At 41.0% G+C, this 115343-nt stretch carries 101 protein-coding genes, 1 tRNA gene and 2 pseudogenes (2 of these 104 running past the window's edge); 48 read left to right on the top strand and 56 right to left on the bottom strand.

The features are described from left to right. The 7 genes from arsS to RMZ41_RS02225 all read right to left on the bottom strand — a co-directional run. A protein-coding gene (gene arsS, locus RMZ41_RS02255; RefSeq protein ID WP_322645053.1) for an arsenosugar biosynthesis radical SAM (seleno)protein ArsS crosses the window boundary here: on the bottom strand, nt 1–642 show its 5' portion. It extends 369 nt beyond the left edge of the window; the window shows 642 of its 1011 coding nt (coding positions 1–642); it begins with the start codon at nt 640–642; its stop codon lies beyond the left edge, outside the window. 42 nt (nt 643–684) lie between these two features. Beyond that, nucleotides 685–1644, bottom strand: coding sequence for an inorganic phosphate transporter (locus RMZ41_RS02250; RefSeq protein ID WP_322645054.1), 960 nt, complete (start codon nt 1642–1644; stop codon nt 685–687). 163 nt (nt 1645–1807) lie between these two features. Beyond that, nucleotides 1808–2776: an arsenosugar biosynthesis arsenite methyltransferase ArsM gene (gene arsM / locus RMZ41_RS02245; RefSeq protein WP_322645055.1), complete on the bottom strand. Its 969-nt coding sequence runs from the start codon at nt 2774–2776 to the stop codon at nt 1808–1810. 281 nt (nt 2777–3057) lie between these two features. Continuing rightward, nucleotides 3058–3732 carry a response regulator transcription factor gene (locus tag RMZ41_RS02240; RefSeq protein WP_322645056.1) on the bottom strand — a complete coding sequence of 225 codons (675 nt, stop codon included), beginning with the start codon at nt 3730–3732 and terminating at the stop codon, nt 3058–3060. 197 nt (nt 3733–3929) lie between these two features. Beyond that, nucleotides 3930–4217 (bottom strand): Mo-dependent nitrogenase C-terminal domain-containing protein, encoded by a 288-nt coding sequence (locus tag RMZ41_RS02235; RefSeq protein ID WP_322645057.1) that lies wholly within the window; start codon nt 4215–4217, stop codon nt 3930–3932. Between the two features lie 391 nt (nt 4218–4608). Continuing rightward, nucleotides 4609–6141, bottom strand: coding sequence for a SagB/ThcOx family dehydrogenase (locus RMZ41_RS02230; RefSeq protein ID WP_322645123.1), 1533 nt, complete (start codon nt 6139–6141; stop codon nt 4609–4611). 381 nt (nt 6142–6522) lie between these two features. Next, complete coding sequence (locus tag RMZ41_RS02225; RefSeq protein WP_322645058.1) at nt 6523–7371, bottom strand: M28 family peptidase; 849 nt, start codon at nt 7369–7371, stop codon at nt 6523–6525. Nucleotides 7372–7888: 517 nt separating this feature from the next. Between RMZ41_RS02225 and dnaK the strand changes: the two genes are divergently transcribed. Together dnaK and RMZ41_RS02215 are read left to right on the top strand one after the other, a co-directional pair. Continuing rightward, nucleotides 7889–9970 carry a molecular chaperone DnaK gene (gene dnaK, locus RMZ41_RS02220; protein WP_322645059.1) on the top strand — a complete coding sequence of 694 codons (2082 nt, stop codon included), beginning with the start codon at nt 7889–7891 and terminating at the stop codon, nt 9968–9970. A gap of 135 nt (nt 9971–10105) precedes the next feature. Next, nucleotides 10106–11101, top strand: coding sequence for a DnaJ C-terminal domain-containing protein (locus RMZ41_RS02215; RefSeq protein WP_322645060.1), 996 nt, complete (start codon nt 10106–10108; stop codon nt 11099–11101). A 55-nt stretch (nt 11102–11156) separates the two neighbouring features. On the opposite strand, the gene RMZ41_RS02210 is transcribed toward RMZ41_RS02215, so the two are convergent. The 3 genes from RMZ41_RS02210 to RMZ41_RS02200 are packed head-to-tail and all read right to left on the bottom strand — an operon-like array spanning nt 11157 to nt 12043. Beyond that, complete coding sequence (locus tag RMZ41_RS02210) at nt 11157–11459, bottom strand: type II toxin-antitoxin system RelE/ParE family toxin (protein ID WP_322645061.1); 303 nt, start codon at nt 11457–11459, stop codon at nt 11157–11159. Continuing rightward, entirely contained in the window at nt 11456–11815 is a 360-nt protein-coding gene (locus RMZ41_RS02205; RefSeq protein ID WP_322645062.1) for a type II toxin-antitoxin system Phd/YefM family antitoxin, read from the bottom strand. Before RMZ41_RS02205 ends, RMZ41_RS02210 begins: the two co-directional genes overlap by 4 nt. A gap of 21 nt (nt 11816–11836) precedes the next feature. After that, nucleotides 11837–12043 (bottom strand): hypothetical protein, encoded by a 207-nt coding sequence (locus RMZ41_RS02200; RefSeq protein ID WP_322645063.1) that lies wholly within the window; start codon nt 12041–12043, stop codon nt 11837–11839. Nucleotides 12044–12077: 34 nt separating this feature from the next. Here RMZ41_RS02200 and RMZ41_RS02195 point away from each other — a divergent pair, with 34 nt between their 5' ends. The 5 genes from RMZ41_RS02195 to RMZ41_RS02175 all read left to right on the top strand — a co-directional run bounded on the left by RMZ41_RS02195 (nt 12078) and on the right by RMZ41_RS02175 (nt 15496). Then, nucleotides 12078–12602, top strand: coding sequence for a J domain-containing protein (locus tag RMZ41_RS02195; RefSeq protein ID WP_322645064.1), 525 nt, complete (start codon nt 12078–12080; stop codon nt 12600–12602). A gap of 38 nt (nt 12603–12640) precedes the next feature. Next, nucleotides 12641–12913, top strand: a complete 273-nt coding sequence (locus RMZ41_RS02190) for a DUF3143 domain-containing protein (protein ID WP_012412225.1) — start codon at nt 12641–12643, stop codon at nt 12911–12913. A gap of 120 nt (nt 12914–13033) precedes the next feature. Beyond that, nucleotides 13034–14728 (top strand): DUF4157 domain-containing protein, encoded by a 1695-nt coding sequence (locus RMZ41_RS02185; RefSeq protein WP_322645065.1) that lies wholly within the window; start codon nt 13034–13036, stop codon nt 14726–14728. Nucleotides 14729–14767: 39 nt separating this feature from the next. Next, nucleotides 14768–15061, top strand: a complete 294-nt coding sequence (locus RMZ41_RS02180) for a hypothetical protein (RefSeq protein ID WP_094342731.1) — start codon at nt 14768–14770, stop codon at nt 15059–15061. 15 nt (nt 15062–15076) lie between these two features. After that, a complete protein-coding gene (locus RMZ41_RS02175) occupies nt 15077–15496 on the top strand; it encodes a hypothetical protein (RefSeq protein WP_322645066.1) in 420 nt (139 codons plus the stop codon). Nucleotides 15497–15686: 190 nt separating this feature from the next. On the opposite strand, the gene RMZ41_RS02170 is transcribed toward RMZ41_RS02175, so the two are convergent. The 3 genes from RMZ41_RS02170 to lysA form a co-directional block, all read right to left on the bottom strand. Continuing rightward, the gene (locus RMZ41_RS02170) at nt 15687–16436 is read right to left on the bottom strand and encodes an isoprenyl transferase (RefSeq protein ID WP_322645067.1); all 750 of its coding nucleotides are present in this window, start codon (nt 16434–16436) and stop codon (nt 15687–15689) included. Continuing rightward, entirely contained in the window at nt 16433–17356 is a 924-nt protein-coding gene (gene cdaA / locus RMZ41_RS02165; protein WP_322645068.1) for a diadenylate cyclase CdaA, read from the bottom strand. Before cdaA ends, RMZ41_RS02170 begins: the two co-directional genes overlap by 4 nt. A 220-nt stretch (nt 17357–17576) precedes the next feature. Then, nucleotides 17577–19022 (bottom strand): diaminopimelate decarboxylase, encoded by a 1446-nt coding sequence (lysA, locus tag RMZ41_RS02160; protein WP_322645069.1) that lies wholly within the window; start codon nt 19020–19022, stop codon nt 17577–17579. A 92-nt stretch (nt 19023–19114) separates the two neighbouring features. Here lysA and rimI point away from each other — a divergent pair, with 92 nt between their 5' ends. The 7 genes and pseudogenes from rimI to RMZ41_RS02125 all read left to right on the top strand — a co-directional run bounded on the left by rimI (nt 19115) and on the right by RMZ41_RS02125 (nt 25814). Continuing rightward, nucleotides 19115–19666: a ribosomal protein S18-alanine N-acetyltransferase gene (rimI, locus tag RMZ41_RS02155; RefSeq protein ID WP_322645070.1), complete on the top strand. Its 552-nt coding sequence runs from the start codon at nt 19115–19117 to the stop codon at nt 19664–19666. Nucleotides 19667–20251: 585 nt separating this feature from the next. Next, nucleotides 20252–22720, top strand: coding sequence for an ATP-dependent Clp protease ATP-binding subunit (locus tag RMZ41_RS02150; RefSeq protein ID WP_322645071.1), 2469 nt, complete (start codon nt 20252–20254; stop codon nt 22718–22720). Between the two features lie 84 nt (nt 22721–22804). Next, the gene (locus tag RMZ41_RS02145) at nt 22805–23077 is read left to right on the top strand and encodes a hypothetical protein (RefSeq protein ID WP_306557837.1); all 273 of its coding nucleotides are present in this window, start codon (nt 22805–22807) and stop codon (nt 23075–23077) included. A 283-nt stretch (nt 23078–23360) separates the two neighbouring features. Continuing rightward, nucleotides 23361–23633: a hypothetical protein gene (locus tag RMZ41_RS02140; RefSeq protein ID WP_322645072.1), complete on the top strand. Its 273-nt coding sequence runs from the start codon at nt 23361–23363 to the stop codon at nt 23631–23633. 55 nt (nt 23634–23688) lie between these two features. After that, nucleotides 23689–23907, top strand: a complete 219-nt coding sequence (locus RMZ41_RS02135; RefSeq protein ID WP_322645073.1) for a hypothetical protein — start codon at nt 23689–23691, stop codon at nt 23905–23907. 193 nt (nt 23908–24100) lie between these two features. Then, a pseudogene (locus RMZ41_RS02130) lies at nt 24101–24193 on the top strand (Uma2 family endonuclease); the annotation flags it as partial. 82 nt (nt 24194–24275) lie between these two features. Beyond that, the gene (locus RMZ41_RS02125) at nt 24276–25814 is read left to right on the top strand and encodes a glycosyltransferase family 39 protein (RefSeq protein ID WP_322645124.1); all 1539 of its coding nucleotides are present in this window, start codon (nt 24276–24278) and stop codon (nt 25812–25814) included. 56 nt (nt 25815–25870) lie between these two features. On the opposite strand, the gene RMZ41_RS02120 is transcribed toward RMZ41_RS02125, so the two are convergent. From RMZ41_RS02120 to RMZ41_RS02110, 3 genes are all read right to left on the bottom strand, one after another. Beyond that, entirely contained in the window at nt 25871–27802 is a 1932-nt protein-coding gene (locus tag RMZ41_RS02120) for a DMT family transporter (RefSeq protein WP_322645074.1), read from the bottom strand. Between the two features lie 44 nt (nt 27803–27846). Continuing rightward, nucleotides 27847–29154, bottom strand: a complete 1308-nt coding sequence (locus tag RMZ41_RS02115; RefSeq protein WP_322645075.1) for a mannosyltransferase family protein — start codon at nt 29152–29154, stop codon at nt 27847–27849. A 445-nt stretch (nt 29155–29599) separates the two neighbouring features. Next, nucleotides 29600–29842, bottom strand: coding sequence for a hypothetical protein (locus tag RMZ41_RS02110; RefSeq protein ID WP_322734408.1), 243 nt, complete (start codon nt 29840–29842; stop codon nt 29600–29602). Between the two features lie 453 nt (nt 29843–30295). On the opposite strand from RMZ41_RS02110, the gene dxr reads away from it, so the two are divergent. Then, entirely contained in the window at nt 30296–31492 is a 1197-nt protein-coding gene (dxr, locus tag RMZ41_RS02105; RefSeq protein WP_322734409.1) for a 1-deoxy-D-xylulose-5-phosphate reductoisomerase, read from the top strand. Between the two features lie 460 nt (nt 31493–31952). Then, a complete protein-coding gene (locus RMZ41_RS02100; RefSeq protein WP_322645078.1) occupies nt 31953–32150 on the top strand; it encodes a hypothetical protein in 198 nt (65 codons plus the stop codon). Nucleotides 32151–32256: 106 nt separating this feature from the next. Here the strand turns inward: RMZ41_RS02100 and RMZ41_RS02095 are convergent, their stop codons facing one another. After that, nucleotides 32257–32757, bottom strand: coding sequence for a thioesterase family protein (locus tag RMZ41_RS02095; RefSeq protein ID WP_322645079.1), 501 nt, complete (start codon nt 32755–32757; stop codon nt 32257–32259). Between the two features lie 116 nt (nt 32758–32873). Here RMZ41_RS02095 and RMZ41_RS02090 point away from each other — a divergent pair, with 116 nt between their 5' ends. Together RMZ41_RS02090 and RMZ41_RS02085 are read left to right on the top strand one after the other, a co-directional pair. After that, nucleotides 32874–34943: a CHAT domain-containing protein gene (locus RMZ41_RS02090; protein WP_322645080.1), complete on the top strand. Its 2070-nt coding sequence runs from the start codon at nt 32874–32876 to the stop codon at nt 34941–34943. A 242-nt stretch (nt 34944–35185) separates the two neighbouring features. Further along, nucleotides 35186–35317 carry a hypothetical protein gene (locus tag RMZ41_RS02085; RefSeq protein ID WP_322645081.1) on the top strand — a complete coding sequence of 44 codons (132 nt, stop codon included), beginning with the start codon at nt 35186–35188 and terminating at the stop codon, nt 35315–35317. Between the two features lie 57 nt (nt 35318–35374). On the opposite strand, the gene RMZ41_RS02080 is transcribed toward RMZ41_RS02085, so the two are convergent. The 6 genes from RMZ41_RS02080 to RMZ41_RS02055 all read right to left on the bottom strand — a co-directional run bounded on the left by RMZ41_RS02080 (nt 35375) and on the right by RMZ41_RS02055 (nt 47862). Then, nucleotides 35375–35719, bottom strand: a complete 345-nt coding sequence (locus RMZ41_RS02080; protein ID WP_118162512.1) for a DUF1815 family protein — start codon at nt 35717–35719, stop codon at nt 35375–35377. A gap of 1089 nt (nt 35720–36808) precedes the next feature. Next, complete coding sequence (locus tag RMZ41_RS02075; protein WP_322734410.1) at nt 36809–42352, bottom strand: response regulator; 5544 nt, start codon at nt 42350–42352, stop codon at nt 36809–36811. A gap of 206 nt (nt 42353–42558) precedes the next feature. After that, on the bottom strand, nt 42559–45483 hold the full coding sequence (locus RMZ41_RS02070) for a methyl-accepting chemotaxis protein (RefSeq protein WP_322734411.1): 2925 nt from the start codon (nt 45481–45483) through the stop codon (nt 42559–42561). Nucleotides 45484–45497: 14 nt separating this feature from the next. Then, nucleotides 45498–46028, bottom strand: coding sequence for a chemotaxis protein CheW (locus RMZ41_RS02065; protein WP_190932920.1), 531 nt, complete (start codon nt 46026–46028; stop codon nt 45498–45500). Between the two features lie 13 nt (nt 46029–46041). Next, on the bottom strand, nt 46042–46407 hold the full coding sequence (locus RMZ41_RS02060) for a response regulator transcription factor (protein ID WP_012412195.1): 366 nt from the start codon (nt 46405–46407) through the stop codon (nt 46042–46044). A 279-nt stretch (nt 46408–46686) separates the two neighbouring features. Continuing rightward, complete coding sequence (locus RMZ41_RS02055) at nt 46687–47862, bottom strand: response regulator (RefSeq protein ID WP_322645084.1); 1176 nt, start codon at nt 47860–47862, stop codon at nt 46687–46689. 408 nt (nt 47863–48270) lie between these two features. On the opposite strand from RMZ41_RS02055, the gene hmpF reads away from it, so the two are divergent. Next, nucleotides 48271–50031, top strand: coding sequence for a pilus motility taxis protein HmpF (gene hmpF, locus RMZ41_RS02050; RefSeq protein WP_322645085.1), 1761 nt, complete (start codon nt 48271–48273; stop codon nt 50029–50031). Between the two features lie 119 nt (nt 50032–50150). On the opposite strand, the gene tilS is transcribed toward hmpF, so the two are convergent. The 10 genes from tilS to RMZ41_RS02000 all read right to left on the bottom strand — a co-directional run bounded on the left by tilS (nt 50151) and on the right by RMZ41_RS02000 (nt 58526). After that, entirely contained in the window at nt 50151–51146 is a 996-nt protein-coding gene (gene tilS, locus RMZ41_RS02045) for a tRNA lysidine(34) synthetase TilS (RefSeq protein WP_322645086.1), read from the bottom strand. Between the two features lie 131 nt (nt 51147–51277). Then, nucleotides 51278–51631, bottom strand: a complete 354-nt coding sequence (locus RMZ41_RS02040) for a KGK domain-containing protein (RefSeq protein WP_322734412.1) — start codon at nt 51629–51631, stop codon at nt 51278–51280. Nucleotides 51632–51691: 60 nt separating this feature from the next. Beyond that, a complete protein-coding gene (locus RMZ41_RS02035; protein ID WP_322645088.1) occupies nt 51692–52312 on the bottom strand; it encodes a Uma2 family endonuclease in 621 nt (206 codons plus the stop codon). Nucleotides 52313–52382: 70 nt separating this feature from the next. Continuing rightward, nucleotides 52383–52691 (bottom strand): KGK domain-containing protein, encoded by a 309-nt coding sequence (locus tag RMZ41_RS02030; protein WP_322645089.1) that lies wholly within the window; start codon nt 52689–52691, stop codon nt 52383–52385. A gap of 136 nt (nt 52692–52827) precedes the next feature. Next, nucleotides 52828–53889 (bottom strand): c-type cytochrome biogenesis protein CcsB, encoded by a 1062-nt coding sequence (gene ccsB, locus RMZ41_RS02025; protein ID WP_322645090.1) that lies wholly within the window; start codon nt 53887–53889, stop codon nt 52828–52830. A 164-nt stretch (nt 53890–54053) separates the two neighbouring features. Beyond that, entirely contained in the window at nt 54054–55823 is a 1770-nt protein-coding gene (locus RMZ41_RS02020) for a DUF3352 domain-containing protein (RefSeq protein ID WP_322645091.1), read from the bottom strand. 454 nt (nt 55824–56277) lie between these two features. Continuing rightward, complete coding sequence (locus RMZ41_RS02015) at nt 56278–56841, bottom strand: Uma2 family endonuclease (protein ID WP_322645092.1); 564 nt, start codon at nt 56839–56841, stop codon at nt 56278–56280. Nucleotides 56842–56873: 32 nt separating this feature from the next. Further along, nucleotides 56874–57449 carry a Uma2 family endonuclease gene (locus tag RMZ41_RS02010; RefSeq protein WP_322645093.1) on the bottom strand — a complete coding sequence of 192 codons (576 nt, stop codon included), beginning with the start codon at nt 57447–57449 and terminating at the stop codon, nt 56874–56876. 116 nt (nt 57450–57565) lie between these two features. Continuing rightward, a complete protein-coding gene (locus RMZ41_RS02005; RefSeq protein WP_322645094.1) occupies nt 57566–58189 on the bottom strand; it encodes a chorismate lyase in 624 nt (207 codons plus the stop codon). A 256-nt stretch (nt 58190–58445) separates the two neighbouring features. Further along, nucleotides 58446–58526: transfer RNA gene (locus tag RMZ41_RS02000), tRNA-Leu, on the bottom strand. A 169-nt stretch (nt 58527–58695) separates the two neighbouring features. Between RMZ41_RS02000 and RMZ41_RS01995 the strand changes: the two genes are divergently transcribed. Together RMZ41_RS01995 and accC are read left to right on the top strand one after the other, a co-directional pair. Then, entirely contained in the window at nt 58696–58851 is a 156-nt protein-coding gene (locus tag RMZ41_RS01995; protein ID WP_322645095.1) for a hypothetical protein, read from the top strand. A gap of 118 nt (nt 58852–58969) precedes the next feature. Then, nucleotides 58970–60313, top strand: coding sequence for an acetyl-CoA carboxylase biotin carboxylase subunit (gene accC, locus RMZ41_RS01990; protein WP_322645096.1), 1344 nt, complete (start codon nt 58970–58972; stop codon nt 60311–60313). 139 nt (nt 60314–60452) lie between these two features. On the opposite strand, the gene RMZ41_RS01985 is transcribed toward accC, so the two are convergent. Beyond that, a complete protein-coding gene (locus tag RMZ41_RS01985; protein ID WP_322645097.1) occupies nt 60453–60746 on the bottom strand; it encodes a YggT family protein in 294 nt (97 codons plus the stop codon). A 259-nt stretch (nt 60747–61005) separates the two neighbouring features. Here RMZ41_RS01985 and psbX point away from each other — a divergent pair, with 259 nt between their 5' ends. The 4 genes from psbX to RMZ41_RS01965 all read left to right on the top strand — a co-directional run bounded on the left by psbX (nt 61006) and on the right by RMZ41_RS01965 (nt 63549). Next, nucleotides 61006–61125: a photosystem II reaction center X protein gene (psbX, locus tag RMZ41_RS01980; RefSeq protein ID WP_174709687.1), complete on the top strand. Its 120-nt coding sequence runs from the start codon at nt 61006–61008 to the stop codon at nt 61123–61125. Nucleotides 61126–61374: 249 nt separating this feature from the next. After that, nucleotides 61375–62289 (top strand): Ycf66 family protein, encoded by a 915-nt coding sequence (locus tag RMZ41_RS01975; protein WP_322645098.1) that lies wholly within the window; start codon nt 61375–61377, stop codon nt 62287–62289. A gap of 47 nt (nt 62290–62336) precedes the next feature. Next, the gene (locus RMZ41_RS01970; protein WP_322645099.1) at nt 62337–62897 is read left to right on the top strand and encodes a hypothetical protein; all 561 of its coding nucleotides are present in this window, start codon (nt 62337–62339) and stop codon (nt 62895–62897) included. Nucleotides 62898–63024: 127 nt separating this feature from the next. Further along, nucleotides 63025–63549, top strand: coding sequence for a Tol biopolymer transporter periplasmic protein (locus RMZ41_RS01965; protein ID WP_322645100.1), 525 nt, complete (start codon nt 63025–63027; stop codon nt 63547–63549). 108 nt (nt 63550–63657) lie between these two features. On the opposite strand, the gene RMZ41_RS01960 is transcribed toward RMZ41_RS01965, so the two are convergent. After that, nucleotides 63658–64671, bottom strand: a complete 1014-nt coding sequence (locus RMZ41_RS01960) for a succinate dehydrogenase/fumarate reductase iron-sulfur subunit (protein WP_322645125.1) — start codon at nt 64669–64671, stop codon at nt 63658–63660. Between the two features lie 1447 nt (nt 64672–66118). Between RMZ41_RS01960 and RMZ41_RS01955 the strand changes: the two genes are divergently transcribed. Together RMZ41_RS01955 and RMZ41_RS01950 are read left to right on the top strand one after the other, a co-directional pair. Further along, nucleotides 66119–66556, top strand: coding sequence for an AbrB family transcriptional regulator (locus RMZ41_RS01955; RefSeq protein ID WP_322645101.1), 438 nt, complete (start codon nt 66119–66121; stop codon nt 66554–66556). Nucleotides 66557–66795: 239 nt separating this feature from the next. Continuing rightward, a complete protein-coding gene (locus RMZ41_RS01950; protein ID WP_322645102.1) occupies nt 66796–67602 on the top strand; it encodes a type II CAAX endopeptidase family protein in 807 nt (268 codons plus the stop codon). 190 nt (nt 67603–67792) lie between these two features. Here the strand turns inward: RMZ41_RS01950 and RMZ41_RS01945 are convergent, their stop codons facing one another. The 4 genes from RMZ41_RS01945 to RMZ41_RS01930 all read right to left on the bottom strand — a co-directional run bounded on the left by RMZ41_RS01945 (nt 67793) and on the right by RMZ41_RS01930 (nt 71137). Beyond that, nucleotides 67793–68914, bottom strand: coding sequence for a geranylgeranyl reductase family protein (locus RMZ41_RS01945; RefSeq protein ID WP_322645103.1), 1122 nt, complete (start codon nt 68912–68914; stop codon nt 67793–67795). Between the two features lie 321 nt (nt 68915–69235). Beyond that, a complete protein-coding gene (gene frr, locus RMZ41_RS01940) occupies nt 69236–69757 on the bottom strand; it encodes a ribosome recycling factor (protein WP_322645104.1) in 522 nt (173 codons plus the stop codon). A gap of 25 nt (nt 69758–69782) precedes the next feature. Next, on the bottom strand, nt 69783–70511 hold the full coding sequence (gene pyrH / locus RMZ41_RS01935; RefSeq protein WP_322645105.1) for a UMP kinase: 729 nt from the start codon (nt 70509–70511) through the stop codon (nt 69783–69785). A gap of 71 nt (nt 70512–70582) precedes the next feature. After that, nucleotides 70583–71137: a thioredoxin family protein gene (locus RMZ41_RS01930; RefSeq protein ID WP_322645106.1), complete on the bottom strand. Its 555-nt coding sequence runs from the start codon at nt 71135–71137 to the stop codon at nt 70583–70585. A gap of 450 nt (nt 71138–71587) precedes the next feature. Between RMZ41_RS01930 and RMZ41_RS01925 the strand changes: the two genes are divergently transcribed. Beyond that, nucleotides 71588–72487, top strand: coding sequence for an alpha/beta fold hydrolase (locus RMZ41_RS01925; protein WP_322645107.1), 900 nt, complete (start codon nt 71588–71590; stop codon nt 72485–72487). Nucleotides 72488–72625: 138 nt separating this feature from the next. Here the strand turns inward: RMZ41_RS01925 and RMZ41_RS01920 are convergent. The 7 genes and pseudogenes from RMZ41_RS01920 to RMZ41_RS01890 form a co-directional block, all read right to left on the bottom strand. Beyond that, nucleotides 72626–72766 (bottom strand): annotated as a pseudogene (locus tag RMZ41_RS01920) (transposase); the annotation flags it as partial. Nucleotides 72767–73041: 275 nt separating this feature from the next. Next, nucleotides 73042–74454 (bottom strand): TolC family protein, encoded by a 1413-nt coding sequence (locus tag RMZ41_RS01915; protein ID WP_322645108.1) that lies wholly within the window; start codon nt 74452–74454, stop codon nt 73042–73044. 117 nt (nt 74455–74571) lie between these two features. Next, on the bottom strand, nt 74572–75243 hold the full coding sequence (locus RMZ41_RS01910; protein ID WP_322645109.1) for an ABC transporter ATP-binding protein: 672 nt from the start codon (nt 75241–75243) through the stop codon (nt 74572–74574). Nucleotides 75244–75266: 23 nt separating this feature from the next. Then, nucleotides 75267–76550, bottom strand: a complete 1284-nt coding sequence (locus tag RMZ41_RS01905; protein ID WP_409874695.1) for an ABC transporter permease — start codon at nt 76548–76550, stop codon at nt 75267–75269. A 427-nt stretch (nt 76551–76977) separates the two neighbouring features. Then, on the bottom strand, nt 76978–78564 hold the full coding sequence (locus RMZ41_RS01900) for an efflux RND transporter periplasmic adaptor subunit (protein WP_322645110.1): 1587 nt from the start codon (nt 78562–78564) through the stop codon (nt 76978–76980). A 102-nt stretch (nt 78565–78666) separates the two neighbouring features. Next, nucleotides 78667–79212 (bottom strand): hypothetical protein, encoded by a 546-nt coding sequence (locus RMZ41_RS01895; protein WP_322645111.1) that lies wholly within the window; start codon nt 79210–79212, stop codon nt 78667–78669. 267 nt (nt 79213–79479) lie between these two features. After that, nucleotides 79480–80097: a TetR/AcrR family transcriptional regulator gene (locus tag RMZ41_RS01890; RefSeq protein ID WP_322645112.1), complete on the bottom strand. Its 618-nt coding sequence runs from the start codon at nt 80095–80097 to the stop codon at nt 79480–79482. Nucleotides 80098–80446: 349 nt separating this feature from the next. Between RMZ41_RS01890 and RMZ41_RS01885 the strand changes: the two genes are divergently transcribed. After that, on the top strand, nt 80447–81334 hold the full coding sequence (locus tag RMZ41_RS01885) for a tetratricopeptide repeat protein (RefSeq protein ID WP_322645113.1): 888 nt from the start codon (nt 80447–80449) through the stop codon (nt 81332–81334). 242 nt (nt 81335–81576) lie between these two features. Here RMZ41_RS01885 and RMZ41_RS01880 read toward each other — a convergent pair whose 3' ends face one another. Then, nucleotides 81577–81981: a response regulator gene (locus tag RMZ41_RS01880; RefSeq protein WP_118165237.1), complete on the bottom strand. Its 405-nt coding sequence runs from the start codon at nt 81979–81981 to the stop codon at nt 81577–81579. Between the two features lie 325 nt (nt 81982–82306). Between RMZ41_RS01880 and gyrA the strand changes: the two genes are divergently transcribed. The 3 genes from gyrA (at nt 82307) to RMZ41_RS01865 (ending at nt 85828) form a co-directional block, all read left to right on the top strand. Next, nucleotides 82307–84862, top strand: a complete 2556-nt coding sequence (gyrA, locus tag RMZ41_RS01875; RefSeq protein WP_322734413.1) for a DNA gyrase subunit A — start codon at nt 82307–82309, stop codon at nt 84860–84862. Nucleotides 84863–84871: 9 nt separating this feature from the next. Further along, nucleotides 84872–85342, top strand: a complete 471-nt coding sequence (locus tag RMZ41_RS01870; RefSeq protein WP_322639829.1) for a GNAT family N-acetyltransferase — start codon at nt 84872–84874, stop codon at nt 85340–85342. A 300-nt stretch (nt 85343–85642) separates the two neighbouring features. Further along, entirely contained in the window at nt 85643–85828 is a 186-nt protein-coding gene (locus tag RMZ41_RS01865; protein ID WP_322639828.1) for a chlorophyll a/b-binding protein, read from the top strand. 133 nt (nt 85829–85961) lie between these two features. Here RMZ41_RS01865 and rpoD read toward each other — a convergent pair whose 3' ends face one another. Both rpoD and gyrB read right to left on the bottom strand, forming a co-directional pair. Continuing rightward, nucleotides 85962–87131, bottom strand: a complete 1170-nt coding sequence (rpoD, locus tag RMZ41_RS01860; RefSeq protein ID WP_012412585.1) for an RNA polymerase sigma factor RpoD — start codon at nt 87129–87131, stop codon at nt 85962–85964. Between the two features lie 1605 nt (nt 87132–88736). Then, nucleotides 88737–90674 (bottom strand): DNA topoisomerase (ATP-hydrolyzing) subunit B, encoded by a 1938-nt coding sequence (gene gyrB, locus RMZ41_RS01855; protein ID WP_322639827.1) that lies wholly within the window; start codon nt 90672–90674, stop codon nt 88737–88739. A gap of 272 nt (nt 90675–90946) precedes the next feature. On the opposite strand from gyrB, the gene miaA reads away from it, so the two are divergent. Beyond that, nucleotides 90947–91849: a tRNA (adenosine(37)-N6)-dimethylallyltransferase MiaA gene (gene miaA / locus RMZ41_RS01850; RefSeq protein ID WP_322639826.1), complete on the top strand. Its 903-nt coding sequence runs from the start codon at nt 90947–90949 to the stop codon at nt 91847–91849. A gap of 59 nt (nt 91850–91908) precedes the next feature. Here miaA and RMZ41_RS01845 read toward each other — a convergent pair whose 3' ends face one another. Together RMZ41_RS01845 and RMZ41_RS01840 are read right to left on the bottom strand one after the other, a co-directional pair. Further along, nucleotides 91909–92634 (bottom strand): Uma2 family endonuclease, encoded by a 726-nt coding sequence (locus RMZ41_RS01845; protein WP_322639825.1) that lies wholly within the window; start codon nt 92632–92634, stop codon nt 91909–91911. Between the two features lie 256 nt (nt 92635–92890). Next, nucleotides 92891–93100: a DUF2281 domain-containing protein gene (locus tag RMZ41_RS01840; RefSeq protein WP_322639824.1), complete on the bottom strand. Its 210-nt coding sequence runs from the start codon at nt 93098–93100 to the stop codon at nt 92891–92893. Nucleotides 93101–93323: 223 nt separating this feature from the next. On the opposite strand from RMZ41_RS01840, the gene glcD reads away from it, so the two are divergent. The 5 genes from glcD to RMZ41_RS01815 all read left to right on the top strand — a co-directional run bounded on the left by glcD (nt 93324) and on the right by RMZ41_RS01815 (nt 101286). Next, nucleotides 93324–94796, top strand: coding sequence for a glycolate oxidase subunit GlcD (glcD, locus tag RMZ41_RS01835; protein WP_322639823.1), 1473 nt, complete (start codon nt 93324–93326; stop codon nt 94794–94796). A gap of 421 nt (nt 94797–95217) precedes the next feature. Further along, nucleotides 95218–96456, top strand: coding sequence for a glycoside hydrolase family 10 protein (locus RMZ41_RS01830; protein ID WP_322639822.1), 1239 nt, complete (start codon nt 95218–95220; stop codon nt 96454–96456). 63 nt (nt 96457–96519) lie between these two features. Then, nucleotides 96520–97083 carry a hypothetical protein gene (locus RMZ41_RS01825; protein ID WP_322639821.1) on the top strand — a complete coding sequence of 188 codons (564 nt, stop codon included), beginning with the start codon at nt 96520–96522 and terminating at the stop codon, nt 97081–97083. Nucleotides 97084–97447: 364 nt separating this feature from the next. Beyond that, nucleotides 97448–99697 (top strand): GAF domain-containing protein, encoded by a 2250-nt coding sequence (locus RMZ41_RS01820; RefSeq protein ID WP_322639820.1) that lies wholly within the window; start codon nt 97448–97450, stop codon nt 99695–99697. A gap of 161 nt (nt 99698–99858) precedes the next feature. Continuing rightward, on the top strand, nt 99859–101286 hold the full coding sequence (locus RMZ41_RS01815; protein WP_322639819.1) for a hypothetical protein: 1428 nt from the start codon (nt 99859–99861) through the stop codon (nt 101284–101286). Nucleotides 101287–101836: 550 nt separating this feature from the next. On the opposite strand, the gene RMZ41_RS01810 is transcribed toward RMZ41_RS01815, so the two are convergent. After that, the gene (locus RMZ41_RS01810; protein WP_322639818.1) at nt 101837–102103 is read right to left on the bottom strand and encodes a hypothetical protein; all 267 of its coding nucleotides are present in this window, start codon (nt 102101–102103) and stop codon (nt 101837–101839) included. An 826-nt stretch (nt 102104–102929) separates the two neighbouring features. Here RMZ41_RS01810 and RMZ41_RS01805 point away from each other — a divergent pair. Beyond that, nucleotides 102930–103163: a hypothetical protein gene (locus tag RMZ41_RS01805; protein WP_322639817.1), complete on the top strand. Its 234-nt coding sequence runs from the start codon at nt 102930–102932 to the stop codon at nt 103161–103163. 262 nt (nt 103164–103425) lie between these two features. Here RMZ41_RS01805 and RMZ41_RS01800 read toward each other — a convergent pair whose 3' ends face one another. The 4 genes from RMZ41_RS01800 to RMZ41_RS01785 form a co-directional block, all read right to left on the bottom strand. Beyond that, nucleotides 103426–104100: a hypothetical protein gene (locus RMZ41_RS01800; protein ID WP_322639816.1), complete on the bottom strand. Its 675-nt coding sequence runs from the start codon at nt 104098–104100 to the stop codon at nt 103426–103428. 336 nt (nt 104101–104436) lie between these two features. Beyond that, entirely contained in the window at nt 104437–104994 is a 558-nt protein-coding gene (locus RMZ41_RS01795) for a hypothetical protein (protein WP_322639815.1), read from the bottom strand. A gap of 649 nt (nt 104995–105643) precedes the next feature. Further along, nucleotides 105644–107137, bottom strand: coding sequence for a hypothetical protein (locus RMZ41_RS01790; protein ID WP_322639814.1), 1494 nt, complete (start codon nt 107135–107137; stop codon nt 105644–105646). Nucleotides 107138–107311: 174 nt separating this feature from the next. Beyond that, entirely contained in the window at nt 107312–107692 is a 381-nt protein-coding gene (locus RMZ41_RS01785; protein ID WP_322639813.1) for a hypothetical protein, read from the bottom strand. 1080 nt (nt 107693–108772) lie between these two features. Between RMZ41_RS01785 and RMZ41_RS01780 the strand changes: the two genes are divergently transcribed. The 9 genes from RMZ41_RS01780 to RMZ41_RS01740 all read left to right on the top strand — a co-directional run. Further along, on the top strand, nt 108773–109237 hold the full coding sequence (locus RMZ41_RS01780; protein WP_322639812.1) for a hypothetical protein: 465 nt from the start codon (nt 108773–108775) through the stop codon (nt 109235–109237). Between the two features lie 592 nt (nt 109238–109829). After that, entirely contained in the window at nt 109830–110108 is a 279-nt protein-coding gene (locus RMZ41_RS01775; RefSeq protein ID WP_322639811.1) for a hypothetical protein, read from the top strand. Between the two features lie 11 nt (nt 110109–110119). Beyond that, nucleotides 110120–110284, top strand: a complete 165-nt coding sequence (locus tag RMZ41_RS01770) for a hypothetical protein (RefSeq protein WP_322639810.1) — start codon at nt 110120–110122, stop codon at nt 110282–110284. Between the two features lie 147 nt (nt 110285–110431). Beyond that, nucleotides 110432–111550, top strand: coding sequence for a hypothetical protein (locus tag RMZ41_RS01765; RefSeq protein ID WP_322639809.1), 1119 nt, complete (start codon nt 110432–110434; stop codon nt 111548–111550). Between the two features lie 146 nt (nt 111551–111696). Continuing rightward, nucleotides 111697–112089: a hypothetical protein gene (locus RMZ41_RS01760; protein ID WP_322734414.1), complete on the top strand. Its 393-nt coding sequence runs from the start codon at nt 111697–111699 to the stop codon at nt 112087–112089. 41 nt (nt 112090–112130) lie between these two features. Further along, nucleotides 112131–112499, top strand: coding sequence for a hypothetical protein (locus RMZ41_RS01755; RefSeq protein WP_322639807.1), 369 nt, complete (start codon nt 112131–112133; stop codon nt 112497–112499). A gap of 58 nt (nt 112500–112557) precedes the next feature. Beyond that, nucleotides 112558–113058: a hypothetical protein gene (locus RMZ41_RS01750; protein WP_322639806.1), complete on the top strand. Its 501-nt coding sequence runs from the start codon at nt 112558–112560 to the stop codon at nt 113056–113058. 422 nt (nt 113059–113480) lie between these two features. Next, nucleotides 113481–114311 (top strand): hypothetical protein, encoded by an 831-nt coding sequence (locus RMZ41_RS01745; protein WP_322639805.1) that lies wholly within the window; start codon nt 113481–113483, stop codon nt 114309–114311. Between the two features lie 7 nt (nt 114312–114318). Then, a protein-coding gene (locus tag RMZ41_RS01740; RefSeq protein ID WP_322639804.1) for a hypothetical protein crosses the window boundary here: on the top strand, nt 114319–115343 show its 5' portion. The gene runs 466 nt beyond the window's last position; the window shows 1025 of its 1491 coding nt (coding positions 1–1025); the start codon lies at nt 114319–114321; its stop codon lies off the right edge, out of view.

The raw sequence follows: 115343 nt of genomic DNA, 5'->3' as shown, positions 1-115343 counted from the left end.
ATGTTCTTGTAAGAACATTTTGTAATCTTGTTCTAGGTTAGCCTGTTCAGGAGCTAAGGAAAATTTTTCATTTGTGGGTAACTGGGGATTAAATATCAAATCCAAAATTAGATTTTCCTCTTTACCATAGCCAAGCTGGTTAAGCCATTGTAAAGCTTTGACTGAACTATCAAAAACGCCAGAACCGCGCATTTTATCAACATTATCTGCTAAATAGCAAGGTAGAGAAGCTACAACTCTTATTTGGTGTTGAGCAAAATATTCTGGTAAATCAGCAAATCCATCTTCAAAATAAATGGTCAAGTTAGACCGGACAATTACCTGCTTTCCGGTTGCTCTTGCCGCTTCTACTAATGGCTTAAAACCATAATTCATTTCTGGTGCGCCACCAGTCAAATCCACAATTTTAATTTCGGGAAATCTATGAATTAGCGAAATCAATTGTTCGCAAACTTCAGGAGAAAGTTCTTCTGTACGTTTTGGCCCAGCTTCAACATGGCAGTGTGTGCAAGAAAGGTTACAACGTTTACCTAAATTAATTTGTAAAACCGTGATTCCCTTTTTTATCAAATGGGAGTTGAGTTTATTTTTAAATGATGTAATTGTTGTTGAATCTGGCGTAACTTTTGATTGAGTTTGCATTAGCTACTACTCCTTAAAAATGTAAAAATATATTCAATTTTTCTAACCTTGCAATAATCTGTAAGTTATTCCACTAATAATTGCAGCAGTAGGTAAAGTTAAAATCCACGATAATAATATCTGAGAAAAAACACGTATATTAGATTTTTTTGAAGTTAACCCTACTCCAAAAATAGAACCAACTGAAACATAAGTGGTAGAAATGGGAAAACCAAATCGACTAGCTAAAATAACCAGAATTGCAGTCACTATATTTGCTGATAAGCCTTGAGTATGATTGATTGAGGTAATTTTTTCACTCATGGTAATAGCAACTTTTTGGGAGTTGAGTAAACCACCAAGTGCCATTGCGATCGCAATCGTGATCATTCCCCCTTGAATCGAAAAATACTCAATAATCAAAACGATGGAGAAAATTTTAGGAGTATCATTTAATCCTCTAGCAAAACTTACAACTCCAGCGCTGATAAAATGGCAATTATCAATTATTTTCTGATTTAATTGTAGGTTCCATTTAGAATTTATATAGCCAGATAAGCTGTAAATTCCTGCTCCCAAGGAAATAGCAATGATGGGACTGAGTAATAAAGGTAAAATAAAAGAAGTTCCCAAAGCTGCAAAATTAACTTTGAGTCCGATCGCAACTAATCCAGCGCCAATAATAGCACCTGTTAAACTGTGAGTTGTGGAAACGGGAAACCCCATGAGGGTGGCTGTTAGTATAGTTAAACCAGCTGCGATCGCAACTGCTAGATGAAATTCTGGTGTATTAGCGATCGCATCAGGTACTAATCCTTTCCCAGAAAAGTTTTTAATTAGTGTACTTGCAAAAAAAGTTGCAGTTACCGCACCACCTAAAGTTGTAAAAGTTGCCCACAAAATTGCTGTTTGATAGCTGCTGGTTCGGCTGCCAAACAACGTTGCTACCCCTTTAAAATTGTCATTACCCCCATTAGAATATGCTAAAAAAAGCGTAGCGATAAATAGACTAATTAACAACATTTTGGTGTTTATAAAAAAGAAACCAGAATCCAGAATTGAAAATGCAATTAGTGAAATATTCAAGATGTGAATGAATTCTCCAGTCGCACAGAATTATTCTGTTAGCGGATAGCTAAGGTTTAGCCCATTCTGGCTACTGACACCTGAATTCTTTGTTAATAAATTAACAGCAGCCACCACCGCTATAGTGCCAGGTTGAATTGGTAACAATTATTTCTGCTGGGTTGATATTCGCAAGTTTAGCAGCAGTTTTATCACACACTGCTGCGGGAATACCTTTCTGGAGTAAATGTCCTGCTGAGTCGTCGAAGAAAGGTTCAAAGCCAGCATAGATTGCGGTTTTGCCCGTAAAAATACAAGCACCATCTTCGGGGATAGGAACTTTAAAAGAGACAGAATCTAGACTTTCTAAAAGTAAATGTTCGTCTAAATTGTAAGTCTGGGAATCTAGTAGACGATAAGGACGGCGGGCGCGAATTTCAACTTGACCAAAGCCAGAATTTGTAATCCGTTCAGTATACTCTTGATATGTGAGTGCGCCTGATAAACACATGGCTCTCAGTCGTTCATCTTGTTGAAGATGTGTTGGAATTTGACTAGTGGCAATTGGATCGCTCATCTGCAAACGTCCGCCCGGTTTTAATACCCGATAGGCTTCTTTTAAAGCACGGGTTAAATCTTCTGGTTCAAAGATGTTAAAAAGGCAATTCTGCGCCACGATATCAACGGTAGCATCAGCAACGGGCAGCTTAAAAGCATCACCTTCGCGGATTTCTACAAAACTGGTATCAAACCAGGGGTTTTCTTGAGCAGCAATTTCTAAATTGCGTGCGGCTGCTTCCCGCATGGCTTCAACTGGCTCAACAGCAATTACAGCACCTGGATAGCGAGAAAAATAAGCAAATTGCAACGCTTCTAAGCCACCACCAACACCGACATAAAGCACAGTAGGTTGTTTTCCTAGTTCGGTGGGATGAACAGTGGTGCCACAACCATAGTTCATTTCCTGCATTGCCAAAGGAACTTTTAATCCTGGCAGTTGCAAGGGTGTACTTTGCACACAGCAAAGTCCAACTTGTGGGGTTTCGGCAACTTCGCGGTAGAATTGCGCTGCTGTTTCTAGATAGGTCATGCCAGTTTAGATTATTAGATGATGACAGCTTTGTGCATCCTAGTACAATTAACCCTATCTTGGATGAGTTTTCGCTGAGATTGCCAAAAACCTCAAATCTTCATCCGATAAAAGCTTTTGGGGCATCTGTGTTCATCGAAATTTAATATTGGGAATTGGGAATTGGGAATTGGGAATGAGGTTCCAAGGTGGATGAACGGAGTTTTGAGGTGGATGAATCCAGTTCTGAGGTCGATGAATCAGTCCCCTTGTCCCCTTGTCCCCCATTCCCCATTCCTAATTCAACCATGCAATGTGTAGCCGACACCATTCACAATTTGAATCAGGGACTTTTCGTTATCGGCTTCAAGTTTGAGACGTAAGTAGCGTATGTGAAGCTCGATGATGTTGGCATCGCCTATGAAGTCGTAAGCCCAGACTTCTTGTAAAATGCGATCGCAGGTAACTACCTGTCGCGGATGCACTAGTAAATATTCTAGTAAATCAAATTCTTCAGGAGTTAACTCAATTAACCTCTGATTCCTGTACACTTGGCGCGTGCGACGATTTAAACTTAAGTCTTCAAATTCTAAAATATCTGCGGTGTTTGCTTGTTGGCTTCTTCGCAGTTGAGCGCTAACTCTGGCTAATAATTCATCAACGGTGAAGGGTTTTACAAGGTAATCATCAGCACCAGCGTCTAAGCCTGCAATGCGATCGCTCACTTCATCTTTAACGGTTAATAAAATTATCGGCACTTTGTCACCAATACTTCGCAGACGGCGACAAATTTCTAACCCCGATAAACCTGACAACATCCAGTCTAAAATTACTAAATCTAGATGTAACTTACGCGCTGCGGTGAGTGCAGTTAATCCATCGTAGGCAATACTGACTTGATAACCTTCATAATTCAATTCCAATTCGACAAATTGCGCCAGTTTGACTTCATCTTCAACCAGTAAGATGTGCGTCATGATGATGTTAATGATTTCAGCAGGATACGGTAAGCAGAAATACTGTCTGGAAACACTGTCTTCGAGATGCTAGCTACTTAACATAGCAAAACATCTAAATTTAGGTGTAAGTTAGCTTAGTATAAACTTGAGTAAGTAACAACCGTAAGTTTTCAAATACCGATGATTGCTCAATCAAATAACTATCTGACTAGTTCTTAGCAATAAATTGCAATATCTTCACCGCATTTATCGGCAAGATAACAAAGCGCTTTAAAACGTAAACCAACAACTTCATCGTATAGGGGATTTAATTTACACATCGGCGGAATATGAAATAGTTTACGACCAAAAAGCGTAATGTCTCGCTCAAAGGGACACTGAGCAGGGATAGCTTTGCACAAAAAATGAGCCAATTTGGAGTTATGAATTTCTATCGTTTCCAACCAGTCGCGGACTGGGTGCAGTAGGTCATTTTTTGACTGGATTTGGATAAAGCTTGTCATAATTTTTCACCTTAAAACTTCAAACTAGATTGAGTTTGTTCTATCTGAACCTCTATAAATACATACGGTTAGGTTCTATAGTTTTATGCACTGATTCTTCGTTTTTTTTGTTCTCTACAAAAATAGAATCAGTTTCTATGTACACTATTGACTACACGTTCGAGTGCTAGAGTTCCCGATAATTTGTCAGGGTAAATATATCTTTTGTGCAAAACTGCATTTTCAATAGGGAGCTAGTGCGTTGGCGTTGTCTTACACCGTAGCCTAACGCACTGACCATCTTAACTAACCCTACAAAAGCCTGGTATTACAACCAATTACCAACAGCTACACTTAAGTGGACTTTGGATTATTTGCGGTAGCTTGCGGTAAGCTTATGAACATTTACGTTTTATCTTGGTCGCCCCAATGTAGTGATATATAAAGCAGCTTCATCAGCAGGAATACCCAAAACTTCGTTTACTTGATCATCAAAGAATCCACCAATACCACTGACACCGATATTTAGGTGCATTGCAGCTAAATTCAAGCGTTGTCCTAAATGACCGGCATCTAGATGTAAATAACGGTAAACACGATCGCCATATTGTGCGATCGCAGCTTTCAAATCGGCTGTATGAAACAATACCGCCGCTGCATCCCGCCCTAATTCTTGCCCTAAACAGAGAAAATGTAACTCTCGCCGGAAATTTTTAAACCGGATTTGGCGTAATTCTTGGGCTTTGGGTGCGTAATAGTAACAACCTGCCTCCAGTCCTTTGACTCCGCAAACAGCAATAAATGTTTCTATTAAATTCAAATCAAAGTAGTCTGGAGAAATATCTAAACTTTGATCGATGTAATTTTGCGGTTGGTAAGTGAAATCGAGTAAAGCTTTCAATTCATCAAAGGTTAAATCATCACCGTTGTAAGCGCGGGTAGAGCGTCGCTTATACATTGTATTTTCCAATTCTGAAAGCTTTTGTCCCCAGTTTATCGGTGCTGTAGTGGTGGGAATTTTCAAACAGAAAGGAAAGTTATATTTATCCTCCAAAGATTTCTCTTGTTTGATAACTGGTAGATTGAGATTGCCAGTTACACCTGATTGAATCTGAGTGTGTCGGTGGAAATATTTCAGTAATTCACCATCGGGAATTTCGGGATAACTCGTTTCGGTAGCGGAAGGTAAAGCAGTACAACCCAATGGCAGATTTTGATTGATATCTAACAAGTCTGCTAGAGGTAAGACAGCGATCGCACCTTCTTGTTGCGGATCGATATAAAGCAGATCGTTTACCGATTCATCCACAAAGCCACCGATTAAATGAGGGCGATAATCAGTAATCGCGCCAGCCAATTCGATATTACCCAACAGATGTCCCGTATCTAGAAAAATCCGGCGATAAGCCCGATCTTCATATCGCCACGCAGAACGGTAAAATACCGCAGTGACAATAATTGCTAGTTGAGTATTTTCTAGGGAAGGATGCCAGAAACAAGCTGCTTGGAGACTTTGCCAAACATCACTTTCCCAATAATGCATCAGCGAATGAGTCCGACACTGGTAGTTATACAGACCAGGTGGTAATAATGCCGTGCCACGGGAAACCACATACACCTCAGCAGGGTATAATCCGCCTGCACTGGGAGCAGCACGTAAATACACAGCACTACCCATAGAAGGCATTCTCGCCGTCAATCCATAGCTGCGAAACAGCAACCGGGAAAGTCTTTGCCACCATTGAGCATCTGGGTTATTAGCAAATCCCTCTGATTTTTCTTGAATATAGGGTTTGAGATCAAAAGTAGAGCCAATTTTGTACTCTTTGAAAGGCACTGGTTGTTTAGTCCAGTCTAACTGGTGACTTTTGGAGGCAAGAGTCTCAGGATTGTATTTAGTCCGTTCGTGGTAATGCTGGGCAATTGATTGGTGTAATTCTGGCATAGTACTTTTAATATCCTTGGGGCATCCTTTTTTGATCTTGGCATTCATTAGCCCCATTGTTTCGTGTCAATTCGTACAATCCTCAGACTTACAAAGTGGTAATTGGTAACAACTGCATTAGGGAATGGGGAATGGGGCATTGGGGATTGGGGAATGGGGAATCTGGTCAAAAATAATGTAGAGACTTAGCACTGCTATATCTCTACAAGGATTTTGGATAACGCATATTTAATTTCTAGTCTGCCAACCCAAAAATGCTAAGTGAGGGTTCTTTATTGGGGAAAGGGGACTGGGTTTGGGATTTAAACCCTTTCCCCCTTACCCCTTACCCTTTACCCCGCCAAGTTCCCTTGGTGTACCACTAGATATGTCTAATATTCTTTACAACTGCCGAATTGCAATTTCTAAGCCTTCACATACACGACTTAGAAAATCTAAATCTAAAGTAGCGATCGCATCACTGGGTTTGTGATAATGTGGGTTTCGCAAGAATGCCGTATCTGTCACCATCATTGCCGGATAACCCAAATCCCAGAAAGGCGCATGATCGCTAAGTCTAGTTTGGGGAACTATTAAACCTCGATTCGGCACGGGTAGCCATTGACTAGCTACGCCAGCTTTGCGAATATTACGGCTCATCCCAATCAAATCAGGCAATATCCGCAAATTGCCAATTAAAGCAATAAAATCTCCTGTATCTGGATAGAAGCGTTCTAAAGGAGGGGGATAACTTTGAGAACCAGGCGTAGAATCCTTATAACCCAACATTTCTAGAGAAATCATTAAGCGTAGCTGTTGCTTTTGTTGGTGCAACAGGGCTGCATAGTCAGCACTACCCAGTAAGCCGTATTCTTCCATATCGAAAGCAACCAGCCTTAAGGGATATCTGATAGGTTGGGCAGCAAACTTTCTCGCCAATTCCAGCAGCACTGCCACACCCGTGGCATTATCATCAGCCGCAGGTGTTCCCGGAACGCCATCATAATGAGCGCCAATTAAAATCAGTGGCAAATCCTTTTTTTGCCCTTTAGTTTGGCAGGGCAAATTTAATATCAAGTTCTTACAAGCTTTACCCCTAACTTCAAAGGTGTGGATTTCCACACTTCCCCATTGAGAAAATTGCTGGCGAATGTATTCTTGGACAAAAAAATGTCCCGCCGTCGCCATGTAAGGATCGCGTTCTCGCGCTATCTCATTGAGGGAAGTTTGTAATCGCTCTGTTAAATTCAAATTTTTAAAATAGCGGTAATATTAAGGTTTTCAGGCACTCAAAGAGGCAAAAATTTATTATTAAAGTGTATTTAGTAACTTGTAAATCCAGTGCATAGAAGTAACCGGATAACAAGAATTGAGGCTGCTTGGACACAGCAATCATCGTCAATGCTATCCTAGTCTTGCAACTATCTCCTCTAGCTGTACTTGTTAGCTCACTTGCCTTAAAGATGACTATTATACCATTGAGTAAGAGGCAAGGGGGCAGGGAGCAGGGAGCAAGGGGGATAGACAAGAATGGGGATTCAACCCATCTGTTGTGCTAGCTTACCGCAGGGAACGAGAACCACTGATTAGAAGTGGGTGACTCACACCCATGTTCCGCTCTGCATAAGTTAGCAGTCATTTCCCCCTGCTCCCTGCCCCTTCTTCCCCTGCCTCTTTATTGAGGTGTTTTCATCAAATAGCACAAAGCTAGAGGTAGTTTCGCCCAATCATAATAAATATATAAAACACTTTAGGAGAAGAGTAACGCATGGGCAAGGTAGTCGGCATCGACTTGGGTACAACCAACTCAGTAGTCGCCGTTATGGAGGGTGGCAAGCCGGTGGTGATTGCCAATGCAGAAGGAATGCGAACAACCCCCTCCGTAGTTGGCTTCAGCAAAGAAGGCGAAAGGGTTGTAGGGCAAATGGCACGGCGGCAAACCGTCCTCAACCCCCAAAATACCTTTTTTGCAGTTAAACGCTTTATTGGGCGCAAATATGCCGAACTTAGTCCAGATTCCAAGCGTGTACCCTACACCATCCGCAAAGACGAAGTAGGTAATATTAAAGTTGCCTGTCCCCGTCTCAATAAGGATTTCGCCCCAGAAGAAATTTCGGCAATGGTGCTGAAGAAATTGGCAGACGATGCTAGTCGCTATTTGGGCGAACCAGTAACTGGGGCAGTGATTACAGTTCCCGCTTATTTTAACGATTCTCAACGGCAAGCAACCCGCGATGCTGGTAGAATTGCTGGTTTAGAGGTGCTGCGAATTCTCAATGAACCAACCGCTGCATCTTTGGCTTATGGATTAGATCGAGGTGACACGGAAACGATCTTAGTATTTGACTTGGGTGGCGGTACTTTTGACGTGTCGATTTTAGAAGTTGGCGATGGCATATTTGAAGTCAAAGCTACCAGTGGAGATACGCAACTTGGTGGTAATGACTTTGACAAAATAATCGTAGATTGGCTAGCAGAGCAATTTCTGGAAACTGAAGAAATAGATTTAAGACGCGAGAGACAATCTTTACAACGTCTGATGGAAGCCGCCGAAAAAGCAAAAATTGAACTTTCCTCTGTCAGCGTTACCGATATTAACTTACCTTTTATTGCTGCCGATCAAGAAGGCCCTAAACACCTGGAAACTCGTTTAACACGTTCCCAGTTTGAAGGTTTATGTGGTGATTTGGTAGGACGATTGCGGACACCAGTAAAACGCGCCCTCAAAGATGCCGGACTTTCACCTAGAGATATCGAAGAAGTGGTTTTAGTTGGCGGTTCTACTCGAATGCCAATGGTGAAGCAGCTAGTACGGGATTTGATTGGCACAGAACCCAACGAAAACGTCAATCCCGATGAAGTAGTGGGAGTGGGTGCAGCAATTCAAGCCGGAATTCTCGCCGGCGAACTCAAAGATGTGCTGCTTTTGGATGTTACACCCCTTTCTATGGGATTGGAAACCATCGGCGGCGTGATGAAAAAACTCATTCCCCGCAATACCACTATTCCAGTCCGTCGTTCTGATATTTTTTCCACGTCTGAAAATAACCAGAATACTGTGGAAATCCACGTAGTCCAAGGGGAACGGGAAATGGCTGCAAACAATAAGTCTTTAGGACGTTTCAAGCTGTATGGTATCCCGCCAGCCCCACGAGGAATTCCCCAGGTTCAAGTGTCATTTGATATTGATGCTAACGGTATTTTACAGGTAACGGCCCTAGATAGAACCACTGGGCGAGAACAGAGTATCACCATTCAAGGCGCTTCTACCTTGAACGAGTCAGAAGTGAATCGGATGATTCAAGATGCTCAGAAATACGCCGATGTCGATCGCGAACGCAAAGAAAGGGTAGAAAAGCGGACTCGTTCTGAGGCGTTAATTTTCCAAGCAGAACGGCAACTTAGAGAAGTAGCACTCGAATTTGGTATGCAGTTTGCCCGTAGCCGCCGCCAAAGAATTGATAATATTTGCCGAGATTTAAAAGAGAGTCTCAAGGAAAATAGCGATCGCGGTATCGATCAAGCTTATGCCGATTTGCAAGATGCTCTCTATGAGCTAAATCGGGAAGTCCGCCAGACTTATGCTGAAGATGAAGATGACGACTTGTTTGGTACTATCCGTGACATCTTTACTGGTGGTGATAAGGATAGAGACCGCGAATTTCCTAGAGATACATATCGGGAACGCGATTCATACAGTAAAGACTATGGCAGAGACTATGGTCGAGACAATAGCCGAGACTATGGTCGAGACAGTCGTTCTTCCTCTTACGAAAGCCGTCCTCCACGCAAAGCCCGTCCCAGCTACCAAGATAATTGGGATGATGAAGATGATAATGATTGGTTGTAGTACTTTTAATAAAAGTTAGGAGTTAGGAGTGGGAAGTTAAAAATTAAATATTTCAACTCCGTACAGACAAAGATTTTTCGCGTCTCTACTCCTAATTAATCCAAAATCTAAAATCTAAAATTTAAATAACTGACTATGCAAAATTTGTCGAATTTCCGCGATTATTACGAGATTTTAGGAGTATCTAAAGACGCTTCTGCTGAGGAAATTAAAAAAGTTTATCGGCGGTTAGCAAGACAATATCACCCCGATCTCAATCCGGGTAACAAAGAATCTGAGGAAAAATTTAAGGATATTGGCGAGGCTTATGAAGTCCTTTCCGACTCAGCCAAGCGATCGCAATACGACCAGTTTAGCCGCTACTGGAAGCAAAAAGACTTTGCAGGCAACAAACAAGCACCAAAAGCTAAAACTTGGCAGAGTGGCCAAGGCGATCGCAACGGCAATCAGGACTTAGATCCAAGCCAATTCTCCGACTTTGAAAGCTTTATTAATCAAGTTATCGGTGTCAAAAATAAGGGTGGGGCAAGTAAATCTAGTAATGGCAATACTAGCGATCCATTTCGTTCCCCCAGAACAAAAGTTGCTTACACAGTTAGCACTCCACCTCGCGCTACTCGTCGAGATATAGAAGCCAGATTAACGCTACCACTAGAAAAAGCTTATCAAGGTGGTAATGAACGCATTCGTTTAGAAGATGGGCGATCGCTAGAAGTTAATATGCCAATGGGCATGGTGACAGGTCAAACCATTCGTTTGCGAAACCAAGGTGTTGGTGGTGGCGATCTATACTTAAAAATTACCGTTGAGCCTCATCCATTATTTAAGCTAGAAGGCTTAAATATCCTTTGCCAAGTACCAGTTACTCCCAGCGAAGCAGTTTTAGGAGGACAGGTAGAAGCTCCTACTTTAGATGGCCCAGTGAAAATGACCATCCCCCCAGGAGTTAGATCTGGTCAAAAATTTCGGTTAGGGAATAAAGGCTACCCTAGCGATGACGGTAAACGTGGCGATCAATTAGTAGAAATTCAAATAGTTACACCGAAAAATATTAGTCAAGAAGAACAGGAACTATACGAAAAGTTACGGCAAATTGAAACTTTTAAACCCCGTGCTGATTTAATACGTTAGGGATAAAATATCAATCTTAATGAGGCTATTGACCAGAAAAAAGATTAATTTTTAATTAGTCTTCGTCATCTTGAAAAATCGTTTCTATATCTTGTGAACCGTGCAAGATACGTACAATTTCTATGTCTTCGTCTATTGGACGATAAAAAATTAAATAATTTTTTACCGGGAAACTTCGCAAAAAAGGAGCCACTTCATCTCGTAGCCTGCCTATTTTGGGGAATTTGGCCAGTTTTGGAAAGCTTTCTCGCAAAATATCAAAAAGTTTGTCAGCAGCTTTTAAATTATTTGGAGCAAGATATTTCCATATATCCTCAATATCTTGCGCTGCTTGAGTAGAAATACGAAATCGACTCATACAGAATCGCTGTTAGCCAAATTTTGCTGTCCTAGTGCTTTAATATTTGCAAAAAAAGCTGGAAGTGACTCGTCGTTATATTCAGTATACTGTCCACTATCGAGTTGCTTAATACCAATATCAATCTGACTGCGTAATGCTTCTAACTTGAGTTTTTGCAGTTCTTCTTCAAGGCGCTGGAGTTCATCTATCATTTGTTGAAACGCTTGCGCTTCATGCACCACAACCTCAGCTTTCCCATTCACCGTTAGCACAATCGGAGACTTTGTTACCTTGATCCGTTCTAAGTAATCTTTGGCATTACGCTTAAAGTCGGTAAGAGTTTGAATATTTTCGAGATTAATTTTGATCTGCATCGCATCTAATTAAATGCTTTATTAAGATATCTTATCAGATGCTAAACCTGTTGCAATACTTGTCAGGTTTTGGGGAAAAGGGGAAGAAAAAACTTTTAACCCTTCCCCTTTAACCTTTTCCCCAAACCCAATTCTAGGTTCAAAATCCAAAACCCGAGTAGTATTGAGACCTGTTGTGTCTTCTGCAATTCCCAAAGGATTTAAAATATAAAAAACATCTTTGAGCAAAGTGACTCAAACAGCCGTGAATCAAAACAGGGCAATGCCACAAAGCAGTGAACCAACTTATTACTCCCTGCTAGGACTGCATCCCTCGGCATCAGTAATTGATATTCGTCGCGCTTATCGAGAACTGAGCAAACGCTATCATCCTGATACTACAGATTTGCCTACTGCGATCGCTACTTCTAAATTTCAGCAAATCAACGAAGCCTACGCTACCCTTAGTCATCCAGAACGACGTTTAAGCTACGATTTAAAAATTGGCTATTCCCGATTTGGAGTGATTCAACCACCCCCTGACTTGAATCATCCCGTCTCGCGTTCTTATGATTGGTCAAAATCAGCTTACCTTGATGCTAGCGATCGCCCCTTATCATCTGGCGAAATTTTTGCTTTATTTATGCTGGTGTTAACATTTGTAGGTTGTTTGTTATTAGCAGTTGCCATTGGCTTAACTCGTGGTGATGCTGCTTTTCCAACTCACGTACTACAGTCAACTCCATCTGTACAACAATCGATCAACTATGTATCGCAACTAATTACCCTTATGGTAATTAAAAATTAAAAAATTTCCTAATCCAAAATCAAAAATCTAAAATTCCTATGCCTCTTCTTCCCTCTGATACTCCCCTATATAATCATCCCCTGCCACAAATTGAACAGTGGCTAAAAGACCAAGGCTGTAAACAAGATGAAACACAAAGGCATTGCTGGCATGTGCAACGTCCTAGTTGGCAAGCTGAACTATGGCTCGATGTTGAGCAAATTGTAGTACGATATGTCCAATCTGGGGAAAATGGACAAGATATCCAACGCTCCTTCAAGTATTCCCTCAGTCGGGATGATGTAGAACAAGCGGTGTTTTCTGGGCCATAAGGAAGTAGTGAATTCACTGCAAATTTAGACAAAAGTCGATGGCGATCGCATTTCGATAAATTGTAAAATTTGCTTGGCAGGAAGAATCAGGGCTTTAGCCATCGATGGAGCAAGGGTAAGATGAGCGATCGCACGTTTGGGCACAATAAAGCAGCTACATCAACTTTTTCAAATCCGTCCCTTGTCTCACCAACAACTCCGACGCTGGCAAATCCAGTGCGAGGCTTTGGTTTACCAACGAATAATGTTATCCAAACAGTAGCAAAATCAGTCAACCAGCAAACAGCACAGTCTGCTGGTCACAACATTAGTTCCATCGCATTGCATCGTCCCCAAGCAAAACTGACGGTGGGTGCGCCAAATGATATGTATGAGCAGGAAGCAGATCGCGTCGCTGACCAAGTGATGAGTATGCCCGATGGCAAGGGATCTGTGCAGCGTGAAGTAATGCCAGAAGAGGAAGAAGAAATTCAAACCAAAACTCTGGGTAACTCGATTCAGCGCGAGACGATGCCCGAAGAAGAAAAGGAGATCCAAGCCAAAACCTTAGCAGCAACGATCGCGCCGTTAGTCCAGCGTGAAGTAATGCCGGAAGAGGAAGAAGAAATTCAAACCAAAACTCTGGGTAACTCGATTCAGCGCGAGATAATGCCCGAAGAAGAAGAGGAGATCCAAACAAAAACCTCCCCTGATGCAGGTTTTCAAGCGGGGAGCAATCTCGAAAGTCGTCTGAGTAGTAGTCAGGGTGGGGGGAGTGCGCTGCCGGATGAGGTGCGATCGTTTATGGAACCCCGCTTTGGTGTCGATTTTAGTCAGGTGCGAGTGCATACAGGCGGCGAAGCAGTGCAGATGAACCGAGAGTTGAATGCTCAAGCCTTTACACACAAGCAGGATGTTTACTTTGGGGCGGGGAAGGCTCCCGGTAAGGATGCGTTGACTGCCCATGAATTGACCCATGTAGTGCAACAGACTGGCAATATTCAAACTAGTGAATATTTAAATAAATCGTCTGTACAGCGAAAATGTCCAGTCTGCGAGGAAGCTCAAGAGGTACAGCTACCTCAATCACTAGAACAAGAAACGCAAGATTTGCAGTTCAAAAATACAAATACTTTAACAGTACAGCGTTTGGGTGAACCACTTAAAGATAAACCGAACATTAAACCAGCATCAGGCACAACTAAAGATGGAAAACAGCGCCAATATTCAGTCGAACAATACATAGAAATGTGGGAAGCTGAACAGGGGCGCAAGTTAACAGATATTGAGAAACAAACTCTTGCACGGGGGTGTATCGGTATTACTGCTTTAGACCTCAGTGGTGGCGGCAACCCACCGCTTGATGACTGTTATGCTACCTTCGATCAAGCAAAAGCCAAAATGGATAAAAAAAATGAAAGTTTGGCATTGCAAAAAGATGTGGCACTCAATCTAGGTCTGACTGAACTTTATGATTCTTTGAAGGATCAGCGTGCTGTGCTTTTTGCCAAACTATTTTGGTCAAATCAGGATTCGGATGAGAAGAAACGTAAGAAACCAAACAAGAATGCCTTTAGACCTGATAAAAAAACTGGTGAGGTAGACATGAGCGAATACAAATACCTTGATAGGCCAGGTTTTGTCAACTTTGATTACGGATTCTGGGATGAAGCTAGCCAGAGCTTTTGGCACGCCAATCATAGCCAACCAGGGATGAAAGTTTATCAAAGTACCAAAGAAAAGTTTGCCAAAGGTTACATCGATTTTGACAGAATCGTTTATTGTGTTGCGATCGCTAAAAATTACGATCCAGCGAAAGCAGTAAAATCACCTTAGAGCATAAAAAATCGTTATGAAAGATGCGTAGGTTTAACTATGGAAGAGCTAGATTTTGCAGACAAAATCAATCAGAAAACCACGATTCAGGGTATTGCACAAAATGCTTCCCTGGGTGCAGTCCTCATGACAGATGATTACACACCTGTTTACTTAGATGGAATCCCAGAGTGGGATAGTAACATCGCCGAAAGCGAAATAGTCGTAACAGGTATATTGCGTCGTCGAAGTATCGCTCCAAAGGCTACTATTAACCCTAAAGGTGAAGTAAGTCATGGAGTTGATAGCGATAGTTATATTCTAGAAAGTCCAACTTGGACAATTGCTCCATAGTGGGTATTTGCAATAATGCTGTTATATTTTTTACCAGGATTAGCATTAATGCTTGTTTTGGCTGGATGTAATTCTACAAAGTTACCGCTAGCACATCCAAGTGCAGCTGAAATCAATCAGACAGACGCAACAAATAAGAATGCTACTCTCTCTGAAGCAAGCATAAACCAACTTATTACGATTCACGGAAGGGCAGAAAATGCTTCTCTTGGTGCCATTGTACTGACGCAGGATGAGACACCTGTTTATATGGATGGAATTCAAGAATGGGATAGTGACCTTGTAGGTAAGATGATCGTTGTAACAGGTATACTTCGTCGCAAGAGCCTTGCACCAAAAACTATAGTCAGTCCAAATGGTGAAGTTAGTCATGGAATCGACGGTGAGAGTTATGTTTTAGATAACTCTACATGGAAAATTGATCGTACTCGTTGATGCGTGATTGTATTTTAAAAGGGCGATCGCCGATCTTCTTGGGTGGGTATTTCTAAAAATGTGTGTAGGCGTAGCCCGTCGTAGACATCGCATCATAATGATTGAAACCAATGCCCACCCGACTGAATTACTTTTAATTCTTCCTTTTATTCCTAACTCCTCACTCCTAACTCTGAACTCCTAACTTGATTTAAACTTTCCCAAACCGCCGCTCCCGTTGCTGGTAGGCACACAAGGCGCGATGAAATTCAGCCCGATTAAAATCTGGCCAGAGAGCATTAGTAATGTAAATTTCTCCATAAGCCATTTGCCAGAGCAGGAAATTTGAGAGGCGCATTTCTCCACTGGTGCGGATTAACAAATCTGGGTCACTAATTCCTGCTGTGTACAAGTGGCTTTCAAACACCTGCTCGTTAATTTCATCGGGTTGTAGCAGACCTTGTTGAACTTGTTTTGCGATCGCCTGACAAGCTTGTAAAATCTCCTGTCGGCCGCCATAATTAGTTGCTACTGAAAACCGGATACCTCGATTATCCTTGGTTTCTTCCATTGAACGGGATATTTCTTGCTGGAGCGATTGGGGTAGAGCCTGTAAATTTCCTACAAACTTAATTTGAACATTCTCTTCGATCATTTCCCGCAGTTCTTGGCGCAAGACTCTTTGAAATAGAGTCATCAAAAAATCCACTTCTTCCTGCGGTCTTTTCCAGTTCTCCGTTGAAAAAGCATAAGCTGTCAGCGCTTGAATTCCCCAATCCTGACAACAGCGAAGTAAATCCTTGAGAGCATCTACTCCTCGCTTATGACCCATAATTCGAGGTAGACCTTGACGTTTAGCCCATCGACCATTGCCATCCATAATTACCGCAACGTGCTGCGGCAATAGTTCTCGTTTTAAGTCAGTAGGCAAATCTTGCAGTTTAGTTTGTTGTGCTGTCATTTTTTATCTCGAGAGGCGGTCGATGGTAATCTGAGTAAGCGTGAAACCAATGCTAGTGTCTTCCCACCTATCCGACGAACAAAACTCAACAGACCAGGAGCAACAGCTTCCCTATCGACGGTTGGTGACAAAAGAGCTTCTAATGACTCCTTTAATTTCTTAATCGTCAGCGGTCTATTTAGGGTTCCCCGTTCCGCTAAAGAAATGGAACCCGTTTCTTCAGATACAACGACACAAATGCAATTTTCGACCCGCTCAGTAATTCCCATTGCCGCTCGGTGGCGTGTTCCCAACTGGCGCGAGGCTGTGCGTCCCGAAAGTGGTAAAATTATACCCGATGAGATGATCCGTGAGCCACGAATCAATGTTGCCCCATCGTGTAACAAAGTTTTTGGCTGAAAAATTGTCTGGATTAGTTCTTTAGAAACTTCCGCATTTAGCTTTACTCCTGGCACAGAAAAATCTCGCTCATCAATTGGCCCTGTGGTTTCCACAATTAGTAAAGCTCCAATGCGGTTTTTTGACAATTCTTTAACAGCCTCAACAATTTCATCAATTACACTATCAGATTTGGGCATTGCCAGCCGATCTGGTTGAAACAACTGGCGGAATTCGCCACGCCCCAATTGCTCCAAAAACCGCCGAAATTCTGACTGTAAAGCAACTGCCATCGCTACAGCACAACCAATAACTAACTTTTCCAGTACAAAACTTAAAAGAGGTAGTCCTAATCTGCCACTTAGTGCTGAGGCTAGCATTAAGATAATGAATCCCCGCACCATCCACAGTGTTCGGCGCTCACTAATAATAACTAGTATCATGTAAGTCAGCGCCAACACTAACACGATATCCAGAGTCCCAAGTAGCAAGGACTGTGACCATCCCAGGTTTATCAGCCATTGCTTCCACCAATCTCTCATGACATCTGGATTACACTTTTGCCTCTAATTACATTTAGTCATTTGTCATTTGTCATTTGTCATTTGTTATTAAACCGCGTCTACTGTGAAAACCGTAGTTTTTTGTAATGAGGCTAAAGCTCAAAACTCAAGCCACGACAGAATAATATACTCTTGTCAAAAACTCTAGGTCTCAAAATAGACGGGGTTTAGCTCTTAGCTAATTACCAATGACCAAGGACTAATGACTATTTTTTAGTCTTTCTGGTAGGCTATCTTGTCGAATTAAGTCTTGATAAGTTTCGCGTTGCAAAATTAAATTTGCTTCGCCATTAGCTACCACAACTGCTGCCGGTCGGGGCAAGCGGTTATAGTTAGATGCCATACTGTAATTGTACGCACCAGTTCCCATAACTACGAGAATATCTCCTGGTTCAGTCTTTGGGAGGAGAGCATTTTTAATCAGAATATCTCCTGATTCACAATGTTTACCAGCAATTGTGACTGTTTGGGTTAAAGGAGCGGACATTTTGTTGGCAACTACTGCCCGATATACTGATTGGTAAGTAATCGGGCGGGGATTATCGGACATTCCCCCATCGATCGCTACGTAGGTACGAATTTCTGGAATAACTTTGGATGAACCAATAGTATAAGCAGTGACGCAAGCCGTGGCAATTAGCGATCGCCCTGGTTCACTCAATAATTTCGGCAAAGGTAAATTTTCGGCTGCACAAGTTTCTTGGACAACTTCACAAATCGCCTTCACCCACTCTTTAATACTAGGGGGATCGTCTGATTCTGTGTACTTAATCCCCAAACCGCCACCAACATTTAACTCTGTAATATTTAAACCATATTTCCTAGCATCCCGTAGCCACTGTACCATAACAGCAGCCAAATCTTGATGCGGTTGGCGCTCAAAAATTTGGGAACCAATATGAGCGTGTACCCCTACACAATTAAGGATAGGCTGTTGACTGACAAAAGCAAACACCTCATCTAAATCGTTGGGATCAAAGCCAAATTTGCTATCTAAGTGTCCCGTGCGGATATATTCGTGGGTGTGACACTCAATACCGGGAGTTAACCGTAGCATGATACGTATAGAAAGAGGGGATGAAGTAACATTTTTTCCCCTTACTCCCCTGCTCCCCTGCTCCCCTGCTATTTCCACAAGGGTACGCAACTCATACCAGTTATCCGCCACAATGGTGACACCAGACTCGATCGCTAAAACTAATTCTTCACGAGATTTATTATTTCCGTGAAGGTAAATTTTCTCGGGACTAACACCAGCTTTTAGGGCGGTGTAAAGTTCACCCCCGGAGACTACATCAATTCCCAGCCCTTCAGACGCTGCGATCGCACAAACGGCTAAACAATTCCAAGCTTTTGAGGCGTACAATACTTGAGATTCTCCCTTGTAGTACTGCTTGAAAGCATCTCGGTATTGCTGACAAGCCGAACGCAGGGTTTCTTCATCTAAAATATATAAAGGTGAACCAAACTGCTCAACTAGGGTTGTGACATCACATCCACCAATTTCCAGGGAGTCATGATTCTGAACTTTAGCAGTTAAGGGTAAAAGTTCCTGATTAGGCGAGGAATTCCCCTTGATGTCACGCCTTTGAGGTAAGTATTGATTTCCAGAATGTTGAACCCCAGTGGGGTGAGTCGATACCATAAATATAAAAGCTGTCCTTGTTCAAATTACGGGCTTTAAGTTTGTCTTCCGATTCCCAGTGTACAAAGGGTTTGTAATCTTATTCAATAAATGTGATCTCATTGGACTTAGAAATTAAATTACTGACACCAGATAATCTCAGTGCAATTCTAGAACTCGATCGAGCCTGTTTCGGCGGACTTTGGACTCTAGAGGGCTACAAACGAGAATTGGACAGCCCCAACAGCGATTTACTCGGTTTATTTTCTCCGTCCTCCAGCATCAGTTTGCTAGGAATAGGTTGTTTCTGGTCAATTTTAGACGAAGCCCACATTACAATTGTGGCGGTTCATCCCCAATATCAACGTCAAGGTTTGGGTGCGGCTTTATTATATTCACTCATTAAGACAGCTTGCGATCGCAAAATGGAGCGAGCTACCCTCGAAGTCCGAGCTTCAAACTTAGCGGCTATATCTTTATATCAAAAATTTGGCTTCAAAACAGCCGGACGGCGGCGGGGCTACTACCAAGATAACGGTGAAGATGCCCTAATCCTTTGGCTGGCAGATTTACAACACTCCAAATTCAAAGCAACTTTAGACCAGTGGTATTCTATGATTAGTGATCGCCTGGACAAATCCTCTTGGCACTTGCTTTTTAAGTAAGTACGTAGGCGAGAAAATTTATAACTATATGATTCAAAGGCAGCTAAGAAAAGTGTTCGCGGAGCGTTCCCGTTGGCGCAGCCTCTCGTAGAGAAGGGTAGCAATCGGAAGGGTTTTAAAATTTTGATATTTTGTTATATAGTTAAGTTTATTTGTGCCTTACTAAGTTAGGCACAATTAATTTTGAATTATTGGGGCTTGCGATCGCCTTCAGCAAAAAAATGTAGCTTTGCTGCAACTATTTATATTTAAATATTTTATATAAAAAAAACTTTTTATAAGTAAACTATATATTAATTATTTTTGCTTGATATTAAAAAATATATATGCTAAATATAAATGTTTGGGATTGAGCCAAGAAACCCTTAATCTAAGCAGTCAGCTATTCGTAATAAATCCCAAAAACGCTCGTGAACTAAAGCTCCTCAGTACACTAGCCGCATAGCAGTAGTCAATAGTTAACAATTAGCCCATCAACTAAAGTCATAGCTTCAGGATGTCTATAATCTGTTATACAGGCATCCAAAAGCTTTGCCTGTGCTAAAATCAGCATACCGGCACGACCGCAGATGATGGGATAAAGCCATGTTTGAGCGCTTCACAGAAAAAGCCATTAAGGTAATCATGCTGGCCCAAGAAGAGGCCCGCCGTTTAGGTCACAACTTTGTCGGAACCGAGCAGATCCTCCTGGGTCTGATTGGCGAAGGCACTGGTGTGGCTGCTAAAGTGCTGAAATCAATGGGTGTCAATCTCAAAGATGCCCGCATTGAAGTTGAAAAAATTATAGGACGGGGATCAGGCTTTGTTGCCGTGGAAATTCCGTTTACGCCACGGGCAAAGCGAGTTCTAGAACTCTCCCTAGAAGAAGCACGCCAACTGGGGCATAACTACATTGGCACCGAGCATCTGCTGTTGGGCCTAATCCGCGAAGGGGAAGGTGTAGCAGCCAGGGTGCTAGAAAACCTCGGTGTGGATCTATCTAAGGTAAGAACCCAAGTTATCCGCATGTTGGGAGAAACTGCCGAAGTTTCACCAGGCGGTTCATCCGGGCGGACAAAAACCCCGACTCTGGATGAATTTGGTTCAAACCTGACCCAAATGGCGATAGACAATAAGCTCGATCCAGTGGTGGGACGCGCCAAGGAAATTGAGCGCGTTATTCAGATATTGGGTCGCCGAACCAAAAATAACCCAGTGCTGATTGGGGAACCAGGGGTTGGTAAGACTGCGATCGCTGAAGGTTTAGCTTCACGCATTGCCACTAAAGATATCCCTGACATCCTGGAAGATAAACGCGTCGTCACGCTGGATATTGGTTTGCTCGTAGCAGGAACCAAATACCGGGGTGAATTTGAAGAACGCTTGAAAAAAATCATGGATGAAATCCGCTCGGCGGGTAATGTCATTCTCGTGATTGATGAGGTACACACCTTAATTGGTGCGGGTGCGGCAGAAGGTGCGATTGACGCAGCGAATATCCTCAAGCCAGCTTTGGCCAGAGGTGAATTGCAATGCATCGGAGCTACAACCTTAGATGAATACCGGAAGCACATCGAGCGAGATGCAGCACTAGAGCGGCGTTTCCAGCCAGTGATGGTTGGCGAACCTACAGTTGATGAAACAATTGAAATTTTATATGGTCTGCGCGAACGCTATGAGCAACACCATAAACTGAAAATCTCCGACGAAGCATTAGTGGCGGCGGCGAAATTATCAGACCGTTACATTAGCGATCGCTACCTCCCAGATAAAGCCATCGACTTAGTTGATGAAGCTGGTTCTAGGGTGCGCTTGATTAACTCCCAACTGCCACCCGCAGCCAAAGAGTTAGACAAAGAACTGCGTCAGATATTAAAAGAAAAAGATGACGCGGTACGCTCCCAAGACTTTGATAAAGCTGGGGGATTGCGCGATCGGGAAATGGAAATCAAAGCCGAAATCCGGGCGATCGCTCAAAGCAAGACCAATGCAACAGGTACAGAAGGTGAAGAACCTGTAGTTACAGAAGAAGACATTGCCCACATTGTCGCTTCTTGGACTGGAGTACCGGTGAACAAACTCACCGAATCTGAATCTGAAAAGCTGCTGCACATGGAAGACACCTTGCACCAGCGTTTAATTGGTCAAGATGAAGCTGTGAAGGCAGTTTCACGAGCAATTCGCCGCGCTCGTGTTGGTTTGAAGAATCCCAACCGACCCATAGCTAGCTTTGTCTTCTCTGGGCCTACTGGCGTAGGTAAAACCGAGTTGGCGAAATCCTTAGCTGCTTACTTCTTCGGTTCCGAAGAAGCGATGATCCGCTTAGATATGTCCGAATACATGGAGCGTCACACCGTCAGTAAACTGATTGGTTCCCCTCCAGGTTATGTTGGTTATAACGAAGGTGGTCAGCTAACTGAAGCCGTGCGGCGGCGACCTTACACCGTGGTGTTGTTCGACGAAATCGAAAAAGCCCACCCCGATGTTTTCAACATGTTGCTGCAAATTTTGGAAGACGGTCGGTTAACTGATGCCAAAGGTCGCACGGTGGACTTCAAGAACACCTTGCTGATTTTAACTTCCAATATTGGTTCTAAGGTAATTGAAAAAGGCGGTAGCGGTATCGGCTTTGAATTCTCCGAAGATGCTAGCGAGTCAACTTACAACCGGATTCGCTCCTTGGTGAACGAAGAACTCAAGCAATACTTCCGTCCAGAGTTCCTCAACCGACTCGATGAAATCATCGTCTTCCGTCAGTTAAACAAGCCGGAAGTGACCCAAATCGCCGAAATTATGCTTAAGGAAGTATTTGGTCGTCTAACTGAAAAGGGTATCACCTTAGAAGTCAGCGATCGCTTCAAGGATCGGTTGATCCAAGAAGGTTACAGTCCCAGCTACGGCGCAAGGCCATTACGTCGGGCAATTATGCGCCTGTTAGAAGATAGCCTAGCAGAAGAAATTCTGTCTGGTCGTATCAAAGATGGCGATACAGCCCTTGTTGATGTGGATGAAAATGGCGTTGTCCAAGTTAGTTCTCAACAGCGTCGGGAATTGTTACCCCAAGGTGTTGAGTAAGATTTAGAGTTTGGGATTTTTAGATTAAATCCCAAATTAAAAAACGGTAGAGTATTAATTGCTCTACCGTTTTTTTGTTTGAATATGTCTAATGCAGACGACGAATACCGCGTTATTCCCCCACCAGATCCAATGAAGAATAACTGGGAATTTATGGAAGTATGGATAGATCCAAGTCATTCCCCTCCATACGCTCTTTTATTGCTTTGCGACATTGAAGATAACTGTCAGATTTATGATCCGGCACAGGGCTATAAAGTTGTATTTTCTACTAATAACTATGATGAAGCGAAGTTATATTTACTAGAGGATGAGTTTGAATCGGTTCAAGGTAGGGTGTCAGCTGCGGAATTATAGCGGTTTTCACTTGGGTGCAATACGCCCGATTATTGGGGAGTCCGAAACCAGAATTCAGGAGAACTTTATATTCTGACTCCTGACTCCAAGCTGTGTTAGGTGTATTTTAGTCATCTAAGATCGCCATAGTTTGAAATTGATTCATTTGTCAGAGAAAGAAAATCAGGCGATCGCTATTTGTCTTCTTGCTTAACCCAAAGATAACAGTAGAAAATTCAGTTTGAAGCCACAATAAATAATCAAGTAGAATTAGTACACACAGTAGCAACAAAGGAGCAAAGCTGTGCAAAGCATACTTTTAAGCCGCGAAGAAGTTGGACGACGTGCGAAAGAATTATATGAAAATAGCATTCGTCAACAAGTGGAACGAGAAGAAAACATCGATAAAATGGTGATTATCGATATAGAAACAGGTGAATACGCAATTGATAAAACAAGCTTAGAATCAGCACGATATTTACGTAATAAAAACCCATTTGCTCGATTTTTTGGTATTCGCATTGGTTACAAAGTTGCTGTTTCCTTCTCTGGTTTTCTGGAGCGCGATTATCGGTGATTTCTGGCATAGCTTTATCGTTACCATGTTAGATTGATCTGATAAGTACTAAAAGATGTTTCAATTTATGACCTTCAGTGATGTAGTTGAAGCGATTAAAAGTCTTTCAAACGAAGAAAAGTTAGAAATTCAACTGTTATTGCAGCAATATCTACGGGAAGAAAGGCGTGAAGAGATTTATCAAAATTTTCAGGTAGCGCAAGTAGAACAGCAAAATAGTGAACTAAAGTTTTCCTCGAATATCGATGAACTGAGACAACTGATAGAAGAGTGATGTTAGAAGTAAGTTTCAGTTCTTCATTTAAACGTGCTTTTAAAAAGCGAATTCAAAGGAATGTAGATTTAGAAGCACGATTTTACGACGATTTAGAGAATATGCTGGCAAAATATTTTGTTGATCGAGGTCAATACATTGCCGTCATTTAAAATGGGAAAATATAAAGAATCATTGGGAGGAATCAATCGTCATGACTGTGATAGTTGCTAAGTGGACGATTGACGAATATCACCGTATGATTGACGCTGGCATTTTGAGCGATCGCAAGGTTGAACTACTCAAACAAAAGTAACCAAACTTCCATTGCTAAATCTGGGGTAAAATACCGCCTTACAGTCTTTGAGATGATTATCCCGATTTTAGATATGCGTCTATTCCGAGAAAAAGAATGGTTATTTAGCTTACTGGTAATATCTCTAGTTTTATGGCTGATATGTTTAGGAAACTCCCCTTTACGAGATTGGGATGAAGGTACTGTGGCGCAGGTTGCCCGTGAAATTTGGCGTGCCCCACTTGGTTCAATGCATTGGCTTTACCCCACCTTGGGAGGTGAACCCTATCATAATAAGCCACCACTGATGCACTTGCTAATTGCTTGGACTTACTCTATCGGAGGTGTGAATGAGTGGACAACACGCCTACCAAGTGCAGTGTTAACTGCCTTGGGAGTGCCTTTGCTTTATTTGGTGGGATGTTTGCTTTTTAATCAAAGTTTACCAGCTGTGTTTGCCGCTTTAGTTTACCTGACGATGTTGCCTGTAGTGCGTCACGGACGGCTAGCAATGCTAGATGGTGCAACTATTACCTTCTTCTTGCTGTTGTTGTTTTGTTTGCTAAAAGCACGTCAGAATCGCCGTTATGCTTTAGGTGTGGGATTTTGTCTGGGGTTAATCGCTCTCACTAAAGGAATGATGGTTTTGCCACTAGGAGCGATCGCTTGTTTATTTCTCATTGCAGATCGGCAGTTTGCTTTGTTAACCAGCCCCTATCTATTAGTAGGACTGTTTTTAGGAAATATACCTGCGATCGCTTGGTTTGCTGCTCAATGGCAACATTATGGCGAAAATTTCTTCCAAGTTAATTTTCAAGCACAAACTTTTGCTCGTCTTACACAAGCTGTTGAAGGTCATAGCGGGCCTCCCTGGTACTATTTAATTGAGTTAATTAAGTATAGTTTTCCCTGGCTATTATTTTTACCTGGAGGTTTTTATCTAGCTTGGAAAAAACGTCAAACAACCTGGGGTCGTCTAGTAATTATTGGCACAATTGTTTACTTGGTGACTATCTCTCTAATGAGAACTAAGCTTCCGTGGTATGTTATGCCCGTATATCCATTTTTAGCTTTGGCAATTGGTGCTAAATTTAGCGAAGTTTGGCAGTACGGTCATTTTAGGGTGCGAAGTTGGACAATATTTCTGGCTATCATTGCTATTGCTGGTTTAGGAGGTTGTGTTTACTTTTTTATCAAAAAAGAGCCTATTTTGATAGTCATGAGTATTGTTTTGACAATAAGTATGGGCATTGCAGCATGGCTAGTTAAACAGCGCAATCGCAACTTTATTCCAGTTTTAGTTTCTGGGATGTACTTAGTTTTAGCACTATTGATGAGTTCGCAATCATGGATTTGGGAATTAAAGGAGGCTTTTCCAGTTAAACCAGTAGCGGAATTAATTCGGGCAAATGTTTCACCAGGAACCCAAATTTATACTTCTTTTGCTTACGATCGTCCTAGCTTAAATTTTTATAGCGATTGCAAGGTAACTGCTGCAACTTTGCCAGTTTTACAACAAATGTTATCTAATAAATCTTATTTGCTCTTAGACAATGGGACTTTACAGCAAATAAATTTAACTGGTAGCAAAATCATAGGAACAGCTAAAGGATTTACACTGATTTCACCATAAGTTAAACATTGGGAAATCTTATAAAGTAAAAGTCAAAAATAAATAAAATTTCTCTACTAGGAGCCTTCGTTTGTGATTTGAACAGTAGATTGACTAGATTGAGCTAAATAAATACCTACTAAAACTACGGCGAAAGTTGCCCAATCAAACAAACCTACCTGTTCTGAAAAAATGAACCAAGCAAAAATCGAAGCTAGAACTGGTTCTAAGAGAAGTGTAACGGCAACAACGCTTGCAGAGATTCTACTGAGGCTATAAGCTAAAAGTCCTTGACCCAATACTTGGCAGAAGAGGGCTTGGAAAATGATGAAAAACCAACCCATCCAAGAGTAGGGTAACAGCCGATCTTCCAAAAATGGGAGGACGGGTAGTAGAAACATTGTTGTCACTCCACAGCGCCACAGCATGATAGTTGCAGTGCTAAATCGGGTTCGGAGTCGTTCTATGAGCAGCATACAGGTAGCCATGAAAATAGCAGTTAGCAATGCTAATGCATCACCCAATATTTGATCGGTTGCAAATTGTACCTTATTGAGTTCATAAGCGATCGCTCCCCCCAAGGCTATAACCAGTCCAATCACGAATCTGTTATCGAAGCGCCGACCGAATAACACATATCCAGCTAAAGCAACAAATAAGGAGTTCAAATTAGATAGTAAAGCAACATTGGCAACACTAGTTTGACTCAGCGACCAAGCCCACAAAAGAAGATAGGTTCCAGCAGAGGTTCCCATTGCTAACAATAACCACACTTCTTGACTCGTAAAAGGTTTATCTTCTGTAGGTTCATTATCAGACTGTTGGCTGCGGAAAGCTTCAATTCCATTCCATAATGCAAAGACGATTGTGGCGATCCAACTACGATGAAATACCACAGCATTTGCGCCAATTTCTTGTTGGCATAATTTGGTTAAAGATGGTGCTAAAGATATAGGGATTAAGGCAAATAATAATGATGCAGTTCCTAATAAAGCTGGTGTGTCAGTGAATTGCTGCTTTATTAATGACAGTTTGCTCGTCATACTTTTAATGAAAGTGTTAACTATAGTTGTAACTGATTCCTGGAACGGGAAATTAACAACACCTTGGCTAGATACGGCTAAGTATAAACCCATTAAAACTACAGCGAAACCTACCCAATTCGAGAAAGTTAATTTTTCCGAAAATATTATCAGAGCGAAAATGCCGCTAAATACTGGCTCTAAAAGATGCACCAAGGAAACGACCACAGAGGAAAATTTAGCAAGGCTATAGGTCAAAAGCCCATGACCTAAAACTTGGCAGATCAGCGCTAGGGAAATGACCCAAAGCCACCCACTGGCTGTAGAGGGGAAAAGCCGATCGTGAGTTAATAAAAGTATGGGGAAGATGACTAAAGCAGCGATCGCACTGATCCACAACTGGATTGTGACCGGAGTAAATTTAGTTCGTAATTTTTCTACGATTAGCAGATATCCACTCAAGAAAATCGCAGAAACGATCGCAGCAAAACCCCCTTGAACTTCATCTGCGGCGATTTGCAACTCTTCAAATTCTATAGCGATCGCTCCCCCAAGGGCGATGACCATCCCAATCAAGAATTGGCTCTCAAAACTTTTACGATATAACAGCCACACCCCTAAGCTAGTAAATATGGGGGCAAGATTATGTAAAACACTAGAAATTGCAACACTAGTTTCAGTCAGCGACCAAGCCAACAAGACTAAAGTGCCAGCCCAAAAGATCCCGGCACTTCCCAATAGCCAGAGATCCTGGCTGGTGTACGATTGCTGTTCTTCAGGTTTGTCTAAGGAAAGTCGCTGACGTATCGCCTTGTATCCATGCCAAAGCAAGAAGAACACACTAGCAAGCCACAAACGGTTAAATACAGTGGCATTGGGGCTAAGTTGAGTTTCGCTCAATTTCACGAAAATAGAGCCAAAAGATATGGCACCTACACCGAGAAATAATGCAGCTAGGGCTATCTTCCTTTGATTGGATACATTCATCAGGAAATTTAAATTCAACTTCTCACCAATAAAGAATCAAACCTCTAACCAACCCAATGCTCTTGGGCAAATCCTACAGCTATTTTGGCTAGTAGTGTCACAAAAACGCCCAAAATTAAATATCCTTGACGAGGATGGCGAGATAGCAGCACGCCAATGGCTATATTCAAGGGCACAATACCATAAGCGAGACGGCTCAAGGAGATAGTACCTCCTGAAGCTAGCAACAAACCAATACCGCAAAAGCCATAAATAACTGTAACTGCGGTCAGTTGCGTGCGTAAGCGCCACAACATATAGCCACCACCCAAGACCATGAACAAATTGAGCAAGCTATTCATCCACTCTTCGCTTGCTAGGAACAACAGAGATAAGACTAAAGCATAAAAGCCATAAAATAATTTCCAAGAACTCAAATGTTGACGGAAACGCCATAAAAGATAGCCACTGGTAACAATCACGGCAACTAACAAGGGATACCAGGGGTCTTCAATGCCGCCAGATGGTTTTTTAATCCAACCATATTGCCAATTTTTTGTGCCAACTGCAATTTGCATGAGCATATTTAACCAACCCTGCCAATCAAACCCCAGATTTGGTCGCCATCCTCGTTGTGCTTCAATAAAAGCTAAAGGGTTGCCAAAATAAATCGCACAATACAAACTGAATAGAACTATGCCAATGGCGGTAACAAAACCAGTAATATAGGCAATGGGCGGTCGGCGTTCTTTCCATGCTGCGATCGCAAATGCTGGAATTAATGCCATCCCTGTAGGACGTGTTGCTGTCGCCATCGCCCCCCAAAAAGCAGTCCAGATGTACTGTTTTTGGTCAAAGGCCCGTAAAGCCGATGTACTCAAAAACAAATACAGCCCCTCTGTGTAAATCACCCCCGTAAACATGGATGATGGATATAAAGAAACTACAGCCGCCGCCCACTGCGCTGCATTGATGCCATAACGATCCTTCACCCAAAAGTACAAACAGTAAAGGGCTGCGAAAAATGCCAAGTTGTTGACTAACGTCCCTGCTAATTCAAAGGGCAAGCCCAACTTCATCAAAACCCAGATACTTAAAGGAAACAGGGGAAAAAAAGCAAGATTATGTTGTTTGCCGTCATTGACAAATTCATATCCCGAAGTTGCGATCGCTCGATAGTGCATACTATCCCAAGCATCAAAAACCCCCCAGCCAAAATGAGGCAAAAATTCTTCTGCTGGTAACGGTAGTTTTGGCGCAACCAGCAACATAGCTATCCAGATGAATATTCGACTGGCAAGCCATAAGGCTGCTGGAAACAGGAAATCACTTTTCCATAAAACTTTTTTTATAACTATTTGAACTCTGACCATAAGCTTAAATGCTTCAACAAACTCCTTTATGCATTCTTTTACTTATGGCTGTAACACAGCAATTTATGAGTAATGTTTTGCATATTAAATCCTCCACCAACATAATTAACAAACTGGATAAATTAGCAATTAATTGAAATTATTTACTATTTGGTTCCTTTTGACAATTCTCTCAGAATTTATCTTTAAAATATACTATTTTTGTCTAGATTTATGAAAATTTAGCAGCTTTAGAGTTTATTTTAAAAGTCGGTGAAGTCGTTTATATTTACTCAATACAAAACTAATCTTTGTATAATTTAATACTAAAAGGTTGATTTTATTCCTCATCAACTATGGAAAGGACTTTTAGCTATTTTTGTATGTATTCCCTAAGCTCATCTTCGATATATTTAAGTTCATGAATTCTTCCACTAGAAATAAGATTTAATCTTGTAACTTCTATCTAAGCCAGATGTACATAATCATTACCATCTAGAAATTCAATATCTAACTCATCCATAAATAAAGAGACTGCTACTTTATTGGAGCAGGGAAGTAGCTTTTTCTTATCTTGATTGCTGAAATTTTCTTGTTGTAAAAATAGTTCTATAGCATTAACTCTCAAGTATTTGCATAAAAAATGAATATATACATAACTTGCATCATCAATTTTAAATTTTTTTGGTCTTGGATTCAATGCGGACATAATTATAATCCAGTCTTTCACTGACTTATTTATCCATAGTAACGGAGTTGATAAAAGAAAGCTAATAACATATTGAAAATAGAATTTAGCTTATCAAGCTAAATTTTCTGCAATTTCATATTCTTGCAACTCATTGATAGACTGATTAAAGTAATCTACTGGACTACAATATGGGTAATTTTCGTACATTTTATGCAAGAGATTTATCATATTTTGTTGTTTATTTATCATGGCAAATATTCATCTAATATTTTAGATTTATCTATTATAAAATCCTGAAATTAACCGATTAAGGCTGGGGCTAGCCCAGAGACGAAAAGAAGCAGGCATAGGTAAATTTTACTTTTCCTCCTCTCTACTCGTCCGCGTCAGTGTATCGATTATAGTGATTGTTGTTATGAAAGAGTCCCCAGCAATTTATAGTGAGAGTTGTCTGTAAATCCTTAAGCAATTGTGAAAGCGATTACTCTTGTTGGTTCCACTGGTTCTATCGGTACTCAGACTTTAGATATTGTCACTCAGTACCCAGATCAGTTTCGGATTGTGGGATTGGCAGCTGGGAGCAATGTAGAGATGTTAGCTGCTCAAATTCGGCAGTTTCGACCGAAAATAGCGGCAATTTACTCAGAAGATAAATTACCAGCGCTCAAAGAAGCTATCATTGACCTCGATCCCCAACCGATTCTACTGGCAGGCGAGGCTGGAGTGATAGAAGTTGCTCGCTACGGTGATGCTCAAACTGTTGTTACTGGGATCGTTGGTTGTGCTGGTTTGCTACCGACGATCGCAGCCATTGAAGCTGGTAAAGATATTGCCTTAGCGAACAAAGAAACCCTGATTGCTGGGGCCCCTGTGGTTCTACCCCTAGTCGAAAAACATGGCGTAAAATTACTACCTGCCGATTCTGAACATTCCGCAATATTTCAATGTCTCCAAGGTGTGCCAAAATCTGGCTTACGGAAAATCTTGCTAACTGCATCTGGTGGGGCTTTCCGGGACTGGGATGTAGAAAAGTTGGCAGATGTAACCGTTGCAGATGCTCTCAAGCATCCTAATTGGTCGATGGGGCGGAAAATCACGGTAGACTCTGCTACTTTGATGAATAAAGGATTGGAAGTAATTGAGGCTCACTTCCTGTTTGGGTTGGATTATGACGATATCGAAATTGTGATTCATCCCCAGAGCATTATTCACTCGCTGATTGAACTGCAAGATACTTCCGTTTTAGCCCAACTCGGTTGGCCGGATATGCGCTTACCTTTACTGTATGCTCTATCTTGGCCCGATCGCATCTACACCAACTGGGAACGACTAGATTTAGTCAAGGCTGGAAACTTAACCTTCCGCGAACCAGATCACCAAAAGTATCCTTGTATGCAGTTGGCTTATGCTGTGGGTAAAGCGGGTGGTTCGATGCCAGCTGTTTTAAATGCCGCCAATGAGCAAGCTGTGGCTTTATTTTTAGATGAAAAAATTCGCTTTTTAGATATTCCTCGGTGTATCGAATGGGTGTGCGATCGCCATCAAAATGATAACCGTGCAAATCCCTCTTTAGATGACATTTTGGCAGCAGATAAATGGGCAAGGCAAGAAGTTTTAACAGCGACTGAAAAATTAGAAACTCACTCGCGGATAATTTCTCTGCGATAAAAACCTTCACTCAAATACCCAAAAGGCAGAAAATCTGCCTTTTGACAAATTATTTGTTAGCTTTCAGCATTAGCCTTGAGGCTAAAAATTAAATTTATTTTTATCCATCCTTTGCCATGAGTTGTTAGACTCTCATCTCAATCTTAGATAGCTCTGATTAACTAGAAACATTTCTTTTAAAAATACAACTATTATAGTTTGTAATTATTGATACAATCTTCTTAGAGAAATATTTCATAAATTCTGCCAAATTGCCAAATAATTTGCCTCTTATTTGAATTATTGTCTCATTTTCAGATAATATAACATTGGTACAGTTAGACAAAAAATTTTGGCTTTAGTACCTATTCAAAGTTAAGTCTAATAGCTTTAGCACTAGTAATTTTTACTTTAGATAAAATTCACCCTTCCTGAATAAACATCTTTTTTCATAAGGGCTATTTTAAGGAATTTATATATTATGATCGCTACGTTGATTGTAGCTTGGATTGTCTTCGTAATATTGTGGAAGTTGTTGAAAGCCACTCTGAAGAGTGCATTAACTATTGCCGCAATTCTGATTTTATTAAATATTAGTTTTGGCATTACTCCGCAAGATATTTTGCATCACATAATGGAGTTTACTCAAAGTTTATCAAATCTCCAAAGCGGCAAGTAAAAAAGTACAATTAATTGCATTCAAGACAAAATTAATCAGATAAGTAGGGGCAATTCATGAATTGCTCCTACTTGAGCAACTACTAACTATTTATAACCTTTGTTGGTCAAGTATTATTTAATGCTGCAATTTTGGCTAATGCATCCTTAACACTCATTGGCAGCTGACGCATAATCTTGCCTCTTTCGCGATCTAAAGCGACTAAAGTCACCTTGGCAGTAACGTACAATTGTTGTCCATCTGTGGAAACAATGGCATAATCCCAATTAATTCGGACACCTGTTACCTCAGCCATGCGCGTTTTGACTACCACTGCCATACCCAATTGAATTGAACGATGATAACGCAACGACAGTTCTACAACTGGTAAATCACAACCTATCGCAACTAAATCAGCAAATTCAATCCCTATAGATCGCAAGCATTCAATCCGCGCTTCTTCCATCCAAGCTAGATAAGAACCGTGCCAAACAACACCAGAATAATCAGTGTGGTGGGGTTGCACTCTTAGAGGATATTCAAACCAATTCCCAAATTCATAACTTGATGGATTATCAAGGGCGGTAGTGGGTGGTAATTCTGGCTGGCTGGGTTTTTCTTCTGACATTTTCACTTTTTTAAACACCTATAAATTTTCCAAATATGGAATAGCATAAAAATTAATTGCGTTCCATAACTTATTGATTTAATATTTACACTTCCGAGTATAGGGAGTGTTTTGTTATGCAGCCTAATCTCCGGTATGTTAGTCTTATTACTTTAACTATACTTAGTTTACTTGGTTTTGGGATGGCATACCCAGACAATAACCAGGTAAGCACAAATACAAGGTTGAGATACAACTCTGGAGAAAAAGCTCAAGCTTTACCTCAGAATAATCAGCTTTTAGAAATTGAAAGGCTCAATGAAGAAGCTATCAAAGAATCTCGGCAAGGTCAATCGGAAGAAGCGTTGCAGAGATTACAACAAGCACTAGCCATTACTAGAGAACTTGGAGAGCGCTCTTGGGAAGCGGTAACATTCAATAACATCGGCAGAATCTACCAAAGTCAAAGAAAGTATCCTGAAGCACTTCAATCCTATCAGCAAGCCCTATTAATTAATAGAGAACTTAAGGATCTCGTTCGACTTGGCAAAACTTACAGTAATATAGGTTACTTATTTGATATCCAAAATCAACCAGAGTTAGCAATTTTTTTCTACAAACATTGCTTAATTAATCGTGAAAAAGCTCGCTTGAATCCATCAGCACTTAGCGCATCGCAACCAGATGCTTACAGCATAACTGTTAGCCAGACATATCGGATTTTAGGCGAACGATTGCTCAAACAAGAGCGTGTTGCTGAGGCACAAAGGACGATGGATTTACTCAAAGTTGAAGAACTAGAAGAATATCTCCAGGCTGTGCCAGGTAATCAACGTACTGTCAAAGGTATTAATATAGCGGCAACAGAAAAACCAATTAAACAAAAGTTGGATCAAACTCTTGATAATGCGGTTGTACTGGGTAAAGAACTAACAACACTACGAAAAATTTCTCCCAAAGAGCGATCGCTCGAACAGAAACAACGCATTGAGCAATTAGTCTTAAATCAACAGCAACTTTTGGATAAATTTAACGAATTTATCAATAGTCCTTCAGTGAAAGCACAGATAGAACAAATTAGCCGGACAGCTAGGCGGCAAAATTTGGATTTGGAGAATCTCAACGAACTTCGGGATAATTTGGCGAGATTGCCTCAAAAATCTGCAATCCTCTACCCACTGATTTTAAAAGATAGCTTGGAATTGGTATTAGTCGCTCCCGAATCCCCACCAATTCATCGCACTGTTGCTGTCAAACGCGAAAACCTCCATCAAACAATTGCTACTTTCCGCCAAGCTTTAATCAATCCCAGCCGGAATATCAAAGCACCTGCACGCCAATTGTATGACTGGCTAATTAAACCTATAGAAAAAGACCTGAAGCAATCAGGTATACAAACTCTGATTTACGCTCCAGATGAGCAGTTACGCTATATCCCTTTAACTGCTTTATATGATGGCAAACAATGGCTAGTGCAGCGTTTGGGTGTCAATCACATTACATCTGCCAGTCTAACTAACTTAAATACCCCACAAGAGTCTACTTTGCGGGTTTTAGCTGGTGCTTTTACTAAGGGTAATTATCAAATTAAAGTTGGGAATCGACAAGTTACTTTTGCTGGTTTGCCCTTTGCAACGCAAGAAGTGGAAAATTTAGCTGCTACGATTCCTGAAACTACGAAGCTTTTAGACGAAGCTTTTAGCCCTCAAGTCGCTGTACCCCAAATGGATGATTATACAATTGTCCATTTAGCGACTCATGCAGCCTTTGTGGTCGGTAAACCAGAAGATTCGTTTATTTTATTTGGAAATGGCGATCGCATTAACTTGAGAAATGTCGCCACTTGGTCACTCCCCCATGTAGATTTGGTAGTGTTAAGCGCCTGTGAAACCGGCTTGGGAGGCAAGTTAGGTAACGGTGAGGAAATTTTGGGCTTTGGCTATCAGATGCAACAAACTGGCGCAAGAGCCGCGATCGCCTCGCTGTGGTCTGTAGATGATGGTGGTACACAAGCACTTATGAGTGCTTTTTATGGTATAATTTCCACTGATAAGTTGACTAAAGCTGAAGCCTTACGACAAGCTCAAGTCTCATTAATTACTGGAGATTGGAAGGCAAGAAGTCACAATGTACCCGTGGCGGCAGTTAGTGATTTTAGTCACCCGTACTACTGGGCATCCTTTATTTTGATTGGCAATGGGCTTTAAGCGTTAATGGTTTTCCACCATGTCAAGGGATGGCTTTTTCAAGCTTATAGGTGATTGCTACTGAAAAAATTCATTAAAGATTCATAATTCATAATTGATAATTCATAATTTCTTTATGTAAGTAGATTTAGACTCCAAGCATAATTAGGTTGTTTGCTTGATAGTTACAAGTGTTTTTAATCTATCTTTTTGATTACGAATTATGAACTAGTAATTACTGATTATGTTGATTTTGATTGGCAATGCGTTTTAACTTTCAGCTAAAGGCTCAAAATCCGGCTCATGAGCTTTTAACAGATAGGAAAAATAGGCGATGGGCTACGAGCCAATCACTTGATGATAATGGAGAACAGGTAAGAGCGATCGCTAACTAAGCCACAATTACCAATTACCGATAATCGATTTCTAATTTGCGATCGAACTTTGGAACCTTAATACTTCTTGGCAAGAGTTTTAGAGCCTGTATCGGTTTGCATAGATTGCTTGACAAGATCGGCTAGTTCGTCGAGTTGGCTAATTGCCTCCGCACCTTCTAGCTTCATTAATTCGCGGTCATCCCGCATTTCCGTCCAAGTAATCCCATAATCGGACACCAGAAACCGAATTAGGTGGTTATCACCCAAGCTAACCATAAACGATGCACTATTCATTTGGTCGCCGCAGGTGTAACAAGACGCAGGATACCCGCGCCGCTCTAATACAACCGCCAAGGCTTGCAGGTTCATTACCAAGTCTTGGACGAATTGCCGATGTTGATGTGCTAGTCTCAGAAACACTTTTGTCCTCCAGACACCACAGTCATTTGAGTTTCTTTTATATTTTCTTTAGATTTTCTCATCCACTGGTATTGTAAACTATTCAATACAATTACCAGACAGATAATATTGAGTCGTTAATTGACTACCTTGTTTAGGGTAGTGGATCGAGATTTTGAGCGCCGTATCAAACTATTCAGTTTGCAAATTAAAAATCTCGGACAGAATTGCTAAATTTAACTATATCTTTATACACTTCTGTCAGGGTAGATTCTTACATGGAGCATTCCGCTTTAAGAGTAACCTAAATCTAGCGCTAGTCAAGTCCAGAAAAGCTTCATATTTCGCTTTTACTGACGAAGCGCAGCTAAATTGAGTCTTATTTAAGGCTATAACGTAGTTTTACATCCTTATAGTGTCTTTTTCTTAAAAGTTTGATCTGTTCTCTTTCTAACGTAGATTTTCGTACAGACAAACCATTATGTATACCAAATTTGTTCCTCCCGTAGATATAAAGTTGAGCAGACGACAGTGCAAATTTGATATCCAGTACTAAAAGCAGATTAACTATAGTACTTTATACAAAGTCCACGTAAGGGATAGACAAGTCTGAGTGTTAAATCTAGAATAAAGCAACTTAACACTGACAGTACCTAAACTCAGTAGAGTGATGTTGCCATCTAGACAATATTTTCAACTATTTTGGGATTACCCTCAAAAAGTAATACGAACCAAAGCATAGAAATTTGGAAAGATTCTTATCTTAGTTTGTTTTTGCCAAATAAAATCTATGTATATTATATTTTGATTATTTATCAAAACTGAGTAATTATTTTTTATCGATCGCGCACGCTACGCAAACGAGGTTTCAGGTTTTCAGTGTGTAAGTCTTATAAATTAGCCCTTTCAAGGTGGATAAAAATTTTGCTCAATATTTCTCTTTAAGCTCTTCACTCTGGCTTCTCTGCACCTATGTGGTAAAAAATGCTTTAAAACCGTTCTATACACAGAGAAAGCTGAGAAGAAATAAGAGATTTTACGAGTTACCTTTTCAAATCTTATAAAGAGAACACCTTGTCAGTAAATCTGACAAGGTGTTTTATGATTTAACTAAACATTACTCGTAGTGCTAACAAGTTTTTCTCCTTTTAACATCCGCGTCGCAGCTTCGAGGAGAGCTTCTTCGAGATAGGGCTTGGTAAAGTAGCCACTAGCACCGAGTTGAGCGGCAATTTGTCTGTGTTTATCTGCACCCCGCGAGGTGAGCATCGCGATCGGTAGGTGGTTGAGGTTAGAGTCTTTCTGAATCCGAGAGAGTAATTCCAGACCATCGCAACGGGGCATTTCGATGTCGCAAAATACGATATCGCAAGGTAGACCAGAGCGGAGTTTATCCCAAGCTTCTTGACCATCACGCGCCTGTTCTACACGATAACCTGCTTTGTTAAATGTGAGAGATAGTAATTCTCGGACTGTAATGGAGTCATCCACGATTAACACTGTCGGGTCAATCTTCGCAGGAGAGGTGTCTTCAGGAACCCCTTTCTGTTGCCAAGAATTGCCACCCATTTGTGTAGAAATCCGTCCCTGGAAGATGTCAATGATTTCCAGCACGTCAGCAATAGGCATAATCCGACCATCACCCAAGACTGTAGCACCAGCTACACCAATCGGTTTAGGTGCTGGGCCTTCAAATTGCTTAATTACAATTTCTTGTTCGCTTAACACCAGGTCAATCTGTAGAGCAATCAAGGTATTTGCCGATCGCACCACCACCACAGAAACCATGTCATCATCTCGCGTACCGCCATAGACATTACCGCGACTAATTTGGCGATTGAAGGTTAAAAGCTCCTTGAGAGGTCGGAATGGCAGCACTGTATCGCGCCAAGAAATAAATGATTGCCCATTGGCATCATGCTGAATATTTTTCACTGGGATATCCAGCGTATCTTCTACACCATCCATCGGGAAAGCAATTCTAGAGCGATCGGAGACGCAGCAGAGAGCTTTACAAATACTTAGAGTTAGTGGTAAACGAATAGTGAAGGTGGTTCCCTTGCCGATCGCAGAATCGGTGTTCACTGTCCCCCGAATTTCGCTAATCTCGGAACGCACTACATCCATACCCACACCACGACCAGAAATTTCATCTGCTTGGTCTTTGATCGTAAAACCAGACTGGAATAGCAGATCGTAGACTTCCAGGCGAGACATGGCTTTTGCTTGGGCTTCTGTAATCATGCCAATCTTCACTGCCTTAGCCTTAACCTTGGCGGAATCTATGCCTGCGCCATCATCGCCTACAGAAATGATCGTTTGGTTGCCTTGGTGGAAGGCACGGATAGTAATGATTCCCACGGGTGGCTTACCAACAGCTTGTCTTTCTTCAGGCGTTTCAATACCGTGAGCGATCGCATTATTCAGCATGTGAGTTAATGGATCGGTTAGATGATCCAAAATCATCTTGTCAATTAAAGTATCGCCACCTTCAATTACCAACTCCACTTGTTTACCACACTTGATAGCGTTGTCGCGCACTCCTCGCCGCCAGCGATCGATAGTTTGGGCAAAAGGAACCATTCGCGCTCTTGTTAGCCCCTCTTGTAGCTGGGTGGTTACTTGGCGGAATTGCCTTGCGACTCGCTCGGTTTCTTCGGTGACAAAATCAATGTCACTAGCTGACTCACGCACTCGTACAATGCGCTCAATCATCTGCTGAGAGAGTGTATGGAAGGGAGTAAAACGATCCATTTCTAACTCGCTAAAACCCCGATCAGCGTTGGAATCAGACGATTGTAAGTCGGAGTCTTTCTTTTTGCGTCCAGCTAATAGAGAGGCTTCTAAAAGCGATCGCTCGTACAACTCTTGCATCCTTGCGCCCACATCCGAGAGTTGTTGTACCTGAATCAGCAAGTTATCTAATGACTGCCGCAGCCGTTCGTGATCTTGCTCTAAGGTATTACGATTTACTACCAACTCCCCGACTAAATTACTCATATCGTCCAGTTGCTTAACTGGAACTTTCATCGTTTCTTCAAATCTTGCAGCCCGACGAGTAGAGGGACGGGGAGCTTTGCTGGTGTTCGATTTTGCTACTGGCGAATGAGATATTGTTTGATCCGCTTCTGCCAGCAACTTCTCCAAGTCACCAAATTCATCTATAGCTGGCGATGGAACGGCATTTTTCGCCAAGACTGGTTGAGTGTTGAGGGGTTGGCGTAGCCCGTCGTAAGCATTGCTGTCGTTATCTGTACCGAGCAATTCTTCCAACGCTGCAAAATCTACTTCTGGTATTGAGGTAGCTTTGGGGTTAAGTGCTACTTCCTCTCCCAGTAATGCTTCCAAGTCTGCAAAATCATCATCTGGAGCAAATACTTCAACGGTTTCTGTAGTTACTAATTCTTCCGTTGAGGTAACAATAACATTTTCTTCTTCCGACACTGTTGTAGATTCAGATGTCTCTCCTAAATCATATAAAGCGGTTTCTACATCTTCCTGAATAACCGTTTGTGTAAAGTCATTGACATCTGGCGAATCAAATGTTGCCGCATTTTCTTGTATCTGGTTTGTTGCTTCTAACAGAGCAGTTTCTGTAAACGATATATCATTTACAAAACTCAGTTCTGTATCTTCCAAATCTGTGTTTTCTGGTAATTCAAAAGCAACTTCTAAGTTATTGTTTTCATCAGTTACTAAAACTTCTAAGTTTATCTGGGTTGAATCTGAAGTTTCACCAAAACTAATATCTAAAGAAGTTTCTGTAGATAGTTCATCCACAGTATTCTCTGTGGTTTCCATCTGAATATAGGTGGAATCGGTAACTACATCTTCAAACAACAGTTGTGGATTTTCATCAAAAGAGCCGAACAAATTATCTGGCTGTGCTTGCTCAGAATCTAAAGTTTCTGTCAGAGATAGTTCATCCACATTCTCTGTGGTTTCCATCTGAATATAGGTGGAATCGGTAACTACATCTTCAAACAACAGTTGTGGATTTCCATCGAAAGAGCCAAATGAATTATCTGGCTGTGCTTGGTCAGAATCTAAAGTTTCTGTCAGAGATAGTTTATCCACATTCTCTGTGGTTTCCATCTGAATATAGGTGGAATCGGTAACTACATCTTCAAACAACAGTTGTGGATTTCCATCGAAAGAGCCAAATGAATCAATTTCCAGATCGACAGCAGATATTTCTGGGGGCTGATGAGTAAATTCTGGAGCAAAATCTAAAGCTTCTGGTTGTTGCGGCCTGAGAATTTCTTCCCTTGGATGCTGCGCGAACAAAGATGTTTCCAGCGTGGGGGTATCGCTGCTTACCGGGAAAATAGTTGAGTCACTCGGTGCTAACTCATCAAATAAATCATCTCCAGAATCTGATGAGAATATCAAATCTAGCTGTTCTTCGTGCTGGAAATTGATATCCGATTCTTCCAAGCCAAAACTGGCTATAGGAGGAGGTGTAGGTTGCTGACTGTCGGCAAAAATATCATCAGTCGTAGCAAACAAACTCTCTTCTAACGCCCTTTCTACATTCTGCTCAATTAAGGAATTGAATTCGTCCTGTTCCTCTATACTTTCCTGATTCCAGAAGCTAGTCAGATCGTTTTCTGATTGAGAAAATTCAGGTGTTACCGTAGATATATCAAATAAATCACCAATTTCTGGTTCGCTTGTAGGCAGTATTATCTCTTCTTCCATTTCAGTAAACAGATTATCCGAAAACAAGCCTGTTTCCTGGGGTAATTCTATATAGTCATTAGGGGTAATTTCTTCTACCCAATTTGCATTTCTAGCTTCTGAGAATAAGTTATCAAAACTGTTTGTTTGGTTTGTCGAGAGTTCGACACTGGCGAATGTCTCAGTTTCTGGTTGAGTTACTTCCCCTGTAGGCAATATTTTTGTATTATCATCTGGTGCCAGCGTCAATAAATCTTCAACTACATCATTTTTGTTAACACTGGTAGATTGGTTTGTCTCACTAGAAATATCAATAAATTCTTGTAAATCTGTAGATGAAGAATCTAAATTTATATCAAGTATGTTAATATCATCACTCAACTCTAAAGTCGTAGCAGATATTTGTTGACTTTGCGATTCTAAAGTCTCTTTTTCTAAGAAATTGTCGCCAAACAACAGGGATAAATCTTCTGTCGTGGCTGTAGTTGCGGCTTCATCGAAGGAGAGTAAATCGGACAAATCGCTATGAGCATCTTCAGCATCAGTGCTGCTGAAATCAATTCCAAAATCATCGCTGTCAACAATATCTAAGGTTTCTTCTTGATGCCAGCTTTCATCTAGTTCGGGAGTCTCACCTGCAAATAAATCGGCAAGGGTATTTAACTCAGCTATTCCTACCTCTGGGCCATTGGGGTCAAGATTGTTGCTGATTGGATGTGCTTCGTCATGTGTGGTGAAAGCAAAACTAGTGTGAGTTGCAGCGTTGAGTGGTGTCCCTTGTTGAAGATATGAGCGTTCATCAAAGACGTTGGTGTAGCCACTCGCTAATGCTGCGCGATCGCTACTATCTTCGTCTAGATTAACTGCTTGAGTTGTCTGCGCTAAGTCCAATTGCTCGGTGTTACCAGATAAAATTGACTCTGACGCAGTTGATGATTCTGTCAAAACCGCAGATTCATCAAACAAATCAGGAGTAACTTCTAACAATTCAATTTCTGCCAAGCTCAAAAGTGCTTCTAGTTGCTGACTAATTGTAATTTCAGCTTCTCTACCTTGCAGGACTAGTTCTTGAGCTTGCTTGATTTCGGTAATGACAATTTTAGCTAAAGTCAAATAACTATTTTCAGGATTGCCGATCGCACTGGCTGCTGCTTGACACAAACCACACCACTTGGACAAATTCCAAGTCTCACCAAGTTTGACTAGCTGGTAACAGCATTGTTGAAGGTTTTGCCGAGTTGAAGGTGTTGTGGTTTGCTTAAACAGTTGCAACATTTCTCGTAGTGTTTGCAGCACTTGGGCTTGAAACTCGCCCCAATTATTATGTTCTTTAGTGGTAACTGGCGATAGCGCAGCGTTAGCGAGTCCGCGAGCGTCTCGCACCTGCCCAGATGCTACTGAGACAGATATTTCTGGAGATCCCTGATGGGTGTCTTCTGCCAAACTAGGAATATCTCGCCGCAGGAAAAGTTCTGTAAGTGTAGAGACATTCTCTACAGAGGTTGTATGTAGTTCTGTTGCGTCAGGACTGCTGGATACTCCAGTTTTCCCTTGTTCTACAAGCAGTTCCAGATGTTCATATAGCCATGTAAAGACTGGCTCTGTCTCTGACATCAAAGTATTAGCTGCATCTTCAGAAAGGCCATAGGGCCCGCTCAAATGCTCTAACAGTGATTTCAAGGTATCAGATACACCAAGAAATAAAGACTCTAACTTTTGGTCTATCTGAACCGGATTATCTTTCAGAACTTTGAAACAATCTTCCAGACGGTGGGAAGTATGCTGGATGCTAGTCAATCCAAGCATCGCCGCTCCTCCTTTGATGGAGTGAGCCGCCCGGAAGACTTCACTGATCATTTCCGGGTCGTTCAGGGTACCTTCTAAATTCAGTAACCCCTGCTCAATGGTATTCAGGTGATCCCTGGCTTCTTCGATAAAGTAACCCAAAATCCGCTGTTGTTGTTCCGGCAGCATAGCAAAAGTTATGAGTTGTGAGTTGTGAGTTATGAGTTATGAGCTATGAGTTATGAGTTATGAGTTATGAATTATGAGTTGTAATTTTTATTTCTAACTTCTGTACAGACGCGATTAATCGCGTCTCTACTCTTAACTCCTAACTTATTCCAAGTTGTGAGTTGTAATTTTTATTTCTAACTCCTCACTCCTAACTCCTAACTCTTTTATCTAGTTTCCATAGTTTCCACTCGGAAACGTTCAACGGAAGCGATCAAGTCACGGGATACACCTACTAAGTGTTGTAGGGCACCTGAAACTCGCTGTGCTTCCTGGGAAGTTTCTTGTGCAGTGAGTTCTACTGATTGCATTACGTGAGCGACGGCGCGGGAGGTTTCAGTTTGTTCCACAGTGTCGCTGGTAATAGAGCGCACAAGAATATCAATACGATTCGCCACTTGAATAATGTTTTCAAGCGATCGCTTGGCTTCTTCTGCCAATTTTGTCCCTTTAATTACTTGTTGTGTGCCTTCTTCCATCGCGGTCATTACAGAGCCTGTTTCGCTTTGGATTTGCATCACAATTTGTTCAATTTCCTTGAGGGATTTAGCAGATTTATCTGCTAACTGGCGCACTTCGTCTGCTACGATCGCAAACCCCCGTCCAGCTTCTCCCGCTCTTGCCGCCTCAATACTAGCATTGAGTGCTAATAAGTTGGTTCTGGAAGCAATCTGCGAAATCAACGCCACAATTTTCGAAATTTCTTGAGAAGATTCCGCCAGGCGCTTCACTTTGCGAGTGGTTTCGGCAACGGTTTCTCGAATTTCTAAAATACCTGCCACGGTATTTTCTACTGCTTCACCACCTTTGAGAGCGATCGTACTAGCATCACGAGCAACGGTTTCAGCTTCCCGCGCCGCTTCTGCTACCCGTTGAATCGAGTCGGTCATCACCTGTACAGAATTCAGTGTGACTGCTAACTCTTCTGCTTGGCGTAAAGCATCACTAGATAAGGCTCTAGCAAAGGTTTCAGAGTTGGTTGCACCTTTTGTTACATCCTTCGCTGCTACTTTTACCTGTTGTACAATATCCCGCAGGTTTTGAATTGTCAGGTTAAAAGCGTCGGCTACGGCTCCTAATACGTCGGCTGTCACTTCAGCTTGGACTGTTAAATCGCCTCTAGCAGCCCCTTCCACATCGTCCAAAAGGCGAATCACCTGCCGTTGCAGGTTTTCCTTAGCTTCCTCTTGTTCATCGGCTTTCCGTTGGGCTTCACTTGTCGTTGTGAAAATTACCCGCGCCATTTCATTAAAGCCAGCGGCTAAATGCCCCAATTCATCTTCGGAAAACACGGTGGCTTGAGCATTCAAATTTCCTTGGCGTACAGCTTCAAACTGAGCTTGCAAATCGTTGGTTGTGCGCCGAATCTGTTTGAGTGCAAAATTCCCCATGAAGCCTGCGGTTGTAAAACCTGCAATTCCGGCAGCTAGAGACATTGCCCAACCCGTATTTCGTACTGATTCACGTTGTTGGGCTGGCGAAAATGTGGTGGCAACGAAGCTAACTGTAGCCACAACCAGCGCCGAGACAATGCCCACACTTCCAGCGATTAACCATTGTTTCCGTTCTATGGAGGCATTCTCTAATGGTGCTAACCAGCCTTGCTCGACGCTAACGTTGGGTTCTAGTTTCGAGACATCTGTTTGACTAAAAACTGGAACTCCTTCATGGGAACCAGTCATCGAGAATAGTTCTTCTTCGCGATCGGCTGCATTGCTTCCAGAAGTATCCGTGCTTGGAGAGCGTCCACTGCCACTAGTTTCTGGTGGAGCAGAATACATTGCGGCATCACCGAAGTTGGAATCTTCTTCGATCAGGTCAAATCCTGGAATGTTTCCTAAATCATCAAATTCTTCAAAATCATCTAAAAAATCAATATTGCTTTTAGAATTTTCTCCATTCAATATAGTGCTTGATTCTTCATAAGAACTTATACCATCTGAGCCAAAAGCAGACTCAAATGCTGCCATATCAAAATTTTCATCATCAAAGCTATTTTTGCTGATAATTTCACTTGATTTTATCTGCTTTTCTTCCAGAGGTTTATCGCTCTTAAAAGATGAATAATCAGATAATTCTGGCTGAAATTCTTGCTCTGTTTCCAAATCTTGTGACTTCAACCAATCATGCGCTTCGGTTTCAGGTAAATCGTATTTACTGTTGTTATTTGTAGTTGTCGAACTATTTCTAGATTCTTCTTCAACAACAATAAGTAAAGTCTCGTCTCCAAAATTAGATTTTTTATATTCTAAATTCCCCGTCATCTCTGGAGGCTTTGGCTTACTCAACAAATCAGGGAAATTATCGCTACTACTAGTTTGTGAATTAGAAGACGAAGAGTTATTATTGTCAATAGCTGAATTTCCTAGATCGGAATTTATCTCATTATCTGAAAACTGACTATTTACTACTGATTCTTCATGGCTCTCTTCTGACATATCTTCCTGCCAAAAAGCAGGCAATTCTAATTCTGTTTTTTCCTCATAGTTGCTGCTATTTAAATCTTGTTCTTCTGATTCTTCATCCAAAGCAAAAGGATCGTCACCAAAAGCTATAGAAGAATCTGATATTTTTCCCGTTCCAATACTATCTTCTGTGGGAATGTCAAATGGACTATTTGAAGATAGTTCTTTAACCCCATCCACAGTTTCTTGATGCTCTCCAAAAAAGTTCAAATCAAGATTATTACTGTCAAAATCTTCACTAACGCCCAAATCTTCTAATTCTGGTTCGCTATATGCCAGTAGATCGGGCATTTCTGAGGAATTTATTTGCTCTTGACTTCCTGATGTATCAATCTGTCCACCGAATGACTGTAAATATTGATTGATATTCTCAATTCCACTATTGGCAAAACCAATAATTTCTTGATCGTTAGTCAAGCCTAATACCTGTTGATATTCTTCTTTTGCGACATCATACTGCTGCAAAACATAGTAGATGTGACCCCTTAACAAATGGGTGTTCGGGTCATTTGGTAGATTTTGCACCACTTGATCGACTAAAGTGGCGGCAACCTCATAATTCCTTTGAACATAGGCGGTCATCGCCTGTTGATATGTTGGCTCGTAATTATCAATACTTGCTGCCATTTCCTCCTCCAATTTCATCCTGCCCACCTAGCACTTCGTACAATTGCCATTTGATCGAGCAGTCTTAGACACTGATTCTTTTTAGCACTTAGTAACCACTCTCCACGTAAAAAGGGAACCATAGTATCTGGAACGCTAGTTGGTGGCATGAGATTCTGGACATCCAACCAGTCCATACCACCGATTTCCTCTACTGCTAAACCCACTATTGTGTCTTGCTCTTCGATGGCAATCACCGAAATTTCCGCTCTATCCGTGTTTAATGCACTTGCTTCTCCCAGAAATTGACCCAAATCAGCCACCCAAATAACTCGACCTCGTAAATTTAGAGTACCCAAAAGTAAAGGAGAAGCATTAGGAATCGGGGTGATTCTATCAGGACTTAGTTCAATTACCTCCCGAATGCCAGTTGCTTGTAGTGCAAACTCCTGATGCGAGGGAATGTAAAACCTCAAATGTAACTCACCTTCAGGACTTTCTACTTGTAATTCGGGTCGGAAGTGGTCTTGACCGCTACCACTTAAAAAGTCCGGTTTGCTGACCATATTGCTTTTATCCTTATCCTCGCAGCAGTTGTTTGACTGTTCCTACCAACTCGGTTGGTTGAAACGGTTTAGCTATGTAGGCATCTGCACCTTGTTTCATGCCCCAGTAGCGATCGAATTCTTCGCCTTTGGAAGAACACATCACCACAGGGACATTTTGGGTTTTGGGATCGGATTTTAACCGCCGACAAACTTCGTAGCCGTTCATCCGGGGCATGACAATATCCAACACCACTAAATCGGGAGGTGCTACTTGAATTGCCTCCAATGCTTCTAATCCATCACTGGCATGGGTTACTGTTAAGCCAGTGGCTTTCAGGAGGTCTGTAATCATCTCCCTTTGCGCGATACTGTCTTCCACAATCAGAACTGTACTCATAAATGTCTATTTACCTCCTGATGTAGACGTTCCTATTTGGAACATTCCCCGATTCCTCCGCAAGTATTAACTGTATAAATTAATTGTATGTTCTCGCTATTTTCCTGGAGATTGACGTTTCACGAAGTTGGCTGACTCTGTGATAACATCTTTTAACCGATCTTTTAGTAGATCAACAAATCTTATGAGTGCTGTTAGCGGTAGCGGGGCGTTTAGCCCGTGCTGAGTCGGCACGAAATAACCAATGCCCAATTCCCAATTCCCCATTCCCAATTTTCATTAATTGTTGAGATATTTCTCTACAAGCATGAGTAATTCAATGTCTGTAAATGGTTTTGTTAAATAATCTGTTGCCCCGACCATACTAGCTTTGACTCGATCGATAAATCCATCTTTACCAGTAAGCATGATAATTGGTGTGAGCCGAAATGCTGTGGAATGTCGCAGCATGGCGCAAACCTCGTACCCCTCCAATTCCAACATGGCGATGTCGCACAAAATTAAATCAGGTTTGAGTTGAAAAACCAGACTCAGTGCCTCTAAGGGATTAGTAAGAACGATCGCTTCATAGCCTTGTGGTTGTAAGATCGAATTTATAGTCTCACCGATGGCGATCGCATCGTCAATACATACTATCCGCCTCTTGTGTTTTGCCTTCAATTCATAGTTGTCAGTTTGAGTATCTGTTTTAGTTGTGACTGAATATACTAGTTGTAGCCAACTCTGTTGTACATAAGGATATATTGCCTTAGCAACAGTTAAAATATCTCGGTTGAGATAGCGAGCCAGTTGACGCAAGGATGTTTTACCATCAGCCCAATGTTGTAATTTCTCGACCGTTGCTTCTGGTAGCGAGGATTGTAGCTGAATTTTGTCAGATAGCACTGGTAATTGTTCAGGAGACTGAATGTGTGGATAGAGTTCCTTCCACTCTTGCACCTGCTTTGTAATTTTTGTCACAAATGGAGCAATCTCGAAAGTGTTTAATTGTGGGGCGAGGGGCGCACCCTGATGGAAAATAAAATTACCTTGATGTAAACTCAGCAAATCAAAGAGAGTTTCATGCACTAAGCCGTGAATGATACTACCAGCTATTTTGGGGTTAATAATATTCCGCTCCAAAAGTGCCCAAATATAGGCATACTCTGGCGCATCAGTTGGGGGTAGAGAGGCAATTTGTTTGTCTGTGAGTCGCATCTCGACTCGATAATGACGTAAATAATCGTTAATTCTGGATAAACTACTCTCACCTTCCTGGCAATAAATAATTTGACCATTGAGGAAAAAGACGAACCAAGACTGGTGTTTGGGGTGATTAATATTTGTTCCCTCTCCACTCAGCTTGTTGTTATGGTGATAGCCAGTAGCTCTCACCCAAAGTTGCCCAGTTCGCTGTCCTAACTCAATCAATTGCAGGATACTGCAAATATCAATTTCATTTAAATTTCCCTGCATTTACCTAAAAAGTACTCCTCGTAATGGCGTTAATATTATTTTTGAGTTGTGCCCTGCAATTTTTCCATTTACCGTGCAGGTTATTTCAGTATTGATTATGGAGTATTGGCAAGATTTTTACCCTGTTCCTTGTTGCCATTAGGGAATAGATTCAACTATAAAGCTTAATCTTTCGTCACACACTTTGACAAAGCTAGTGTTAACACGGAAGTCATCATCACTGTCATCAGTACAAAATATAAAGGCGTGACTAGCTCGCTTTTATAAGTATCAAGACGCAACATATCGCGTCTATAGTTTTGTCTGTCTTGTTCTCCTAAACTTTGGTTTAGTGAGACAAGTTAACAGAATTATTTAAGGTATATCCCAAAACACTAATTTTGAGTGCATCAATAAAGGACTAACGGTGTGCTGTATTTAGCAGAAGTACAAAAACAGAAAGGTGGTTTACTTAGTGGCAGTGGCAAAACTGAACTGAAATTGCTAGCCTGTCAACGAACTGACCAGAATTGGAATACTGTGTCAGAAGAAGTAATTGCTGCTGAGGACGCAAGCAAATTAAATGATGGCGCTTTGGTATTGGTTGAACTGAATCCGAATCGTCAAGTGCAGCGAATTCAAGAAGCAGGGCGGCCACTAGTCAACATTTTGCAGAATTTTTCCCGCCAATTGGAGAAATTTAAGCTCAAGGAAGATGAAATCGATCAGTGGAAACAGTCGTTAACATTTCAGGCGCAAGAGTTAAATCGCCGTGAAATGGATATGGAAGTCCGCTCAGAACAGTTGCAAAATATGGAAGAGGAGTTGCAACAACTGGAGCAGCAAAAACAAGAAGTTGACACATCCCGCCAGGAAATCGAACGGCTACAAACAGAAGTTGAACGCAACCGCCTAGAATTGGAAGGCGCTTGGGAACATTTGCGGGGTGAGCAGCGCCGTCTAGAGGAACATCAAGCGGATTTTAAACAGGGAACGGTTTTGGATGAGGAGCAAAGCCGGGTAATGAGTGAGTTACTCGATCGCTTATCTAGTCGTGTTGCTCCCACAGAAACAGTCAGAGAACACCTGCATAAGGCTTTTGAATTGGTCGAAAAGCAGCAAGCGACTCTTACCCCACACTGGGAAAAATTGGAAGAACAAAAAACTGCGATCGCACAACAACAAGAAGAAGCCGAGCGGTTGTCACAAACATTTAGCGATCGCCAAAATGCATTGCAAGAAGCACAAAATTCTCTAGTCCAGCAAACAGCACAATTACAGATAAATACAGCTGACCTGACTAGCAAGCAAGAGTATGCTCGGATAATTAAAGAGCAGTTACGAAATGCGGAAGAGTTATATCAACAAATTCACTCTTTAGCTGCAACGTCTGGTGATGTAGTTCTCGGTCAGCAAGCTAATGTGGAAGCTTTGGATAAAATGCCTTTAGAAGAACTACAAAAGATAGTCAATGACTTGCAGCATAAGCTGGAAATAGATGCTACCTTTGTTCACGATCAAGAGCAAGAACTGAAATATAAACAAGAAGCTATAGAAGAACTGCAAAATAAATTAAGCCAAGCATCTGACCAGGATCATATCAATTTGGAACTGGAATTAACAGATGAAAAAGACCTTTATCAGATGCTAAACTCCAGTTTGGTGGGACAACGCCGCAATATGTTACAGCATCAGAAGTTTCTCAAGCAACACCAAGCTGTACTGCTACGGCGACAAGGACATACTGTTGTTGAGGAAGAAGAGGGTAATAAAGTTAATTTAGAGCCAGTTCTGTTACAAATTGAAACCCAGCGACAACAATATTCGCAGGAAATCCAAAAGCTAGAGCGTGAAATCGATCAAATCCGTTCTGGTATTGAGCTAAATCAGGGAATGATTGACAATCAAACCCACGATTTGGATGAAAAACGCCAAGAACTGAAAGCAATTGAAGAAAACTTGCTATCTATACGAAGAACAACTGCTGAATCTTGTGGTCGAGTGAATCTTTATCAAGAAGCACTCCAACCAATTCAGGATTCTCTCGATGGCTTACGGCAAAAGCTGCAAGGAATTGGAGAATCTTTGGATCAATTCCAGGAAACTGGCGATTCTCAAGTCCAAGCGATCGCCCAGTTGCGACAAACTATCCAGAGTTTAATGCCTCAGCCAGAATTATTAGCGTCTTAACAAGTTAGGAGTTAGAAGTGGTGAGTTATAAATTTAAGAAACTTGATAACTCAAATCTCAACATCGCAAACTAAAAACTCATAAATTTTAATTCCTAACTCATAACTTTTAACTCCTAACTATTTCAAATAAATCCAGTCGCCTTCTACTTGAGCGATCGCACCCCCAGAAAATGGATCGGTTTGCGATCGATTTGGCGCTATAATTAAAGCCGTTAATTTTTCGATGTGTTCAAAACTGGGTGCATCAGTCAGTATTTGCTGCAATACCTGACGCATCACCCGACGTTGCAGTGCCAATGGTGCTTTCTGCAATACCTTACGATTTAACCTCAAGGGTACAAGAGGAGTAAAGAAATCTTCTTGATCCCCAATGCCCATTGCTCTTTCCCGCAACTCCTGGGCAGCTTTTTCTAAATATTCCACTTCTGCTTGAAGAAGTTCGGCTGTTTGGGCTAAGGCTGATTCGACTTGAGGATTAAAATTTTCCCGCAAATATGGTATTAATTCTTGGCGAATGCGGTTTCGGGCATATTGCAAATCTTGATTGGTGGAATCTTCCCAAATTGGTAATTTAAATTCTTGACAAAATTGCTCTGTTTGTGACCGAGTAATTTCTAAAAGTGGACGCACTAGCATAATGCCTGTAGTTAGGGAACGTTGCCAAGTCAGGGCTTGCAAACCATCAGCACCAGTACCGCGGATTAAATTGTAGAGGAGAGTTTCGGCGCGATCGCTAGCGGTGTGTCCTGTAACTATATATTGATAATTATTTGTCTGAGCGATCGCACTTAAAGCTTGATAGCGCCAATCGCGTGCAGCAGCTTCACTATTTATAGATTCCTTCGCTGTTTCTAAATAAAAAGATGTATCCCAAGTTTTAGCTAAGTTTTCGACGTGATGAGCATTAGCTTCGGAGTCAGAACGCCAGCGATGATCGCAGTGAGCAATACCTAAATTCCATCCCCATTTGGATTGTAAATCTAAAAGTAATTTTATTAAACACAGAGAATCTTGTCCGCCGGAGACAGCAATTAATAGACGCTGGTTGCGCTCAAATAAGTGGCGCGATCGGATGGTGCGATGTATTTTTGCATGTAGATGAGTCCATACCATTTTGGTTTTTTACCGCCGACGGACAGAGTTAACAATTAAAAATTAAAAACAATTTCAGACGAGGATTTAAACCCTTTTATTTACAATAATTGTCTTTCGTATCATGTGGAGCAACAGTTATGATTTGGGTATTAATTTTCACCTTGGTTAAGTTGCTGGCGAAGATCGTCCAAGGGAGAGCTTTCTTGATTGATATCTAAGCGATTATTTTCCTGTTTTTCTTCAATTTCAACTTCATCAGGGCAAAATTCTAAGCGGACTCTAATTTTGCCTGTCCGCCATTGTTTTCCAGGTATTAAAACATAACATTCAAATCCTTCATCAAATATTCTTGAACCTGATGATGTACAGTGTTTTACCCAAAATCTTTTTATTTCTTTTAAAAGCTGAAAGATTATTTGAGTGCGAGGTAGATTTTCAAACGGTTCTTGATGAAAATGCACAACATCTTTTTCAGGATTTAGATGCTCCCATTCATCCTTCATAAATTTTGCTCCTGCAACTAAGTCTATAGTTCCCAAGAGAGACAAATTAATTGCAACTATTCATAGTTTTTGAATTTGACTTGCAGCTATAACTTCTTTAACCGTTAGTTCTAGTTCAGGAAAAGTAGTAGAGATAATGCGGTCACTACCCGTAAACTTTTGGATTTGATATTTACCTTTAACCAATTGATAAACAAAAACCGTGGGAAGTTTGGGATTACCGAGATAAGCCCGACTAGCAATTGCTAGATAATCCACAATCCAAAACTCAGGGATACCTAGCCTCTGATACTCATCTAATTTGTCAACGTAATCATCATCCCAGTTTGTTGAAGTAACTTCTACAGCAAGTTGAATTGGCTCAATCAGTGCCCCGTAAGCTAGAACATTGCTATTCCATTGTGATGCACTAACTACGCTCACATCTGGATTTCTACCTCGTTCTTCCCCAACATCAGTAAACGTTTTGACAATTACATCTTTGTCAGCAATATAGTCAAGTTCTAAGCGTCTAATTTCATCATTGAAGGCAAGCATTAAAAACCTTGCCACATTCTTATGCGCTCTAGTTGCCTCCACTTGTATAATTTCTCCATTTAACAGTTCATAAATGCCAGAACCATCAGGGTATTGCTCTAAAAACTCTTCAAAACTTAATTTCTTAACTGGAGTTTGAACCATATTGTTCACCTGCTCAACAATGCTTATAACTATTTGTAATTGATAATTAAATTATCAATTACAAATAATTTTATTTTTCTATTTGTTTAAGCTTTTCAAAAATCTCATCAAGTGGTGATTCCGATTCATCAGGACAAAATTCTAAAGCAAGTCTAACTTTTCCTTTTTTCCATCCTTGAGTACTAAATTGCAAAACTTCACAATTTAATCCTTGGGTATACAAATTTACTTCATCCGTCTCCTCGGCTCCAATATATTCCTTAATTGCGGTAATCAAATCACGGACTTTAAAAGTTTTAGCAATATCTAATTTATTGAATGTGTCTGGTGCTATAGACACAACTTCATCGTGATTAAGTCTTTCAAATCCATCTTTCATAAAAATGTCCTATCACTAAATTTATATTTTCCAGTGATATAACAGTTCATCCGAAATAATTCCCAAGAGATAATAGTAAATTTAAATCTGCTCCTTTCTCCCTCTCCGTTGCTGGAGAGGGTTAGGGGTGAGGTTATTAAAAGAACCAGCCGTAAGAATGCAAACCTTTACCCAAAAGATTCACACCGAGATAGCAAATCCAAACAACAACAAAGCCAGTGGCAGCTAAAATGGCGGGACGACGGCCTTGCCAACCGCGAGTGATTCGGGCGTGCAGGTAGGCGGCGAATACTAACCAGGTGATTAATGCCCAAGTTTCTTTAGGGTCCCAACTCCAGTAAGAACCCCAAGCTTCGTTAGCCCAAACGCCACCAGCAATAATGCCAATTGTTAGTAGGGGAAATCCAAGTCCGATGATGCGATAGCTGATGTTATCGAGGGTTTCGGCAAGGCTAAGGCGCTGGGGTGAAAGGGGTTCGGCAGATGCTACGGCTTGAGACTCAGGGGTAGTTACTAAATTCAAAACAGCAGTGTTACCGTTACCGTTGCCGTTGCTACTAGTTTCAAAACGAGCAAAACCGTTATTTTCGGCAGAAGGGGCTGCTGGTTGAGAAATTAGTTCGGCTGCTTTGTGCAAGCGGTAGCCGTTGCTGCGATAGCCACCATTGCCTACAGAACTACCTTGTAGCTGGATGTTTTGACCGCGAGTGACAATCAGAAAAGCGATCGCTAATAACGCACCCACCATTAAAGCAGAATAACTCAACATCATGACGCTGACATGCATCATCAACCAATTTGATTTCAATGCAGGTACTAGAGGTTCTGATGCTTGCATTTGGGATGGTAATGTCAGCGTCGCAAAAGCAGCGATCAACATTGCTACTGGAGATGTAACAACTCCTACTAAGCGGCTACGGCTACTACTTTCAGCAATTAGATGGACGGTGGTAATTCCCCAAGTTAAGAAAAATAAAGATTCATAGAGATTACTTAAGGGAAAGTAACCAGCTTCTATCCATCTTGCTCCTAGTAGAGTTGCCATACACAAATTAGCGATCGCCATCCCAGCTGTCCCCAAAGCGGCTAGATAAGGCAGATTCGGAAAAGCCGCTCCTCCCCAATACACGAGCATTGTTAGGAATAATATGGCAAAGGAGCCATTGTCCAGCCAGTTCTGGAGTACAACCAGATTCATAATGTCTTCTCTCCGTGGATGATTTCAAATATAGATTCTGACTGTTCTGATCCTATATGTTTACAAGGTTATGGGATAGGGGGATTGGGAATTGGGGACTGGGGATTGGGGACTGGGAATTAATTATTTCCCCCCTGCTCCCTGCTCCCTGCCCCCCTGCCCTCTCATCTAGAAGAGTTACTATTATTGCTTTGTGGGCTAGGCAAGGGAGTCGTGTTACTGACTTTTTTGAGTGCTATAAAAATGTCGTAGAGGTTACTACGACTGTCGCTGACGGCAGATGTCATTCCAATTGAGCGCGTTGCAGCTAGCAAAGTTTGTTGATTGGGAATTAGAGTTGGTAAAGGGAAATTTTTCACAGTTCTTTCCACATCCAGGAAAAATTGACCATTTGTTGGATTTGGTTCTGTAGGAACTGTTTGTTGGAAGGGGATCGTGCTAGCTAGTGTGTTATTCGGTTTGGGAACAATTTTATCAGTGATGGGAGCGCCCACTACTAAAAAGGCTACATCTCCATCTAACCAGCCGTGGGTGGCGGTTAAAGTACCATAAGGTGAAATCCAGTTAACAACGGGTTGTCCTGCAACTGTCGCAGGTTGAACTTGGAACTGGTATTGATTTCTCATTACATCATCCAGTTGTTTTATGGCTGTCTCAGCTGAATTGCGGAGGCTTTGCCCGTTGTAGGCATCGCTGGCCTGCACCATAAATACTAAACCTGAACGAAAATTGTCTGGTGAACCTTCTTTTGGAGTACTAGGAATCACTGACAAGGAAAACTCACCTTTCATCCAACTGAGCAAATCCTTATCTAAATCAAGGGTGGTAAGAGATTTTATCCCACCTCTGAGTTGTTCTGGCGCGATCGGTGAAAGAGGATTTCCTTGAGATGTTAAAACGTAATCTCCCCACAACCTTTGTAAGTTTCCTCCCGAAAGCATCATTAATGTTTCTGCGGGTACGCGACTTTGCATTTTCCCAGCTTTATTTTCTACCGCTAGCACCCGTTGACTATTAGGGTTTAGCCAAGAAACGCCCTTAAAGCGGATTCCTTCTGCCTCTAAAGTCATTGTCCCTGCTAAACCTTGGTTATTTTGCAGTTGTGCCAAAACTTGAGCAGGTAAAGGGCGGTTTGGAGAAGCTGCGGCTATTTTGGCTGCTGTTGGCACATTGACATAAAACTGGCCAAAGCGTTGGTTATTGGCAATTTTCGGAAAATTATCGGCAAAACCCCCTATTGTGGCTAGGGATGTTTGATTTTTGTAAGCATCGATCGCTCGTTCTGTAGCTTTAGGACTATCAGTTATGACTAAAAAATGCCTATCTAGTAATGCTGCTGAGAAGTTCTCCCCTGCTTGCCCCTCACTTTGTTTAATGGCGATCCCTTGATAAATACGGTCAATCCATTTGCCTTGTTTAAGGGTTTTAGGTTGTGCCAAAATGTTTTTGGCGATTTCTGGATTTCTCACTGGCAATACCATCACCATCGACTGCTGATCGCTGCCAGCATCTTCATTGGTGGTAACTGGTTTGGGTACAGCTTTATTTGCTGTTGCTGGGGCAAGAATTGCGATCGTAACGTCATTGCCTACCCAAGGTGCGATATCTTTCTGGAAGTCATAACCATTATTAGTGAGAAAGCGATCACGCAATTCTACTAAATTTTTGTCCAATTCTGCTTGGGTTTCTTTTGTCCCAAACTGCCGCAATTTCTGCCACTGCTGGGGATCTGTTGTCAGAGAAACCGCAAACAAGGCATCACCAGGAATAATATTTGCACCTACAAGCAAATCACTGGAAGAGATTTGTCTCTGGCTTAATAACCAGTATGCTATACTCCCCGCACCAATCAATAGCCCAGCAGCCGAGAGCATCAGCACCAGAGACGGTTTCTTTTTTTTCTTCATCGGAACAGACACAAGACGCGGTGCCATCGAAACCTATACCTTATACTTGCAAACTTATTACTTGCTTGATTAGTCAAGTACACCAACTGGTTTAACCATTTTTTAGGGCAGCTAATTACATTAAATTTTTCTAACCTAGATGCTGATGATACTTTAGTAATCAACTTGCCTTAGTCTTTCAAAAACTGTGTTTTTGACTCAGTTACCATTTTTAACACGCTTTGTTGAATTTCGTAGGACGTTTCCCTAAGATTAATGTCTCAGTCGGAAAATTCCGGCAAGTAAATCTGTGATTCCAAGCAATTCGAGAATATAACTAACTACACAAAGCTGCAAGTCAATCTCAGCTACTTGTTTTGCTCAGTAGCGATCGCCACTAGAAAGGGTGGGTACGCGATGCCTGCGGCGGGCTGCGCCTACGCACCACATTAAAATTACAGTATTTTTTGTTTCAATGTTGTAGCAAAGCTTTATTGCCTACTTATACTTGCAACTCAAACCCAGGTAATATATCTTCTCCAGAAATAATTGCTGGAATTTGCACAACTTCTACAGCTTGCAAAAGTCGATAAATTTCAACTTGACGATCTTGAGGATTAATCAGCCAACCTAAACGCAGACCATTTTTAATATATTCCTGCATTTTTTCTTGAATTGATGCCAGCCGATCTGTCTCTGAACGCAATTCAATCAAAAAGTCGGGTACAAGTGGCGGGAATTTTTTTCGTTGTTCTGGTGTTAAAGCTTCCCAGCGCTCCAATTTTACCCAAGCAGCATCAGGAGAACGTTTTGCACCGTTGGGAAGTATAAAGATAGTTGAAGAACTAAAAACTTTTCCTAATTTAGCTTGACGATTCCAAATTTCTAAATCAGTAATCAGTCCAGCCTCTTGATTTCCGCTTTCTCCCCCTACTGGTGGCATAATTATTAATTCTCCGGCTGCATTCATTTCTAGGCTTAAATCACCATTGGCAATACATAATTGATAAAATTGCTCATCGGTTAAATGAGCAATTGGTTCTAGATTTAAAACAACAGTATTCATTAAATCTTTCCTCGTGCCTTTATTGCTAAAATTCAGTAGGAAATTCTTGCTTGTTGGAAGATTTGTTGAGGTGTAATTTGTAACCCTTCAAATAATGAATCTTCTAAACTATCAGTACCGCGTTTAGTTTGAGGAAGAATATCAGAATAAAAAATAGTAACAGTTTTTGCTCTAGGATCAATAATCCAAACTCGTTGAACTTTAGCTTTTAAATAATCAATGGCTTTTTCGGTCATTTCTCCGAAAGTTTGACCAGGAGAGATAATTTCAATGACTAATTCAGGTACAACAGGACAAGCCTCATCTTGCAACCAATCAGCAGCAAGACGGTTATAAGAAATATATGTCAAATCTGGCACAGGAACCCAGTCTTGTTGATTTCGTGTTAGCTTAATTGCCCATTCAATTACAACCCGCCCCTTTCCTTGTGCCCATGCAGACAATAGTAGAAATAATGCACCTGCGATCGAACTATGAAAAAATTTTGGTGCCATTTCATCATTTTTGAATTTAGGAACAGCTTCTCCATCAATGAGTTCGTAGGTGATATCTTCTTCGGGAAGTGCAAGAAATTCTTCCAGGCTGAGTTGGGTTTTAAGTTGAATCATAGTTGAGCTTGGGAAATTTACTAGCAGATGCGATCGCTACAATATTCAACCTTCCTTTGATAATTTAATTGTACGATTTCAGCTACTTGGTTTTGCTCAGTTGCGATCGCAGGCTTTTACTGATTTTGAGACTTTAATTGCATAGCTCCCAAATATTTAGTTAAATAAGGCGAAAAAACTTCATAAATTAGGGTTAGTGGCTGTCCATGATGCCAAAACAAATAATGGCGACCCCAAAAAGGCCCAGTTACTCCAAAGCCAGACTCTAGCGCCGATGAGTCACCATAATATATCCCTCGAACATCCCGATACAATTCTGTGCGGAGACGAGCTAAACTCGCCCAAATTGGTAATGAACGATTTTGCAAATACTCATCTACATGACTAGCTTCCCACCAGGAGGTAGCATAAGCTAATCGTTGACCAGAAGCAGTCCGCAGCCATACTTGTCGCCGTAGTCGCGGCCCTGGGACAACTTGAATTAAATCAGGTGCAGCATCCAAGTCCATGCCAATCAATGACATATCAATGACATCTACTTCTACAGGCTCACCTGTAAGCAATTCTAGATGACGTGTTGGAGAGCCGTCACCCAAAATCATTAGCTGCCAAGCCGGTGCTAGCTGAGTATGAGGTAAACTTTTTTGAATTACTTCCTCCCCTCCTTGCCAAATCGGAGTGAGGCGATGCCAAGCTGCTGGCTGTGTTAAGTTGTTTGTTGGCGTAAAAGTAATACTCAAGGCTTTTTACAAAACTTTACATATCTCTATAAAAGCATAAAAAACTATAGAGTCATTTGTCATTTGTCATTTGTCATTTGTCCTCTGTTACAAATGTCTGATGCCTGTGCAAGCCACAAAGGGTTTAATCTCACAATAGATTTTGTGCTTTGTCCTTTGACCAATGACCAATGACTAATGACCCTCAAGATTTAAGGGTCAACAGTCTCAGGTCTTTTGACCATTGACTATTGACCCTTGAGTAATCAACAAAATATGCGGATGGCGAGACTCGAACTCGCAAGGCAAAGCCACACGCACCTCAAGCGTGCGCGTATACCAATTCCGCCACATCCGCACGGGTTGTCTAAAGATAGACTATAGCATAAGAAACTAATTATAGTAAGGTAATATCTAAAGTTATATTTCTCAAAAAAATAAATTTCCTCAAGGCTGTATCAGACTGACAGAAATTTAGCATCTGCACAAGTGATATTAAAAAGGGTAGAGCGACTGTGGGAGATGTGGTGCGTAGGCGCAGCCCGCCGCAGGCATCGCATACCCGCCATGAACCAGTGGCGATCGCGATCGCAAAAACCCAGTTTGGTAAGCTAGCCAAGACTTACAGCAGTAATGTTGTTAGTGTAGTAAAACCTGTAGAGGCAGTAAGCCTGCAATCTTGAATTTGCTTAGAGTCAGGGTGGCGAATCTCCTGTGATAATTTTAAATAATGCGGAAGCGTCGTTTCAAGTTGGATCGGGGAAAATGTCAATCTACTGGTAATGATATCGAAACTAAAAAATGAAGTTTGACAAAATATTAATTGCCAATCGGGGAGAAATCGCCCTTCGCATTCTCCGCGCCTGTGAAGAAATGGGAATTGCCACAGTCGCGGTTCACTCCACCGTTGACCGGAATGCTCTCCACGTCCAACTTGCTGATGAAGCGGTTTGCATTGGCGAACCTGCTAGCAGTAAAAGTTATTTGAATATTCCCAATATTATTGCTGCTGCCCTGACGCGCAATGCCACTGCCATTCATCCAGGCTATGGTTTTTTGGCAGAAAATGCCCGGTTTGCAGAAATTTGTGCCGACCATCATATTGCTTTTATCGGCCCAACTCCAGAATCTATCAAGCTGATGGGCGATAAATCCACTGCCAAAGAAACCATGCAAAAAGCTGGAGTCCCGACAGTGCCCGGTACTGAAGGGTTAGTAGAATCTGAGGACGATGGATTAAAATTCGCCAAAGATATCGGCTATCCAGTGATGATCAAAGCCACAGCAGGCGGTGGTGGGCGGGGTATGCGCTTAGTTCGTTCTGAAGATGAATTTGTCAAACTTTTCTTAGCAGCCCAAGGGGAAGCGGGAGCAGCTTTTGGGAATTCTGGCGTTTACATCGAAAAATTTATTGAACGTCCCCGCCACATCGAATTTCAAATTTTGGCGGATAACTACGGTAATGTCATCCACTTGGGCGAACGCGATTGCTCAATTCAGCGCCGGAACCAAAAACTACTAGAAGAAGCTCCCAGTCCGGCTATTGACCAAGACCTGCGTGAGAAAATGGGACAAGCTGCTGTCAAAGCTGCCCAATTCATTAGTTACAGTGGGGCGGGCACTATCGAGTTTCTTTTGGATAGATCCGGTAAATTCTACTTTATGGAAATGAACACCCGGATTCAAGTGGAACATCCTGTAACAGAGATGATTACGGGAATAGACCTAGTTGCCGAACAAATTCGGATTGCTCAAGGGGAAAGACTCAAGCTTACCCAAGACCAAGTAGTTTTGCGGGGTCATTCGATTGAATGCCGCATCAACGCTGAAGATCCAGATCATGACTTTCGCCCTTCTCCGGGAAGGATTAGTGGCTATCTTCCCCCTGGAGGCCCTGGTGTTCGGATTGATTCTCACGTTTACACAGATTACCAAATCCCACCTTATTACGATTCCTTAATTGGCAAGTTAATTGTTTGGGCCCCAGATCGAGCCACTGCTATTAACCGTATGAAACGCGCACTCCGGGAATGTGCCATCACTGGACTACCTACTACTATCGGATTCCATCAAAAAATTATGGAAACTCCACAGTTTTTGCAGGGTAATGTCTATACAAATTTTGTCCAGGAGATGAACGGGTAGGGGACTGGGGACTGGGGGCTGGGGACTGGGGACTGGGGACTGGGGGCTGGGAGCAGGGAGCAGGGGAGAAAGAGGTAATGTTATTCTTCCCAATGCCCAATTCCCAATTCCCAATACCCCATTCCCAATTTCCAATTCCCTAATTCACACGAGATGCCATAGTCAACAATCCTTGTTGACCTAGTAATATTTCTCGCAGCAGGCTAAAGATACCAACCCAAATAATAGGTGTAATATCCACTCCGCCTATAGGTTGTACCAGTTTTCGTAATGGGACTAAAAATGGTTCGGTAGGCCAAGCTATTAAATTGAAGGGAAAACGATTCAAATTCACTTGCGGATACCAAGTGAGAATGATCCGAAATATAAATAAAAATGTCATCACCCCTAATACAGGGCCAAGAATCCAAGCAGTCAGATCAACACCAGTCATCGGTTTAAGGTACTATCTATCTGTAAAGAAAGAAAACTTAGGCGAACGGCAAGCCGCGCTTTGCGAACGTTACAAAATTTGAAGCTTTGTAAAGCACTCTCATCATCATTTTAACCAAATGCTGCCACTTCCATCTTCAATCGAAAAGTAAACTCGCTCACAGCAATTACGAAGTTTGGCAGTTCAAAGTTAGAGGCTTCTCAAGAAAGTAATACACTATTAAAATTAGGATGAAGTGTGTAAAAAAAGGTTGAGAAGTATGACGCCTTCTTTAGCAAATTTTCTTTGGAGTCTGTTATGGGGTACTGCAATTGTTGTAATACCCGCTACAGTTGGTCTAATTTTCATTAGCCAAAAAGATAAAATTCAGCGTTCATAATGCTTATGAGAGTTAATTTAACTCTCATAACCGATTGTCTGTCAGCTATCTACATTTATTTCACCAAAAGCAGCGAAAACTGCGGCTGGTGGAAGTTGTAGATGACAGACATAGTGTTTTTACTTTTCGGCAAACAGCTTCAGAGCTTCTTTGTTAGAGGCTTTGAAGCTTCAATATTTATCGTGCCTAATTACAGTAGTGATTTTAATTGTGACTCGTTAACATAGATTTGATATTGGGAAAACAGCAATGATAAATTTTGGGCTGAACTCAGCCAGTTTTCTGGCTCAGGTAAATTTTGGGGCAAATTCAGCCAGTATTCTAGGAATTTTCCTGGCTGTGGCTGGGGCAGCACTGTATTTTCTCCGCACTGTGCGTCCAGAATTGTCACGAGATCAAGATATCTTTTTTGCGGCAGTTGGTTTGCTCTGCGGCTTCATTCTCGTGTTTCAAGGATGGCGGTTAGACCCAATTCTCCAATTTGGTCAACTGCTTTTAGTTGGCACAACTGTATTTTTTGCAGTTGAAAGTATTCGTCTGCGGAGTATAGCTACCCAGCAAGCAAAGCGTAACACTCCAATTGTGGATGATGAGCGAGAGGTAAGCAGAAACTATGAGTACAAGAATCGCAGAAACTATCAAGCTGAAATTGAAGACTTAGATCCATTGCCTTATGAAGACGAGGAGGAACGTCCCGTGCGTGCCCGGATTAGGGGTAGCAGGGATGAAATTTCCACTCGTGATAATTATTATGAGGAGCAACCCCCCCGTCGTTCTGAACGCCGCAACAGCAGCAGTAGCGAAAGACAGGCTCCAGCAGATAGAACGCGGCGGCGGACTTCTGGCCGTCCTGTGAATCGCCCTTCTGAAACCTCTGAAGATGAAAATTGGGGTTCTTCGTCTAGGCAAGTTGATGATTGGGAAAGTTCGGACGGGGAAGTTAGAAGACCTTCTCGCCGTAATAACAATGGCTCTCAACGTCCAGAAACCAGGGAAGATGATGTTGCTCCTAGACCAAGAAGGCGTCGTCCACCCACTGACTCGACTTCTCGAAGACCGCGCGAAGATGATGAGGCGATTCCAACTGATTATGTACCATACAACCCGATTGAAAAGCCAAATCAGGGGTCAGATAATTCGACCGATTTTGATGACGATGTTTAAAACAGTTGGCGTGGAAGTAGGTTTAAAGGCGACGGAAAACAGTTGAGGTGGAAAAATTTACGCCTACATTTTGGCTCCAAAGACCAATTCATTGGAGCCTGGTTTTTGGTTTAACGGGTTTGCTTGCATCTTGTAGTTATAACGATATTCCCATAGGGCCTACTTCTCTCAACAGTCGCTACACCGAGGAGCAACCTGCTTTGAGTGGAAATGGGCGCTTTTTAGCGTTTGTATCTAATCGGAATGGTAATCAGCAGCTACTGGTTTTCGATTTGGAGAGGCAACTCTTTATTAGCACACCTGGTATAAACCGAGCAGAGACAATTGCCGAAAGTCCTAGCTTGAGCTACACCGGGCGTTATATCGCTTATCTTACTAGCGACCAAGGTAGAGCAGTAGTGGCGCTTTACGATCGCGCTACGCAACAGTCGCAAATCGTCACACCAACTTATCGCGGCTGGATCAGAAAACCAAATATTAGCCCAGATGGACGTTACATTGTCTTTGAAACCGCTAGCCGTGGTCAGTGGGATATTGAAGTCCTAGACCGGGGGCCAAATATTGAGTTAGATATCCCTAATGGTGCAACCGTAGGATCACCACCTTAGAAGGCAGGGAGCAGGGAGCAGGGGGAGCAGGGGAAGACGAGGGAGAAGAATTAATAACCTATGCCCAATTCTCAATTCCCAATGCCCAATTCCCAATTTTCAATTCCCAATTCCCAATTCCCAATATATGAAACGTGTTTTTTTTATACCTGTATTTTTCTGCTTAAGTTTATTAACTGGGTGTTTTGGCTACCCTCGTATTTTGAGTTATCCCTTTGATCCGGGGGGTCGGAGTCTCAATAGTTTAGCGTCAGAATTAAACCCCCAAATTTCTGGGAGATACATTGTTTTTATTACTGACCGACGCGGTAGCCAAGATGTTTATATGTTTGATACGGTGACTCGTGATTTAGTTGATTTACCAGGTTTAAATTCCTTTGATGCGATCGCAAATCATCCTAGCGTTTCACAAGATGGTCGTTATATTGTGTTTGCGGCTAGCCGCCAGGGGCGATCGGCTATTTTTCTTTATGACCGAGAAACACGCCAATCACGAAACTTGACTAATAACCTCCAAGCTGAAGTCCGCAACCCTACAATTAGCGCTGATGGTAGTAGGATTGCTTTTGAATCCAGTAACAACGGGCAATGGGATGTTTTAGTATATGACCGGAATGGACAGCCGTTGAATATACCTCAAGAACCGCGTTGAAGAATGGGGATTGGGAATTGGGACTGGGGAATGGGGCCTGGGGACTGGGGAAGAATTCTTTTAATCACAATCCCTAATACCTAATCCCCAATCCCTAATACTCAATCCCTAATCCCTAGTCCCCAGTCCCTCTTCTTTCTGCACAGATTCAATGAGCGATCGCACTTGTTCTGTCCCTTCTGAAGGTTCAAATGATAGGGGAAACTTACCCCTGATAATCATCCGCAAACCGAGGGGTGCAAGACTGAGTAATCCTCTTAAATCCCGAAAATAATTACCGACTACTTGTAAACCAAATTGACGTTCATCAATCCAACCACCTTCTTTAACTAGATCCACCAATACTCTTCGATGACGAATTGAGCGACTATCGCTGACTTCTTTATGGGTAAGAATTTCTTGTTTAACTTTAGTGATTTGTTCTAATGGTGCAACTTCCATTGGACAAACTGAATCGCAGTACAAACAACGGGTGCAACCCCATACGCCTTTAGTACCTTCGTTGTAGCTTGCTAAACGATTGTCGGTGTCGCTATCGCGGGAGTCTGCTACCATCCGGTAAGCTTTGGCTAGGGCATGGGGGCCAACAAAGTCTGGGTTAACTTCACGGGCGTTGCATTCAGAATAACAAGCACCGCACATAATACAGTTACCAGTTTGATCGAGACGCGATCGCTCTTGTGGTGTTTGCAAAAATTCTCTTTCTGGTATTTGTCGTGCTGCTGTACTCACATAAGGAGCAACTGCCTCTAAATTATTCCAAAAACTGCTCATATCCACAACCAAATCTTTAATCACGGGCATATTGCCAAGAGGTGCGATCGTGATTTCAGGGATGGCATTTACTTTACTTTGGGATGATGGTATTTCTTGTAATCTAGCAAGTTCACTGCCAACATTTTCCTTGCAAGCTAAAGCCGAACGCCCATTAATTCGCATCGCACAGCTACCACAAATGGTATTACGGCAATTTTTGCGAAATGCCAACGTTCCATCTTGCTCCCACTTAATATGATTGAGGCAATCCAAGATTGTATTACCTGGTTCTGCCTCTACAAGATAAGTTTGCACAATAGGGGAGGAATCTTGTTGTTGTCGAATGACCTTAAAAATAACTTCCATGACTACTAACCAAAATTTTAAAATTGCTTCACCAGCCTTAACAATCATGACTCAAGGCTGGTAGTTGCGAAAAGTGAGCTATACTTTTTTTGCCCTCAATTCAAAACCTGGTGTTAATAGGCTGACGATTAAAGGCAACTGATTCTAGTTTAAGGATAACCATTAAAATTTTAGTTTTAGCAGTGTTGTAGGCAAAATTTGTGTCAAATTCTGAGATAAAACGCCAAAAATGTAATTGTAGCTTGACATTAAATTTAGCCGTTTGAGAATGTAAAGGAAAGGGGCTTTACTTAGAAAGGGACTCAGGTTGATCTTTGGACTAGCGATCGTATCCGAATTAAATGGTTTTCTAGTTAGCAACACGTCTTCATATCAACTTGAGTCAAGGAGTCCTTGCTGGAAAATTCTCCCTTTACTCCCGCTTAACGGAATTTTTTGATTATATAGAAGTGTAAAAGCAGATATTCAATATATAGTAGTCGCAATTAAGCGTTAGGTGTATGTTAAGAGATTTATTCTTCCCATAGACAGACGTACAAACTCCTCTGACCGCTTTTGAGCTTACGGTAATCAACCGATGAAAAATCATCACCACTTTCAAATAAAAGTCTCCTGTATCGGATAATCCTGGATAGGCAAGACTTTGAGATTTTTGTCTCCTCTCAATCCAGAAAATCTTGGATTTAACTCATTAGTCAAAACTGCTCATATAAATTAGATAAATTTTTATAATGCAATAAAGGGTTAGGAAAATCGTTACGACTTTTTGCAACCTTTAAGTCCAGAAATTTAAATAAAAATTTACCAGCAATTTTAATTCAAAATTAAACAACTATTTTGCTATTATTAGTCCATGCTAGTATTTAATATAAAATTACGAACTCACAAAACCAGAATCAATAGCCGTATCAGCGCGGCTACTACTGCTTTGTTGATTCGTAATGTAGAGACAAGATAATTCGCGTCTCTACTGGCAGAACAAAAGGGCATAAGCCTGTAGGACTCTATTGAAATACTATGCTGTCCTAAGCTTGAGAGGATGAGTAGAGAAAACTCTACCTGCTCATTAGCAGAAGGGCAAGTGCTGAAAGTGAAAAACCTGCAATTTATTGAGTCTACGACTTATTTGGAGTAGAACCAATCCCATTTGTAAAGGTGGCTGAAAGTTACACCGCTACAGTAGCGCCAAAAGAGAAAATAATTTTATTTCTGATGGCGAATAATGGTTAAAAGTGCCGTGAAATCAGCAAAATTAATTTCTTTGGCAACTATAACCTCTAATTGGTTGTGGACAACCATAATATGAAGTGCTTTTGTCTCCTATTGGCAGTTATTCACCCGTTACACTAGAGTCCTAAGTAGCTTTATGCATAAGCTAAAAAGCCAAATGCCAGCATAAGACTACATCGTTTATCAGCTTGGAGAGAGTAAGGAAAATTTGAGCATAATGACTGAAACTGCAACCGCGCCATTAACCGGAAAAGCACTACTTGCTAAAGTAAAAGAACTTTCCACTTTACCACGCCGAGAAAGAGCTAAACAGTGCGGCTATTACACTGTTACTAAGAATAACCAGGTTCGTGTCAATCTCACTGATTTTTATGACGCTTTGCTATCGGCTAGAGGAATTCCTCTAAGTCCAGAAGCACCTAAAGATGGTCGTGGTCGTGAACCGACATACCGGGTTAGCGTCCATCAAAATGGTCAAATTGTAATTGGTGCTACATATACCAAAGCAATGGGCTTAAAGTCTGGAGATGAGTTTGAAATCAGGCTGGGATACAAGCATATTCACTTGATTCAACTTGGTGAAAGTGATAAAAAACTAATCTCACCAGATATAGACTCTGACGAATCAGACGAAGATTTGGAAGACGAAGAATAAATTTGCTGATGGTAGGGATAAGTTTCAGATGATGATAACTTGTCCTTACACTGGCAGCAAACTGGTAAATCTATTGAGAAAAATTTTTCCAAGATAAAAAATACGATTAGACCCCTTGCAAAATTCACCAAATTTAGTAGATTCTTGATTAATCGGCAAGAAATCTATATTGCAAGAAGTCTATCGTGTTTTTTTTGGTAACTTTTTTTGAACCTTCGGTCAATGCATTACTAAAATTTATGCAAAATGCACCAGCACTAGTTATAGTGATGGCATTTTTCATTTTCTGGATAGTTTGCTGGTTGCCAGTAGCAACAGTATCAGCGATATTGCTCAATTGGCAACCCCCTAAACCTTTGCAGCCAGAGCAAAAGATGCCATTATTGGTGTCACTTTACTTATTAGCTCCCCTGATTCTGTGGGGAGTTAGTTGGCTTACCAATAAATCTTTTTCAGATTACGGCTTTGCTAGCAATATTTCAACTCTTAGTTCTTTAGCGCTAGGTTTTGGTTTGGGAGTGGTAAGCCTAGCGATTATATTTAGTGGGCAATTCGTGTTAGGTTGGTGTTCTTTTGAAAAGACGAATTTCAAGTTACTACTACCCATCTTGCTACCGATTTTCTTGATAGCGTTGTTAGTCGGTGGGATAGAAGAGTTAGTTTTTCGGGGTTTCCTATTCACTGAATTAGCGCAGGATTATCCAGTTTGGGTAGCAGCAGCAATTTCTAGCTTGATTTTTGCCTTGCTGCATCTAGTTTGGGAGCAACGTGAAACCGCACCCCAGATCCCTGGATTGTGGCTAATGGGAATGGTGCTGGTGTTGGCACGTTTTGCCGATCGCAATAATTTGGGTTTAGCTTGGGGATTACACGCGGGATGGGTATGGGCGATCGCAACCCTAGACACAGCAGAATTAATTACTTACACAGGTAAAGCCTCTGACTGGTTCACAGGTAAGAATAAAAAACCCCTAGCTGGGTTGGCGGGAATTATTTGTGTACTGGGAACTGGAATAAGTATCTGGCTTTTATCTAAGTATTTTTAATTTCGTGACTCGATACAATTCTTTTTATACTAGTAAGCAATAAACCACAACTAAATTTTTTGTTGATACTTGTTTCCTCCTGCCTTTTTGTAAAAATAGGGCGGGCGAAATGCCCACCCTAAAAGAGATGATTAATTTTTGTGCGCTGGATATATCGTCCACTAGAGATTCGTTACCTAATTCCTAATACTTAACTTCCAAAACTAGGTATTAAACGCTTGAGGGCACGACTGGCAATGTCGCTATAGCGCAGTTCTGCACACACAATCTTACCCATAATTTTGGCACCGGAGGGATGCTTAACACCAACTTTGTACCCAAGGCCAGGAAAGCGATAGAATGCTCCAGCTAATTGTTGTGCCCAGGCCATCTCAGTACCACATTCTTCATTAATAGCTTCACTATATTTTTCTAAAGCGTTGATGTCACCCGAAAGGGAATCATTAATGGCTCCTGCTGCCATTAAACCGCTAAAAATTGAAGGACGAATGCCTTCTGCTGTCATGGGATAAACTACACAAGCAGCTTCACCAGCCAAAACTGCATTTTGGGTATGTAACTTTTGTTTTCCATTCCACAAGCAAAGGGGATAACCATGTTGCTTGCTAGTTTTAATATCTAGATTAAACGATCGCGCGTACTCATCTAAAATCTTCTTAAAATCCTGCGGTTCGCCACGGACAAATGTACCGACACCAATGGAATAACCATCCGCCTTCGGAAAGTTCCAAGCGTAGCCATTTTTCACCAAGCCCAACTCAACGTGAATTGTGGATTTGTCTTTTACAGTTGCAGGAACTTCTGCTTCCAAAGCTGCTGCTAAAAGACGTTTACGTTCTTTGAAGCCTAACCATTTTGCCATTGGCCCTTTAGCACCATCAGCCGCGATTAAGTAGCGACCTGTAATTGACCCATTGACTGTATTAACTTGCCAATAGTCACTTTTAAATTCAATACCAGTAACTTCAGATTTATCACGTAGTTCAGCCCCTTGCTTCTGTGCTTGCTGCACTAGGAAATGGTCAAAAATATCTCGTCTTACCATCCAGACTGGTTCTTCTGTGGCAATTTTTGCTTCCACGGGATCGCCCAATTTCCAGGTAAAGCGAAAGGAGTCAGCTTTTACAGAAATTGCTGGACTAAAATCAAAGTCAAACCATTGAGCGATCGCTGGGGATACACCACCACCACAAGGTTTATATCTTGGCAGGGCTTCTTTTTCTAACACTAATACTGAGCGACCCTGCTTGGCCAAATGATATGCAGCTGTTCCACCAGCTGGGCCAGCGCCGACGATGATGCAATCGTACATAAGGCTGAATCTTTGTTCCTGAATTAGTTAATTTTCTGTTGAGTAGGGGCAATTTATCATAATTCGTAATTCGTAATTCGTAATTCGTAATTAAATATGGGTTGATAGCCCCATTTTTATAAACGTCTTGGGTGTTAATCGCGGTTTACATCTCCGTCACAAAACATAACTACGAATTACAAATTGTTTAAGAATTGCCTCGATTTTAATTATTCACGCCCACTTACATACTTGATTAATTTTTGTTAGATACTCAAGAAATGATAAAGGCTGAAGAATTTCAGTATCATTCTTCAGCCTTTATGCTTCAGACTTTAGACTTTAAACAGTCGTAATGTCTTTTTCTTTTTCTGCCAAGAGCGCGTCTATTTTGGCAGTATACTCATTTGTGAGTTTTTGCAAGTCGTCTTGATGATCTTTTGATTCATCTTTGGAGATTTCAGAGGCTTTTTCCTGCTTGCGAATCGAGTCTATGGCATCGCGGCGGATGTTGCGAATAGCAACACGACCTTCTTCAGCATACTTGGTAGCCATTTTGACAAATTCTTTTCGGCGATCGCTTGTCAAAGGCGGAATATTCAGCCGAATTACAGAACCATCGTTGCTAGGGGTTAAACCCACATCTGAGAGAGAAATCGCCTTTTCAACTATGTTTAGGGTGTTGCGCTCGTAGGGCTGAATCAAAATTGTCGAGGCATCTGGCGTACTAATATTTGCCAGTGATTTCAAGGGTGTAGGCGAACCATAGTAGTCAACTAATACCTTATCTAATAAACTCGAATTGGCGCGGCCAGTGCGAATCGTGTTAAAAGCTCGTTGAGTTGACTCAACAGAACTTTGCATTTTACTTTTAGCGTCAGCTAATATCTCAGCTAATATCACAAGAACCTCCCACAAGGGTACCGATGGATTCTCCCAAGACTGCTCGGTGGATGTTGCCTCGCACCGTTAGGTCAAATACCAGAATTGGGATATTATTTTCTTTACACAAAGCGATCGCAGTACTATCCATCACCCGCAAATCTTTGGCTAAAACGTGCGCGTAGGTAAGGCTATTGTAACGCTTGGCGTTAGGATAAATCTGAGGATCGGCATCATATACTCCGTCTACTTTGGTGGCTTTAAAAATCACCTCAGCGTCAATTTCTGCTGCTCTTAGTGCCGCAGTGGTATCTGTAGTAAAGAAGGGATTTCCAGAACCAGCCCCAAAAATAACCACCCGCCCTTTTTCAAGATGACGGATGGCACGACGACGAATATATGGTTCTGCTAATTCTTGCATAGCGATCGCAGTTTGCACCCGCGTCTGTACCCCTATGTGTTCTAGCGAATCTTGCAACGTCATGGCGTTCATTACCGTGGCAATCATCCCTATGTAGTCAGCGGTTGCCCTGTCCATCCCCGCCGACGCTGCTTTAACGCCACGAAAAATATTGCCGCCGCCAACAACTATGGCGATTTGAGTGCCAGTGGCTATCACCTCTGCTAATTCTTGTGCTATTCCTTTGACCACTTCTGGATCAATGCCATAGCCCATGTTGCCCATTAAGGCTTCACCGCTCAGTTTGAGTAAAACCCGTCGGTAATTCGTTCCCATGAAGTTACGCTTTATCAAAAAAGTTGCAATTGCCTCCAATTTAAGATAGCAGTTACAGGGACTATCTATGTCTAGTTACGCCAAATCAATGTAGTACCGACTGGTTCTGTTTGTGGTACATCTATTGTCTGACCAAGAAATAGAGAGGCGATCGCATTTCTCAAATATTCTTCTCCCACTGCTGATGCATCTTGGGGATGATTGTCAATTTTGCCTTTGTAGCGGACTATACCATTAGCATCTATTAAAAAAGCCATTGGTGTTTTTGTCGCCCCAAAACTCTGGGTTACATCTTGCGTCGAATCCCACAGGTAAGGAAAGTTCAAATCGTGGCGCTGGGCAAAAGCTTTCATATTTTCAAAGCTTGACCTAGTTTCACGATTACCATCACTACCATTCATCCCAATTAGTGTAAAGCCTTTGGGGGCAAATTCGGCTTGAATGTTTTTTAACCTGTTGATGTACCACTCTACATAAGGACAGTGGTTACATAAGGAAATAACGCCAACTGCTCGGAACTTCTCAAGATAACGCCTGAGATGGTGTACTTGATCGTCAATTCCTGGCAGTTCAAAATCGGGTGCATAGCTCCCGATGGGAGTATTGATTGTTTCTAGTATATTCATGTTGTCTGGCTCGCAGAACTAGGAACAAGAAAAGTATTGTTAAATTCAGCGTCAGTTTCCAGTTGCAAACCACCCCTTAGCCGATGCCTCATATTCTGACAATGTTATAGACTCTCATTAGCGATCGTAAATTGTGAAACTACTGAATCTAGCACTGATGCTAATTCACTCACATTTAAATAAATCGCAAAATATTACTCACATTAAAGAAGTTATGATTCTTAATGCTGACATAATCTAAATTGTGAGTGAATTGCCTCTATCAAAAAGACGAAAACTCTCTATGCTAGATAAAAATCTCACCTAGAAACTTTCGTGATGTAATGTCTAAGTTATCACTAGAATAAAGGATTTTCTTTAAAAATCTGATAAATTTTATTCAAATTCAAAACAATTTTACTTGCTCCTTGCTATTGAAAGGCTTTTACTCTTGTATTCATCAAATTTATTATGACAACCTCAAGTTCAAAAACAGCCTTTACCTCTACAGAAACCTGGATTTGGCAAGATTTCTCTATTTGCTATCAAACCCAAGGAACTACTGGGCCAGCTGTTGTCCTGGTGCATGGATTTGGCGCTTCTTGGTGGCATTGGCACAAAAATATTCCTGTATTAGCACAACATTGTCGGGTTTATGCTATTGATTTGATTGGTTTTGGCGGTTCCGCAAAACCTCAACCTGGTGAAAAAATTGCCTACACTCTAGAAACCTGGGGACAACAAGTAGCAGATTTTTGCCGGGAAGTAGTGGGTGAACCTGCTTTTTTAATTGGCAATTCGATTGGCTGTATTGTAGCCATGCAAGCAGCAGTTGGCAACCCAGATATTGTCTTAGGAGTTGCTTTGCTCAACTGTTCTTTACGGCTGTTGCACGATCGCAAACGGGTAACTTTACCTTTATCTCGTCGTTACGGAGCGCCTCTACTGCAACGCCTGTTGTCTATCAAACCAGTTGGCGATTTCTTTTTCAATCAACTCGCCAAACCGAAAACAGTACGGAAAATTTTATTACAAGCTTATGCTAATGCTGAGATGGTGACAGATGAGTTGGTAGATATTCTCATGTCACCAGCAAGCGATCCGGGGGCTGGGGCTGTGTTTCTTGCTTTTACTTCTTATTCTACAGGGCCATTACCAGAAGACCTTTTACCATTGTTACCATGTCCGGCAATTATCTTGTGGGGAACAGCCGATCCGTGGGAACCAATTAAATTAGGGAGAGAATTAGCTAACTTTCCCCAAGTAGAAAAGTTTATTCCTTTAGAGGGAGTTGGGCATTGTCCGCAGGATGAAGCGCCGGAGTTAGTCAACCCAATTTTACTCGATTGGATTTTGGAGCGATCGCGGTAATAGAGCAATATAGTTCAGATAAGCCAAAAACACTTGTAGAGACAGCGATTTATCGCGTCTCAAAAACTTTGTGGTTCGTTCCTCATCTGATTTGGAGCATCTTTATACAGAAGGTTCTTCAGTACATAGTATGCTTAACTAATAGTTCAAATGCCAATTTAACAAGCATCTAATTCGGAAATTCTCAAAGTTTCTAAATCCATAACCGGAACGATTAATTAGCTTAAGTTTGTTATTAATGCCTTCCACAACACCACTAGTTGTCCCATTATCAAAGTAATTTTTATTTATTAAGCTTCGGAGCTAACAATTTAGCATAACAAGTGCTGAAGAACCACTTTTCTTTAATGATTTATAGCAAGGGACTGGCGACTGAGTGAAAAGTCTTTTTGTGTCTAAGTTTCATCATCTATTGATGTCCTAACCACCAAGGCTTATGCTATAACCCTAGTACAGCACGGTGGAAATAATTCACCCTTATGAAATGTTTAAAACCCTTACACAATGGTAATTAAAAATTACGAATTACGAATTACGAATTACGCAAAGCAATACTAGCGTGAAGCCCTAGAAGTTACCGATCTTTGCAAATTAGCTAAAGCGCGATTGTAATCCAAAATAGCTGTGACTCGATTACCTTCTGCTCTTGTCAGGTCATTTTCAGCAGCAATCACTTCTGTTTGAGTACCCACACCTGCTTGAAACCTCAACCTTGCTAAATTCAGAGCTTCCCTAGCTTGATTTAAAGCCACGCTAGAAGTCTGCACATTATTTAAATTGGATTGCAATTGAGAATAGTACTGTTCTACATCAAAGCGAATTAGGTCACGCTGGCTACCAAATTGAGACTCTGCGATCGCAATATTAGCTCTTGACTGAGCCGCCCTTGCTCTTGCTGCTCCTCCATCAAACAAACTTAGAGTTCCTTGGAGTCCGGCTGAATAGCCATCAGTAACGCTGACACCATCATCATAGCGATCTAGCAGGTTATAGCTACCTACCAAACTAATTTGCGGCCCTAGCTGTGAAAGTGCCTGGCGACGCTGTTGCTCGTAAATATTTCGTTGTGCTAATTGCTGTTGCAATTCTGGACGATTTTGAAACGCTCGGACAATACTTTCTTCTAGCGTCTGCGGCCAAAGCCCTGCCAACTGTACAGGATCTGCGGCAGTAATATCAACTGACTCTGACAAACTTAACGTGGTGGCAAGTTGACGACGGGCAATTTGCTGCTGAGAGATAGCATTAGTCAGTTCTTGTTGAGCGTTTGCTAAATTCACCTGAGCTTGCAGCACATCGAACCGTGTACCCACTCCAGCCTGTTCTCTCGCTTGAGTGTCCCGCAAACTAGCCTGGGCATTTGCCACAGCAGCCCGATTAATTCTTACTTGTTCATCTGCTTGTTGCAAATCGTAATATTGAGTCGTAGCATTCAAACTAATTGTCGAAGACTGAGTTTCAACATTCAATTGATCTACACGTAGTTGTTCTTCAGCTGCTTGGATTGTCGCTTGGCGATTACCCGAGTTATAGAGGTCGTAATTCAGTTGTGCTGAACCAGTATAAGATGTGCTGGCTTGAGATCGACTGCGAGCAAAACCATTGCCACTATTAGTTATATTACTGTTAATACCAAGAGTAGGAAACAAGGCAGCTTGAGACTCGCGTAGTGCTGAACGACTACGTTCTAGCTGTAAAATGGCTACCTGTAAGTCTCGATTGTTGCGTCGTGCTAGTTCCAAAACTTGTGTCAAAGTTACTGGCACAGTTCCCTGAATCCTTACTTCCTCCGGTTTGGTAGGAAATTGCAGAGGATTGGGATTAGGGTTGAGGTAATCAGGAACTTGTACAGTGCTTGAGGTATTTTGCGGTTTTGGGGGAGTTGCTGCACTTGCGAAAGTTGGGAAAACAATAGCCAACGTGACGCTAACCCAGGTAGAATGCACGAGTAATAACCTAAAATTCATAATCTAGCCGTAGTCATTAATTAGGTTTTTTTGAGGTTGCAATCAAAAGTTTTCATCTTGATTGACCTACAGAGATTTCAATTTTAAATTCTCCTTCTAAGGGTTGATATTAACAAATTAGCCGACAATCAAGCCATCTTGAACCCGAATAATCCTTTTGGTTTGAGCAGCGATATCTGGTTCATGAGTGACAATCACAATTGTGATTCCTTGGTCATTAAGTTCTGTTAGCAAATTCATCACCTCACCAGAAGTTTCAGTATCTAAAGCTCCTGTTGGCTCATCTGCCAAAACTAATGCAGGTCGGTTGACCAAAGCTCGAGCGATCGCTACTCGTTGTTGTTGTCCCCCAGAAAGTTGACTAGGACGGTTAGATATGCGTGTCTGTAATCCCACTTTTTCCAGAGCTTCTAATGCCCTTTCACGACGTTTTGGTTTGGGTAAGTTAGCATAAACCATTGGTAACATAACATTTTCCAGCGCTGTTGCCCGCGCCAATAGGTTAAATTGTTGGAACACAAAACCTATCCTTTGGTTGCGGATATACGCTAACTCATCATCATCAAAAGTCGTCAGATTTCTCCCTTCAAAAATATAGTCTCCAGTTGTCGGACGATCCAGACATCCTAAAATATTCATCAGCGTGGATTTTCCAGAACCTGACGCACCCATAATCGAGACATATTCCCCCTCCTCAATGGAAAGTTCAATTCCCTTAAGAATCGGAACACTAACTTCTCCTAAATAGTAAGTTTTAGTAATAGATTCCATCCAAATCATCGTTGGCATATTAATTACGAATTACGAATTACCTAGTCGCTTCTTAAAGCATTAATTGGATCTAATTTAGATGCGTTCCGTGCTGGAATCACTCCAGCAACTAAGCCAACGCTCAATGAGAGTACAAATCCAGCAATAATGGACAAGAAAGAAATTACAAAGGGAAATTTGAAAACGCTTGAAGCAGTAAAGGCTAATAAAACCCCAGTCGCCATCCCAATACCTCCACCGACAATGGAAATCACGATCGCTTCAGCTAAAAATTGATTTAGGATTGCGGAATTGGTGGCTCCTACGGCTTTGCGAATCCCGATTTCTCGCGTCCGCTCAACCACGGAAACTAGCATAATATTCGCAATCCCAATTCCACCGACGACTAATGATATTCCAGCGATCGCTACCACCATGACTGTAAATAAGCCCACAATACTAGTGAAGGTACTCACAATATCAGCTTGATTAGTCAACCGAAAATCATCAGCTTGCGGCGGATAAATGTTATGACGCAGCCGTAAAAGATTGGTAACTTGAAACTGAGCAGCTTCTAACTGCTCCTGATTAGCGCCTTTAACTAAAATTCCATTTACAGAAACACCTACTAGGGCGTTGTTCCCAACTAGTCTCTTGGACATACTAGTTAGAGGAATGAAAACCTGGTCATCTCGATCCATCGGCCCCTGAGAACCTTTAGGTTCCATCACCCCAATCACTTCATAAGCCTCTCCCTGAATGCGAATTTTCTCGCCAAGCGGATTTACACCCTGTCCAAAGAGTGTTTTTTGAACTGTAGGGCCAAGAATAGCTACCTGTGCAGCAATATCTAGTTCTTCCTGAGTAAAATATCTCCCTTGCTGGGGATGAGTATTTCTGACTTCTGGGTAGTTCAAATCTGTGCCATAAATGGTTGTTGAGGTGTTCTGTCCTGCATATACAACTTGAGCGCTGCGTTGAAGATAAGCAGAAACCATCTGTGCTGATGGGGCTTGTGTAGCGATCGCCTTTGCATCTTCCCAAGTCAAGGTACTGCTAGAACCTACTCCTTGACGGACATTTCCGCTTCTTGCAGCACCCGCCAAGATTTGGATCACATCTGTACCCAATGCTTGTATCTGTTGCTCAACCCCCTTTTGGACTCCCTGACCGACAGAAGTAATGGCAATGACTGAAGAAATCCCAATAATCACGCCCAACATAGTTAAACCTGTGCGTAATTTGTTACTCCACAGAGTCTCTGCTGCCATTGTCAAGATTTCCAGCAACGGTACTGTGCGAGTATTCTTCTTAGCTTTGTAAAAGCCCTTAAATATCTTAAACATAAGGTTTTATTTAAAACTCATTTCTTCCTTCTCTTCCTTTGTGTCCTACCCTGCGGGAAGCCGCTCCGCGTCTTTGCGGTTCGTTAAAAAATTGAACCTTTTTACTCGACAGTTGAACCTTTTTACTCGACAGTTGAGCCTTTTTACTCGGCAGTTGAGCCTTTTTGCTCGGCAGTTGAGCCTTTTTACTCGGCAGTTGAGCCTTTCTACTCGACAGTTGAGCCTTTCTACTCGGCAGTTGAGCCTTTCTACTCGACAGTTGAGCCTTTTTACTCGACAGTTGAGCCTTTTTGCTCGACAGTTGAGCCTTTTTGCTCGACAGTTGAGCCTTTTTGCTCGACAGTTGAGCCTTTTTACTCCCCTTTCTGTTCCATCCCCTTCCTCCCTTGCCTCTTTTTAACTAAACCGTATTGATTTAAAACTCACTTTAAGGGGAACCACCAGCAGAACCACCGCCTGAACGACCTCCGCCGCCACCGGCTCCTCTTCCACCACCGCCACCGCCACCACCCAAACCAGGGAAAACTCCTCCTCGTGGTGTTGATTGCGGCCGCGATCCTGGTGGAAAACTGAGCAATACTCTCTCGTCTCCTGTCAATCCAGACTTAACTTCAGTAAAGTTATTCGCAGTAACGCCAGTCTCTATGCGAGTAAACACAGGTTTGTTATCTGCTCCAGCCACAAACACACCTGTGGCATTTTCTTGACGCACCACTGAGGCGGTTGGTACTACTAAAGCATTTTCAACTTGACCAACTTGAAAATCTGCTCCCACATTCATCCCAGACCGCAGTAGCCTTTGGGGGTCTGAAAGTGATACTCTCACTTCAAAACTGGTGACGTTTTGCTCTACTATTGCTTGGGCAGCAATTTGGCTGACTTTACCTTCAAAGGTTCTTCCTGGGTAAGCATCTGCTTGAATCGAGACTTTTTGACCAAGGCGGGTTTTGGAAATATTTGTTTCTGCCAAACTTGCGACAACTTCATTTGTTGAAGCCAGAGACAAGATTGAAGAAGAAGAAGAAGAAGCTACTTCGCTACTGGCAGTTGTGGGTGTCACGAAAGCACCTGGGTCGGCAAATTTCTTTGTCACCACCCCATTAAAGGGGGCGCGAATGATCGTGTCATTGATTTCGGCTTGGATGTTTTGCAATGAACCACGAGCAGATGTTACCTGGGCGCGGGCTGCGTCAATATCTTCTTGGCGGCTTCCGGCTTTCGCTAGTGCCAAAGCTTGCTGTCTCTGCTTGACTACGGCTCTTGCTTGCTCGATGTCTTCTGGACGTGACCCAGCTTTTTGCAGCCCTAGTGCTTGCTGTGCTTCATTTACACTAGCTTGGGCGCTGTCACGAGTAGCACGGTTTTGGTTAAGAGTCTGAAGGGATATACCGCCTGCGTTGTAAAGTTGTTGATTACGAACAAAATCATCTTCTGCTTGGCGAAGAGTGGCTTGAGCGCTTTGCAAACGTGCCTGTGCTTGAGCAATATCTTGAGAGCGATTCCCTGTTTGTACCTTTTGTAGATTTGCCTCGGCTTCGTCTAACGATCCCTGAGCTTGAGCAATATCTTGAGGACGATTACCTGCGATCGCCTTTTGCAAATTCGCCTCGGCTTGTGCCAATTGTCCTTGAGCAGAGAGGAGTTGCCCGCGCAGGTTGGAATCGTCCATGTAAGCGACAATCTGCCCTTGTTTGACGATATCTCCTTCTTTTACTAGCAGTGTTTTTAAGATGCCTGAATTTTTTGGGCTGAGGTTAATTGACCGCTCAGGTTTCACTGTTCCGTTCGCTGAAACTGTGATTGTTAAGCTCTGCCTTTGTACAGGTCTTGTCAGCACCCGACGACTGGTTTGTTGCCGGGAAACAACCCCTACTTGATAATAAACTGCATAGCCAATTCCACCCAAAAGACAAAGAGCAATTAGCCAAGAGAGCCAATTACGTCTGCCCTTTTTTTTCTTTACCTCTGGAAGCGAAACTGGGGAATCTACGGTATTTGGTGTATCAATCTTCATATCCATTTTGTCTATAAGGAATAGCTACCAAGCTGTTATTTAATGGCTAAAACTATAGCCTGGTAGCCTTTATACTGACAATTTTTTTGAGTTTTTAGTGTTTTAAAGGTTTATTTGCAGTACCAGTCCACTAGGAAGTCTGAAATAATCATCACGCACTCTAACTAATCTCCCTGCCGGAACAACTTCCTGACTGGGAAGAAGGATGTCTCCGTTGGGAAGTCTGAAATAACCTTGATTACGCAGTCTGGCTATGGATCTAGCAGGAATAATTTGCCCGTTGGGATATCTGATGTCACCATTACCAAGTCTGACGACTCTACTATAGGATTGGTTGTCACGATTCCAATTATTCCGATCTCTAGAGTTTCTGACTTCTCCAGGATAGGATCTGCCGTTGCGGTTCCAATTATTTCTGTCTCCATTTCCATCTTGTCTATAGTTGCGATCGCGGTTCCAATTACTTCTGCCTCCATTTCCATCTTGTCTATAGTCGCGTCTGCCGTCACGATCGCGATCCCAATCTTGATTGTTCTGAGCAACAGAGTAGGCTTTTGTCTGGGCACTTGCAGGGGCACTCAAGAGAGTAGGAACAATTATCAGGGCAGCAGCAGCTAAGGCTATTGATATACGGTTTGGTTTCAACATGAAATTAAATCCTTATTTAGATTAAAGTTCTATTTTGCTTAGGTTCAGATTCAGCAATTTTGGACAGTTGCGTTTGTTTTAGTATGAAAATGTGGTATTTTTACCTCATCGTATAAATTCATACATAACAATTATCGATCAAAAACTTTAAACCAATGTATGACCAAAGTCATAAGTAATTCCAGACTTATGTATGACCAAAGTCATCAGTTTTTAATGTGGAAATCGGGGAAAATAATTAATACCTAATGCCCAATATTTTGAAATTTAATCCTGTAGTGGTGCAATTCCTTGCCAAACAATATCCACAAAATTTTGGATAAATGTTGATATTTCTTTGGCACGATCTTCAGAATTTAAGTGAGTTCTTATACTAACTTGAGACGAAATCTGCTCCAAAAAAATATAGTTCATCAGCGAACCTAGTAAAATATGAGCCACTGTCTGGGGATCGCAACGGCGAAGCCGATTTTGGTTTATTTCATACTCTAGGAAAGCCGTCAGTGCTTTGATATCTCGTATTGGCCCTGGTTCTTTATCTCCAAGTTCTGGAAGGGCATTGCCTCGCGATCGCAGCATCATAATCTGAGGCAGTACCTCGGTATAGAATTCTATAATCTTGAGGCAGATATTTCTGAGGTTTTCTTTAAGATCGCCTTTGCCACTAAGAGATTCCAACTCGTTCACCCACACAGGTTTTTCTGGAATTCCCATCGCCGCAAAAAATAATTCTTCTTTCGTTGAGAATCGTTTGAAAATTGAAGCTTCAGAAATCCCAGCCTGTTGAGCAATTTCTAAGGTTGAAGCACCAAATCCTTGTTGTAAGAAAATTTGGCGAGCCGCTTCTAAAATTTGCTGATTGGTAATTCTGGATATACGAGCCATAAATAAGTAAGTTGTTACTTATTTACAAGATAAAACCTTTGTGATACGTATGTCAAGAACTATTGAATAAGGCAGTATAAACCCAAGCTTTTCAGCCAACAAAAGTTTTTGCTAATACTTCTTGCCTCTGCCCCCCAATACGGTTCGGATAAGCATTTTTCATTTTCCTTGTGGTCTGGGGAATGGGTTTGCGGGAAAAGGTTAAAGGATGTATTCAAAACCTTTCACCTTTAACCGAACCGTATTGCTCTGCCCCCTGCCTTTCTTTGCAAGATTTTACTGCCGTCAAGAGCGGAGATCGTTTAAGCTAGCTGAAAGATTCTTTGATTAGTGGCTTAAAGGCGGTAGTGTGCCTAAACATGTTCGTTTAATTTCTTTTTTGATGGTCTGTAGTTTGTGGAGTATGCCAAAAGCCGCTAACGCGCAGGCATTAATACCCCATACACTGCAACTAGATGGGGCAAAGTTAGAGAAGCAGGGGTTGAGTCTGGCGCAAGAGGCGGCTCAACTAGCTCAGTTTCAACAGGTAGAATTAGCTTTGCCACGAGCGCGGCTGGCTAGTCAACTGGCTCCGAAGAATGATAAAGTGTGGTTGCTCTTAGGTGGATTGCAACTACAAACCAAAGAGTTTGACGGAGCGATCGCTAGCTTGAAAAAGGCGCAATCTATTAACCCCAAAAATGGAGATATTTTGTTTGCTTTGGGTTCAGCTAATTTTCAGCAGAAAAATTACCAAGCAGCTGTTGTCAATTTTCAAGACGGTTTGAAGTTAAAACCCAACGATCCAGAGGGGTTGTTTAATTTGGGTAATGCTTATTATCTGTTAGGTAAATTTCCAGATGCGATCGCACAGTACGATAAAGCAGTCTCTCAAGATAAAAAATTCTGGCCGGCGCTCAACAACATTGGCTTAATCAACTATGAACAGGGTAATACACCCGAAGCAATTAAGCGATGGAAATCTGCTGTAACCCTTGATAAGCAAGCCGCAGAGCCTTTGTTAGCTTTGGCAGTGGCACTGTACACTCAAGGCGATAGTCAACAAGCATTAAGCTTGGGAGAAGCTGCACTCCGTATAGATTCGCGCTATGCTAGTTTAAATTTTCTCAAAGAAAATCTTTGGGGCGATCGCCTCCTGTCTGATACGAAAAAATTCTTAGAATTACCCCGTATTCAAGCAGCCCTACAGCAACGAGAAAACTCATCATCAGCGCCTGAAAAACAGCCTACTCAATAGGAGGGGGGAAGGGGCAGGGGGCAGGGGGCAGGGAGCAGGGGGCAGGGGGCAGGGGGCAGGGAGCAGAAGAGAAAGAAGTAATTTTTCATTAGTCCCATTCCCCATTCCCCATTCCCAATTGACTTTCCTATTACCCCTTGCCTAACAGTACCTTTTCGTAGTACATATATACTAAATTCATCCAGTAACTATTCGCCCAAAAACGTTTGCGGGCGAGTATTCCTGAAATAAGTCGTTAATTTTTAGCGATCGTCTGTGGGCAGAAGTGCGATGATTTGGTCAACAAACTGCTGATGGTCAACAACTGGCTTGGAAATGTAGCCATCAGCGCCGCTTTGCTTGAGAAAATTCTCGCGATCGCCTTCCATAGCATGTGCTGTCACCAAAATAACAGGTAAGTTTGCTGTTTTTGGATCGGATTTTAACATTTGTGTAATCTTGATTCCATCAACAGATTTACCTTGATAAACACTTCTAGACAAAGAAACATCCATTAAAATTAGGTCGGCTTCTCCTGATTGGGCAATTTTTATTACTTCTTCAACATTTTCAGTATGTTTCACTCCCAAGCCGCCGCGCTTGGACAAAATTTTGGAAAAAACACGAGCATTAATTAGATCGTCTTCGACAATTAAAACAGTTTTCATGAGAATTTTAGTAATAGAGGTAGAGTAAGGAAATTAGGCAATTCAAAATTAAAAATGAGAAAATGCAGTCATGGTAAGTATCCTGGCGATGAACTCTATACAAATTAAATGTGTAGCAGATTATCATTCCATTAAAACAGCTACCTGCTATCTGTTTCCTTTTTAATAGTGTATGTACATCCTTGTCATCAAGGATGATACTACTGCTTTTTCTTCTATAACTATCAATATTTTGTTAGGAATCCCATTTCATCCGTTATGCTGTGGTTGCTGCAATATTGAGTTCCGCCGTCTTTTGTGTAGTTAAATTTCAGGGAAAAAACTCATGGCAAAACAGTTAAACCTTCTCTCAACGGGACAGGTAATTCCAACAGCCCTGCACACCGAGATGCAACGGTCTTATCTCGAATATGCCATGAGCGTGATTGTCGGGCGAGCGCTACCAGACGTGCGCGATGGCTTAAAACCAGTGCATCGCCGCATTTTGTATGCAATGCACGAACTCGGTTTAGTACCAGATAGACCCTATCGAAAATGTGCCCGTGTAGTGGGTGATGTGTTGGGTAAATACCATCCCCACGGCGACCAATCAGTTTACGATGCTTTAGTCAGGCTAGTGCAGGATTTTTCTAGCCGCTATCCTTTGCTAGCAGGACACGGTAACTTTGGCAGTGTTGATAACGATCCGCCAGCAGCGATGCGTTATACAGAAACGCGCCTCGCACCCATCAGCCATGAGGGAATGCTGACAGAAATCGGTGAAGAAACTGTGGAATTTGTCGGGAACTTTGATAATTCCCAGCAAGAACCAACAGTGTTACCTGCTCAACTACCGTTTTTATTGCTCAATGGCTGTTCGGGGATCGCCGTAGGAATGGCGACGAATGTTCCACCCCACAACTTGGGAGAAATTGTTGATGGGTTAATTGCTTTAATAGACAACCCAGATTTACCAGATGAAAAATTATTCGAGTTAATTCCAGGGCCAGATTTTCCCACTGGTGGAGAAATAATTGGTGAGGCGGGAATTCGAGAAGCATATACCACAGGTAAAGGTGGGATTTTGCTGCGAGGAGTTGCGACTCTGGAGGAAATTCCAGCTACTAGAGGAAGCAAGCGACGGACGGCAATTATCATTACAGAATTGCCTTATCAAGTGAATAAGTCTGCTTGGATTGAAAAGGTAGCGGACTTAGTAAATCAAGGCCGTTTGCAAGGAATTTCCGATCTTCGGGATGAGAGCGATCGCGAAGGGATGCGAGTCGTAATTGAACTCAAACGCGATACCAATCCCCAAGAAGTTCTCCAGCATTTGTATCACCAAACTGCTTTGCAAATGACCTTTGGGGCAATTCTTTTAGCGATCGTCAATGGACAACCCCGCCAGTTAAGTTTGCGTCAACTGTTGCAAGAGTTTTTGAGTTTCCGAGAAGAAACGCTGAACCGTCGTTACAATTACGAGTTGGGGAAAGCTCAAAGTCGCGTGCATTTGGTAGAAGGTTTACTCAAAGCCCTATCTAATTTGGATCGGGTAATTGAAATTTTACGGCAAGCTCCTGATGGAAGTACGGCAAAAATAAATCTTTGTAGCCAACTAGATTTGAGCGAGGTACAAGGAGATGCAATTTTGGCTATGCCGTTGCGCCGCCTCACCAGTTTAGAACAGCAAAATTTGCAGCAAGAATTTGAACAGATCAGCGAACAAATTAGATTGCTGGAACAATTACTCAACGATCGCAGAGAATTACTCAAGGCGCTAAAAAAAGAATTGCGATCGCTCAAGCGCAAGTACAGCGATCTCCGGCGGACAAAAATTGGAGAAGAACAAAAGTCTAGGGCAGAGGAGCAGAGGGGCAGAGGAGCAGAGGGGCAGAGGAGCAGAGGGGCAGAACAGGAAGAGGAACTTAAATCTTCTGAACCAGCAGAAGAAGCGATTTTAGAATTTACCCAACGCGGTTATGTCCGCCGCACCCAACCATCTGGGAGAAAGTCAAAAGCTGAAAATGGTCTGCACGATAATGACTTTATTATCCAAACTCTGTTGACTGATACCCAAAAAGACTTGCTAATCCTAACCGGTGGCGGCAAAGTCTACCCTGTGAATGTCGGAGAAATCCCCCCAACTACTGGGCGTTCTCCACGGGGAAAACCTTTGATTACTATGCTCAGTAATACTGCTCAAGGCGCTCAAGAAGCTGTAGTCAGCCGCTTTTTGCTGCCGGAAAATCTCGAAACTCAGCAGATGATTCTTTTAACAAAACAGGGAAGAATTAAGCGTCTGTCTCTGGGAGAATTCACGAATTTGACGCGGCGCGGTATTACGATTTTGAAGCTCAAAGATGATGATGAATTGTCATTTACCCAATTCACTACTCCAGGAGCGCATCTGATTTTAGCTAGTTCCGGTGGGCGTGTGTTGCGCTTTGCAGCCAATGATGAACAATTACCAGTCATGGGTCGCACAGCAATGGGTTTACAAGCATTTCGACTATTGAGAAATCAGCAAATGGTTGGCTGTGTCACTGTCGGGAAAGATGATTATCTTTTGCTAGTTACTCAAGAAGGATATGCCAAGCGGATGCCTGCGAGCCAGTTAAGAGCAGCTAATCGCGGCGATTTGGGAACGCAGGCGCTGAAATTTGCCAGCAAAACTGACAATTTAGCTGGGATGGTCATAGCGATGCCTTCTCTACGAGACGCTACGCGAACGGCGGGCTACGCCAACGCATCTGCTGAGGTCGCTTTAGTGACAAATAAGGAACGGGTGGTGCGGATACCTGTGGAAACAGTGCCGATTTTGGGTAGGGATGTCAAAGGTGAAAGCATTCTTCAACTCAACCGTGATGAAAAAATCATTACTGTTGCGGAAGTGCGATCGTAAATCAGAGTTATGTTCAACTTGCGACAAGCCAACTTGCAGGATTTAGAGGCGCTAATCCAACTGCGTCTCGAGTTCCTGCGGGAGGTTGGCGAAATTAAAGGTGACTCTGACACCGCAAACCTAGTAGAAGCAACTCGAAAATATCTTGGCGAAAAAATGCCGTCGGGTGAGTTTTTAGCTTGGGTGGCTGAAGTGAATAATCAAATTGTTGCCACTAGCGGCTTAGTATTTTTTCAACGGCCCCCTTACAACGGCAATCTCTCAGGCTTAGAAGCCTACGTTATGAACGTATATACAATTCCGATGTGGCGAGGACAGGGAATTGCTACAGCATTATTAAAGGAAATTATCATCTTTATGAGAGCAACTGAGACAAAACGCCTCTGGCTTCACGCTACTGAGGATGGTAAACGTATATACGAAAAGCTTGATTTTATTTCGACTTCAAAAAAAAATGGAAACTATCTGGTAATAACCTAAATTATCAATAGTGATTTTCTTTAAAATGGCAAAATCTCTAACTATCAAGCATTTTTATAAGTTTATTAATAATTCATATCAATAAAATTATATTATTATAGGGCTAAAAATCTAGATAATGTTTCTTTTATCTCAGCAAATATTACTAAAGGCTGATGTTTTAATCTGTATAAATAGCTATCTCTATTCATGTCAAGCTATGGCAACAAAAGTATAAAACATGTTGCTTTTCTAAAAATATTTGTTATATTAGTTTACATAAGGCAATAAAGCTTAAGAATAAAGTTTGGAGTCCGAACCATGACAAACGCAAGCACAACAAAAGTAACTCCTCCCGTAATTCAAGATCGTAACGCTTGGCGCTGGGGCTTTACCCCACAAGCAGAAATTTGGAACGGTCGCTTGGCAATGATTGGCTTTTTAGCAGCCGTTTTGGTTGAGCTTTTTTCTGGTCAAGGCTTCCTACATTTTTGGGGCATCCTATAAGTTTTAATATTTAAGATGACCTATAAATAAAAAAACCTGGAGTGCTAATTCACTACCAGGTTTTTTATTTTTTTGTCATTTGTCAGTTGTCATTTGTCAGTTGTTTATTTACTAATGACCAATGACTAATTGACTACCGAATATATTCCTTGAGAACGCTGTTACGATTTGGGTGGCGTAACTTACGAAGTGCCTTCGCCTCAATTTGACGAATCCGTTCGCGGGTAACGTTGAAAATCTGTCCGATTTCTTCAAGGGTCTTCATGCGACCATCATCCAAGCCGTAACGCAGTCTAAGAACATCGCGTTCACGAGGGCTGAGGCTGTCGAGGACTTTTTCTAAGTCTTCGCGCAGAAGATTTTTAGAAACTTGGTCTTCCGGTGTTTCACCATCAGATTCAATAAAATCGCCCAACCGAGAATCTTCTTCTTTACCAATAGGCGTTTCTAGTGAAATAGGCAACTGGGCGGATTTAGCAATAAACCGCAACTTCTCAATGGTCATTTCCATCCGAGTAGCGATTTCTTCCTCGGTGGGTTTACGACCCATTTCTTGAGATAGTAACTTGGTAGTTTTCTTAATCCGAGAGATGGTTTCGTAAAGGTGAACTGGAAGACGAATTGTGCGGGATTGATCTGCGATCGCGCGGGTAATTGCTTGACGAATCCACCATGTAGCATAAGTGGAAAACTTGTAACCTTTTTCGTGGTCAAACTTTTCAGCGGCACGAATCAAACCGAGACTGCCTTCCTGAATTAAGTCCTGGAACGACAAACCACGATTCATGTACTTTTTAGCAATTGAAACCACAAGACGGAGGTTAGATTGCACCATCTTGTCTTTTGCCCTGCGACCAACATGGAGGCGATAACGAAAGGCTGGTAGTGGCAGTTGTACTGCTTCTGCCCATTCACTATCTCGAGGATCGCGATCCAACTGTTCTGAGAGTCTTTCCCGCACCCTCTCTAATTCCAGCAAATCGGCGATTTTCCGCGCCAATTCGATTTCTTCGTCTGCCCGCAACAGACGAATTCTACCAATTTCTTGCAAGTAAAGCCGAATGGAATCTTCTGTGTAATGCTTTTTCTTGCTTTGTGTCCGACGACGCGATTTAGCGGCTTTTCCAGACTTTGCGTCGTCCTCATCAGACTGAGGCTCTAAAAATTCATCGTCACCTTCATCGATGATAAGCAAGTCCTCTTCATCATCTATTAAGAGTTCTTCTAACTCGAGCTCAGGCTGATTCATTATTTCTAGGTCAGGCTGATATATGCTTTCGAGTACGTTGTTAGCCTGGTTCATGCCGCGTTCCTCATGCTCCTTGCAGAATCAATTACTCAAGATGTGTTTACTGCTCTTTTAAACGAGCCAATTGTCAACCGAAAATAAGTTTTCTGGCAGATTTGCCATAAATATTTTCGGATATTTTGCACCCCAAATTGGAGGTTTTTTTACTTTAGTTTAAGCCATGTCTAAAAGTGATTTGTTCACCTTAGTAAATGTTATATGTGTTGCTATCACATACTGCTTTCAACTAACTGGTCAAATAAATAATCGTCTTTCTGAAAAAATTTGCCACTCTATACTAATGAGTTCAGACTGCTGGCAGATTTTCTTATAAAGACTCTTCCGATTGTAGCCTGTTTCACAGAAATTGCACTCTTTTTGTGTATTAATCATGAACTCTTTCAGCAATTTTTAGCCACTACTACCAAAAAGACATTAAAAACGGGAGTTATGCCCTAAGATTTTTTCTCAACTTTTCGGAATTGCAGTGACGCTCTTATTACATTACAAAGTAAGTGTGCTTGCTTGTGCCCGATTTCATGTATTTTACACAACATTAATTACTTAGAAAGGGTGCATTGTATGTTAACTCAGACGACAAGTATTAATCTACCCATTTTTACATTTCCTTCATAAATTACGCATTCCTGAGATTAAAGCTAGTCTTTCGATTGGGTAAATACAACTAAGGTGGCGGTATTTGCCTTTAGTTAGTTAACCTTCTGCTTACAATTACCTTAACTGAGGAGTTGAGGCTGTGGCAGAATCGACCTGATAGTTGATCAATTTAGGTTTAACTAATTTGGCCTTATTCACAGGTTAGCGCACTGTGGCGATTTCAGCCCTATGAAACTTGACAAACTCTTCTTATTGTATACAAGGATATTTTAATCAATTCAAAAACAATTTGTCTCGTGAACTCGCCAGTATAGTCCTATCTAAGGCAAAACTTCATTAGATACATACGATACAATCGCGCTCACTACGGCAGTACATGAAGATATTAACAAGTTTTCAGCCAGATGGTGTGTGCTTTCAGTAGCCATTACCCGGAACTGAGAGAACCCAGAACATTACCTGATGATTTTAGTTACAATGCTGGATTACGTAAATAAATTGTAAATTTAAATACTTTTATTTCGGTAAGTTCCTATCATCTGATGATGAGAAATCCTCAAAATACTTATTAATTCCTGTTTGATAGATAATATTCAGTTATTTTCTTAAAGGATAACAAATGTATTTATAGTTGATAGACAAAATTAATTAGCCAGTTAGTGTAAAGAATATTGTCTTAACTAACTCTCCAACAAAGTTGGTAGTTTTCCTAACACTAGAATATTGAACTTTTGTAAAATATTGACAAGAAGCAAATTATATGGATATTAAATAACTTGGATTCATCAAAGAGTTACGGAATAACAAACCGCAGAGGACAGGAAAAAATCAGTTTAAGGAATATTTGTTGTAGTATCTACAAAATATTTATGATTTTTTGAGTTGTCATCAATCAAAAGAAGTATTTTTATATCAATTTCGGATATAAAAAAGGTAATGGGTGAAAACGTATCACTCATTACCAGTGTCGCAAATTATTGAAGTAGTGCTGGGGAATTGATATTAGATATCTAAATCAGTGAAGTTGAGTTTAGAACCATAAGTTTCGATAAATTCTCGTCTGGGAGCGACGCGATCGCCCATTAAAATTGTGAAGATGCGATCGGCTTCAGCAGCGTCCTCAATTTCGACTTGCTTCATTTTGCGAGTTTCTGGGTTCATGGTGGTGTCCCAGAGTTGTTGTGGCATCATTTCACCCAAACCTTTGAAGCGTTGGATGGTGTAGTTGGCGTTAGCGGGGAATTTGGCGATCGCTTGATTTTTTTCGCGATCGCTATAGCAGTACTCATGATTACGTCCCCGTTCTACTTTATACAATGGGGGACAAGCAATATAAATAAAGCCTTGTTCGATGAGCGATCGCTGATATCGGTAGAAGAATGTTAACAACAAAGTCCGAATGTGCGCTCCATCTACGTCAGCATCCGTCATAATGACTATACGGTGATAGCGCAGTTGGGTAGAATCGAATTCATCACCTTTGACACCTAAACCGAGGGCTGTAATTAACGCTTGAACTTCATTATTTTTATAAATTTTAGCGTCGTCGGTTTTTTCAATGTTGAGAATTTTACCACGTAGAGGCAAGATCGCTTGAGTGCGGCGATCGCGTCCTTGTTTGGCACTCCCGCCGGCTGAGTCCCCTTCCACGATGAATATTTCAGATTCGCCAGGGTCACGAGAACTACAATCTGCCAATTTACCAGGTAATGGCGAAGATTCCAGTACAGATTTGCGTCGCACTAATTCGCGTGCATGGCGCGCTGCTTCTGCGGCCTTGAAAGCTTGGATAGCTTTATCTAAAATTGAATCTGCGATCGCCGGATGAAATTCTAGATATTCGGTAAGGACTTCTCCTACTAGAGAATCGACAATCCCCCGTACCTCAGTGTTACCGAGTTTGGTTTTGGTTTGTCCTTCAAATTCTGGATCTGGGACTTTAACGGAAATTACCGCAGTCAAACCTTCGCGGACATGTTCGCCACTGAGGTTAGGTTCATTCTCTTTAATTTTATTGCGTTTACGGGCGATCGCATTTAATGTCCGAGTTAGAACCGCCTTTAACCCTTCTAAGTGCGTACCACCATCCACAGTACGAATATTGTTAGCAAAACCTAGTACATTATCCGTATAAGCATCAGTACACCATTGCAAAGAAACTTCCACTTGTACGTTGTTGCGTTCGCCCTGCACATAGATAATTTCTTCATGTAGAGGCTGTTTTTCGCGGTTCATGTACGCGATATATTCTTTAATGCCACCCTTGTATTCGTAGGTTTCTACCTTGGGTGTGTCACTTTTGAGTAATTCCAGACGGTGGTCAGTAAAAGTAATTTTGACACCTGCATTCAGATATGCTAATTCTCGTAGGCGACCCGATAAAGTGATGTAATCAAACTCAATGCTAGTTGTAAAGATTTGAATATCTGGCTTGAAGGTGACAGAAGTTCCGGTTCTAGCTTCTTTGTAAGGCTTTGTTTGCAGTTCACTAACTGGAATACCGCGTTCATAGCGTTGGAGATGAACTTTTTTATCTCGCCAAACTGTAACTTCTACAACCTCAGATAGGGCATTAACAACAGAAATACCAACCCCGTGTAATCCTCCAGAAACCTTATAGCCACCGCCGCCAAACTTACCACCAGCGTGCAGTACCGTCATCACGGTTTCCAAAGCCGATTTTCCGGTGCGCGAGTGAGTATCAACGGGAATACCGCGACCATCATCTGTTACAGTCACGGAACCATCAGCGTTGATATCCACTTCTATATGAGTGCAATGACCCGCCAAAGCCTCATCGATTGAATTGTCCACCACCTCGTAAACTAAATGGTGGAGTCCTCGCGGCCCGGTGGTACCAATGTACATTCCTGGTCGTTTGCGGACGGCTTCCAGACCTTCCAGAACTTGAATCTGATCGGCACTGTAACTGCTCGTCATGTAAACTCTCCTGATGTGTGGGGTTAAACTCGCCTAAAATTAAATAAAAGCAAAAACACTCCAAAATTGTAACACAAAAGCCTTGCTAGCGTCTGTAGGGCTTTTTCAAGAGAAGTTTATACTAGGGTTGCACTACCGTGCAATAGGGGCAAAGGGGAGCAAGGGGGAAAGAGGGGCAGAGGAAGATGAGGAAGTGAGGGAGAAGAATTAATAACTAATGCCCAATGTCCAATGTCCCATGCCCATAACAAATGACTAATGACTAATAACCAATGACTAAATTAATTGTGATTTGTGGGGCGACGGCAACGGGTAAATCGAGTTTGGCTTTGGCTTTAGCGATGCGGTTGGGTTCTGTAATTCTCAGTGCCGATTCTCGTCAAGTTTACCGTGAGTTTGATATTGGGACAGCGAAACCAACTGCGGCTGAACAAAAATTAGTGCCGCACTATTTAATAGATATCTGCGATCCTACAGACACGATGACGGTAGCAGACTACCAAGAACAAACACAAGGCTTAATTGCTTCTGTTGATGTTACACCACTTTTGCTAGTTGGTGGTACTGGGTTATATATCCGTTCCATTGTGCAAGGGATGAAAATTCCTAGAGTTGCACCACAAACTGAATTGCGATCGCAACTTGAATCTCTCGGTCAACCACAACTCTACGCAATGTTACAACAAGTTGACCCCGTTGCAGCACAAAAGATTCATAGCAATGATTCAGTACGGACTTTACGCGCATTAGAAGTATTTTATGTAACTGGATATCCAATTTCAGAACAGCAAGGGGAGAATCCACCAAATTATCCGATTTTGCAAATTGGTTTAGATTGCGATGTTGAAAAGTTGCTTGCTCGTATTCAACACCGTACTAAGCAAATGATAGCAAATGGTTTGGTTGCTGAGGTGGAGTATCTTTGTCAGAAATATGGCGCTGATTTGTCTTTGTTGAATACTTTGGGTTATCAAGAAATAAAACAATACTTGGCTGGTGATATTTCCTTAGATGAAGCTAAAGAATTAATAATTTTACATACACGACAATTTGCCAAGCGACAACGAACTTGGTTTCGAGCATATCCCCAAATTCAATGGTTTGATGCGAACGATCCTGATTTATTGGAGAAAGTTTGGCAGCGAATAAATAAGTTTATTAATTATACTAATTAGTGAGATTTTTTTGCTCATGCAAAGACGCAAAAAAAAATTGCATCTTTACAGCGAGTGTCTTAAAGAGTGTCGGGATCTAAACCCATTGCCCGTAGCCTATCTGCTAGTAACTGGCTGCGTTGTTCTGCTTGTTCAGCACGTTGTCGTTCCTGTTCGGCGCGTTGTCGTTCCTGTTCAGCCCGTTCATCCCCAGTTAGCAAAACATTACCATCTTGATAGCACCAGCGTAACCAATTATCCTGTCTGCCTTCAAATTCACCTTCCCACAGAGTTATGCCTAAACCAACTTGTTCTAACCAAGTTTCTGAAGTTTCAAAGTAGCGTGTTCCCCTAAGTTCATAAACATGCAGTATTTTTTCTGCTAATTGCTGATTTGGGTCATATACGATGTAGTAACTAGCCCGCATGTGTTCATAAATTTTCAGCTTTTTGCCCAGTTCATCACCTTCTTTATTAGAGACAATTTCGAGGACAACTTCAGGAGGTTTGCCAAAACGCCAAACCATATAACAACGATTTTGTTTTTCCCACCACTTTTCAGGTACTTGGACATCTAAGCTGAGAAAGACATCAGGGACAATCGGTGGCTGAAGGTCTGTGTAGTAAATACCTACATTAGCTTCAGCTAAAAAAGTCTGGCTTTGTAGAGAACTGTAAAGAGATCCGACTAAAAGGCGTTGTTGTTTGGCAGATGCGAAGTTGTCCACAGGTGTATCATCTTCAGTGATTAGCTGGTTGGCATCTGGCACATAGTAATCATCATTGATTAAAAGTTGATTAACCATGATCTGATCCAGTATTTAAGAGCATTATTTCTAGGTTAGTTGATTCGGTGTGAGAGCGTGCAAGTTAGCAAAAAATAGTGTATCCACTATTTTTGTATTTAGGAGATGATTGAGACATGATTGACAAAAAGAGGTTTTGCTAGTAAAAAAAGGTCGGCACGAGAATAAAAAGAAGTAAAAAGTCTAAATATTGATGAATGCTAAAGTATTCTCAAGGTTTAATAAAAGTTCCATAACTCACTTTCACTAACCAAAATTAATCAGATAAAGGGTCATTAAAATCATTACTTATCCAAATTTTACCTTGGTTTAAACCTAGTATCCGTTTCTGGAGTGGTTGTTGTGGTTGAGCATATTTTTGAACTAGAAATTCCACAAAATCTAGCACCTGTTGTTGCTGGCCGGGTGCGAGATTTTGCAACTTGGCAATTAATTTTGAGGTGGTATCTACAACATTGGAAGTCATCTCACCCTCTCCTGTTGAATGTCTGACTCTATGTTACTTTAACCCCAAAGTTAACAGAGGATTGGATTTTAGCATCATTGAACGCCCTTGTTAAGAGACATCGTACCTTCGGTACTCAAATCAAGCGATCGCTTTTACTCCCTCTTGACTGCTATTCTTGCAACAATAGTAATTACAGCTATATCAACCAGCCTGCAACATCTACCTTTAAATGTAAAAATCTATGCTTACCCAAGATAAAAAACAACGCAACTGGAAACCCATTATCAAAGCATTCGAGGCTGTCCTTGGCAAAAATGGCGTGGTACAACGCCGCGAAGAACTCATTACCTATGAATGCGATGGTTTAACTGGTTATCGTCAACGTCCGGCTGTGGTGGCGTTACCCAGAACTACAGAGCAAGTTGCAGAAATTGTAAAAATATGCAACCAATACTCTATCCCCTTCATCGCACGCGGTTCTGGTACTGGTCTATCTGGCGGTGCTTTACCATTAGAAGACTCTGTTTTAATTGTAACTTCTTTAATGCGGCAAATAATCAGTATTGATTTGGAAAATCAACGCACAGTTGTGCAACCAGGGGTGATTAATAGTTGGGTAACACAAGCAGTAAGTGGTGCTGGTTTTTACTACGCTCCTGACCCATCCAGTCAAATTATTTGCTCTATTGGGGGCAATATTGCCGAAAATTCTGGTGGCGTGCATTGTCTTAAATACGGCGTGACTACTAACCACGTTTTAGGATTAAAAATTGTCACGCCAGAAGGGGAAATTGTCGATTTAGGCGGACAAATCCCAGAAATGCCTGGTTATGATTTAACAGGTGTGTTTGTTGGTTCTGAAGGTACTTTGGGAATTGCTACAGAAATTACTTTGCGAATTCTCAAAAGTGCAGAATCAATTTGTGTACTGTTGGCAGATTTTTCGAGTATTGAAGCTGCGGGAGCAACTGTTTCTGATATTATCAGCGCCGGAATTATTCCTGGTGGTATGGAAATGATGGATAACTTCAGCATCAATGCTGTTGAAGATGTTGTCGCAACTAATTGTTATCCCCGCGATGCTACTGCTATTTTGCTAATCGAAATTGACGGCTTAGAAGTGGAAGTTGCAGGAAATAAGCAGCGAGTTATTGAAATTTGTAAAAAGAATGGGGCACGAAATGTCACTTCTGCTACTGACCCAGAAACCAGATTGAAATTATGGAAGGGACGCAAAGCCGCTTTTGCTGCTGCTGGACATTTAAGCCCAGATTATTATGTACAAGATGGGGTAATTCCTCGAACTCAGTTGCCTTATGTTCTGCACGAAATTAAGACATTAAGTGAACAATACGGTTATCCTGTTGCTAATGTATTTCATGCTGGCGATGGTAATCTTCATCCACTAATTCTTTATGATAATTCTGTAGCTGGAGCATTGGAACAAGTAGAAGAAATGGGTGGAAAAATTCTTAAACTTTGTGTTCAAGTTGGCGGTAGTATTTCTGGTGAACATGGCATCGGCGCAGAGAAAAGGTGTTATATGCCACAGATGTTTAGCCAAGTTGATTTAGAAACTATGCAATGGGTACGGCAAGTTTTTAATCCTCAAGGGTTAGCAAATCCTGAAAAGATATTTCCCACACCACGGACTTGTGGTGAAGCAGCAAATGCATCAGCTATCAAGCAATTTGAAGGAGTTGAAAGGTTTTAGGAGACGCGATGAATCGCTTCTGTACATGAGTTAGGAGTTTTTTATCGTTCCTAGTCTCTGATTGGGAACGATAAAGGGGTAAACCTAATGGGAAAAACACCCAGATTGTAGTCCAATACAGTTTAGTTAACGCTAAAAAGCTTAAGCTAGGTAGGTTAGTTTGAGGAACGAAACCCAACATTTCTGAGGCTTTGTTGGGTTGCGCTTTGCTTAACCCAACCTACAATTTTTCACAAAGCCAAGTGTATTAGATTATAGTTTCTTGTATTTCACAGAATTAGAAATACCGAAAATTGTCTGTTAAAGCACATTTATTAATTTACACCTTGACATAAAATCATCATTTGTTTATATAACCCGGAGGATTATAACTTTATTTTGTAGTTATATATATTCCGATCGCACTAGGTCATGTTTACAAATGAATCGGGTTGTTCGCCGTTGTGTTTCTTACTTATTGTGTTTGGGATTAGCAGTTATTTTAATAGTCTCTTCACTTTCTTCACTCCCGGTTTATTCTCAAAAAATAAGTCCTTTAACTACAGAAAATCGCGGCGTTTGGATCACTAATGTTGCTAGTGGGGTGCTATTTGTCCCCTGGGGAATTAACCGTGCTATTAGCCAATTATCGGCTCTCAATTTTAATACAATTTATCCTGTGGTTTGGAACCGAGGACATACTTTTTATAAAAGTACTGTAGCTAGAATGACTACAGGCTCAGATACTCAACCTTTTCTAAAGTTTATGCACGGTGGACAAGATGTTTTAACAAAAATAGTATCGCTTGCCAAAAATAAAGATTTGAGAGTCATTCCTTGGTTTGAATATGGGTTTATGACACCGCATTATTCACAATTAGCAAGGCGTTATCCTGATTGGTTGACGATTGGACAAGAAGGTATAAAGTCTATCGAAGATGCACCACCGGAAGAAATTGATAATAGTTTAGTAAATAAGCTGGCTTGGTTAAATCCCTTACATCCACAAGTGCAAGAGTTTTTTCAAGGGCTAATTTTAGAAGTAGTCAGAAATTACGATGTGGATGGTATTCAAATTGATGACCATTTTGGAATGCCAGTACAGTTTGGTTACGATCGCTTCACTATTGAACTATACCAGCTAGAGCATCAAGGCAAAAGCCCCCCTGTCAACCCTTTTGACTCAGAATGGATGCGTTGGCGAGCAGACAAAATTACCGATTTTATGGCAGAAATCTATCAAGCTGTAAAGGCGGTTAAGCCCAAAGCCAAAATATCTCTATCTCCCAACTATCAAGCTTTTGCCTACAAATACTATTTGCAAGATTGGGAAAATTGGGTAAAAAAAGGTTTAGTTGATGAGTTAATTTTGCAAGTATATCGAAATGACAAAAGCTCTTTTATCGCTCAACTGGAGCAACCATCGATAAAATTGGCTCAAAGTCTAATTCCTGTCGGTATTGGGATATCTACGGGAACGGTGCGTAATCCTGTGAAGATGGCACAAGTTAGAGAACAAGTTCAAGCTGTGCGCGATCGCAATTTTGATGGCATCTCCTTTTTTTACTGGGAGAGCCTCTGGGGTTATATCGTACCAGAATCTCCCCAACAGCGACGCAAAGCTTTTCTTGAGATGTTTGATGCTAGAACTGTCAGACTATTAAAACCAAAGAAATTTTGATTTTGTCATTTGTCATTCGTCATTTGTCATTTTTTCCCCATTCCCCATTCCCCATTCCCCTTAATGTCATTCGCGCCAGAAAATACTAGATTTAGCTTTACATTGCTGTGGACTCTTGCTACTTGTGGCGGTTTTTTATTGAGTTTACTCTTTGTTGAAGTTGGCGAAAAGCCAGATATTGGGGTAGTAGAGGCGGCTATCGGCTCAATTGCGATCGCACTTTTTCAAGGTTGTCTTCTCAAAGAACCTGTATTTTGTATCAGGTGGATTTTGTCAAGTCTTTTGGGTTGGAGTATCATCACTGCGATCGGTATTGGTGCGGTAGGCTGGATTGTACCTAGTACTCAGATTCTTCCCGTGAGAATCCTGTCGGGAGCAATTTATGGATTCTTTGGCGGCTTAGGGATCGGATTAGCGCAATGGTTAGCAATTCCTCAGCCGATGGCGTGGCGATGGATATTTGTCTCTTCGGCAAGTTGGGCTGTTGCTGTCCCTGTGGGTTCTGCTGTGGGGATGATTTTGCACCGCTTAACGCGGTTATTCTTAGGCGAAGTTATGGGATTAGCCATCGCTTGGCTGCTGGTTGGTATCCTTACGGGAATGAATGCTCATAAATTACGATTGTAAGTTTCTACTCCCCTGCTTGTTTTCTCGAAATATTAAACAAAAAATTATTAAGAATAATATATTTAATTGATATATACTAATGATTGCACTTAGATATATGCAAAAATTCTGAAAAAACTATTAAAAATTAAGATTCAGTAAGTTTGCCCTAACCTGCAAATGTGTTTTCGCCTTCCAAAAGCAGGATTTGTTAAGCTGACTCTTATTAGCTTTCCTAGATTTCTGACAAGAAGTAGAGAAAGATCAAAATTTTCATGAGCAACAGCTGACAGCACTTTGCTATAGGCGCTAAAGTGCATCTACTACAAGCGTAAAGATAAGAGAGCGCCTAGAAGAGTCAGCCATACCAGAAAGGGACTCTCGCATGAATATAAATCCAGCAGAATCAACTATGGAGTTGACAAAATTATCGCCTCCTGAAATCATCTTTGGCACAGAAGTAGATGAGAAAAGTAGTAGTGAGCAGTTTCTACTGAGCATGTACGATTCTGTGCAGGCATCAATATTTGTAGTAGATGTTCTAGAGGATGGAGATTTTCAATATGTGGCACTCAATCCTACTCATGAGCGGTGGATAGGCATTCGCTCAGACGATCTCCGAGGCAAAAAACCAGAGGATATTCTTTCTCCCATTGATGCTGCTAGGGTGCGTCAGCATTACGCTGATTGTGTGCTATTTGGCAAAACTATTTCCTACGAACAATGTTTGCAATTTCAGGGGGTTCCGACTTGGTGGAGTACGACTCTCACACCGCTAAGGGATGCTAACTCCCGAATTTATCGACTGATTGGTACTAGTAGCAATATCACTCCCGTGAAGCAAGCCCAAGAAGCAGTAGGACTCCAGGTTGAACGGGAACGATTGCTAGAAGCGATCGCAGCACGAATTCACCAATCTGTAGAATTAGAGACAATTCTGCATCAGACAACAATTGAACTGCGACAGTTTTTGAATTGCGATCGCATTTTAATTTATCGCTTCGAGGCTGACGGGAGTGGGGTAATCATTGCCGAATCAACTGCGATCGTGAGCGATCCCCTATTGGGAAAAAGCATCAGCGATCCCTGCTTCAATGGCAAACATCCAAAACACTACGGGCAAGGTTGCATTCAAGTTGTTGACGATATCTATGCAGCCGGCTTACATCCTTGCCATATAGATTTTCTAACATCTTTGCACATCAGAGCCAATGTAGTTGTGCCAATCTTCCAAGAGCAAGATATGTGGGGACTATTGATTGCCCAGCATTGCCAGGAATCTCGTCAATGGCAGCAAACAGAAACCGACTTGACTCTTCACTTGGCAACTCAAATCGGCATTGCTGTGGAACAAGCAGAACTTCGTCAGCAGATGAAGGATCTCCAAGTCAAATTGGAGTTGCAAAAACAGAAGCACAAAAATCAGTTGCAGCAGGTACGAAACTTTGAAGCCTTAGTGCGACGGATGACAGAACAAATCCGCGATAGTCTGGATGAAACTCAGGTGTTGCAGACAGTAACTCAGGAATTAGCAGAGTTACTCAACCTTGAACGTTGTCAAATTGAACTCTACAGCCCCTGTCAAACCCTGGTAACTATTGCCTACGAATACAGCATTAACCTACCCCAGTGTCAAGGATTGACTAGACAGATTGCAGACCGTTTGGAAGTTTATCAGCCCTTGCTGCAAAAACAACCTTTGCAATTTTTGGAAATCAACCCTGGATGGCAACCACAGTTGTTGGTTATGTCCCAGATGGCTTGTCCCATTTTCGATACTCAAGGAATTTTAGGAAATCTTTGGTTGACAAGACCATCACAAGAGGCATTTGATGAATTTGAAATCGAGTTAGTGCAGCAGGTTGCCAATGAATGTGCGATCGCAATTCGCCAAGCTCAACTTTACCAACAAACCCAAACACAAGTTAAAGAATTAGAAAATTGCGATCGGCTCAAAAACCAATTTCTCAGAAACCTCTCCCAAGAACTGCGGACACCCATAACTAGCATTAGCCTTGCAGTCCAAACCCTCGAAAGTGTCCTCACACCAGCAGAAATATTAGAGATAGAAATAGTTCCACAACTCTTACAGATACTGCATAACGAGTGTGCGCGAGAAAACAAATTAATTAACGATTTACTTACACTCACATATCTCGAAGCCGAACCAGAACCCCCAACTTTGATTGCCATTGACTTACAAAGCTGGCTTCATCCCATTGTCGAATCTTTTCGAGACCTTACTAACTGCCAGCGGCAGCAGTTAAACCTGAGTGTCGATGGTGAACTCCCGCTTTTAGAGACAGATATCACAGATATGGAGAGGATTATCACCGAATTACTCAACCATGTCTGCAAATATACCCCAGCAGGTGAGTCTGTCATAGTCTCTGCTCACCAAAGAGGGGATGCAGTAGAGCTTAATATTAGCAATTCAGGATTAGAGCTTACCAGCAACGAACTGTCACGGATATTTGAGCCTTTCTATCACCTTTCCAAACACGATCCTTGGAAACATAGCGGTACTGGACTGGAATTAGCATTAGTGCAGAAAATGGTCAGACATTTAGGCGGCTCAATTTATGTAGAGAGTGGAGTCGGTCAAACCACCTTCACCATTAAATTCCCCCTTTAATTCGTTTTTTAGCGCGGCACTATCTAAATCGTCAGAAGTCTGCTATGATGATTATTCGTGTGGGTGACTAGCTCAACGGTAGCCTTCATTACACGAATAATCTCTAAAATAAGGGTTCTCACTAATATCTCTCAATGCTTCCAGCCATTATTGAGAGATAAATGAGAGACGAGTCTTCAGACAATCTAATTGGCTTTGAACGCTTACTAGCTTTATTTAAGGATGTTCAAAAGCAGACCCCTTCAGGAGTTGGGCTTAAAAGAGAAACCAAACCTTATGGTACCTACATACTACTCCAGTTTAAATTAGGAAGTAAGCGGGTAGCTAAAGCTTGTGGGTGTACATTTACTCAACTAGGGATGGTTCAAGCCCTCCAAAAAGCTACTAAGGTGGCTGAGGCTCTAAATAGCTTTTCTACTGAGACAGAGTTCTGGAATTGGTATGACCAAACCATTCTCGCTAAAAACACAATCCAAAATGACCTAATTACCTTTAAGCAAGCTATTCAGGTAGCAGAGGATTATTTTTGGGATAATGTGAGGAAAAAGGGAGTAAGGGATAAAAGTAATCCTTCTCATCAATCATGCTGGAATGATGCTTACGGGAGGTTCTATAAAAGTCTTCCCTTAGATAAAGTATTTAACACTACAGACATACTACAAATTGTTAACTCAAAGGAGAAGGGGACTAAGAACTTCAAAATGTGTGTACGGGCAATGAAGAAATTAGCCCAGCTTAATAGTCAAGAGAGTGCCTATAAAGAGCTTGAGAAAATTAATGCAACTCAAGTTAAGTTTAAACAGGATTTGCAAAGTTTATCCCTTGATGATTTCTTGCAAATGAGGGAGCAAATATTAGATGTCCCTGCAAATGATAAAAGATACAGGATTGAGTCACGTAAGTCTTGGTTATTTGTTTTCTCAATGCAGGTAATTTATGGATTGAGAATTAGTGAGGTATTTGCTGTTAAAAATATTGACCAGCCTTTCACTACTAAAGATGGGATAATTATACCTGCCTTAAGTGACCCCCACAATAAGGATATGGTAGTTGTGGTAGGTAATGAAACTCTATTAAAGACAACCACCAAGACAGGCTACCGACTATCCATTCCTTTAGTGCCACCTACCCACAATGACCTAATTGATAAGCTGGAAATTAAATCAGGTCAGCTCCCTAAACTTACCCTAAATAGTGATAACCCTGTTTCAGTAAGACATAAGTACACTAAAACTGCTAGAAATAATCTAATTACCTGGTTAAAGGGTAAGTTCACACAAACTCATGCTCTCAGGCATTTATCTAATTTAAATGGGATAATGTCAGGTGTGAGTTTAGAAAAACGAGCAATGAGTTTAGGCCATTCCCCTACTATGAATGATGCTGTCTATAAGAAGCGGCGCACCACCCAAACTACACTAGACCTACTAACGAACTCCACCCATCAAACTATTCCCCTAGCCTCCGCGTTAAGTGTAGCCAGACAGTTAGGATGCGCTGATGATAAAAAGTCAGTGAAGCTATTAGCCGCTATATATGGTTTAACTGAAGGTGAAATATCTTCCCTACTAACAGGTAACCAAAATTAGCACAATAATTTAATCCAAGCCGCCACTAACAATAATCATATATAGATACAATCACCACTAAAATACAAAGTATCCCCTACTTAAGCTAGTAAATAGTAGAGCGATAGGGAGATAACTAATTAGTTATCTGAAGTCATGTTGCTCCATAACAACCTGCATTTCTCTACCTTACAAAGATACCTGAAATGTAGTAGCAGTACTGTGTTGACCCTTGTGGTGGCCTGTGGAGAGATGACTGATTTAGTAGCCATAATTGGAAGTTTACTTACATAAGACTGCTTGAGTTTCCAAGTCATCTAAAAATCAGCCTTCTATTGTTAGGGGTACTAATAGTTAGATAAGCTAACTATTAGATTATCTAAACAAATTAATAGAGTTAGCGACCGCACCCTAAGTAGACTAAATCAGCCAACTGATGTTAGTTGACTAACTGGTATGCTTTCTTCTTCCTTGGTAAAGCGGAGTTGACTGATATGGTATGTTATCTCCCCTATAGGTTATCTATCTATTACTAGTATTGGTATAAGTGGCGGCCCAGATTGGGGTCTCATTAGGTCTGCTGCTCTAATTTAAGATATTTCCCTACTTTATCCAAAAATCTATCATCCTCTTCTCCCTCTGGCCAAAAGAACACTCCATCAGTCATTCCTATTTCTATTGTAGATTCCTCAATTAATTTAGATATTTTAAGTATATCTTTATAGAATTTAGTAGTATCCCCAGTTAGAACATTCTCCTCTGATAACACCAAAACACCCAACATTAAGTTATAAGCATTATATAAATTCTTAATGGCTTCTTTTCTGCCTTCCTGCATAACCATATCTCCATGTGTTTAACTTAATTTATTAAATTAAATAGTAAGCTACCTCAGTACATATACTAAATCAAGGCTTCTCTTGATTTAGTTATCTAACCAGCGATCGCTTGTTTGGTAAACTGATTCTCTGTTAGCAGAAGTAGTTACCTATATACAACAAAAAGACCTCCCGACTGAAAGTGTAGGGGTCTTTTTATATGATTAAGCATAAACAAAACGTCAGGAGCAAAAGTGCTATTAAGTGAGCATAATTATTAGTGAAAATAATTTACATCTGCCCATATTTTACCTATAATACTATTGACAATTGGGTAGATATTTGTTAGAATATATGTATGAAAGGTGAGGGGAAGGGAATACTTCCAGCCAACAGGAAAAGGACAGCAATACGACACTAAGGCTGTTACACCCCAAGGTTTGAACAATAGTGAACGCACCACAGTTTAAAGCTAACTTTCATAGGTAAGACAGCCTTAAAAACTTGAACAGCTACAGTCCTGCATGGCGATGTGTCGATAAGATTGAAAAGGGGTTTTGACAGTGCAACCATATACTGTTGGCAGATTTAGAATTACAGCCACCTAGAATAATCCGCAGACTTTCCAGAGGATGACCAGCGATAGATTAATCCTCCTATACCTTCAGAGTAATCTGAGGGTTTAGTTGTATGTAGCTCACTCTAATTGTGAGAATTAGAATAGTCTCAGAAGCCTTCAATTTAGTTAAGTTAGTATTAGCTACCTGAAGGATTTAAGGAGCCTTCCTGGACTTCCTAGAGGTGTTAATCCTACTATTCACTTCACTTATCAACTGTGATAACCAAATGGAAACCCCAATTTTTAGACTGATAGAAAAAGAGCTGCTTGAATGCAGACAGAAAATAGATTCAGCCATAAAGAATCTAAATGAGCTAGATGCCAAACTTACAGACAAACCTGACCTTGTATTACCTTTGGCTCAGGCAATAATAAAGGAAGAGAATACACGCTATGTTATTGAAAAATTAATTAAACTCCAGGAGAGGGTTAACAGGGGAAACTTTGAAGAGGATAAATGAGGTTAAATTAGAGAAATAATAACCTGATGAGTTAGCTAATCCTGTAGTTGACTCATCAGGTTATTTGATGTGAAGGGAGCGCTAGAGGGGAGCAACTGATTTAGTTTTCTTGGGGTGCGATCGCTTACTTAATAAACTGATTCTGTAAAAGGAGAATTAGTTACCCAAAAGAAAAGACCTCTCAGTAGGGTCTTCTTAAGTTAGTTACCTATTTGATATTAAGCTGTAGGATACTTAATTTAGCCGTCTTTAGCGGTGAGCACTAATCTTGTCCTGGTTTTAATATCCCTTCTAGATATTTATTAAAGTGGCCTAGTCTAGGTATCAGCTTTACCTCCCCCGTCTCATCTTGACCAATAACCATAAGCTCAAAACCATCTACCCTAGCTATACGTACCACATGATTAAATATCTGAGACTGAATACTTAATAAGAATTCCTCTATGGTTGGTCTTTTATAGCATCTTGTATCTTTTAATAGATTATGAGTTTCCATTAATAACCAAGCTGCCTTCCTTCTTTTATCTTGAGGAGCAATAGTTAAACCAGGTATTGATTCCTCATTAAATGTGTGCTTATCAATAATAGGCCCTATATCCCCAAGGATTCCCTCTAATGTCTTTATACTTATCCCCTTATAATAGCCATCCCAAAGCTCAATATATTCAGAATTATCAGCATTAATATTGTCTATTAATTTAGGAAATGGCTTGCTTAAATCAATATTATGCCAAATATTATATATACCTTCAGATTCTACTAAATTACCCAGGCAATTTAAAACCTCGCTAATATATTTCCTAACGGTTATAGCTATATTCTCATTTTCTTTAGTCGGCTCTATTTCACTAGCCGCTTGTAAGGAATTAAATGCTTGGCGTAGAAGTATAGCTGCCCCAAATAGACTATGAATGATTTCTTTTGTAGATTCCTGCATAAGGACACACGCCTGTTTAATTAAGTACGTGCCTACCCTAAATTATCAAGCTAACTAACGTATGTGACTTAAATCACTACGGCTGGCTCAATTAAAAGACACCCTACACAGGAATGCGTTATTGCGATCGCTATAGTGATTCTCCTATAAAAGAAGCAGTCTCAATGATTAGGTGGCGTTCCATACCAGACCCAACCTAACCTCGACTTACCGTAACATCTTTATTGTGTTACTACAGATTGAAGGAGTTTACAAACAATATATATGCTGAGGAGTTTGGAGCACCCTAAAATCAAGCTTGTTTAATATAATTTATTAAATTAATTAATCTAAGGTTTATTTAACTTGAATAGTGGACATAATCAAGTCAACAGTAGATTTATAAATTTCAGGAATCTCAGTTGACCCAGTGCCATCATCATTAGAATTCACTGGAATCTCAATCGAAACTACTTTATCATTCTTAACAAAAAACACAATAGCACTCGCTGCCTCTGGGCCTGCCATTACAAACATCTTGGCTGTGGTTTCAGGATAAAATGTTTCTTTTGTGTGCTCATCTAATTGATAGATACCCTGAATAAATTTAGTAGTTTCTGGATAAGACATAACTTGGACAATAATTCCATTTTCCCTATATCCTCCTGGATAATTGGAATTCACCTGACAGTTATATACTTCATAACTCCAAGGGCTATGTACCATTAAGCCCCACTGGGTATTCATAATCCTGTAATTAGCAGGCATATCAAAACTAATTTTCTTATTATCAAACTTTCTAATTTCTTGACTAGGTTCTTGAGTAGCTATAGAAGAACAAGGGTTATCTGCTAATGCTGAAGGTGCTATTGAACAAGCCAGAATTACAGGTAGTAATAAATTACTGAGTCTCATATTTGTCTATTTAATGAGTTTCTGTACTTAGTCTACCCAACTATCTGGGAGGCATATCATGCCCCACCTATGCGTTTAGTGAAATCTGGGAAGTAGAAAAAAAAGTTGTAAAGGAAATTATAGCCTGTAATCTTTACTGGGCAAGGCTTGTAAGCTATCTACTATACTAATAATGCATGAATATAGATTTGGTTGACTTCTTGCTCTCTAAACTTTAGATAGGGTAGTAGTTGACCTTAGTGTTCTATGTTTCTGTTGTATACTGGTTTTGATAGAATTTAGATTTATATGGTTTTCTTATTTGAGATATTTTGAGAAAAAAGGCTGAAGTTAACCACCCCTATGCCAGCTTATTCTAAAGTTAACTAATCTATCTCTTCTATATTCAATCCATTTAGTCAAATTGAGTTGCCCTAAACTTGGTGAAAAGTTAACTGTAGTGATTTATTAACTCTCGCCTTGTCTACTTTTATAACCACCTCTCTTGCCCTTTCAAGTAAGTTAATTTCCTTAAGCTGCCTAAAATTACCTTAACTTTTAGTGAGCCTACACAAGCTTTATAGGGCTGACTAATGTGGGTGATAATTCTACCAATTAAAAAAAGGGTAGCTGAATTAGCTACCCCTTATAAGTTTTGTTAGATTTAGTTTTAGTAAACTTCAAATTCTAATAGAGAATCTGGAAACTCTAGAGCTAACCAGCTTGTTAATCTTTCCTGTACTTCAGTTACCTTAGCTGGCTCAACTTCTAGACTCAAACCATCATAAGAGTAGGTAAGGATGTTTTCATTTATCTGCTCACCAATCATTCTCTGAATAATTAATTGTTCAGCCCCCTGAGCTATGTGAGATAACAGCTTGGCCCCAATCTTTGAATTGTTAACCTTACCTTTCTTGACTTCACTTCTGTACTCACTGGTTTCCTTCTTGAGGTTAAACTTTAAACCCAAGGCATTTGTATGGATGACATTCTCAATTTCACCAGCTTCAATCTTGTCAATGGTGAAGGCAGCTAACCATTCATCTCGAAGCTCTACAAGGGGCTTTAGTATACCCTCAAAGCAACTATTAACCATTTCCTTGGTTACAGTGAATCTATAACCTAGTTTCTTTTCAGCTTTCTGAGTGGCTAGAAAAGGAAGCTCACTCATTTTGGCTCCAAAACAGAAACCATAAATGATTACTTTCTTAACTTCTTTAGGTAAGGTAGCAGGCCCTATGTGCTTCCAAATACTATCAGTCTTAATAATACTTAGAATCTGTTCCTTAGTTTCTGAGGCTTGCAGGATATCACAAAGGATAATTAACTGAGCACACTTTAAGTCCATTTCCATAACCTTGTTGGCTTTGTTGGTTGGCTTAACGTAGTGCTTTCTAATTTTACTTGTTAGAGCCATAGGGCCACCTGATGTATGTAGTCTTCCAGGCCCCTGGATATAAAAGGAACCATGATACTGAGGTTCATTAGTTTCCCGGATATCATCTAGAGCACTTACTAAAGCCTCTTGTTGGTCTTGGCTTAATTCAAGGCTTCTGTTGAATTTTCTACCTTCTCTTGAATTAAATAACTTCAAGTCAAATACAAATTTAGAATCCCTTAACTTCTCCCAAGCTTTTTTAGTTACTTCAGGAAGTTGATTAGACCTTAAACATCTACCACCCCAAGCAGCAGGCTTCAACCCAACATTAAGGTCAGGTTTAGCAAATACTAACTCATCATTTGCCCCATTTATCAACTTAGTCAATTCTTCTTTAATTTCCTCCATTAGCTGTTCTCCAACCATAAACCTACGACAATAGCCTTCCCCATGTCCTGTAACACTAATAAAATTAAGTAAAGGTTCTATAGTTTCTTTTGTAACAGTTGCCATATATTTTTTAAATTTAAGTTTAGTATACTCTTCTACTGAGAAGGGAGTCATTAGAGTAAACAGGTATTCAACTGGTATTTGCAAATAATCATTAGGTTCATTATCTTGTGCCTTCTGGTTTCTAACCCTTAACAAGGAGTATACATAAGCTACTTGCTGGTTAGTAGGAGCTTTGCCTATTAAATTCTCTAAAGCTTTAGCTACCAATTTACCCTTCATCTTCTGGGTAATCTTAAGTTGGTAATTATCAATTTTCTTAATGTGGTCTTCCATATTTAGTTGTCTATTTAGTTTTAAAAATATAAGTTTGTTTAGTTATTTAGGAAGAGAGGAAGGAGAGTAACTAGCTCTCTTTTTAGCCTTGCAAAGCTTATCCTCTATACGTATCATTATAACAAATGGTGTTACAAATGGCCATAGTAAAGTGGCACTTTCTATGCAACTAAACTAAAGAACATATTTATTTAGGAACTGAGTTATACCAGCACTCCTATAGAAAGTTTTATAACCTTTAGCTCTCCACTTATTAGTAGAGTAGTAGAAGTAATATTCCTTACCTCTATGCTCTAGAAGTATTAATCTGTTAGCTAATACTTGATAATTTATTCCTTTATCAATTAATACCTGCTCAGTTCTAGCAAAGTCTAAAGCTTTCCTATCTGACTGTGCCTCCCTTATTAACCAAAAGGCATCTCCATCACATTCACTCTCTACGGCCCTGGAATATGTTTCTCTATAACTAGGGTTACTTTTTCTACCTGCTATTATATCCTGGCACTCTTTAATAGCATCTCTCTTGGGTTTATCACCATTAGGGAAGTTACTCATTTTAAACCTCTTACATATTGGTTTACTGCTGTAATAATTAAAGAGGATAAAGATAACCCATTCTCTTCAGCTATCTTTTGCCAGTCTTCTTTGATTGATTTGTTAATTAGAAATATAATTCTTGAGTCTTTCATATATATGCCAAACATTAGTATGTCTCTCTACTAATGCAGACTGTCCAACTTCTCGCTCCTTAATAGTCAGGAATTAGGATTAGACAACTTCTCCTTTGGGAGAACCAGCTTAATAGACAATAAAAAGTTCTTTTACCTGTTTACCTTTACTTAATAAAATTGAAAAAAAACCTTAACTCTACCGCCCCAAGTTAAGCCTCATTTCTCATTCTCTTCAAGCACCGCAGGCTATAAGTCAATCAAGTATTCATCACTTTTAACTGGTTTCTCATCTCCTATAGTTAACTGAAGCTACCAGGCAGATGGATGCGATCGCTGTTGCTTACCCTAGCTAAATACTCTGTCTAGCTTTCCATACACTTATATTATTTACTACTTGTAATATTGTAGTAGCACCCGTACTTACTAGTGACGGTTTACCCTAATCAGCTTATTGCTGAGTCTGGTTATATTAGTTTCAAGCCACTTAGAGGCTACCAAGTTTGGTTTAAACGAGTTGCTACTCATTTAAATCAGTCTGTCTATTGTGGCCCTAGTTAAGTTAGTGATTTTTTACTCCAGTAATGTGGAGTTAAATTCATAAACTTTCTACTAAATCCTATTCCTACCCGCAGAAAACCGATGAAACCTCAAACCTACCTTACTAAGATTCCCCCTCCTATTCCTCTTCATATAGTGATTCAGCATTTTGACCCACCTCAAAAATGCTGACTTAGTGGGGTTATCCCATAATTTGACAATTGAATAAATTAGAGTAATATTTCCAGACAAACCAGGAAGTTCGTTCATATAAGCAGCGTCATGTTCAACAAAAAACCCCTTTCTGCGCCTCGGCCTCCCACTGGAAATGAACAAGTACAGAAGAAGCACCTCGCTACTTCAATACTTGAACATTTGATAGAGGAAGGCTTTGTAACAGAGTTATCCACACCTATCAAATCTCCCTATGTTCAAACCTCAACACCTGAACCGCAAACTGAACTTGATCATTGAGCACCTACCTGTTGTTTTAGAAGATTTGCAGAGAGCTTCTTCAGAAACTCAGGAAGCTTACAGGGATGAAGTGTTTGAACTGATGTATCAAGGTCAGTTCCCAGGTGAACTTGTTAGTAGCTCATTAGTAGCTGATAAAGATGTCTTTTATATCCCACTTAGCACTGGGGAGTTTATATTTTATGAAGTGACAGCACCAGCAAAGTCTTCTAACCCTGATAGTGGGTTTACCTATTACTCAGTCCATTTTGTTGTCCCCAAAGCAATGGTGGATAACTGGGAAAGGAAGACTGCCCTAAATAATACAGTGAAGGGCGTTAAGACTTTGACAAAGCCAGTGATGCAGTTTATTGCTGCAAGTAAGATAACATTTTTTCTGGCTGGTGCTATTACAGGTATTGTTAAGTTTTTTACGTGATAGCAAGAGAATAATAACATTGATTTTCAAGGAGGGGCTTTCCCCTCCTTTTTCATGGGTTTCATTAGCTGAAGAATTGTGAGTGTAGAAATCTAAAATGTACAGCTCAGTCTAATTATAAAATTACAGTAGCAGAAGTAGAAACCTTACTGTAAGCTCACTCTACAATATTGTTTAGCTTCAGATTACTTAATAGGTAAACATAAAATGTGCAGGTTTCCTCATTCCCCTACTTTCCCTTACTTGGTTAGTTTAAAGATTTTACCCACATTTAGATTAAGACAACTTCTCCGAAAGAAGAAGCAGTTTAGTTTCTAACAGTCTCCCAGTTAATGCAAGGTTCTTTTAGTATTATTAAATTATGAACACCAAGAGACTTGCATTATTATGAAAAACGATTTCTTGACCACTTCCTTATTCCCCTATCCTGCAATTCCAGCTATCACCGTATTAGGTATCCTCAGTGGGTCTCCTATTATCTTAGGGATTGCAATCTTTGGCTTCTGTTTGAATAAAACATATAGTAAATTAACCTCATTCTATATAAGGACAAAAGCTGACTTACAAGACTCACTAATGGGCAATGAATTTAATGAGTGATTACTTAACTCCTCTACTCAAAGAACTCCAAGAGTCTCAACCTCAGCTAAGTGAAGACCTACTCTCTGATTGTGTTAGTCAGCTAACCAAACTTGAGAAAGCCGCCCTCATGTATCAGATTACTAAAGATAAAAGTGCTGGGATTATACTCACCAATATTTACCTACAAGATGCCACCTCCTCTAAGTTTGATACCTGGGCTAAAGAACTCTACCTAGAGGTTATTGAAACCCTGGGCTATTCAATATCAGAAATCTTAGATAATTTGTAGGAACTATTATTATGATTACTATTATTACATTGATTATTTTTACTTTGATTCTATTCAGCTTCGTTCTAGGGCTACTAGTAGGAAAGTTACTATTACAGCCTCAGTTAACAGAAAATGACTTAGCTGCCTATACTGACTTCCAAAGAGACTTTAATGGCTTTGCTGACCGTAACTAACTAAATTTAATTTAGTTAACTTGATAGCTTCCTACCAAAAATAGGAGGCTATTTTGTTGCATAGTTTTTACTATTACATGTTGAGTATCATGTTTTTAGAAAGGTTGAAAGAGACCTCCACAATTAAAAATACTCAGTATATAAACAATGACTATTATTAATCCTCCTTCCAATTCTGCTACTAAATTGAAATCAGCTATTGAAGCGATCGCACCTGAAGTTGACTCAACTGTTCTTGATGAGCTTTGTAGACTAACCCGCATACACAACCTTAAGTGGGTAGCTGACAAGAATGGTAAAAATGCTTACTACGTCATGGCTGACCTAAGTGTAGCTAAAGGTTTAGACGCTAAAGATTATGCCTATAACTGGGCTGATAAAACTAAATCAACGAGTGGTGTGGAAAACAACCCGTTAGAATCCTTACCTGGTAAAGCTTTTAAATTAGAAGGAGAAAACCTAGCTAATTTCAAAAAACTATACAAAGAGCAAAATGGCATATCACTGGGTAAAATTAATAGCCTTTGGGTTGGTGATTTTTTACATGCTTACTCCTACTTGGTTCAAGGGCGTTCAGAGGCTGCTAAAGACTTCCAATCTTTAGGTGCCAAATCAATAGAGGTAGCTTCAACTAATGACCTACAACACACTATTGAACCAGACTTACAATTAAAGATTATGGAATTAGCGGGCTACTCTAATATCAACCTAAAGTTTGAAGTAGCAGTAGTTGATAGTTTTAGCCCAGGTAGTCATAGAAGATGGGACTTTGTAGAGAGACTGCCTAAAGTTACCAAATTGTATGAGTTAAAATCCCGTACACTTTCTGAAGATAATGTGCGTTCTACCTTATTTACTAAGAAGTATATTGAGTTAGCTTCTGAACGTTTCCCTGGTAAACCAATTGAGTTTATCTTCACCAGCCCCAGAGGAATTTCTTGGGAAGCTAAAAGCCTTATTCAGGAGGTCAATGAGAAGGCTTCTACTTTGTACCCAGGTATAAAGGTTAAAGTAAGTTTCATTGATACTCAGGAGATTACAGAGAGGCTTATTAATAACATTCTGAATGACTCCCCAATTGAATCTCACTTCTGGTTTAAGAGGAAGTTAGAAACAGAAGGGTTTAATTGTGTAGTAAGTAGTAGGACGGTGGAGCGATTAAACACTTCTATTGTTGATGCTTACCAAACTGGAAGATTAATCAGAAAAGCTAAACCAGATAACGTCATCCAACTCCCCAAATTAAAGAACACCCAAGCAGCTTAACTCAACTGATTCTCTCCAAATAGAACCACTTTATCCTCCTCTAACCAGGGGGATTTTTTGTTAATAGGAAGCTCAAATCCATCCCACCTTTTACTATTACCATCAAACTATTATTTAAAGCATAGAGAGAGTTAAAGGGCACTTAAATGAGTACTGCAATTGGTAGAGCTTACAAGTTGTTTTTAAAAGGTTATTCCCTTCGTAAAATAGCCAAGATATTTAAGATTCCTAAGTCAACCCTAAGCTACAAATTCAGAAAGCTTTATGGTTCAGATTACGCAGAGCAAAGGAATCACTGGGGCATCTTACAAGTAATTCAAGAGTACGCAAACGATAAGTCTTTGTCACCTAGAGACAGGCAACAAATAAGAGATTGGATGAATAGAAACTTCAATCAGATTATTGAAAGTGAGAGAGCTAATTTAGATAAGCCTCTGTACACAAACCGCAAACTCCAGCAGCTAACTGAGTTGGAATGTAGCTACAGAAAAGGAGACTGGAAGCGGTTATTTGAAGACACCTTAATCTCAAGCTATTAAATATTAATTTTACTAATAAATAAACAAAAGGATTACATATTATGACTACTATTACTAGCTATATTGATTCCACAGATTTAGAAGAATGTTTAGATTTGTGGTTCTCTGGAACCTTTGATGATTGCGACCAATATATCTCTCGCCTCTACAAAGATGCAAGTGAACTGAAGCCAGGTAACAGCTTATTTGGTCAACTTGATTCTTCTGGCCTTGAGTTAGCTTTATGGGGTTTGGGTTCCATACATAGGGCCGCCATTCAATTTCACTTTATAGGGGATGAAACCTCTTGGTCAATATTGCTTCACAACTACCTCCACAATGGTCAGCAAGGGACTCTAGAAAGCTGGGTGGCTGTAATATACCTTCAGGCATTAGAACTACTCTCTAGAGAAGTTATGAAGCTAATTTAGGACAGTTTTCAAGGATAGATATCTAAATTACTAGGTGCTTCAGGTGGCACCTTTTTTTATGGCAAATAAAGCATTTATGCTGAGTCAAACTCAGCGAGAATTTTTAACATTACTTTTAAGCATTCAGCCTCATCTGAGTAAACCTCAAATGAAAGCTATCTTCCTGAACAAGTTTCAGGTTGAGCTAACAGAGCAGCAACTAAAAACGCTAATAACTAAGACAAAGAAGAAGGTTCAGGAACTTCAGAAAAATGAAGCACTAACTCTAGAGTTAGCTCAGAAAGTTGGTCTAATAAACCTGCATTCTAAAATTAATCGCACATTAGCTTTAGAAGAGATTGTAAGAATGGGTAAGGATGGTTACTTATGCCAAACTCAATCTGCTCGCGGTGAAGTTGTCAGTTATATAAAGCATGACCTAAAAGTTGCAACAGAAGCCCTAAAAGCCTTAAAAACTGAGTGGAGTGAGGATGTTCAACAGCAAGCCAGCTACACAGTAGTCATAGGTGGTGTGGAACCTCCAAAAGAGGATGAGCTTGAGGGAGACTCAGAACTGTAATGAGCTTTTCCCTTAACTTACATGAGAAGCAACTGGAGGTGTTCAAGAATAAAGCTAGGTTTAAATTACTAATCTCAGGGCGGAGATTTGGGAAAAGTAGGCTACTACTTACTAGTGCTATATTCGCAGCTTTATCCTTTGACCAACCTATAGACCCTGCTTCTCCTCCGGTATGTTTGATAGTGATGCCCACCCTTAAAAGCTGTAGGAGTATTCATTGGGAACCACTACTTAATTTACTAGCAGGACAACCTTTTGTAGAGGCAATATCTAAGTCAGATTTTAGAATAAAACTTAAAGGTTCCAAGCCTGATATTTTAATTCGAGGGGCTGACAATGATGGGGATTCCCTCAGAGGATTAAAGTTAGCTTGGGTTGGGGTAGATGAGTTTCAAGACTTCTCTTTTCAAGCCTGGGAGAAAGTGCTTTATCCAGCATTAGCCGACACCCCAAATTCTAAAGCTTTGCTAATTGGAACCCCTAAAGGTAAATCACACTTCTTACATAAATTTCATCTACAAGTGAAAGCTAACCTTGAGTGGTCTTACTTTCACTTTGTTACGCGAGATAACCCATTTGTCCCTAGAAGCTTTCTAAGGCAGGCTAAAACTCAGATGCCTATGAAAACATACAGGCAAGAGTTTCAAGCTAGCTTTGAGGATTTTGATGGGCAGTTATTTGACCAGCTATCTGAAAAACACTTAATAAAAGATGTACCAAATGACCTTAGTTATTATTTAGGGGCAGATTGGGGAGATACACATCCTGCTATTGCAGTTGTTGGTTTAAGTAAAGATTTAAGTAAATTTTACTTAGTGGATGCTTGGACTAATAAAACTGAAGCACCAATTGTACAGGATGAGTTTATCAGTAAGATGGCATCTTTTTGTACTAAATATAATATATATAAAGCTTTCCTTCCTGATGATAGACCTGCCTCTGTGATAGCAGCCAGGTTATTAGGAAAAGAAAAAGATATAGCTGGATTGAAAAGAGCAGTTCAAGTCAGTAGGGGCAATCTAGGGGTAATGCCTAGTATTGAAATAATAAACAACTTATTCTTTCAAGAAAACCTCTTTATCAAAAGTAACCTAACTGAAGTAATATCCCAATTTCAAGATTACCACAGAGCAGTTGACTCACAGGGATTGCTGCTAAATCGCCCTGCTGACCATCAAGCAGACCATATTATTGACAGTTTTAGATATGCCTGCGTTTCAATCTACAACTCTATTCAAAATAAGAAAAGATAAATAATATATGTATCCCAATCAACTACCACTAGAAACCCTAGAGTCAAAGAATGCTGAGTATGAGCAGATGTTACCTGCCTTAAATGAAATTGACCTATTAGTTTCAGGGGGCTTCCGACTCAAGAATGCTATTAGACATTTTCTCCAGCAAAGGGTAGGTGAGGAAAATGAAGTTTATGAAACCAGACTTAAAAAGTTCACCTATCTAAATATTTTATCTTCCAGCATTAATGAGCAGGTTAGTAAGCTTGCTAACGCCCCCATGACAATTGAGGGATTAGATGTCAATCCTAAGTTTTGGTCAGCCTTCAGGGAGAATACAGACCTATCTGGGCGTTCAGAAAAGAATTTAATTACCTTAATCTTTAGAGAACTTCTAAAGTTCAAAAAGGTTTATCTTCATGTAGATAAACCTAAATCAGAAGTCGCCCCTATTAACAAACTACAAGAGGAAGCTTTAGGTCTACGCCCCTATATAGTGACCTACTCTCCACTTCAAGTTACTAATTGGTCAGAGAGCAAAGGTAAGCTTAATTGGCTGAAGATTAGGCAGGTATCAGAAGATGATTCTAACCCTATAGCTGCCCCTAGAAAGGTCTGCACCTGGACAATTATTGACTCTAATTACATTGCTAAATATTCTGCAATTGTGGAGCTTGATGGTCAAGGTAATATCACTAAAGTTAATGCCGAGATGACTAATGCTGACACTACCATTAGCTTGGTATCCCTTATACCTCATGGTTTCAACCAAGTACCAGTTCTCAAAATAGAGTTACCTGACCAACTTTGGGTTGCTGACCAAGCAGCTAGTAAAGCAGTTGAGCATCTAAGAACAGACTGCTCCAAATATGATTTGTTAACTATGAGTTACTTCCAAAGAACTTTTAAACGTTCTTTAAAACCTGATGGAGATTTGGAGAATTCTTATGAAGATGATGTACCACCACCAACAGGTCTACAGCATGTAATTGAGGTTGACCAATTTCAGTGGGCAGAACCAAAGGGAGACATTATTAAACACATGGCTGA

Source organism: Nostoc sp. DedVER02 (genome assembly GCF_034530675.2).
In the GTDB taxonomy this organism is placed as follows: Bacteria; Cyanobacteriota; Cyanobacteriia; order Cyanobacteriales; family Nostocaceae; genus Nostoc.
This window is presented reverse-complemented; position numbering and strand designations above follow the sequence as displayed.

Coding starts and splice junctions, on each gene's coding strand:
- RMZ41_RS02070 (WP_322734411.1), bottom strand. CDS start 45,483: ATGGCAGCAAGTATTGATAATTACGAGCCAACATATCAACAGGCGATG.
- RMZ41_RS02180 (WP_094342731.1), top strand. CDS start 14,768: ATGGAAGAGCTAGATTTTGCAGACAAAATCAATCAGAAAACCACGATT.
- RMZ41_RS02250 (WP_322645054.1), bottom strand. CDS start 1,644: ATGTTGTTAATTAGTCTATTTATCGCTACGCTTTTTTTAGCATATTCT.
- RMZ41_RS02120 (WP_322645074.1), bottom strand. CDS start 27,802: ATGAATGTATCCAATCAAAGGAAGATAGCCCTAGCTGCATTATTTCTC.
- RMZ41_RS01950 (WP_322645102.1), top strand. CDS start 66,796: ATGCAAAATGCACCAGCACTAGTTATAGTGATGGCATTTTTCATTTTC.
- RMZ41_RS01865 (WP_322639828.1), top strand. CDS start 85,643: ATGACAAACGCAAGCACAACAAAAGTAACTCCTCCCGTAATTCAAGAT.
- RMZ41_RS01770 (WP_322639810.1), top strand. CDS start 110,120: ATGATTACTATTATTACATTGATTATTTTTACTTTGATTCTATTCAGC.
- RMZ41_RS01930 (WP_322645106.1), bottom strand. CDS start 71,137: ATGAATATACTAGAAACAATCAATACTCCCATCGGGAGCTATGCACCC.
- gyrA (WP_322734413.1), top strand. CDS start 82,307: ATGGCAAAACAGTTAAACCTTCTCTCAACGGGACAGGTAATTCCAACA.
- RMZ41_RS02235 (WP_322645057.1), bottom strand. CDS start 4,217: ATGACAAGCTTTATCCAAATCCAGTCAAAAAATGACCTACTGCACCCA.
- RMZ41_RS02060 (WP_012412195.1), bottom strand. CDS start 46,407: ATGAGTACAGTTCTGATTGTGGAAGACAGTATCGCGCAAAGGGAGATG.
- RMZ41_RS02185 (WP_322645065.1), top strand. CDS start 13,034: ATGAGCGATCGCACGTTTGGGCACAATAAAGCAGCTACATCAACTTTT.
- RMZ41_RS01870 (WP_322639829.1), top strand. CDS start 84,872: ATGTTCAACTTGCGACAAGCCAACTTGCAGGATTTAGAGGCGCTAATC.
- ccsB (WP_322645090.1), bottom strand. CDS start 53,889: ATGAATCTGGTTGTACTCCAGAACTGGCTGGACAATGGCTCCTTTGCC.
- psbX (WP_174709687.1), top strand. CDS start 61,006: ATGACGCCTTCTTTAGCAAATTTTCTTTGGAGTCTGTTATGGGGTACT.
- accC (WP_322645096.1), top strand. CDS start 58,970: ATGAAGTTTGACAAAATATTAATTGCCAATCGGGGAGAAATCGCCCTT.
- RMZ41_RS02240 (WP_322645056.1), bottom strand. CDS start 3,732: ATGACGCACATCTTACTGGTTGAAGATGAAGTCAAACTGGCGCAATTT.
- RMZ41_RS01840 (WP_322639824.1), bottom strand. CDS start 93,100: ATGACTTCCAATGTTGTAGATACCACCTCAAAATTAATTGCCAAGTTG.
- RMZ41_RS02195 (WP_322645064.1), top strand. CDS start 12,078: ATGCCACAAAGCAGTGAACCAACTTATTACTCCCTGCTAGGACTGCAT.
- pyrH (WP_322645105.1), bottom strand. CDS start 70,511: ATGGGAACGAATTACCGACGGGTTTTACTCAAACTGAGCGGTGAAGCC.
- RMZ41_RS02205 (WP_322645062.1), bottom strand. CDS start 11,815: ATGCAGATCAAAATTAATCTCGAAAATATTCAAACTCTTACCGACTTT.
- rpoD (WP_012412585.1), bottom strand. CDS start 87,131: ATGAACCAGGCTAACAACGTACTCGAAAGCATATATCAGCCTGACCTA.
- RMZ41_RS02100 (WP_322645078.1), top strand. CDS start 31,953: ATGATCGCTACGTTGATTGTAGCTTGGATTGTCTTCGTAATATTGTGG.
- RMZ41_RS01795 (WP_322639815.1), bottom strand. CDS start 104,994: ATGAGACTCAGTAATTTATTACTACCTGTAATTCTGGCTTGTTCAATA.
- RMZ41_RS02090 (WP_322645080.1), top strand. CDS start 32,874: ATGCAGCCTAATCTCCGGTATGTTAGTCTTATTACTTTAACTATACTT.
- gyrB (WP_322639827.1), bottom strand. CDS start 90,674: ATGACGAGCAGTTACAGTGCCGATCAGATTCAAGTTCTGGAAGGTCTG.
- RMZ41_RS01820 (WP_322639820.1), top strand. CDS start 97,448: ATGAATATAAATCCAGCAGAATCAACTATGGAGTTGACAAAATTATCG.
- RMZ41_RS02075 (WP_322734410.1), bottom strand. CDS start 42,352: ATGCTGCCGGAACAACAACAGCGGATTTTGGGTTACTTTATCGAAGAA.
- RMZ41_RS01880 (WP_118165237.1), bottom strand. CDS start 81,981: ATGAAAACTGTTTTAATTGTCGAAGACGATCTAATTAATGCTCGTGTT.
- RMZ41_RS02015 (WP_322645092.1), bottom strand. CDS start 56,841: ATGAATACTGTTGTTTTAAATCTAGAACCAATTGCTCATTTAACCGAT.
- RMZ41_RS01915 (WP_322645108.1), bottom strand. CDS start 74,454: ATGAATTTTAGGTTATTACTCGTGCATTCTACCTGGGTTAGCGTCACG.
- RMZ41_RS01760 (WP_322734414.1), top strand. CDS start 111,697: ATGAGTACTGCAATTGGTAGAGCTTACAAGTTGTTTTTAAAAGGTTAT.
- RMZ41_RS02085 (WP_322645081.1), top strand. CDS start 35,186: ATGCGTTTTAACTTTCAGCTAAAGGCTCAAAATCCGGCTCATGAGCTT.
- RMZ41_RS02145 (WP_306557837.1), top strand. CDS start 22,805: ATGTCTAATGCAGACGACGAATACCGCGTTATTCCCCCACCAGATCCA.
- dnaK (WP_322645059.1), top strand. CDS start 7,889: ATGGGCAAGGTAGTCGGCATCGACTTGGGTACAACCAACTCAGTAGTC.
- tilS (WP_322645086.1), bottom strand. CDS start 51,146: ATGGTATGGACTCATCTACATGCAAAAATACATCGCACCATCCGATCG.
- RMZ41_RS02170 (WP_322645067.1), bottom strand. CDS start 16,436: ATGACAGCACAACAAACTAAACTGCAAGATTTGCCTACTGACTTAAAA.
- RMZ41_RS01965 (WP_322645100.1), top strand. CDS start 63,025: ATGAAACGTGTTTTTTTTATACCTGTATTTTTCTGCTTAAGTTTATTA.
- RMZ41_RS01775 (WP_322639811.1), top strand. CDS start 109,830: ATGAGTGATTACTTAACTCCTCTACTCAAAGAACTCCAAGAGTCTCAA.
- RMZ41_RS02030 (WP_322645089.1), bottom strand. CDS start 52,691: ATGAAAGATGGATTTGAAAGACTTAATCACGATGAAGTTGTGTCTATA.
- RMZ41_RS02215 (WP_322645060.1), top strand. CDS start 10,106: ATGCAAAATTTGTCGAATTTCCGCGATTATTACGAGATTTTAGGAGTA.
- RMZ41_RS02035 (WP_322645088.1), bottom strand. CDS start 52,312: ATGGTTCAAACTCCAGTTAAGAAATTAAGTTTTGAAGAGTTTTTAGAG.
- RMZ41_RS02150 (WP_322645071.1), top strand. CDS start 20,252: ATGTTTGAGCGCTTCACAGAAAAAGCCATTAAGGTAATCATGCTGGCC.
- RMZ41_RS01825 (WP_322639821.1), top strand. CDS start 96,520: ATGTCATTCGCGCCAGAAAATACTAGATTTAGCTTTACATTGCTGTGG.
- miaA (WP_322639826.1), top strand. CDS start 90,947: ATGACTAAATTAATTGTGATTTGTGGGGCGACGGCAACGGGTAAATCG.
- RMZ41_RS02230 (WP_322645123.1), bottom strand. CDS start 6,141: ATGCCAGAATTACACCAATCAATTGCCCAGCATTACCACGAACGGACT.
- RMZ41_RS01765 (WP_322639809.1), top strand. CDS start 110,432: ATGACTATTATTAATCCTCCTTCCAATTCTGCTACTAAATTGAAATCA.
- RMZ41_RS01910 (WP_322645109.1), bottom strand. CDS start 75,243: ATGCCAACGATGATTTGGATGGAATCTATTACTAAAACTTACTATTTA.
- arsM (WP_322645055.1), bottom strand. CDS start 2,776: ATGACCTATCTAGAAACAGCAGCGCAATTCTACCGCGAAGTTGCCGAA.
- RMZ41_RS02135 (WP_322645073.1), top strand. CDS start 23,689: ATGTTTCAATTTATGACCTTCAGTGATGTAGTTGAAGCGATTAAAAGT.
- RMZ41_RS01810 (WP_322639818.1), bottom strand. CDS start 102,103: ATGCAGGAAGGCAGAAAAGAAGCCATTAAGAATTTATATAATGCTTAT.
- RMZ41_RS02115 (WP_322645075.1), bottom strand. CDS start 29,154: ATGGTCAGAGTTCAAATAGTTATAAAAAAAGTTTTATGGAAAAGTGAT.
- RMZ41_RS02125 (WP_322645124.1), top strand. CDS start 24,276: ATGCGTCTATTCCGAGAAAAAGAATGGTTATTTAGCTTACTGGTAATA.
- RMZ41_RS01905 (WP_409874695.1), bottom strand. CDS start 76,550: ATGTTTAAGATATTTAAGGGCTTTTACAAAGCTAAGAAGAATACTCGC.
- RMZ41_RS02020 (WP_322645091.1), bottom strand. CDS start 55,823: ATGGCACCGCGTCTTGTGTCTGTTCCGATGAAGAAAAAAAAGAAACCG.
- RMZ41_RS02010 (WP_322645093.1), bottom strand. CDS start 57,449: ATGATTCAACTTAAAACCCAACTCAGCCTGGAAGAATTTCTTGCACTT.
- RMZ41_RS01960 (WP_322645125.1), bottom strand. CDS start 64,671: ATGGAAGTTATTTTTAAGGTCATTCGACAACAACAAGATTCCTCCCCT.
- RMZ41_RS02095 (WP_322645079.1), bottom strand. CDS start 32,757: ATGTCAGAAGAAAAACCCAGCCAGCCAGAATTACCACCCACTACCGCC.
- RMZ41_RS01985 (WP_322645097.1), bottom strand. CDS start 60,746: ATGACTGGTGTTGATCTGACTGCTTGGATTCTTGGCCCTGTATTAGGG.
- RMZ41_RS01830 (WP_322639822.1), top strand. CDS start 95,218: ATGAATCGGGTTGTTCGCCGTTGTGTTTCTTACTTATTGTGTTTGGGA.
- RMZ41_RS01785 (WP_322639813.1), bottom strand. CDS start 107,692: ATGAGTAACTTCCCTAATGGTGATAAACCCAAGAGAGATGCTATTAAA.
- RMZ41_RS02175 (WP_322645066.1), top strand. CDS start 15,077: ATGCTGTTATATTTTTTACCAGGATTAGCATTAATGCTTGTTTTGGCT.
- RMZ41_RS01955 (WP_322645101.1), top strand. CDS start 66,119: ATGACTGAAACTGCAACCGCGCCATTAACCGGAAAAGCACTACTTGCT.
- RMZ41_RS01800 (WP_322639816.1), bottom strand. CDS start 104,100: ATGCAGGAATCTACAAAAGAAATCATTCATAGTCTATTTGGGGCAGCT.
- RMZ41_RS01755 (WP_322639807.1), top strand. CDS start 112,131: ATGACTACTATTACTAGCTATATTGATTCCACAGATTTAGAAGAATGT.
- RMZ41_RS01780 (WP_322639812.1), top strand. CDS start 108,773: ATGTTCAAACCTCAACACCTGAACCGCAAACTGAACTTGATCATTGAG.
- RMZ41_RS01945 (WP_322645103.1), bottom strand. CDS start 68,914: ATGTACGATTGCATCATCGTCGGCGCTGGCCCAGCTGGTGGAACAGCT.
- RMZ41_RS02055 (WP_322645084.1), bottom strand. CDS start 47,862: ATGCAGGGAAATTTAAATGAAATTGATATTTGCAGTATCCTGCAATTG.
- RMZ41_RS02040 (WP_322734412.1), bottom strand. CDS start 51,631: ATGAAGGATGAATGGGAGCATCTAAATCCTGAAAAAGATGTTGTGCAT.
- glcD (WP_322639823.1), top strand. CDS start 93,324: ATGCTTACCCAAGATAAAAAACAACGCAACTGGAAACCCATTATCAAA.
- cdaA (WP_322645068.1), bottom strand. CDS start 17,356: ATGAGAGATTGGTGGAAGCAATGGCTGATAAACCTGGGATGGTCACAG.
- RMZ41_RS01900 (WP_322645110.1), bottom strand. CDS start 78,564: ATGAAGATTGATACACCAAATACCGTAGATTCCCCAGTTTCGCTTCCA.
- RMZ41_RS01815 (WP_322639819.1), top strand. CDS start 99,859: ATGAGAGACGAGTCTTCAGACAATCTAATTGGCTTTGAACGCTTACTA.
- RMZ41_RS01790 (WP_322639814.1), bottom strand. CDS start 107,137: ATGGAAGACCACATTAAGAAAATTGATAATTACCAACTTAAGATTACC.
- RMZ41_RS02065 (WP_190932920.1), bottom strand. CDS start 46,028: ATGGTCAGCAAACCGGACTTTTTAAGTGGTAGCGGTCAAGACCACTTC.
- RMZ41_RS01890 (WP_322645112.1), bottom strand. CDS start 80,097: ATGGCTCGTATATCCAGAATTACCAATCAGCAAATTTTAGAAGCGGCT.
- RMZ41_RS01845 (WP_322639825.1), bottom strand. CDS start 92,634: ATGGTTAATCAACTTTTAATCAATGATGATTACTATGTGCCAGATGCC.
- RMZ41_RS01895 (WP_322645111.1), bottom strand. CDS start 79,212: ATGTTGAAACCAAACCGTATATCAATAGCCTTAGCTGCTGCTGCCCTG.
- RMZ41_RS02190 (WP_012412225.1), top strand. CDS start 12,641: ATGCCTCTTCTTCCCTCTGATACTCCCCTATATAATCATCCCCTGCCA.
- RMZ41_RS02210 (WP_322645061.1), bottom strand. CDS start 11,459: ATGAGTCGATTTCGTATTTCTACTCAAGCAGCGCAAGATATTGAGGAT.
- RMZ41_RS01805 (WP_322639817.1), top strand. CDS start 102,930: ATGGAAACCCCAATTTTTAGACTGATAGAAAAAGAGCTGCTTGAATGC.
- lysA (WP_322645069.1), bottom strand. CDS start 19,022: ATGGTATCGACTCACCCCACTGGGGTTCAACATTCTGGAAATCAATAC.
- RMZ41_RS02110 (WP_322734408.1), bottom strand. CDS start 29,842: ATGTCCGCATTGAATCCAAGACCAAAAAAATTTAAAATTGATGATGCA.
- RMZ41_RS01750 (WP_322639806.1), top strand. CDS start 112,558: ATGGCAAATAAAGCATTTATGCTGAGTCAAACTCAGCGAGAATTTTTA.
- RMZ41_RS01925 (WP_322645107.1), top strand. CDS start 71,588: ATGACAACCTCAAGTTCAAAAACAGCCTTTACCTCTACAGAAACCTGG.
- frr (WP_322645104.1), bottom strand. CDS start 69,757: ATGCAAAGTTCTGTTGAGTCAACTCAACGAGCTTTTAACACGATTCGC.
- RMZ41_RS01975 (WP_322645098.1), top strand. CDS start 61,375: ATGATAAATTTTGGGCTGAACTCAGCCAGTTTTCTGGCTCAGGTAAAT.